General features: G+C 66.6%; 102 protein-coding genes and 5 pseudogenes (1 of these 107 cut by a window edge). 55 read left to right on the plus strand and 52 right to left on the minus strand.

Features of this window, described 5'->3' with window-relative positions; genetic code table 11:
- Positions 1–542 carry the 5' portion of a serine hydroxymethyltransferase gene (locus tag ACNQQL_RS00540; RefSeq protein WP_072441970.1) on the minus strand. The gene continues 733 nt to the left of window position 1, outside the view, so only the first 542 of its 1,275 coding nucleotides appear in the window; the start codon lies at positions 540–542; its stop codon lies beyond the left edge, outside the window.
- Between the two features lie 448 nt (positions 543–990).
- On the opposite strand from ACNQQL_RS00540, the gene ACNQQL_RS00545 reads away from it, so the two are divergent.
- Positions 991–2,016, plus strand: coding sequence for a GlxA family transcriptional regulator (locus tag ACNQQL_RS00545; protein ID WP_347062837.1), 1,026 nt, complete (start codon positions 991–993; stop codon positions 2,014–2,016).
- A 50-nt stretch (positions 2,017–2,066) separates the two neighbouring features.
- On the opposite strand, the gene ACNQQL_RS00550 is transcribed toward ACNQQL_RS00545, so the two are convergent.
- A complete protein-coding gene (locus tag ACNQQL_RS00550) occupies positions 2,067–2,246 on the minus strand; it encodes a hypothetical protein (RefSeq protein WP_146120860.1) in 180 nt (59 codons plus the stop codon).
- 488 nt (positions 2,247–2,734) lie between these two features.
- Here ACNQQL_RS00550 and ACNQQL_RS00555 point away from each other — a divergent pair, with 488 nt between their 5' ends.
- The 5 genes from ACNQQL_RS00555 to ACNQQL_RS00575 all read left to right on the plus strand — a co-directional run bounded on the left by ACNQQL_RS00555 (position 2,735) and on the right by ACNQQL_RS00575 (position 5,633).
- Complete coding sequence (locus ACNQQL_RS00555; RefSeq protein ID WP_347062838.1) at positions 2,735–3,397, plus strand: hypothetical protein; 663 nt, start codon at positions 2,735–2,737, stop codon at positions 3,395–3,397.
- 10 nt (positions 3,398–3,407) lie between these two features.
- Positions 3,408–3,959: a PAAR domain-containing protein gene (locus tag ACNQQL_RS00560; RefSeq protein ID WP_347062839.1), complete on the plus strand. Its 552-nt coding sequence runs from the start codon at positions 3,408–3,410 to the stop codon at positions 3,957–3,959.
- On the plus strand, positions 3,946–4,620 hold the full coding sequence (locus tag ACNQQL_RS00565) for a M35 family metallo-endopeptidase (protein ID WP_347062840.1): 675 nt from the start codon (positions 3,946–3,948) through the stop codon (positions 4,618–4,620). The genes ACNQQL_RS00560 and ACNQQL_RS00565 overlap by 14 nt, the downstream gene beginning before the upstream one ends.
- Positions 4,620–5,108, plus strand: coding sequence for a hypothetical protein (locus tag ACNQQL_RS00570; protein ID WP_347062841.1), 489 nt, complete (start codon positions 4,620–4,622; stop codon positions 5,106–5,108). Before ACNQQL_RS00565 ends, ACNQQL_RS00570 begins: the two co-directional genes overlap by 1 nt.
- Before the next feature lie 156 nt (positions 5,109–5,264).
- Entirely contained in the window at positions 5,265–5,633 is a 369-nt protein-coding gene (locus ACNQQL_RS00575; protein WP_347062842.1) for a hypothetical protein, read from the plus strand.
- Between the two features lie 231 nt (positions 5,634–5,864).
- Here ACNQQL_RS00575 and ACNQQL_RS00580 read toward each other — a convergent pair whose 3' ends face one another.
- Positions 5,865–7,277 (minus strand): discoidin domain-containing protein, encoded by a 1,413-nt coding sequence (locus ACNQQL_RS00580; RefSeq protein ID WP_347062843.1) that lies wholly within the window; start codon positions 7,275–7,277, stop codon positions 5,865–5,867.
- A gap of 267 nt (positions 7,278–7,544) precedes the next feature.
- On the opposite strand from ACNQQL_RS00580, the gene ACNQQL_RS00585 reads away from it, so the two are divergent.
- On the plus strand, positions 7,545–8,966 hold the full coding sequence (locus tag ACNQQL_RS00585; protein WP_347062844.1) for a PLP-dependent aminotransferase family protein: 1,422 nt from the start codon (positions 7,545–7,547) through the stop codon (positions 8,964–8,966).
- A gap of 260 nt (positions 8,967–9,226) precedes the next feature.
- Positions 9,227–9,991 carry a hypothetical protein gene (locus ACNQQL_RS00590; protein ID WP_347062845.1) on the plus strand — a complete coding sequence of 255 codons (765 nt, stop codon included), beginning with the start codon at positions 9,227–9,229 and terminating at the stop codon, positions 9,989–9,991.
- Positions 9,992–10,084: 93 nt separating this feature from the next.
- On the opposite strand, the gene fdhA is transcribed toward ACNQQL_RS00590, so the two are convergent.
- From fdhA to ACNQQL_RS00605, 3 genes and pseudogenes are all read right to left on the minus strand, one after another.
- Positions 10,085–11,281 carry a formaldehyde dehydrogenase, glutathione-independent gene (gene fdhA / locus ACNQQL_RS00595; RefSeq protein ID WP_027781331.1) on the minus strand — a complete coding sequence of 399 codons (1,197 nt, stop codon included), beginning with the start codon at positions 11,279–11,281 and terminating at the stop codon, positions 10,085–10,087.
- A 197-nt stretch (positions 11,282–11,478) separates the two neighbouring features.
- Positions 11,479–12,411: a glucose 1-dehydrogenase gene (locus ACNQQL_RS00600; protein WP_347062846.1), complete on the minus strand. Its 933-nt coding sequence runs from the start codon at positions 12,409–12,411 to the stop codon at positions 11,479–11,481.
- Positions 12,408–12,596 (minus strand): annotated as a pseudogene (locus tag ACNQQL_RS00605) (hemolysin secretion protein D); the annotation flags it as partial. The gene ACNQQL_RS00600 and the pseudogene ACNQQL_RS00605, both read right to left, overlap by 4 nt.
- 89 nt (positions 12,597–12,685) lie before the next feature.
- Here ACNQQL_RS00605 and ACNQQL_RS00610 point away from each other — a divergent pair.
- Together ACNQQL_RS00610 and ACNQQL_RS00615 are read left to right on the plus strand one after the other, a co-directional pair.
- Positions 12,686–13,243, plus strand: coding sequence for a PAAR domain-containing protein (locus ACNQQL_RS00610; protein WP_347062847.1), 558 nt, complete (start codon positions 12,686–12,688; stop codon positions 13,241–13,243).
- A 2-nt stretch (positions 13,244–13,245) separates the two neighbouring features.
- Positions 13,246–13,878, plus strand: coding sequence for a type VI secretion system amidase effector protein Tae4 (locus tag ACNQQL_RS00615; protein WP_347062848.1), 633 nt, complete (start codon positions 13,246–13,248; stop codon positions 13,876–13,878).
- Positions 13,879–14,645: 767 nt separating this feature from the next.
- On the opposite strand, the gene ACNQQL_RS00620 is transcribed toward ACNQQL_RS00615, so the two are convergent.
- The 7 genes from ACNQQL_RS00620 to ACNQQL_RS00650 all read right to left on the minus strand — a co-directional run bounded on the left by ACNQQL_RS00620 (position 14,646) and on the right by ACNQQL_RS00650 (position 23,061).
- Positions 14,646–15,836, minus strand: coding sequence for an efflux RND transporter periplasmic adaptor subunit (locus ACNQQL_RS00620; protein WP_204421819.1), 1,191 nt, complete (start codon positions 15,834–15,836; stop codon positions 14,646–14,648).
- Positions 15,836–17,671, minus strand: coding sequence for an efflux transporter outer membrane subunit (locus tag ACNQQL_RS00625; protein WP_347062849.1), 1,836 nt, complete (start codon positions 17,669–17,671; stop codon positions 15,836–15,838). The genes ACNQQL_RS00620 and ACNQQL_RS00625 overlap by 1 nt, the downstream gene beginning before the upstream one ends.
- Before the next feature lie 8 nt (positions 17,672–17,679).
- Positions 17,680–18,618 (minus strand): glycosyltransferase family 2 protein, encoded by a 939-nt coding sequence (locus ACNQQL_RS00630; protein WP_347062850.1) that lies wholly within the window; start codon positions 18,616–18,618, stop codon positions 17,680–17,682.
- Between the two features lie 10 nt (positions 18,619–18,628).
- A complete protein-coding gene (locus tag ACNQQL_RS00635; RefSeq protein WP_347062851.1) occupies positions 18,629–20,224 on the minus strand; it encodes a DHA2 family efflux MFS transporter permease subunit in 1,596 nt (531 codons plus the stop codon).
- Complete coding sequence (locus ACNQQL_RS00640) at positions 20,221–21,504, minus strand: glycosyltransferase (RefSeq protein WP_347062852.1); 1,284 nt, start codon at positions 21,502–21,504, stop codon at positions 20,221–20,223. The genes ACNQQL_RS00635 and ACNQQL_RS00640 overlap by 4 nt, the downstream gene beginning before the upstream one ends.
- A 17-nt stretch (positions 21,505–21,521) precedes the next feature.
- A complete protein-coding gene (locus tag ACNQQL_RS00645; protein ID WP_347062853.1) occupies positions 21,522–22,091 on the minus strand; it encodes an isoprenylcysteine carboxylmethyltransferase family protein in 570 nt (189 codons plus the stop codon).
- A 67-nt stretch (positions 22,092–22,158) separates the two neighbouring features.
- The gene (locus tag ACNQQL_RS00650; protein WP_347062854.1) at positions 22,159–23,061 is read right to left on the minus strand and encodes an alpha/beta hydrolase; all 903 of its coding nucleotides are present in this window, start codon (positions 23,059–23,061) and stop codon (positions 22,159–22,161) included.
- Positions 23,062–23,783: 722 nt separating this feature from the next.
- Between ACNQQL_RS00650 and betI the strand changes: the two genes are divergently transcribed.
- From betI to ACNQQL_RS00670, 4 genes and pseudogenes are all read left to right on the plus strand, one after another.
- Positions 23,784–24,368, plus strand: a complete 585-nt coding sequence (betI, locus tag ACNQQL_RS00655; RefSeq protein ID WP_175962213.1) for a transcriptional regulator BetI — start codon at positions 23,784–23,786, stop codon at positions 24,366–24,368.
- A 31-nt stretch (positions 24,369–24,399) separates the two neighbouring features.
- On the plus strand, positions 24,400–25,869 hold the full coding sequence (betB, locus tag ACNQQL_RS00660; protein ID WP_347062855.1) for a betaine-aldehyde dehydrogenase: 1,470 nt from the start codon (positions 24,400–24,402) through the stop codon (positions 25,867–25,869).
- Positions 25,870–25,885: 16 nt separating this feature from the next.
- Positions 25,886–27,586, plus strand: coding sequence for a choline dehydrogenase (gene betA, locus ACNQQL_RS00665; protein WP_072442001.1), 1,701 nt, complete (start codon positions 25,886–25,888; stop codon positions 27,584–27,586).
- 308 nt (positions 27,587–27,894) lie between these two features.
- Positions 27,895–28,172: pseudogene (locus ACNQQL_RS00670) on the plus strand (TIGR03751 family conjugal transfer lipoprotein); the annotation flags it as partial.
- Between the two features lie 23 nt (positions 28,173–28,195).
- Here the strand turns inward: ACNQQL_RS00670 and ACNQQL_RS00675 are convergent.
- The 11 genes from ACNQQL_RS00675 to ACNQQL_RS00725 all read right to left on the minus strand — a co-directional run bounded on the left by ACNQQL_RS00675 (position 28,196) and on the right by ACNQQL_RS00725 (position 39,570).
- Positions 28,196–29,482 (minus strand): type II toxin-antitoxin system HipA family toxin, encoded by a 1,287-nt coding sequence (locus ACNQQL_RS00675; protein WP_347062856.1) that lies wholly within the window; start codon positions 29,480–29,482, stop codon positions 28,196–28,198.
- Positions 29,475–29,789 carry a helix-turn-helix transcriptional regulator gene (locus ACNQQL_RS00680; protein ID WP_343300749.1) on the minus strand — a complete coding sequence of 105 codons (315 nt, stop codon included), beginning with the start codon at positions 29,787–29,789 and terminating at the stop codon, positions 29,475–29,477. Before ACNQQL_RS00680 ends, ACNQQL_RS00675 begins: the two co-directional genes overlap by 8 nt.
- A 474-nt stretch (positions 29,790–30,263) precedes the next feature.
- Positions 30,264–30,863, minus strand: a complete 600-nt coding sequence (locus ACNQQL_RS00685; RefSeq protein WP_204421829.1) for a dual specificity protein phosphatase family protein — start codon at positions 30,861–30,863, stop codon at positions 30,264–30,266.
- A 13-nt stretch (positions 30,864–30,876) separates the two neighbouring features.
- Positions 30,877–31,371 (minus strand): hypothetical protein, encoded by a 495-nt coding sequence (locus ACNQQL_RS00690; RefSeq protein ID WP_347062857.1) that lies wholly within the window; start codon positions 31,369–31,371, stop codon positions 30,877–30,879.
- Positions 31,368–32,510 carry an MGDG synthase family glycosyltransferase gene (locus ACNQQL_RS00695; protein ID WP_072442013.1) on the minus strand — a complete coding sequence of 381 codons (1,143 nt, stop codon included), beginning with the start codon at positions 32,508–32,510 and terminating at the stop codon, positions 31,368–31,370. The genes ACNQQL_RS00690 and ACNQQL_RS00695 overlap by 4 nt, the downstream gene beginning before the upstream one ends.
- 350 nt (positions 32,511–32,860) lie before the next feature.
- Positions 32,861–33,973: a hypothetical protein gene (locus ACNQQL_RS00700; RefSeq protein WP_347062858.1), complete on the minus strand. Its 1,113-nt coding sequence runs from the start codon at positions 33,971–33,973 to the stop codon at positions 32,861–32,863.
- Positions 33,974–34,197: 224 nt separating this feature from the next.
- Positions 34,198–34,701, minus strand: coding sequence for a hypothetical protein (locus tag ACNQQL_RS00705; protein WP_034180772.1), 504 nt, complete (start codon positions 34,699–34,701; stop codon positions 34,198–34,200).
- A 121-nt stretch (positions 34,702–34,822) separates the two neighbouring features.
- Positions 34,823–35,647 (minus strand): OmpW/AlkL family protein, encoded by an 825-nt coding sequence (locus ACNQQL_RS00710; protein WP_072442016.1) that lies wholly within the window; start codon positions 35,645–35,647, stop codon positions 34,823–34,825.
- 73 nt (positions 35,648–35,720) lie between these two features.
- Positions 35,721–36,974, minus strand: a complete 1,254-nt coding sequence (locus tag ACNQQL_RS00715) for a DUF2957 domain-containing protein (protein WP_347062859.1) — start codon at positions 36,972–36,974, stop codon at positions 35,721–35,723.
- Positions 36,975–37,045: 71 nt separating this feature from the next.
- Positions 37,046–38,659 carry a DUF2957 domain-containing protein gene (locus ACNQQL_RS00720; RefSeq protein WP_347062860.1) on the minus strand — a complete coding sequence of 538 codons (1,614 nt, stop codon included), beginning with the start codon at positions 38,657–38,659 and terminating at the stop codon, positions 37,046–37,048.
- Positions 38,660–39,273: 614 nt separating this feature from the next.
- Positions 39,274–39,570, minus strand: a complete 297-nt coding sequence (locus tag ACNQQL_RS00725) for a cupin domain-containing protein (RefSeq protein ID WP_347062861.1) — start codon at positions 39,568–39,570, stop codon at positions 39,274–39,276.
- Positions 39,571–40,004: 434 nt separating this feature from the next.
- Between ACNQQL_RS00725 and ACNQQL_RS00730 the strand changes: the two genes are divergently transcribed.
- From ACNQQL_RS00730 to ACNQQL_RS00745, 4 genes are all read left to right on the plus strand, one after another.
- On the plus strand, positions 40,005–40,949 hold the full coding sequence (locus tag ACNQQL_RS00730) for an ABC transporter ATP-binding protein (RefSeq protein ID WP_072442024.1): 945 nt from the start codon (positions 40,005–40,007) through the stop codon (positions 40,947–40,949).
- Between the two features lie 5 nt (positions 40,950–40,954).
- Complete coding sequence (locus tag ACNQQL_RS00735) at positions 40,955–41,716, plus strand: ABC transporter permease (RefSeq protein WP_085038800.1); 762 nt, start codon at positions 40,955–40,957, stop codon at positions 41,714–41,716.
- Positions 41,717–41,878: 162 nt separating this feature from the next.
- Entirely contained in the window at positions 41,879–43,303 is a 1,425-nt protein-coding gene (locus ACNQQL_RS00740; RefSeq protein WP_347062862.1) for an MFS transporter, read from the plus strand.
- 12 nt (positions 43,304–43,315) lie between these two features.
- Positions 43,316–43,570, plus strand: a complete 255-nt coding sequence (locus ACNQQL_RS00745; protein WP_347062863.1) for a hypothetical protein — start codon at positions 43,316–43,318, stop codon at positions 43,568–43,570.
- A 43-nt stretch (positions 43,571–43,613) separates the two neighbouring features.
- On the opposite strand, the gene ACNQQL_RS00750 is transcribed toward ACNQQL_RS00745, so the two are convergent.
- On the minus strand, positions 43,614–43,844 hold the full coding sequence (locus ACNQQL_RS00750) for a hypothetical protein (RefSeq protein WP_347062963.1): 231 nt from the start codon (positions 43,842–43,844) through the stop codon (positions 43,614–43,616).
- 209 nt (positions 43,845–44,053) lie between these two features.
- Between ACNQQL_RS00750 and ACNQQL_RS00755 the strand changes: the two genes are divergently transcribed.
- The 4 genes and pseudogenes from ACNQQL_RS00755 (at position 44,054) to ACNQQL_RS00770 (ending at position 46,652) form a co-directional block, all read left to right on the plus strand.
- Positions 44,054–44,485, plus strand: coding sequence for a YciI family protein (locus ACNQQL_RS00755; protein WP_347062864.1), 432 nt, complete (start codon positions 44,054–44,056; stop codon positions 44,483–44,485).
- Between the two features lie 164 nt (positions 44,486–44,649).
- On the plus strand, positions 44,650–45,456 hold the full coding sequence (locus ACNQQL_RS00760) for a DinB family protein (RefSeq protein ID WP_347062865.1): 807 nt from the start codon (positions 44,650–44,652) through the stop codon (positions 45,454–45,456).
- A 49-nt stretch (positions 45,457–45,505) separates the two neighbouring features.
- Positions 45,506–45,661 (plus strand): annotated as a pseudogene (locus ACNQQL_RS00765) (alpha/beta hydrolase); the annotation flags it as partial.
- Positions 45,662–45,773: 112 nt separating this feature from the next.
- Positions 45,774–46,652 carry an alpha/beta hydrolase family protein gene (locus ACNQQL_RS00770; RefSeq protein ID WP_347062964.1) on the plus strand — a complete coding sequence of 293 codons (879 nt, stop codon included), beginning with the start codon at positions 45,774–45,776 and terminating at the stop codon, positions 46,650–46,652.
- 142 nt (positions 46,653–46,794) lie between these two features.
- On the opposite strand, the gene ACNQQL_RS00775 is transcribed toward ACNQQL_RS00770, so the two are convergent.
- Together ACNQQL_RS00775 and ACNQQL_RS00780 are read right to left on the minus strand one after the other, a co-directional pair.
- Positions 46,795–47,025 (minus strand): hypothetical protein, encoded by a 231-nt coding sequence (locus ACNQQL_RS00775; RefSeq protein ID WP_072442034.1) that lies wholly within the window; start codon positions 47,023–47,025, stop codon positions 46,795–46,797.
- Between the two features lie 207 nt (positions 47,026–47,232).
- The gene (locus ACNQQL_RS00780) at positions 47,233–48,132 is read right to left on the minus strand and encodes a hypothetical protein (RefSeq protein WP_347062866.1); all 900 of its coding nucleotides are present in this window, start codon (positions 48,130–48,132) and stop codon (positions 47,233–47,235) included.
- A gap of 78 nt (positions 48,133–48,210) precedes the next feature.
- On the opposite strand from ACNQQL_RS00780, the gene ACNQQL_RS00785 reads away from it, so the two are divergent.
- Positions 48,211–48,549 (plus strand): helix-turn-helix transcriptional regulator, encoded by a 339-nt coding sequence (locus ACNQQL_RS00785; RefSeq protein WP_347062867.1) that lies wholly within the window; start codon positions 48,211–48,213, stop codon positions 48,547–48,549.
- Between the two features lie 196 nt (positions 48,550–48,745).
- On the opposite strand, the gene pqqE is transcribed toward ACNQQL_RS00785, so the two are convergent.
- The 6 genes from pqqE to ACNQQL_RS00815 all read right to left on the minus strand — a co-directional run bounded on the left by pqqE (position 48,746) and on the right by ACNQQL_RS00815 (position 54,302).
- Positions 48,746–49,885 carry a pyrroloquinoline quinone biosynthesis protein PqqE gene (pqqE, locus tag ACNQQL_RS00790; protein WP_347062868.1) on the minus strand — a complete coding sequence of 380 codons (1,140 nt, stop codon included), beginning with the start codon at positions 49,883–49,885 and terminating at the stop codon, positions 48,746–48,748.
- A gap of 1 nt (position 49,886) precedes the next feature.
- A complete protein-coding gene (gene pqqD / locus ACNQQL_RS00795) occupies positions 49,887–50,168 on the minus strand; it encodes a pyrroloquinoline quinone biosynthesis peptide chaperone PqqD (protein ID WP_034180785.1) in 282 nt (93 codons plus the stop codon).
- Positions 50,165–50,884, minus strand: coding sequence for a pyrroloquinoline-quinone synthase PqqC (gene pqqC / locus ACNQQL_RS00800; protein WP_347062869.1), 720 nt, complete (start codon positions 50,882–50,884; stop codon positions 50,165–50,167). The genes pqqD and pqqC overlap by 4 nt, the downstream gene beginning before the upstream one ends.
- Before the next feature lie 2 nt (positions 50,885–50,886).
- Positions 50,887–51,810 carry a pyrroloquinoline quinone biosynthesis protein PqqB gene (pqqB, locus tag ACNQQL_RS00805; RefSeq protein WP_347062870.1) on the minus strand — a complete coding sequence of 308 codons (924 nt, stop codon included), beginning with the start codon at positions 51,808–51,810 and terminating at the stop codon, positions 50,887–50,889.
- A 62-nt stretch (positions 51,811–51,872) separates the two neighbouring features.
- Positions 51,873–51,947 carry a pyrroloquinoline quinone precursor peptide PqqA gene (gene pqqA / locus ACNQQL_RS00810; RefSeq protein ID WP_006485436.1) on the minus strand — a complete coding sequence of 25 codons (75 nt, stop codon included), beginning with the start codon at positions 51,945–51,947 and terminating at the stop codon, positions 51,873–51,875.
- A 333-nt stretch (positions 51,948–52,280) separates the two neighbouring features.
- On the minus strand, positions 52,281–54,302 hold the full coding sequence (locus tag ACNQQL_RS00815) for a sigma-54-dependent Fis family transcriptional regulator (RefSeq protein ID WP_347062871.1): 2,022 nt from the start codon (positions 54,300–54,302) through the stop codon (positions 52,281–52,283).
- Positions 54,303–54,642: 340 nt separating this feature from the next.
- Here ACNQQL_RS00815 and ACNQQL_RS00820 point away from each other — a divergent pair, with 340 nt between their 5' ends.
- Positions 54,643–55,668, plus strand: a complete 1,026-nt coding sequence (locus ACNQQL_RS00820; RefSeq protein WP_347062872.1) for an alpha/beta fold hydrolase — start codon at positions 54,643–54,645, stop codon at positions 55,666–55,668.
- 70 nt (positions 55,669–55,738) lie between these two features.
- On the opposite strand, the pseudogene ACNQQL_RS00825 reads toward ACNQQL_RS00820, so the two are convergent.
- Positions 55,739–55,930, minus strand: a pseudogene (locus ACNQQL_RS00825) (hypothetical protein); the annotation flags it as partial.
- 469 nt (positions 55,931–56,399) lie between these two features.
- On the opposite strand from ACNQQL_RS00825, the gene ACNQQL_RS00830 reads away from it, so the two are divergent.
- The 6 genes and pseudogenes from ACNQQL_RS00830 to ACNQQL_RS00855 all read left to right on the plus strand — a co-directional run bounded on the left by ACNQQL_RS00830 (position 56,400) and on the right by ACNQQL_RS00855 (position 63,192).
- Complete coding sequence (locus ACNQQL_RS00830; RefSeq protein WP_175962194.1) at positions 56,400–58,121, plus strand: methanol/ethanol family PQQ-dependent dehydrogenase; 1,722 nt, start codon at positions 56,400–56,402, stop codon at positions 58,119–58,121.
- A 79-nt stretch (positions 58,122–58,200) separates the two neighbouring features.
- The gene (locus ACNQQL_RS00835) at positions 58,201–59,403 is read left to right on the plus strand and encodes a c-type cytochrome (RefSeq protein ID WP_347062873.1); all 1,203 of its coding nucleotides are present in this window, start codon (positions 58,201–58,203) and stop codon (positions 59,401–59,403) included.
- A gap of 98 nt (positions 59,404–59,501) precedes the next feature.
- Positions 59,502–59,816 carry a high-potential iron-sulfur protein gene (locus tag ACNQQL_RS00840; RefSeq protein ID WP_204421846.1) on the plus strand — a complete coding sequence of 105 codons (315 nt, stop codon included), beginning with the start codon at positions 59,502–59,504 and terminating at the stop codon, positions 59,814–59,816.
- A 19-nt stretch (positions 59,817–59,835) separates the two neighbouring features.
- Positions 59,836–60,273: pseudogene (locus ACNQQL_RS00845) on the plus strand (AMP-binding enzyme); the annotation flags it as partial.
- 217 nt (positions 60,274–60,490) lie between these two features.
- Positions 60,491–61,561 carry a porin gene (locus tag ACNQQL_RS00850; RefSeq protein ID WP_347062874.1) on the plus strand — a complete coding sequence of 357 codons (1,071 nt, stop codon included), beginning with the start codon at positions 60,491–60,493 and terminating at the stop codon, positions 61,559–61,561.
- 224 nt (positions 61,562–61,785) lie between these two features.
- Positions 61,786–63,192: a methyl-accepting chemotaxis protein gene (locus ACNQQL_RS00855; RefSeq protein WP_347062875.1), complete on the plus strand. Its 1,407-nt coding sequence runs from the start codon at positions 61,786–61,788 to the stop codon at positions 63,190–63,192.
- 160 nt (positions 63,193–63,352) lie between these two features.
- On the opposite strand, the gene pbpC is transcribed toward ACNQQL_RS00855, so the two are convergent.
- Both pbpC and ACNQQL_RS00865 read right to left on the minus strand, forming a co-directional pair.
- Positions 63,353–65,746 carry a penicillin-binding protein 1C gene (gene pbpC / locus ACNQQL_RS00860; protein ID WP_347062876.1) on the minus strand — a complete coding sequence of 798 codons (2,394 nt, stop codon included), beginning with the start codon at positions 65,744–65,746 and terminating at the stop codon, positions 63,353–63,355.
- 45 nt (positions 65,747–65,791) lie between these two features.
- Positions 65,792–71,800, minus strand: coding sequence for an MG2 domain-containing protein (locus ACNQQL_RS00865; RefSeq protein ID WP_347062877.1), 6,009 nt, complete (start codon positions 71,798–71,800; stop codon positions 65,792–65,794).
- A 308-nt stretch (positions 71,801–72,108) separates the two neighbouring features.
- Here ACNQQL_RS00865 and ACNQQL_RS00870 point away from each other — a divergent pair, with 308 nt between their 5' ends.
- Positions 72,109–73,362 (plus strand): lipoprotein-releasing ABC transporter permease subunit, encoded by a 1,254-nt coding sequence (locus ACNQQL_RS00870; RefSeq protein WP_347062878.1) that lies wholly within the window; start codon positions 72,109–72,111, stop codon positions 73,360–73,362.
- Positions 73,363–74,052: 690 nt separating this feature from the next.
- On the plus strand, positions 74,053–76,011 hold the full coding sequence (locus ACNQQL_RS00875) for a Xaa-Pro dipeptidyl-peptidase (protein WP_347062879.1): 1,959 nt from the start codon (positions 74,053–74,055) through the stop codon (positions 76,009–76,011).
- 100 nt (positions 76,012–76,111) lie between these two features.
- Here ACNQQL_RS00875 and ACNQQL_RS00880 read toward each other — a convergent pair whose 3' ends face one another.
- Positions 76,112–77,041, minus strand: coding sequence for a 2-hydroxyacid dehydrogenase (locus ACNQQL_RS00880; protein ID WP_072444437.1), 930 nt, complete (start codon positions 77,039–77,041; stop codon positions 76,112–76,114).
- Between the two features lie 166 nt (positions 77,042–77,207).
- On the opposite strand from ACNQQL_RS00880, the gene ACNQQL_RS00885 reads away from it, so the two are divergent.
- The 5 genes from ACNQQL_RS00885 to ACNQQL_RS00905 all read left to right on the plus strand — a co-directional run bounded on the left by ACNQQL_RS00885 (position 77,208) and on the right by ACNQQL_RS00905 (position 81,900).
- Positions 77,208–78,131, plus strand: a complete 924-nt coding sequence (locus ACNQQL_RS00885) for an ABC transporter substrate-binding protein (protein ID WP_347062880.1) — start codon at positions 77,208–77,210, stop codon at positions 78,129–78,131.
- Entirely contained in the window at positions 78,128–79,306 is a 1,179-nt protein-coding gene (locus ACNQQL_RS00890) for an ABC transporter permease (protein ID WP_072444441.1), read from the plus strand. The genes ACNQQL_RS00885 and ACNQQL_RS00890 overlap by 4 nt, the downstream gene beginning before the upstream one ends.
- The gene (locus ACNQQL_RS00895) at positions 79,303–80,241 is read left to right on the plus strand and encodes an ABC transporter ATP-binding protein (protein WP_347062881.1); all 939 of its coding nucleotides are present in this window, start codon (positions 79,303–79,305) and stop codon (positions 80,239–80,241) included. The genes ACNQQL_RS00890 and ACNQQL_RS00895 overlap by 4 nt, the downstream gene beginning before the upstream one ends.
- Entirely contained in the window at positions 80,238–81,014 is a 777-nt protein-coding gene (locus ACNQQL_RS00900; RefSeq protein WP_072444445.1) for an ABC transporter permease, read from the plus strand. Before ACNQQL_RS00895 ends, ACNQQL_RS00900 begins: the two co-directional genes overlap by 4 nt.
- 220 nt (positions 81,015–81,234) lie before the next feature.
- Positions 81,235–81,900, plus strand: a complete 666-nt coding sequence (locus ACNQQL_RS00905; RefSeq protein WP_347062882.1) for a lytic transglycosylase domain-containing protein — start codon at positions 81,235–81,237, stop codon at positions 81,898–81,900.
- A 64-nt stretch (positions 81,901–81,964) separates the two neighbouring features.
- Here ACNQQL_RS00905 and ACNQQL_RS00910 read toward each other — a convergent pair whose 3' ends face one another.
- Complete coding sequence (locus tag ACNQQL_RS00910; protein ID WP_347062883.1) at positions 81,965–82,612, minus strand: TetR/AcrR family transcriptional regulator; 648 nt, start codon at positions 82,610–82,612, stop codon at positions 81,965–81,967.
- 65 nt (positions 82,613–82,677) lie between these two features.
- Between ACNQQL_RS00910 and ACNQQL_RS00915 the strand changes: the two genes are divergently transcribed.
- The gene (locus tag ACNQQL_RS00915) at positions 82,678–83,259 is read left to right on the plus strand and encodes a hydrolase (protein WP_347062884.1); all 582 of its coding nucleotides are present in this window, start codon (positions 82,678–82,680) and stop codon (positions 83,257–83,259) included.
- Positions 83,260–83,268: 9 nt separating this feature from the next.
- Positions 83,269–84,384: an FUSC family protein gene (locus tag ACNQQL_RS00920; protein ID WP_347062885.1), complete on the plus strand. Its 1,116-nt coding sequence runs from the start codon at positions 83,269–83,271 to the stop codon at positions 84,382–84,384.
- Here ACNQQL_RS00920 and ACNQQL_RS00925 read toward each other — a convergent pair.
- Positions 84,347–85,222: a LysR family transcriptional regulator gene (locus tag ACNQQL_RS00925; RefSeq protein WP_347062886.1), complete on the minus strand. Its 876-nt coding sequence runs from the start codon at positions 85,220–85,222 to the stop codon at positions 84,347–84,349. The two genes, ACNQQL_RS00920 and ACNQQL_RS00925, sit on opposite strands and share 38 nt — an antisense overlap.
- 169 nt (positions 85,223–85,391) lie before the next feature.
- On the opposite strand from ACNQQL_RS00925, the gene ACNQQL_RS00930 reads away from it, so the two are divergent.
- Complete coding sequence (locus tag ACNQQL_RS00930) at positions 85,392–86,465, plus strand: alkene reductase (protein ID WP_347062887.1); 1,074 nt, start codon at positions 85,392–85,394, stop codon at positions 86,463–86,465.
- 141 nt (positions 86,466–86,606) lie between these two features.
- Here ACNQQL_RS00930 and ACNQQL_RS00935 read toward each other — a convergent pair whose 3' ends face one another.
- The 7 genes from ACNQQL_RS00935 to ACNQQL_RS00965 all read right to left on the minus strand — a co-directional run bounded on the left by ACNQQL_RS00935 (position 86,607) and on the right by ACNQQL_RS00965 (position 94,084).
- Positions 86,607–86,933, minus strand: a complete 327-nt coding sequence (locus ACNQQL_RS00935) for a helix-turn-helix transcriptional regulator (RefSeq protein WP_347062888.1) — start codon at positions 86,931–86,933, stop codon at positions 86,607–86,609.
- 115 nt (positions 86,934–87,048) lie between these two features.
- Complete coding sequence (locus tag ACNQQL_RS00940; RefSeq protein WP_034180809.1) at positions 87,049–87,489, minus strand: dihydroneopterin aldolase; 441 nt, start codon at positions 87,487–87,489, stop codon at positions 87,049–87,051.
- The gene (locus ACNQQL_RS00945; protein WP_347062889.1) at positions 87,486–88,118 is read right to left on the minus strand and encodes a sarcosine oxidase subunit gamma; all 633 of its coding nucleotides are present in this window, start codon (positions 88,116–88,118) and stop codon (positions 87,486–87,488) included. Before ACNQQL_RS00945 ends, ACNQQL_RS00940 begins: the two co-directional genes overlap by 4 nt.
- On the minus strand, positions 88,108–91,119 hold the full coding sequence (locus ACNQQL_RS00950; RefSeq protein WP_347062890.1) for a sarcosine oxidase subunit alpha family protein: 3,012 nt from the start codon (positions 91,117–91,119) through the stop codon (positions 88,108–88,110). The genes ACNQQL_RS00945 and ACNQQL_RS00950 overlap by 11 nt, the downstream gene beginning before the upstream one ends.
- Complete coding sequence (locus ACNQQL_RS00955; RefSeq protein ID WP_065501223.1) at positions 91,116–91,415, minus strand: sarcosine oxidase subunit delta; 300 nt, start codon at positions 91,413–91,415, stop codon at positions 91,116–91,118. The genes ACNQQL_RS00950 and ACNQQL_RS00955 overlap by 4 nt, the downstream gene beginning before the upstream one ends.
- Positions 91,416–91,437: 22 nt before the next feature.
- Positions 91,438–92,682: a sarcosine oxidase subunit beta family protein gene (locus tag ACNQQL_RS00960; RefSeq protein WP_006480591.1), complete on the minus strand. Its 1,245-nt coding sequence runs from the start codon at positions 92,680–92,682 to the stop codon at positions 91,438–91,440.
- 16 nt (positions 92,683–92,698) lie between these two features.
- On the minus strand, positions 92,699–94,084 hold the full coding sequence (locus ACNQQL_RS00965; protein WP_034180814.1) for an L-serine ammonia-lyase: 1,386 nt from the start codon (positions 94,082–94,084) through the stop codon (positions 92,699–92,701).
- Positions 94,085–94,370: 286 nt separating this feature from the next.
- Between ACNQQL_RS00965 and ACNQQL_RS00970 the strand changes: the two genes are divergently transcribed.
- From ACNQQL_RS00970 to denD, 8 genes are all read left to right on the plus strand, one after another.
- Positions 94,371–95,438 carry a GlxA family transcriptional regulator gene (locus ACNQQL_RS00970; RefSeq protein WP_072444463.1) on the plus strand — a complete coding sequence of 356 codons (1,068 nt, stop codon included), beginning with the start codon at positions 94,371–94,373 and terminating at the stop codon, positions 95,436–95,438.
- 188 nt (positions 95,439–95,626) lie between these two features.
- Positions 95,627–96,331 (plus strand): FadR/GntR family transcriptional regulator, encoded by a 705-nt coding sequence (locus tag ACNQQL_RS00975; RefSeq protein WP_347062891.1) that lies wholly within the window; start codon positions 95,627–95,629, stop codon positions 96,329–96,331.
- Positions 96,332–96,417: 86 nt separating this feature from the next.
- Complete coding sequence (ltnD, locus tag ACNQQL_RS00980) at positions 96,418–97,308, plus strand: L-threonate dehydrogenase (protein ID WP_347062892.1); 891 nt, start codon at positions 96,418–96,420, stop codon at positions 97,306–97,308.
- Positions 97,309–97,327: 19 nt separating this feature from the next.
- Complete coding sequence (gene otnK / locus ACNQQL_RS00985) at positions 97,328–98,614, plus strand: 3-oxo-tetronate kinase (protein ID WP_347062893.1); 1,287 nt, start codon at positions 97,328–97,330, stop codon at positions 98,612–98,614.
- The gene (locus ACNQQL_RS00990) at positions 98,611–99,252 is read left to right on the plus strand and encodes an aldolase (protein WP_416392488.1); all 642 of its coding nucleotides are present in this window, start codon (positions 98,611–98,613) and stop codon (positions 99,250–99,252) included. The genes otnK and ACNQQL_RS00990 overlap by 4 nt, the downstream gene beginning before the upstream one ends.
- Before the next feature lie 121 nt (positions 99,253–99,373).
- Complete coding sequence (locus ACNQQL_RS00995) at positions 99,374–100,699, plus strand: MFS transporter (RefSeq protein WP_072444473.1); 1,326 nt, start codon at positions 99,374–99,376, stop codon at positions 100,697–100,699.
- 64 nt (positions 100,700–100,763) lie between these two features.
- Positions 100,764–101,540: a 2-oxo-tetronate isomerase gene (gene otnI, locus ACNQQL_RS01000; protein ID WP_072444475.1), complete on the plus strand. Its 777-nt coding sequence runs from the start codon at positions 100,764–100,766 to the stop codon at positions 101,538–101,540.
- 28 nt (positions 101,541–101,568) lie between these two features.
- Positions 101,569–102,540 carry a D-erythronate dehydrogenase gene (gene denD / locus ACNQQL_RS01005; RefSeq protein WP_347062894.1) on the plus strand — a complete coding sequence of 324 codons (972 nt, stop codon included), beginning with the start codon at positions 101,569–101,571 and terminating at the stop codon, positions 102,538–102,540.
- A gap of 68 nt (positions 102,541–102,608) precedes the next feature.
- Here denD and ACNQQL_RS01010 read toward each other — a convergent pair whose 3' ends face one another.
- The 3 genes from ACNQQL_RS01010 to ACNQQL_RS01020 are packed head-to-tail and all read right to left on the minus strand — an operon-like array spanning position 102,609 to position 105,547.
- Positions 102,609–103,697 carry a lysylphosphatidylglycerol synthase domain-containing protein gene (locus ACNQQL_RS01010; protein WP_072444479.1) on the minus strand — a complete coding sequence of 363 codons (1,089 nt, stop codon included), beginning with the start codon at positions 103,695–103,697 and terminating at the stop codon, positions 102,609–102,611.
- Positions 103,694–104,863, minus strand: a complete 1,170-nt coding sequence (gene hpnI, locus ACNQQL_RS01015; RefSeq protein ID WP_347062895.1) for a bacteriohopanetetrol glucosamine biosynthesis glycosyltransferase HpnI — start codon at positions 104,861–104,863, stop codon at positions 103,694–103,696. Before hpnI ends, ACNQQL_RS01010 begins: the two co-directional genes overlap by 4 nt.
- A 51-nt stretch (positions 104,864–104,914) precedes the next feature.
- Positions 104,915–105,547, minus strand: a complete 633-nt coding sequence (locus tag ACNQQL_RS01020; RefSeq protein WP_347062896.1) for a hypothetical protein — start codon at positions 105,545–105,547, stop codon at positions 104,915–104,917.
- Here ACNQQL_RS01020 and ACNQQL_RS01025 point away from each other — a divergent pair.
- The 3 genes from ACNQQL_RS01025 (at position 105,546) to ACNQQL_RS01035 (ending at position 108,262) form a co-directional block, all read left to right on the plus strand.
- Positions 105,546–106,205, plus strand: coding sequence for a response regulator (locus ACNQQL_RS01025; protein ID WP_072444482.1), 660 nt, complete (start codon positions 105,546–105,548; stop codon positions 106,203–106,205). The genes ACNQQL_RS01020 and ACNQQL_RS01025 overlap by 2 nt on opposite strands.
- Entirely contained in the window at positions 106,202–107,665 is a 1,464-nt protein-coding gene (locus ACNQQL_RS01030) for an ATP-binding protein (RefSeq protein ID WP_347062897.1), read from the plus strand. The genes ACNQQL_RS01025 and ACNQQL_RS01030 overlap by 4 nt, the downstream gene beginning before the upstream one ends.
- 69 nt (positions 107,666–107,734) lie before the next feature.
- Entirely contained in the window at positions 107,735–108,262 is a 528-nt protein-coding gene (locus tag ACNQQL_RS01035; protein ID WP_347062898.1) for a cytochrome b, read from the plus strand.
- Positions 108,263–108,527: 265 nt separating this feature from the next.
- Here ACNQQL_RS01035 and ACNQQL_RS01040 read toward each other — a convergent pair whose 3' ends face one another.
- Positions 108,528–108,803 (minus strand): DUF4148 domain-containing protein, encoded by a 276-nt coding sequence (locus ACNQQL_RS01040; RefSeq protein WP_347062966.1) that lies wholly within the window; start codon positions 108,801–108,803, stop codon positions 108,528–108,530.
- A gap of 71 nt (positions 108,804–108,874) precedes the next feature.
- Positions 108,875–109,219, minus strand: a complete 345-nt coding sequence (locus ACNQQL_RS01045; protein ID WP_204421869.1) for a DUF4148 domain-containing protein — start codon at positions 109,217–109,219, stop codon at positions 108,875–108,877.
- Positions 109,220–109,435: 216 nt separating this feature from the next.
- Between ACNQQL_RS01045 and ACNQQL_RS01050 the strand changes: the two genes are divergently transcribed.
- Positions 109,436–110,125, plus strand: a complete 690-nt coding sequence (locus ACNQQL_RS01050; RefSeq protein WP_347062899.1) for an aspartyl/asparaginyl beta-hydroxylase domain-containing protein — start codon at positions 109,436–109,438, stop codon at positions 110,123–110,125.
- 18 nt (positions 110,126–110,143) lie between these two features.
- On the opposite strand, the gene ACNQQL_RS01055 is transcribed toward ACNQQL_RS01050, so the two are convergent.
- On the minus strand, positions 110,144–111,085 hold the full coding sequence (locus tag ACNQQL_RS01055) for a LysR substrate-binding domain-containing protein (protein WP_347062900.1): 942 nt from the start codon (positions 111,083–111,085) through the stop codon (positions 110,144–110,146).
- A 76-nt stretch (positions 111,086–111,161) separates the two neighbouring features.
- Between ACNQQL_RS01055 and ACNQQL_RS01060 the strand changes: the two genes are divergently transcribed.
- The 3 genes from ACNQQL_RS01060 to ACNQQL_RS01070 all read left to right on the plus strand — a co-directional run bounded on the left by ACNQQL_RS01060 (position 111,162) and on the right by ACNQQL_RS01070 (position 113,188).
- Positions 111,162–111,560: a nuclear transport factor 2 family protein gene (locus ACNQQL_RS01060; protein WP_204421872.1), complete on the plus strand. Its 399-nt coding sequence runs from the start codon at positions 111,162–111,164 to the stop codon at positions 111,558–111,560.
- Between the two features lie 128 nt (positions 111,561–111,688).
- The gene (locus tag ACNQQL_RS01065) at positions 111,689–111,958 is read left to right on the plus strand and encodes a MoaD/ThiS family protein (protein ID WP_204423241.1); all 270 of its coding nucleotides are present in this window, start codon (positions 111,689–111,691) and stop codon (positions 111,956–111,958) included.
- Between the two features lie 81 nt (positions 111,959–112,039).
- On the plus strand, positions 112,040–113,188 hold the full coding sequence (locus tag ACNQQL_RS01070; protein ID WP_347062901.1) for an exo-alpha-sialidase: 1,149 nt from the start codon (positions 112,040–112,042) through the stop codon (positions 113,186–113,188).
- The last annotated feature ends 14 nt before the right edge of the window (positions 113,189–113,202 follow it).

Raw genomic sequence — 113,202 nt, forward strand, 5'->3', positions numbered from 1 at the left:
GCAGAGAAGCCGGCGATGATCAGGTTCGGCTTGTGCTCGTGAGCGAGTGCCTCGACCTGGTCGTAATCGATCAGCATCGTGTCGCGGTTCACGCCGTACTGAACGGCGTTGAACCACTTGCCCGACAGCGCCGGCTTCGCGCCGTGCGTCAGGTGGCCGCCCGCATCGAGCGACATGCCGAGCACCGTGTCGCCCGGCTTGGCCAGCGCGAGCATCACCGAGCCGTTCGCCTGCGCACCCGAGTGCGGCTGCACGTTCGCATAACCGGCGTTGAAGATCTGCTTCACGCGTTCGATCGCGAGCGCCTCGACTTCGTCCGCGAATTCGCAGCCGCCGTAGTAGCGCTTGCCGGGATAGCCTTCCGCGTACTTGTTGGTCAACACCGAGCCCTGCGCTTCGAGCACGGCGCGCGACACGATGTTTTCCGACGCGATCAGCTCGACCTGCGACTGCTGACGCTCGAGTTCCTTCAGGATGGCGCTGCGCACCGGCGCGTCGCGCTCGGCAAGGGGCTGCGAGAAGAAAGACTGGGTGTTCGACATAGTGCGTCCGTGACGAAGAATAAAGGGCTGAAACCGAAGCTCAAGGCCCGCTCTGCCTGGGTTTCCTGCTTGTCCAGTGCAAGGCTGCCGACGGCTCTATTCTTGTCGTTCGGATTTTCGGCGGATTGATGAATTTAGACGCGTTCTTTGCCTTTTCCGCCATGCGCGTCCGTTTTATACAAGTGATCGGTCGTGCTTTTTCGGATGACCGATAAAAACGGCGTCGGCCATTCACCTATGGATACGCACTCCGGCAGTGCCTGTGCCGCCCGGTGGGAGTGCGGCGCGTCCCGCATACGGTGCAGTGCAGCATCGGCGTTACGCCCAGACAACGTATGGAGCTAGGGTTTAGCCGTATGGCACGCTTGTTGCACTCGCTCACACAATATCGCAGCCCGATCCGTGCTCGCCGGGCATAAAGCTATTAGAGATTCAAGGAACGCTCCCCATGTCGCCCGACCGCACAGCGTCGCTGTCTCACTTCGCGTTCATGCCTTTACCGAACTTCACGATGATCGCGTTCACCAATGCGATCGAGGTGCTTCGGATGGCGAACTATCTGAGCGGCCAGCCGCTCTACCGCTGGTCGGTGATCAGCCCGGAAGGCGGCCCGGTCACGGCGAGCAACGGCCTCACGGTCGACACGGGCCCGGCCGAATGCGTCGGGCAGCCCGACATCGTGTTCGTGTGCGGCGGCGTCGACGTGCAGCGCGCGACCACGCCCATCCATCTGTCGGCGCTGCGCCGCTTCGCGCGCATGGGGCTGCCGCTCGGCAGCCTGTGCACGGGCACCTATGCGCTCGCGAAGTCGGGGCTGCTCGCGGGCTACGCTTGCGCAATCCACTGGGAGAACATGTCGGCGCTGAAGGAAGAGTTTCCGGATACGCGCTTCCTGAAGGAACTGTTCGTGATCGACCGCGACCGCATCACGTGCACGGGCGGCGTCGCGCCGCTCGACATGATGCTGAACCTGATCGCCGCGCGCGTGGGCACCGCGCGCGTCACGCAGATCGCCGAGCAGTTCATCGTCGAACACGTGCGCGACACCAGCGCGCAGCAACGCATGCCGCTCGTCGCGCGCCTCGGCTCGGCGAACAAGTCGCTGTTCGAAGTGATCTCGCTGATGGAAAACAACATCGAGGAGCCGCTGTCGCGCGAGGAGCTCGCGCGACTTGCGAACATGTCGCAGCGGCAACTGCAGCGCCTGTTCCGCGAGCATCTCGGGATGACGCCGACGCACTACTACCTGACGCTGCGGCTGCGCCGCGCGCGTGAGCTGCTGCTGCAGACCGACATGTCGATCATGCACATCACGATGGCGTGCGGCTTCCAGTCGGCGTGCCACTTCAGCAAGAGCTATCGCGACGCGTTCGGCGTCGCGCCGACGAGGGAGCGCCGCAAGCAGGTCGCGCCGCTCGCGCAGGGTGCCGCCAGTGCGAGCCCGGCGTTTCCGACGCATGTGCTGCATGCGTGAACCGCGCGCTGCGCGGTAAAAAATCATGCGGCCTTGAATCCTGATGCCGTTCAGTTAATCAACTGAACGGCATTTTCGTTTGAGAGGAGGCGTTCTCCGGGGATCCGGGCGGCGCCAATCAGCGCCGCCCGTCCAAGCCCGGAAATTTCCGAAAGCAGAAATTCCGCGTCCATCACCTGATCGCATACACCGTCGCCCGGCGCGACGACAGGCGCAATCACATCGGCCATGCGTTCGCAGTCTGCTTGGAGTCGCAACCTCTCTGGCATCGAGCGCAGCGCGAACCTCGATTGAGTGAACAGGACACAACGCCATCACGACCGCGTTGCGCACACCGTTGGCTGCGATTGATTCGTCGATGCGGCGCAGCATGCCCATCTCCAGGTCGTCGCAGTCGCAGTCGATCCATTCCGCCGCACACGCTGAATATCGAGTCCCCAATGCGTTGGGTCGGCGCTCCATGAACCAAGTTGCATCCACTTGTGGACATGCAGTGCCGACAGCAAACGATCAGATCCGAGATTGCGGCATACCATCCCGTTCGGTTCGTGGACGTCCATACTCGATCGATCGTTCATCCTTCACCTCAGCATTGCCGATCGGCAATTCATCTTATCTTTAGTCGTATTCCTAACGATAAATCATACTCGTCCTATATACAAACCAATCGTTACCGGCGACCTTCCATAGCTCGTTCATACATAGGATGTCCGAGCCTATGACAGGAAAAGAACACACCGATTGTCCGTATTTTCTTCACTCTTCGATCCCGATTTACGCGATGGTGCAGAAGCTACATACCACGCAGATCCGTTCGCCCAATGCAACCGATTCAATGTATAGCGTCAACATGCAAATGATCTGCACTGGCGATCAGTTCATTTGCACATACCTTTCGCCTCTTGACGCAGTCATGGGCTCCCGAGCACTCGTGCGCGGCGACGATCACTTTTGGCCAATCGATTTCCGGCAAGTCGATACCCGTCGTTTTATGAAACAGCATGGCCGACTGTCGGTCGCCGTGAACTATGCCTATGGAGCGACCGAGGGTCGCTTGGTGGTTTCCGATGCGGGTCATCCGCTAATGACCTACACGTCTGCATCCTTCGATGTACCGGTCGAACATCGCGACCACTTCACTATCCGCTTCCCCGATAGCGTGGTCGAACGCATCGAAACAGCGTATCTACGGGCCGGACTATCCGGGTTCAGCGAGACGCTTGACGCAATGGATACGTGGACCGCTGATCAGATAGCCGATGCAGAGGCCGAAGCACTGGCACATATGCCATCGACCATCGTTGTTGAAGGCGCTGCGATCAATCAATTCGCGATCTATGACCCCGAGTCAGCCGATTGGGTCTTTACCAACTTCGATTGAGGAAACGACTATGAGCCGACGAGCAGTCAGGAACGGCGACCCGACGACAACGGGCGGCATCGTCATCGCCGTTACGTCGACGATGTTCAATCACGGCAAACAGGTAGCCCTGGATGGCGACAAGGCGACATGCGGAAATTGCGAGGGGACATTCACGATAGTGGGCGGTGCGCAGCGCATGATTCACCACGGCCGATGTGTTGCTCTCGAGGGTGATGCCGTACTCTGTCCATGCGGGCAAAACCGACTAATCGCGGGTAGCGACAGCACAATCTTCTACGGTGGCGACGGCGGCCGCAATGCGGCGAACCCGTTCGCCGCGCGCTCTGTGTTTGCGCCCACGCGACACGCGCCGGCATCGAGCATCCACGACGAACAATACGTGTTGCGCGATGCAGATAGCGGACGACCGCTCGCGAATGTCCGCTATCGGATTCGCTTATCATCCGGAAAGGTATTTACCGGCAAGACAGACGCAACAGGCCATACGCAGCGTGTTATATCCGCGCATGCGGAATCGCTCAAGTTCGAGATTGCGAGGAACGGAAATGCCGAATCCTGATGACGACTACGTGTTGGTACACAACACGGCCACGACAAACACGACGCCCGGCTCTAAGGTATATGTCGACATCAACACGACGCCGATATGCCCAAACATGAGCAATGAGCAGTTCGCAGAGACCGTTATGCGCGCACGCGACGCGGCCGTCAGGCTGATTAAAGACCGGATTGCAGCGGTAGCGCGATGGGACGCGAACGAACAAGCGCGCGCCACAATCTATTTTGGACGTGCTGACGCACAGATTCGCAGCACGTTATCTTCCGGACTACCACGATTGCTTGCCGCGATGCACGATCTGGTTCCTGAAAAAATTGTTCGATGGGACAGCCGAGTTAGCAAGAATCTAACTTGCTCGGTCGTACCGGACAACGGCCGAAATCATGCCGCCGTATGCAAACCCGACTCCCATAAACGGCTCATCGCCATCTATTCTAAATTTTGCAGCGATTCGTTTGGCGAGCTGTACCATGCAGCAAAAATAAAGGTTCTGATTCACGAATGTACGCACTACACCGACACATTCAATTCCGATGACGTCATCTATGGAGACACGGAAATTGGGATGCGAGTATTTGCGATGCAGAACCCAGATCTCGCCATCACGAACGCGGACAGCATCACCGGCTACATTGCAACCTTTGACAAGATAGTCAAATAATGAACAGAAATCCACTAAAATCCGGCTTTGCAGCCTACCTTCTCGCGCTGTCGTCAATGCTGTCCGGCGCTGCGACTGCATGTACGATAGGCGAAGAAGCGCTGGTGCAATTTCCATTCAACAAAACCACATTTTCCAATGCAGACAGATTGACGATAGCGAATAGCGCTATTGAGGCCAAAAAATGGCCTGATGTAAAAATTAAAGCAATCGTAATTGCCGGCGCTTATATCCACGAAAAAGACATTGAGAAGCTAAAGGATGCACGCGCCGAGAATACGATATCTTACCTACGAAAACTTGGCATCAGCGCCGAAAATATTTTCGTCGACAAAAAGACATTTACCGATGAAATGGTGGAGAAACGGCCCGACGGCACAGTCAAAATTCATCAGGTAATCGTGGAATTTACACCGATATGTAAAAGTAGCTGTGCATGGATGTGTAACGATCCACGCGTTACGCCACGAAGTAAAGCCATCAATTGACAACCATGGAACGAAACGTCCGCGTATGCAAACGTTCTTATCCCAACGCCGACAGCATTGCGGGGTACGTCGTTGACATTGACTAAATTGGTAACTGCCGTCGCGCTCGCGTTGAGCTGCACACATACGGCATTCGCGTGTGACGGTCCGTCGAACATGCCCGCCCATTACATCGACATTGTTTTCGATACTGATTCGAGTGCTATTTTTCCGACCGAACTATCGAGGTTATCGGCGTGGTCTAGCGACTTGCACAAGCGCTTTCCGATCATCGATACGGTGTGGCTCGTAGGACTGGCCGAAAAAAACGAGCAGGACGCGCAGCAGCTTGCAACGCGACGGGCGGAAAACGTGATGACTGCACTAGGCCAGTTTTCGATCCGTGGCGAGAAAAGCGATTTCATGGGTCACATTTTCAAGCCGGACGAGTTCGGACAATCGGGGCAGCGTGTCGAGGTGAACGTTAGTCCGGGATGCCCTGACCACTGTTGCCCGAACCTAAACCCGATACCTAAGACGCACTGACGTTACACGATGCAGTTGCCGGCCCGCGCAAAGCGGGCCGCCTTCTTCCTGCCGTTCCAGCGCGTTCTCACGCGTCTCTATTCGTCCGGCCAGCCTAGCTCCCGCGATTGATGGAATGCATACCTATCGACTTCCCAAAACATCGAGACACCGGAATCTGCGACGTATCGGCGATCACTCCAGCAGTGCCGACACTATGCAGCGACCTTGAAGGCCGCTTCCGGCTCGCGCTTACGATCCCCACACCTGCATTTCGTCGAGCGAATAACCCCACTGCGTCGCGCGCTTCGTGCCGAGCATCCGCACGTAGCGGCCGCTCGCCTTCAGGTTCGGCAGCGTCACATGGCCGTACGATACGCCGTTGTTCGTCGAGTAGATCGTCGTCCAGTTCGCGTTGTCGTTCGAGGTCTGGATCTGGTAGACGAGCGCGCCCGCATCCCAGTAGAGATCGATGCTGCTGATGGTCTTCGGCGCGCCGAGATCCACGGAGATCCATTGCGGATCGACACCGGTGCCTTCCGGCGAATCCCAGCGCGTGCTCGTGGTGTTGCCGTCGAACGCCTTGTCGGGCGTGAGCGACGCGTTGTAGCTCGCCGACGCGGCGGCCGGATGCCCTTGCGACAGCAGCGTCGGCTGCGCGGCGGCCGGGCCGCCGTAGTAGCTCGACCCGAGCTTGGCCTTCGTCGTATCGGCATTCACGCCGAACTGCGACAGGCTCCAGCGCTGGCCGGTCGTCACGTCACCGACATAGAGTTGATAGCCGCCCGCCGTCGTCGACGAGAAGAACAGATAGTTCGTGCCGCTCACCGGCGCCGGATCGGAGTTGTTGCTCACGCAGTCGTTGAGCGACAACGCGTTCGGCGTCGACGCCGGGTCCGCGGTCTTCGAATAGATCTGGTCGGCCCCGCCGCTGTCTTTCCAGCGCGCGTAGAACACCATGCCGTCCGCACGCACGATCGGGTAGTACGTCTGCAGCCCGGCCGGACGATCGAACACGGCGGTCGCGCCGGTCGCGATCGTGCGCTTCATCAGCCCCATGCTCGAGCCGGTGCCGGTCGCGTAGTAGACGGCGCTCGCGTCCGGCGCGAGAAACGGCATCGAGTATTCGGCGCCGGCCGGTGCGTTCGTCAGGCTCACGACCGACGTGAACGCCGGGCCCGCGCTCGTGTACGACAGCGTGGCCTGCTTGACGTCGCCGTTCTGCTTGAACACGAGCGTCTTGCCGTCCGCGCTGAATTTCGGGTCCTCGTTGCGCGTTGCGCCCGTGCTGTTCGTCATGTTGACGGGCGGCGTGCCGGCACCGAGCTGCAGCATGAACACGTTCCATGCGCCATTGCTGATGCCCATGAACGCGAGCCACTTGCCGTCGGGGCTGAACACGCCGTTCATCGGATCGGTAATGCCCCACGTGCTCTTGCTCAGTTGCGTCAGCGTACGGGCCGAGAAGTCGTAGAGGAACAGCTGGCTCGTGCCGTCGCCGTACTTCACGTAGCTGTGATAGACGAGCTTGCCGGTCAGCGCGGCGGGAAACGTCGCGTTCGGCTGGGCCGCGGGATTGCTGATGCAGGCCGCCGTGGCGGCGCCGCTGAACAGGTTGAGGGCGAGGCCGGCCACCAGGCCCGCGATGAGGGTCTTCGATTTCACGCTGAATGATTCCGGATAAGGTAAGGACGCCGCAGACAAGGTCGCGCGCAGGACGCGCAAGGGTCACGGATCAGCCGCCGGGCAGCGTGGACTCCTTCATAGTCAGACGTCGGGAACAGAACTTGCGAGAGCATGCCCGCTTGTCAGACGAAAGAAAAGGATCAAAGTCCATCAAAAACTTGCGGATCAGCGATTGGGGCGCAATTGCGCGCGACGGGTGCCGTGCTACTCTTTTTTCAGCAAGGCCCGAGCGGCCGGAGGGCTGGCATGAAGCGATATGCGGCGCTGGCGCAGACGATCGCCGACGCAATCCGGCGCGGCGACCTGGCGGCCGGTGCGCGCATCCCCACCGTACGGGCCGCGTGCCGCGCGTATCGCGTGAGCCCGTCCACCGTGTTTCGCGCGTACTACACGCTCGAAAGCGAGGGTCTGATCGTCGCGCGTGCGCGGTCCGGTTATTTCGTTGCGAACCTCGAAGACAAACACGTACGGTTCGGTCACGATCCCCCGCGCAAGCCGGCTGCCGCACAAACCGGCGACGACGATCCGCTGTTCCGCCTGCTCGACTCCCTGAAGCACGAGGACATCGTCCCGCTCGGCTCGGCGTTCGCCAGCTATTCGCTGTTCCCGATGAGCAGCCTGTGGCGCTACGTGGCGTCGGCGGCCCGCAGCATGGACCGCACGAATCTGCTGTCCGGCCTGCCGCCCGGCAACGACGCGCTGCGCCGCCAGATCGCATTGCGCTACCTGAACGCGGGCGCGGCCTTGCCGATGGACGAGATCATCATCACGACCGGCGCGCTCGAAGCGCTGACGCTCAGCCTGCAGGTACTGACGCGCCCCGGCGACATCGTCGCGATCGAGCGACCGGCATTCTACGCGGTGCTGCAGGCCGTGCAGCGCCTGCACCTGAAAGCCGTCGAGATCCCGGTCGACCCGTGCACAGGTCTCGATCTCGACGCGCTCGCCGAAGCGCTCGATACGCATCCGGTGCGCGCGTGCTGGTTCATGACGTCATTCCACAATCCGACCGGCGCGACGTTGACCGACGAGCGCAAGCATGCGCTGATCGACCTGCTCGCGTCGCGCGGCGTTCCACTGATCGAGGACGACGTATACGGCGAACTGCATTTCGGCACGACGCCCACGCGCCCCGCGAAACTGTATGACAACAGCGGGCTTGTCCTGCATTGCGGTTCGTTCTCGAAATGTCTCGCGCCCGGGTTCCGGATCGGCTGGGTCGCGGCCGGACGCTACGTGCGGCAGATCCGGCAGGCGAAAGGCGCGAGCGCACCGGCGGCCGACGTGCCCGCGCAGATGGCGATTTCGAGCTACCTGCGCGACGGTGCCTACGACCGCTTCCTGCGGAAACTGCGGCGCAATCTCGCCGCGCACCAGGCGCAGATGCTCGCCGCCGTTCGCGCGTATTTTCCGGACGGCACCGAAGTGTTCGCGCCGCACGGCGGGTATTTCCTGTGGATCGAACTGCCGCCGCGCGTGGATGCGATGCACCTGTTCGGCGATGCGATGGAAAGCGGCGTCAGCATCGCGCCGGGGCCGATCTTTTCCGCGACCGGCGGATTCCGCCGTTATCTGCGGCTCAACTACGGCCGGCCGTGGACGCCCGCCGTCGAGCGCGCGATGGAAACCATCGGAACGCTGGCGGCCCGGCAGCGGCACGACGGTTAGCGCGGAACGTGTGGATCGCGAAGACCGACATGCTCCTTGCGTTTCGTGCGCGAGCGACAAAGAATGAAGCGGAAGGCAGCCGCGGACGAACGCGGTCAACGCGTCCGATGTTATGGAGAATCACAGGAGCATCGCATGCGGACGACAGTCGGCGACATACGCTCCGCCGGCTGATGCCACGCGTGGATCGATTGCCGCGCACGAAAAAATCACGATCGTCGGGGGACCGTTCGTCTCGTTAACGACACCTGCTTGGAATCATGCGAGTCCTGCCCAACCGGAACGTCCGCGCGCGCGATGCCTGGCGCGCCGTGCTGAACTCGCGTGCCGAATCGCGACAAACCGCTTGCTGCCGCTGCAGGGCATGCGGCTTCGTGGCGTTTCGCGCACTCGAACACTGCCCCGTCTGCGGCCGATGGAACTGGCCGTTCGATCCGATTCGCCGCGCATCGGACGACGCTCACGCCATACGTGCCCCACGGTCCTTCCACACGTGGTCGTCGCGCGTCGCGCGTACGCTGCGCAACGCGGCCTTCCGGCAGCCTCGCGCATCGAGTGCACCGATCCTGAGCATCCTGACGCTCATGTTGCTGGTCGGTGGCTACGTGACGGCCGACCGGACGTGCAAAGCCGATCCCGTTTGTCGCGGCTCCGATACGCCTGCCGCGTCAGCGGCCGAGTCCGGCCTGCATGCATCGCCCGATCCGGTGTTGCCGGTGTTGCCGGTGCCCGTCTATCCGTTTCATTCGACTGACGGAACGCAACTGGCGGCCAATCCACAACGCGACGGCCCGAGCGCCGGCGAACCCGCAAACCGGATGCCGGTTGCGCAGGCCGCGCCGTCGATTCGCGAGCCCGGCCGGACCCACACCAGGGCAGTTCGCGTGAAAGACTGGCGACGCAGCCGTGATCACGCGCATCGCACGCATGTGATTCGCCGCGTGAGCCTGCATACCGGCCACGGGCACGCGCGGCGCAACGCATCCGACAAAACCGACATCGCGAAGCTCTATGCCGGCCACTGAGCGTGCGGTCCGGCCGTTCGCGCCCACAGCGAAAACGGGCGGCCCGTTTCCGGAGCCGCCCGTTTCGCGTTGCGCGTGTCGAACGCTAGCGCATCAGGCCGCCAGCAACCCGTGCGGGTCGATGACGAATTTGCGCGGCGCGCCGCCGTCGAACTTCTTGTAGCCTTCCGGCGCCTGGTCGAGCGAGATCACTTCGACGTTGACGATCTTCGCGATCGGCAGCCGGTCGAACAGGATCGCCTGCATCAGGTTGCGGTTGTACTTCAGCACCGGCGTCTGGCCCGTGAAGAACGAATGCGACTTCGCCCAGCCGAGTCCGAAGCGGATGCTCAGGCTGCCGTGCTGCGCGGCCTTGTCCTTCGCGCCCGGATCGTCGGTCACGTACAGGCCCGGGATGCCGATCGCGCCGGCCGGCCGCGTGATTTCCATCAGCGAGTTCAGCACCGTCGCGGGCGCTTCCTCCGAGTGGCCCGACGAACCGTGGCCGTGCGCCTCGAAGCCGACGCAGTCGACCGCGCAATCGATCTCGGGCACGCCGAGAATCTGCTCGATCTGCTCGCCGAGCGATGCGTCCTTCGACAGGTCGACCGTCTCGAAGCCCATCGCCCTCGCATGCGCGAGGCGCTCCGCGTTCATGTCGCCGACGATCGTCACGGCCGCGCCGAGCAGGCGCGCCGATGCGGCCGCCGCCATCCCGACCGGGCCCGCGCCCGCGATATAGACCGTCGAGCCCGGCTTCACGCCCGCGCTCACCGCGCCGTGATAGCCGGTCGGCAAAATGTCGGACAGGCAGGTCAGATCGCGGATCTTCGCCATCGCCTGGTCGCGGTCGGGGAATTTCAGCAGGTTGAAATCGGCATACGGCACGAGCACGTATTCGGCCTGGCCGCCGATCCAGCCGCCCATGTCGACGTAGCCGTATGCACCGCCGGCACGCGAAGGATTCACGTTCAGGCACACGCCGGTATGGGTGTCCTTGCACATCGCGCAGCGGCCGCACGCGACGTTGAACGGCACCGACACGAGATCGCCGATCTTCAGCGTCTCGACGTCGCGGCCGACTTCGACCACTTCGCCCGTGATCTCGTGACCGAGCACGAGGCCGACCGGCGCGGTCGTGCGGCCGCGCACCATGTGCTGGTCGGAACCGCAGATGTTCGTGCTGACCACCTTCAGAATCACGCCGTGGCCGATCGCGCGGCCGCTCGGATCGACCATCTTCGGATAATCGATTTTCTGGACTTCGACCTGGCCCGGTCCAAGATAGACGACACCTCGATTGCTGCTCATCGTATTGTCTCCATGTCTCGTTGGATGGCGCGGCGGCACGCCGGCGAATGCGGCGCGCACGCAACGTGCTGTTCGAGAGTAGTCCCGGAGGCAGGGGCGCCGATGTCTCAAACGCGACATGCGTTTGAACGGCGCCGACATCGATGGCGGAAATACGGAAGTCGGGCGGGAAACGACGGGAGGGCTTCAGCCGGCTGTCATCCCTGAACCGAATAACCGCCGTCCACGGGAATCACGGCGCCCGTCACGAAGTCGCACTCGCCGGCGCACAGCGCGACAGCGATGCCGGCCAAGTCCTGCGGCTTGCCCCAGCGCCGCAAGGGGGTGCGCTCGAGGACGCTTCGTTCGAGATCCGGAAACAGGTGCTTGGCCTCGTCGATCAGTTCGGTTTCGATCCAGCCGGGCAGCAGCGTGTTGACCTGGATGTTGTCCGGTGCCCATTCGACGGCCCACGCCTTGCCCAACTGAACGATGCCGCCCTTGCTGGCCGCGTAGGCCGCGCCGTAAGTCGTGCCGAATAGCGACAACATCGAGCCGATATTGACGATCTTTCCGCCACCGGCGCGCCGGAATGCGGGATGAATCACCTGCGCGCAAAAATGGGCGCCGCTCAGATTCGTATCGATGACGCGATACCACTCGTCGGCGGTCAGTTCATGCCCTTGCTTGCGGATATTCATCCCCGCGTTGTTCACAAGGATGTCGAGCCTGCCGAAATGCTGCTCCGCCTGCTCGACGGCCTTCACGCACGCGTCGCGCCGCGTGATGTCCGCCTGGATGAACAGGCCCCGCTCGCCGCCGCCCGGCAGCGACGCCAGCGCCGCGTCGCCCTTGCCGGGATCGCGGCCGACGAGAACGACGCGCGCACCGGCGGCGACCATGCCGTGCGCAATGCCGAGCCCGATCCCGCTCGCTCCTCCGGTAATGACTGCGACCTTGCCTGAAAGATCGAACACACGTGCCTCCGATTCGAGTTGCTGTTCCGATAGCACGACAGCATAGCCGCGCGCAACATGACGTTGCGCCGGTACAAGGCACGATATTTTCTGCCGCGAATCATGCCTTTTTCGAATCTTTCGGACCTCGGCCGACCGGTGCCTTCGCCGTATCGCGCACCGGCAGACGATCAACCGCCGGCGTTCTCGCGGATGACCACCGCGGCGGCCGCGTCCGCCTCGCTTGCAACGCCGTCGTGCACACGCGTGCTGACGGCCGGCGTCGGCGGCTCGCTGTCGAGCGCATGGCCGTTGCGGTCGTGCGTGTCGACCGTCGCGCGCATCGACAGCCCGACACGCAGCGGGTGCGCGGCGAGATCGCACGTCGTGAATCGTACTGCAGACAAAATTGAGATGGCCTCAGGCATCGTGACGCTAGGATTATGGCTTTCCGGGGGAGACTCAAAACATGATGCGACGAATCGCAGTAGTAGGCGACACGCTGTCGAGCGGCGGTCAGATAAGCCCATATAGCGGGCCGGCGTTCAAGATGGGCAGTCATCAAGCCGCCCTGATCGGCGGACAGGCTTTCTGTACCGCATGCATGCGTCCCGGAGTCATCGCCAAGTCAGGCGGGCCCTACCGAATAAAAATCATGGGCGAGGTGGCGCTAGACGGGGACATCGTGATCTGCGCATGCCCGACACCTCCGCACATCGTCGCATCGCTCGGTGGCGAAAAATGGTGCGATGACAGGGTGGAAGGCAACGGGAAGGTCGTTTCTAGCCTCTCTGCAACTGGAAGCGTCGTTTCGATCAAAGAAGGGGCTTTCGATGAGCAAGTGAAGGCAACCGAACATCGGGTGGAAGGCTTGCCCTACTTCATCGAAACGGCAGACGAACGCGTGCATTCTGGCCGCCTTGGTACGGATGGAGTCTTACCGCGAATTCATACCGGCGACAGCCCCGACGACTACACCGTCTACTGGGGCGACGATGCACTTGCGAAGCAACACGGGGAGGAATAACAATGCCGCATACCAAACCATCAACGGTCCGCTCAAACGACACGCCGCAATCGCAGAAATCAATTCCTGTTCCCGCGATCACGTTCAAAGAGCTGTGGGATAACTTCCCCTCTGGCAACCCATACGATAACCGCGAATACACGAATCAGTGCGCTATCCGTCTGAGTGTCACCCTGCATCGCGTCGGCATCGATATGAAGTCGTTCAATTCGAAGACCGTCAAGCCGATGTTAGGCGCAAAGACAATCGGGCGCATCTTGCTTGACGGCAAGTCGACCGCAACACGCGCCGACGAACTAGGTGCATGGTTGCAGCTACAACCGTTTGCCGGCCTTCCCAAAGCCGAGAACATAACCGGACCAGATTGGGAGTCCAAGGCGAAGGGCCGTACAGGTATCATTCAGTTCTCTAGATATTGGACACGTGGCAGCGAATCCGCAGACAACGCGAGCGGCGGTCACATAGACCTATGGAACGGATCTCGCTTGACGGTTAGCAGTTTTTGGGATGGATTCGCGACGTGGGGGCGATATTTTGGCGCTAGGTCTATCCGTCAAGGGGCAACCATACTGCCCGACGCGTCGTATTCCGACCTTGGTGGATCGAAACAAATTCTATTTTGGGAAATCAAGTGAAACGACTTGCGGTATCGCTGTGCGGCTTGTTGTTCGGGTTGCTCGTCACGTGGGTCTTCATCTATACGTTCAGTCACGCCTACTGGGTAAAGCCGAAACACATAGCGACAGGCTGTCATGAGCTAGGTAAATGCCCGACGCCCTGGTGGGTTGCGCCGGTATTGATCTCGTATTTATTCGGCCCTGCATTCGCTTTCTGCGCACTCAACTCGGTTGCTTGGAAGCGATGGACTATCAGAAAGTGGACGCTATGGGGCATCGCAATTCTTGTCGTGACCGCAGTGCTATACCTCGTCGATTACTTCACGAAGTAACCACGCGGCCCGCACAATGCGGGCAGTATTCATTTTTCTCCGGCGCGCATATCGCGCCACAAATGCACCGATCGATCACTGCGTAACAAGTTGAGTGCGACTGTCACCCTCAATGACTTGTTGACTTGCGGAGTAATGCAACTATCGATTTAGCCCAGGCAAGCCCAAAAATATCACCGGTCTGGATTGGCAGAGCAAGTTTAACGATCGGATCGGCATCATCTATTTTTTCGTCTGCTGCCGGCAGGAAGGCGACTCCGCCCGTTCATCGCTTTCCCCATACTCAACGCCATCGCGTATCAGCGATGGTCTGCACGCAAGTGGGGAATCGTGTTCGATTGCGCTACCCTCTTCGCCGTGACGTTCCATCTCGCAACGTATGCAATACCTTCGTTAGGGCTTGTCGGCTGATACGTTGTCCGATTGCCCGCGGCCAATCGAGCGCCAAAGCACTCACCCACCCTGATTCTCGCGAATGATCGCAGCAGCAGCCGCCTCCGCCTCGCTCGCGACGCCATCGTGCACGCGCGTGCTGACGGCCGGCGTCGGCGGTTCGCTGTCGAGCGCATGGCCGTTGCGGTCGTGCGTGTCGACCGTCGCACGCATCGACAGCCCGACGCGCAGCGGATGCGCGGCGAGATCGCGCGAATCGATCGCGATCACGACCGGCACGCGCTGCACGACCTTGATCCAGTTGCCGGCCGCGTTCTGCGACGGCAGCATCGAGAACGCGCTGCCCGTGCCCGCAGAGAAGCCCTGCACGCGGCCGCGATAGGCAACACGCGTGCCGTACAGGTCCGACACGATCTCGACCGGCTGCCCGACGCGCATGTGGCGGATCTGCCCTTCCTTGAAATTCGCCTCGATCCACAGCCGGTTCAACTGCACGACCGACATCAGCGGCACGCCGGGCCCGACCTGCTGGCCGACCTGCACCGAGCGTTGCCCGATCGTGCCGTCGACTGGCGCGACGATCGTCGTGCGCTTCAGGTTCCGGTACGCGAGCTTGAACTGCGCGGCCGCCTGCACGACGGCCGGGCTTTCGTCGACCGGCAGCTTGCTGCCGAGCGCGCGCGCGGCATCGAGCTGCGCCTGCGCGGCCGCGAGATTCGCCTGCGCGCCGGCCACCGCCGCGCGCGCACGCGCCAGCTCCTCGGGCGCGACGATCTCGACCGACGCGCCCGAGCGCGCAACCCATGCACGCTGCGCAAGCGACAGGTCGGCGCGCCGCGCGTTCACGGCCTCGACGTACATCGTGTTCGAGATCTTCGCGTTAGCGACTTGCCGCACGGCCTGAGCGAGCTGTGCCTTCGCCTGCGCGAATGCGACGGACGCCTCGGTGTCGTCGAGCCGCACGAGCGTCTGCCCGGCGCGCACGGCCTGCGTATCGGCAACCAGCACGTCGGTCACGGCACCCGGAATCTGCGCGGCGACCTGCACGATGCTGCCCGCGACATACGCGTCGTCGGTATCTTCGTAATAGCGGTCGCTCAACAGCCAGTACGCGACCCATGCGAGCGCGGCCAGCAGCACGACCGCGCAGAACACGGTGAAGCGCTTGCGGCGCGTCGCGCGGCGCGCATCGAGTGCCGGATCGTTCAGCGCGGCCGGCTGCGCGGCGGTATGAAGGTTGTCGTGGTGCATCAGTCGCTTTGCGTAACGATCAGACGATCGTGCTGGAAGACGGGTATCGCCGGGATGACCGACGGGCCCGGCGCCGGGCTCGCCGATGCCGTGCGCGCGAGAACAGGCACACCGTGAGGCGTCGCGCCGGGGTTGGTCGCACCGACCGTCGACGGACGCGCCGCGTCGTTGCGCTGTGCGGATGCGGGTGCGGCACTCGTCGTGCCGGTAACCGGCGGTACTGCCACGCTACCCGAGCGCGCATCGTTCGACGTACCCGCCACCGCCCGGCTCGCGGCACCAGCGGTCGCAGCGCCACGCCTTGCCGCCCCGCTGCGCGCCTGATGCACGGCCGGCGCCTGCGCAACCGTTGCGCCCGCATCGAATCCGCCGCCGAGCGCGCCGATCAGTCCGACGCGCAGCGTCCGCTGCCGGCCGAGCAGCGCGATCATCTGCGCGCGCTCGTCGATCAGCGTGAGATCCGCGACATCGACATCCTTCTGCATCAGCACGCCGCGCCGGTGGCGGTCGGCCGCGATCTGCACAATCTTCTGCGCGGCCGCCACCGCGTCCTGCTGCTGCGTGACGAGCGTCTGCGACGTTTGCAGCGACGTGACGATCTGCGCAACCTGCCCGAGCGCGTCGTCGACGGTCTTGTTGTACAGCCCGATCGCGACGTCGGCCTGCGCGACATCCGCACCGAGCTTCGCTTTGAGCCGACCGCGATCGAAGATCGGCAGCGAGATCGCGGGGCCGACGGAACCTGCCAGCGAGTCGCGCGAGAACAGCGACGCAGGCGTGAGCGCGAACACGCCGCCGAGCGCGACGAGATTCACGTCCGGATAAAACTGCGCGCGCGTCGAATCGGCATTCGCGAACGCGGCTTCGACGCGCAGCCGTGCGGCGACGATGTCGGGCCGGCGGCCGAGCAGGTCGGCCGGCAGTCGCGCGGGCACGGCGCTGCCCGCGAACGCACCGACGCGCGGCCGCTGCAGCGCGAGCCCGCGCTCGGGGCCGCGGCCCGACAGCACGCCGAGCTGCAGTTGCGCGAGCTTGATCTGCTCGTCGTTCAGCGCGATCTGTTCGAGCAGGCGGCTGCGCTTGATCGATGCATCGCTCGCGTCGTACGCGTTGTCGAGGCCGCGCGCGGTGCGCTCGCGCAGCACGGCCGTCACGCGCTGGCTGATCTTCAGCTTCTGCTGCAGCAGATCGCGCACCGCGTATGCCTGGTCGAGCTGGCAGTACACGGTGACGATCGCGACGGCAAGCGTGAGCCGCACCTGTTCCGCCTCGACGCCAGCCGCATCGCGCAGCGACATCAGGCTCTTCGTCGCCGCGCGGTTCTTCCCCCACAGGTCGAGCTGGTAGTTCAGCCCGACGAACACCGACGACGGCGATACGTTCGGATCGCCGAAAATCTCGACCGGCACGCGGTATCCGGCGGCCGTCACGTCGGCGATGTCGCCGGGCTTCGGCATCCGCGCGCGGCTGATCGTGGCTCCAGCCGTGCCTGTCAGCCCCGTCAGCGAATCGAACTGCTGAAGCTGCGCCTGTGCGATCCTCAGCCGCGCCTGCGCGACCTGCAGATCGGGGTTGTTCTGCGATGCCTCCGTCACCAGCTCGTCGAGCTGCGGATCCTGCAACTGCTTCACCCAGTCGGGCGCGGGCCACGCGCCGTTCGCGCCGGGGCCGGCCGTGTGCGCGAGCGCATCGCCGGCCGGCGCGCGCAGCGACAGCGAAGGCAGGAAGCCCGACGGCACGCATCCGCTCAATACCAGCAGCACGGCCGCCGCCGCGATCATCGAGCCGCGTTGCACGCCACACGCCAAACCCGCCGCTTTCTTCACACGCCGCATCGCGCCCCTCACCCCTGCCGAATGCGCTGCGCGCGTGCGGCCAGCCGCGGCCGCGTGCGTTCGAGCGGGCCGAGCCGGCCGAACAGGCCATCGGCGACACCGAACAGAATGCCGGCGAGCTTCGCGCGCTTGTCGCGCTCGACGAGCGCGATCTGCACGACCTGCCACACGGTCAGCAGGTTCGGCACGATCGCCACCGGAAAGCGCAGCCCGTATTGCATTCCAAGCTGCACCGCATTGCGTGCGCTGTAGTAGCGCCGTTGCCACGAATGATTCATCGACGTCATTTCAAAAGGGCCGATCGCATGACGCTGCTTCGCGCCGATCCGGTGCGGCAGCACCAGCGACGGCACGACATAGAGCGGCACGTTGCGCGACAGTGCGCGGAAGCTGTATTCGGTATCGACGTGATCGATGAACAGCGTCTCGTCGAACCGTCCGAGCACGTCGAACGCGGCGCGCGACACGACGCAGCCCGACGAGATCAGGAACGCGCAGCGCTGCAGCGGCGCACCCGGCTCGATGCGCAGGCGGCGCAGCCCGATCCCGTTGGTCGAGAGTTCGGGCAGGAAGCTGCGCGCGTTCTCGTCGAAGATGCGCGGGCCGGCCAGGAACGCGCGCCCCGCGAGCCCCGCGCAGACATCGCGCATCGCCGGGAAATACGCGGCCGGCACCGTCGAATCCTGATCGAACAGCGCGACCGCATCGATGCGATCGCGAAACAGCGCCGCGAGCCCCGCGTTATATGCGCCCGCGATCCCGCCGCGGTTGCCGTGATGCAGCAGCGCGATGCCTGCGCGCGCACACAGGTCGCGCGCCCGCGCATCGGGTTGCGGCGTGTTGTCGACGACGAGCAACGCGTCGCACGCGTGCCGCCACGCGCCGAGCGCTTCGAGCTGCGCATCGCTCGGGTGATACAGGATCACGAGTGCGCCGAGCGTCGTCATGTTCGTCTCCTCAATGTCCGAAGGACGCCGCCGCGCCGCGTTTCGGCCGCGTCAGCCACATCATCGCGGCGAGCACGAGGCAGGTCATGCTCGCCATCCAGAACATGTCGTTCGTCGCCATCATGTAAGCCTGCTGCATCACGACCTGGTGCAGCGTCGTCAGCTCGCGCACGCCGTCCACGCCCATCGCATTCAGCGTGTGCACGAAGCGCTGCGTATTCGCCGACGCATGCGTGACGGATTGCGACACGACGTCGTAGTGATAGGTCGCGCGGTTGTCCCACAGCGTCACGCTCATCGCGGTGCCGAATGCGGCCGACAGCGTGCGCAGGAAGTTCGACAGGCTCGACGCGGCGGCGAGCCGGTCGTCCGGAATGCGCGACAGCGTCGCGGCGGTCAGCGGAATGAAGAAGCACGGCAGCCCGATCCCCTGGATCAGCCCCGGCGCGGCGATCTGCGCGAACGTCATCTTCAGCGTGAAATGCGCGTCCCACGCGAGCACGGCCGCGAACACGAGGAAGCCGAACGTCGCGAGCACGCGCGCGTCGAAGCGGTGCGCATGCAGCCCGACGAGGATCGAGAACACGAGCGCGAGCACGCCGAGCGATGCGGTCGCGAGCCCGGCATGAAACGCGTTGTAGCCCATCACGGCCTGCATCCACAGCGGAAACACGACGCCGACCACCGAGAAGCTCATCATCCCGAGCGAGATGATCAGCACGCAGAACGAGAACGTGCGGTCGCGAAACAGGCCGAGATCGACGACGGGGTGTGCTTCGCCCGCCTCCCAGATCAGCAGCGATACGATCGCGAGCGCCGCGACCACCGCGAGCGTGACGATCAGCGGCGAATCGAACCAGCCGCGATCGTGGCCGAGATCGAGCATCGCCTGCAGCGAGCCGACGCCGATCACCAGCAGCACGATGCCCGGCACGTCGATCGGTCCGGCCGCGCCGCGCTGCGCGTCGGGGCGCAGCATCGCGGTGCACACCGCGAACGAGAACAGTCCGATCGGCAAATTGATCAGGAAGATCCACGGCCACGAGAAGTTGTCGACGATCCAGCCGCCGACCACCGGCCCGAAGATCGGCGCGAGCAGCACCGTCATCGCCCACAGCGCGAGTGCGATCGTGCGCTTGTCCGGCGGGAACGTGCGCAGCAGGATCGTCTGCGACAGCGGCACCATCGGCCCCGAGCACAGCCCTTGCAGCGCGCGGCAGATCACCAGCACATGCAGGTCGCGCGCGAGCCCGCACAGCAGCGACGTCAGCGTGAACAGCAGCACCGCGCCGACGAACAGCCGCAATTCGCCGACGCGGCGCGCGAGCCAGCCGGTCAGCGGCACCGCGATCGCGGCCGCGACCGAATACGAGCTGATCACCCACGTGCCCTGGCTGTTCGATACGCCGAGACTGCCGGAGATCGCCGGCACCGCGACGTTCGTCACGGTCGAGTCGAGCACCTCGATGAAGGTCGCGAGCGACAGCGCGAACGTCAGCAGCGCGAGCCGGATGCCGCGCACCGGCTGCGCGGCCGGCGTGGGGGCCGGTACGTCGAATGCGGACGGCGCGCCGGGCGCATCGCGAAGCGGCGACGCGGTGCTCATGCGCCGACCACCGCGACATCGGCCCGCTTGGTCGCCCGCCCGCGCTTCGGCGCGAACCGTTCGATGAAATCGGCGGCCGCATGACAGCCGTCCGGCGCGGCGGCGAGCAGCGCACGCGCGCGCTCGGCATGCACCGCGAATGCGGGTACGCCGAGCACGTGCGCCAGCGCCGCACCGAGACGCGCGCCGTCGACGGGACCGTCGACACGCACGCCGCAGCCGCTCGCCGCGACGCGTTGCGCGTTGTCGAACTGGTCGTGCGCGAACGGCGTCACGACCTGCACGATCCCGGCCTCGTATGCGAGCGCCGCGGTGCCGATCCCGCCGTGATGCACGAGCGCGCGGCAACGCGGCAGCAGCGTGCGCATCGGCACGAAACGGCGTACGAGCAACCGGTTGCCGTCCGGCGCGGCATCGTGCGGCGTCAGCAGGATCCCGCGCGCGCCCGTCGCGCGCAGCGCGTCCGCCGCCGCGCGCGCATACGTCGCGTGTTCGACGAGCGTCGAGCCGGCCGTGAACACGACCGGTGGCTCGCCGGCCGCAAGAAACGCATCGAGTTCCGCATCTTCGTCAGGCGCCGCGATGTCGTTGAACAGCGGAAAGCCGCTTTGCAGATGATTCGACGGCCAGTCGGGCTGCGGCGGCGCGAACCAGCCGGGAAACAGACACAGCACGCCGTCGGTCGAATGCAGCCAGCGGCCGAGCACGCGCCGCGCGGGCGCGAGCCCGAGTTCGCGACGCACCGCGTCGAGCGCGGGGCCGCATACGCGGTCGAGCACCTGTCGCTCGATCAGCGTCATCAGCGCCGCCTTCACCGGCAGCGGCCAGCGCGCGGGAATCGTCAGGCGCGGGTGCGTCGGCGGAGCATGCGCGGACAGCAGCGTCGACGGCGACACCTGCACCGACACGTACGGCGTGCCGTGCAGCTCCTGCATGAAGCGCGCGGAGAACGCCCACAGCGTGCCGACGAGCACCGTATCGTCGTCGGTCAGCGCATGCAGCGCGTCGTAATGCGGGCGCAGCATCGGCGCGATTACCTGCCACAGCGTGCGGAACGACGTGCGCGGGTCCCACAGCGCGGGGTTCGCCATCGCGGCCTCGTATTCGGCCGCGGTGCCGACCGGCACGAATGCGAAACCGCAACGGCGCACGGCCGCCTCGAACGGCGCGTGCGTGCAGAACACGACGGCGTGACCGCGCGCCGCGAGCGTGCGCGCGACGCCGAGCAACGGATGCACGTCGCCCGCCGAGCCGATCGCGGTCACGATCATTTTCGCCATCGCGCGCCTCGCGGGAATCAGTAGAAGCCGGGAATCAGCGCCGCGACCTCGCGGCGGTACTGCGTGTACGCCGGCCCGAAATGCCCGGTCAGCCAGCTCTCCTCGACGCGCACCTTGTACGCGAGCGACGCGAACACGAGCAGCACGCCGATCGCGCCGCGCCATTCGTCGCCGATCAGCGCGGCGCCGACGAGCGCGAGCAGGCAGCCCGTGTAGATCGGGTGACGCACGAGCGCGTACGGCCCCGTGCGGACGAGTTCGTGGTCCTCCTTCAGCGTGACCGACACGCTCCAGTTCGTGCCGAGATGCAGCCGCGCCCACACCGAGAACAGCAAGCCCGCGACCAGCACCGCGAGCCCGCACTGCGCCTGCAGGCCGAAGCGCTGCCAGTCCGGCACGAGCGCCTGCCATGACGGATCGGGCAGGATGATCAGCGCGCCGCCGACGATCAGCGGAATCGACTGCAGCGTGCGCGAGCGCGACGCCTCCTTGCGCACGGTCGTCTTCACGCCCTGCGACGTGGCGATCCAGTATGCGAGCCATGCGGCCCAGGGAACCACGATGGCGATGGTCTGAACGATATTCACGGCTGGCCTGCCTCGTTGGGATGGGAATTCGGGTGCGCGGGCCGGGCCCACGGCACGACGTTCGGCGTCACGACGACAGCGCGTGGATCGGCGCGGGCACGCACGCATGCGCGGCGGCGTGCGCCATGCCGGCCGCGACCGGCGACCCGTCGCAGAAGAAGTCGAGCAGCGCCGCCCGCGTGTGTTCGCGCTGCGCGCGGCCTTCGATGTCGAGGAAATGGCCGGCGTCCGGCACCGTCGCGAACCGCGCGCGCGACACGTGCGCACCGAGCTGGCGAACGTCGGCCGGCGTCGTGTATTCGTCGCGCTCGCCGTTCAGGAACAGCAGCTCGCAGCCGATGTTCGAGAACTCGCTGAAGTAGCGCTCGGGCTGCAGCGACAGGATCTGGTCGACGTGAAACGCGACCTGGTCCTGCTCGTCGCGCGGCAGGCGCGTGAGATACCGGTAGTTGTACAGCTTCATGATGCGCGGCAGGTAGCGGCCGACGGTGTCGTTCAGCAGCTGCGCGGCCTTCAGGTTCTCGCCGGCCGCGATGTGGTCGCGTGCGCGCGTCACGTAGTCGACCATCGCGTCGTTCAGGAACGGCGAGAACGAGCAGATCGCCGCGCGCCGCACGCTCGGGCAGCCGCGCGCGAGCGCGAACAGCGAGGCGACGCCGCCCCACGACACCGACACGAGGAATGCCGGCGCGAAGCGCTCGACCAGATGCTGGAGGATCGCGGCTTCGTCGTCCTTGGTCAGGATGAAGCAGCCCGGGTTGTGCTGGCGCGACTGCCCCGCGTACGGCAGGTCGAAGCAGATCGTGTTCATCCGCTCGCCCAGATACTGGACGGTCTGCCCGAACGACGCGGTCGTCGCGAGCGCGCCGTTGACGAGCATCGCCGTGTCGAACGCCGGGTCGAACACGTTCCGTTCGACGTAGACCTTCAGACCATTCGGCAGCGGGACCACGTGTTTTTCGGTCGGCATCGTCGTTCTCCGGTGGATGCGGCGTCTCGACGTCGCGGCATGCTGCAGGTGCGCAATGGCTGGTGCCGGCCCCGCGCGCGGTCCTTCGCCGCGCCCATTGCCGACGCACCGCGGCAAATACCGGCGGCGCCAATTCATTCCGCGTAGTGCGGCGCCATACTAATACGGACAATATTACTGACTCAAGTCACTCCAACGATTCCCTCTACTCGACTCGGGAATACACTGGATTCAAATTTTTTATCAATTTATATGGTATGAGGGATCGCCACAAAGGCGCTGGCAATCGTTTGCGAGCATCGCTCCCTGGCATAGGGAAATCCAGCATTTTTCTTTAAATTCAAAGTGATATTTCATTTTAATCGACTGATTAAAACGGACCTCCTGAATTTACCCATCTTCACCGCCATCACTCGCCATTCCACATCGCGAATAATATTACAGACATCCACACTCTTTCATTTCGTAATAGAAACGCACCTTGAAATTTTCCAGCGCATTGCACCATTTTTCACAAACCGTTTTAAACAAACTCCACCTTATTTAACCGTCTTTCAATTCGTTTTTCCGCATCTGCACATCGCGGCAAGCGGTCGATCCGCCACACACCGCCGAGACCCCGTCATCGTCGGACCCCTGATTTTTTGTTGATTGATCGTTCAATAAAAAACCGCTAAGCTCTCGACTTCCATGGATGGCCCGTCCGGGCGAAGGGAGTCGCGATGCCGAAAGTCGGAATGCGGGAGATACGCCGCGCACAGTTGATCGACGCCACGCTGCGTTCGATCGACGAAGCGGGCCTGCCCGGCACGACGCTCGCATCGGTCGCGCAACGCGCGAAGATCTCGACGGGCATCGTCAGCCACTACTTCGGCGACAAGGACGGCCTGCTCGAAGCGACGATGCGGCACGTGCTGCGCGACCTGTGGTCGGCCACCACGCGCCGCCGCGTGGCGGCACGCAAGGATCCGCGTTCGCGGCTGCGTGCAGTCGTCGCCGCGAACTTCGACGAGACGCAGGTCAGCGCGCCCGTGATGAAGACGTGGCTCGCGTTCTGGTCGCAAAGCATGCACGACCCGATGCTCAAGCGCCTGCAGCACGTCAACACGCGGCGCCTTCATTCGAACCTGTGCGCGGAATTCGCGAAGGCGTTGCCGCGCACGAAGGCGCGCGAAGCCGCCAGCGGCCTCGCCGCGCTGATCGACGGCCTGTGGCTGCGCGGCGCGCTCGCCGGCGGCCCCATCGACACCCGGGCGGCGCTGAAGCTCGCCCACGATTACATCGACCTGCTGCTCGCGTCCGACTGACGCGCACGCAGTCGCCCTCAAGGAGATCCTCATGTCCGTATTCGGTTTGCAGCGCCTCTACATCGGCGGCGGTTACGTCGACGCCACGAGCGGCAAGACTTTCGACACCTTCGATCCCGCCACCGGCGAGCTGCTCGCGCAGGTGCAGCAGGCGAGCGCGGCCGACGTCGACCGCGCGGTTGCGTCCGCGCAGGAAGGCCAGCGCGAATGGGCTGCGATGACCGCGATGCAGCGCTCGCGCATCCTGCGCCGCGCGGTCGACCTGCTGCGCGAGCGCAACGACGAGCTCGCGGCGCTGGAAACGCGCGACACCGGCAAGCCGATCGGCGAAACACTCGCGGTCGACATCGTCACCGGCGCGGACGTGATCGAGTACTACGCGGGCCTCGCGACCGCGATCGAAGGGCTGCAGGTGCCGCTGCGCGCCGATTCGTTCGTCTATACGCGCCGCGAGCCGCTCGGCGTGTGCGCGGGCATCGGCGCATGGAACTACCCGATCCAGATCGCGTGCTGGAAGACGGCGCCCGCGCTCGCGGCCGGCAACGCGATGGTGTTCAAGCCGAGCGAAGTCACGCCGCTGACGGCGCTGAAGCTCGCGGAAATCTATACGGAAGCCGGCGTGCCGGCCGGCGTGTTCAACGTCGTGCAGGGCGACGGCTCGGTCGGCGCGCTGCTCACGGGCCACCCGGACATCGCGAAGGTGTCGTTCACCGGCGGCGTCGAGACGGGCAAGAAGGTGATGTCGCTGGCCGGCGCATCGTCGCTGAAGGAAGTGACGATGGAGCTCGGCGGCAAGTCGCCGCTGATCGTGTTCGACGATGCGGACCTCGACCGCGCGGCCGACATCGCGGTGACCGCCAACTTCTTCAGCTCGGGCCAGGTCTGCACGAACGGCACGCGCGTGTTCGTGCACCGCTCGATCAAGGACGCGTTCACGCAGCGCGTGCTCGAGCGCGTGAAGCGCATCCGCGTCGGCAAGCCGACCGATGCCGACACCAACTTCGGCCCGCTCGTGTCGGCCTCACAGCTCGACAAGGTGCTCGGTTTCATCGAAAGCGGCAAGGCCGAAGGCGCGAAGCTGCTCGCCGGCGGCACGCGCCTGACCGACGGCCACTTCGGCAGCGGCCAGTACGTCGCGCCGACCGTGTTCGGCGACTGCCACGACGACATGAAGATCGTCCGCGAGGAAATCTTCGGGCCGGTGATGAGCATCCTCGATTTCGAATCGGAGGACGAAGTAATCGCCCGCGCGAACGACACGCACTACGGCCTTGCGGCCGGCGTCGTGACCGAGAACCTGTCGCGCGCGCACCGCACGATCCATCGCCTCGAAGCCGGCATCTGCTGGATCAACACGTGGGGCGAATCGCCGGCCGAAATGCCGGTTGGCGGATACAAGCAATCCGGTGTCGGACGCGAGAACGGCATCACGACGCTCGAGCACTACACTCGGATCAAGTCGGTGCAGGTCGAGCTCGGCCGCTACAACCCGGTGTTTTAAAGGAGGACAACCCGTCATGACGACACGCGAATACGACTACATCATCTGCGGCGCAGGCTCCGCGGGCAACGTGCTCGCAACGCGCCTGACGGAAGATCCGGACGTCACGGTGCTGCTGCTCGAAGCGGGCGGCCCCGACTACCGCTTCGACTTCCGCACGCAGATGCCGGCCGCCCTCGCCTATCCGCTGCAGGGCCGCCGCTACAACTGGGCGTACGAGACCGATCCCGAGCCGCACATGGACAACCGCCGGATGGAATGCGGCCGCGGCAAGGGGCTCGGCGGCTCGTCGCTGATCAACGGCATGTGCTACATCCGCGGCAACGCGCTCGACTACGACAACTGGTCGACGCACAAGGGCCTCGAGAACTGGACGTATCTCGACTGCCTGCCGTACTTCAAGAAAGCCGAGACGCGCGACGTCGGCCCGAACGACTACCACGGCGGCAACGGCCCTGTGTCGGTCACGACCAGCAAGCCGGGCGTGAACCCGCTGTTCGAGGCGATGGTCGACGCGGGCGTGCAGGCTGGTTATCCGCGCACCGACGACCTGAACGGCTATCAGCAGGAAGGCTTCGGCCCGATGGACCGCACCGTCACGCCGCGCGGCCGCCGCGCGAGCACCGCGCGCGGCTATCTCGACCAGGCGCGTGCGCGGCCGAACCTCGAGATCGTCACGCATGCGCTCGCCGACCGCATCCTGTTCGACGGCAAGCGCGCATCGGGCGTCACGTACCTGCGCGGCAGCGAGCGCGCGACCGCGCATGCGCGCCGCGAAGTGCTCGTGTGCAGCGGCGCGATCGCATCGCCGCAACTGCTGCAGCGCTCGGGCGTCGGCCCCGGCGCATGGCTGAAGGAACTCGACATTCCCGTCGTGCTCGACCTGCCCGGTGTCGGCCAGAACCTGCAGGACCACCTGGAGATGTACATCCAGTACGAGTGCAAGGAGCCCGTGTCGCTGTACCCGGCGCTCAAGTGGTGGAACCAGCCGAAGATCGGCCTCGAATGGATGCTGAACGGCACCGGCCTCGGCGCGAGCAACCACTTCGAGGCGGGCGGTTTCATCCGCACGCGCGACGACGATCCCTGGCCGAACATCCAGTATCACTTCCTGCCGGTGGCGATCAACTACAACGGCTCGAACGCGATCGAGATGCACGGCTTCCAGGCGCACGTCGGCTCGATGCGCTCGCCGAGCCGCGGCCGCGTGAAACTGCGCTCGCGCGATCCGAACCAGCATCCGAGCATCCTGTTCAACTACATGGCCGAAGCGCTCGACTGGCGCGAGTTCCGCGATGCGATCCGCGCGACGCGCGAGATCATGCGGCAACCCGCGCTCGACCGCTATCGCGGCCGCGAGCTGAACCCGGGCGCCGACTGCAAGACCGACAAGGAGCTCGACACGTTCGTGCGTGCTCGTGCGGAGACCGCGTTCCATCCGTCGTGCTCGTGCAAGATGGGTTACGACGACATGGCGGTGGTCGACGAAGAGGGTCGCGTGCACGGGCTGGAAGGCCTGCGCGTCGTCGATGCGTCGATCATGCCGATCATCACGACCGGCAACCTGAACGCGCCGACGATCATGATCGCGGAGAAGATCGCCGACAAGATTCGTGGGAAGCAGCCGCTCGCGCGCGTCGATGTGCCGTACTTCGTCGCGAACGGCGCGCTCGCGCGCGATGTCGCGAAGGCGGTGAGGCAGCCGGAGACGGTTTGACGACGGCGGGCGTGCTGCCCGCTCATCGGCATATTGACGAAACGCCGCCGGCAGTGATGGTTGGCGGCGTTTTCGTTTCTTTTACGGTGACTTGCGCGGAAGCGAGTTCCCGACTTCCAGCCATGCGATCACATCGGCCGGATGAGTTCGCGGGCGCACGCGCTTTGAAATGAGGCTGCCGGGGTTCAGGGCAGCGGACCAGCCGACGACAGTCGAGTACGCATGCCACTGCACCGCCGAAAGCGCGGACGAGCGGCAAGTAGAACGAAAACCCGCGAAGACGTCGCGCTCTTTTGGCGAATGCGGAAGGCGGCCAGTCCGCACGCCTGCTGCTCGACGCCGCCAGCAGTTGTGCCGGCCATTGCCTGAGCAGGACGCACCGATTGACGGCAGCGCTTACACCCACACGGCTCGGAACGAGATCTACCGCCCGTTCCATCGGCTGCCCAATCCCGATCTGGTCATGTACGTGTTCCCGCACCTGGCCGGCACCGATCTGGTGCCGGTGCCCGGATACTCCACAGTGTTCCCGCTGTACCAGCGGGTGCAGTACGCGCTACCGGGCGAACGGCTGGAGGACTTCTGAACCGTTCGTCGGCCGGTTCATCTTCACCGGTGAGCGCGGCCCGCGGGACCCTGGCGTAGCAGAGCAACGTTCTCGTTGATGCGGCCTTGGATCGTGCGCAAGGTATCTCGAGTAATAATCCGCGGGTGCATGTTCTCGGCCGTGTCTGAGAATTGGCTGGCCACTTCGCAAATGCCGTCAATCATTCTGCTGGCAACGTCCTGGGGCACTTCGGCTTCCTCGGCAAGCCGAAGCATGTGTGCGCGGGAAATCTCCAGTGCCTCACCCATCACGTCCATTTGGTGATATCCACCGGGTCCCTCGCAGAAGGTCACATCGTAGGCCGGCGCCAGTCTCCACTGACCATTTGGCGCCATGACGTAGGAGAAGTTCTTGGGATGGTCGTCTCGGTTGTTGAACGCGACGTTGAAGACGGCGCGCTCGAAGGCCCTCCCCATCTCTCGCACATCGTTGGTACAGATCTGGGTCGCCCGCAAGAAGTTGAAGTAGTCCAACGACCCCGCAATCTGGTAATCGGCCCCCGTAAACGCCGCGAGACTCTGCATGGGGACGCGCAATCCGTCATGCCGATCAAAGCGCTTGCTGGCGAACGCCGCCAGCCCATTGGGCAAACTGAAGTACTGCGTGTCCGGGGTCTCGATGCCACATCTGCGCAGACATTCGGCGTAGACCATCTCGATGGCGCACACCTCGGCATGCTCTTCTCTGGCCGGGAACTTGACCAGCCAGGCGTCGAAGCCCGGCGTGACGGCCGTGGTAAACCCACCGGTTTGCGGATCGCGATAGATCAAGGCCTTGGGCCTTGCACCTTGGGGCGAGCCGCCCACCCGCAGCAACGTCTGCAGGAACTCACTACCTTCACCATGGAGCACTTCCCGCACTTCGGCGGCAAGCTGTTGCAGCGGGATGTGGACGTCCGGCGCCTCTCCTTCGGGTGCGACGGGTTCAAACGTCATGGCCCCCATCGCGTTGCTACCGATATAGGCCAACCGCTCCAGGGCGCCAATGCGGGCCGTGTTGAGTCCACGGCGCCTGAACATGCGGTCCATCAGCAGCATGCCCCACCCGTCTGGCAAGGCGTCATAGACAGGCCCCGGAAGTTGCAATTGATGGCCTGGGAAATCTCGCCGCAACTGAGGGCCCTCCAGCGGCAGCGTGTACGAAGACAGCTCCAGGCCCCTTTGCCTGGCCTCGTTGCTGTACTCGAACACGATCAGTGGGCGACCGGTCAGGGCAGTCGTGGAAACCAGCGTGCCCCAATGCCATCGCTCCCCCCAGCCCTCGTAGAAGACATTCACTTGTTCAGGCATTGCTGGACTTTCTCTTTGTACGGAGGCGCTTGGCTGTTTTCTCGTAGCGCAGAATGTCCTCGATGCTGTCCAGCTTTGGCTGGAACAGACCTTCGAACTCCTTGATTCGGCCGAGCGCCATCGCCACCCGGACCACGGCCTCGAAGCCAACATTGCGCCCGGCCTCCAGATTGGACACGGTGTTGGCCCCAATGCCGGCACGCCCGGCCAGATCCGACTGTGTCATGCCCAGAGCCAAACGCTCTGTGCGCAAGCGATCGCAGAGGCGCTTGACGACCTCACTCGGCTTGCTAAAGCTTAAATCCAACATAGTGTGTATCTACCCCCTTCTATGCCAGTTAGCACCCAAAATTATAGAATTAATGCCACCTTGGTTCAAGAGGCGTAATTCCTCAATTCCACGCCTTATCGGAAAGATTACGCAAATAGCCACAATATAGTGGAGTTAAGCAGCTCCACACCAAAGAAGCGGCCGATCAGACCGCCCCGGGGCTGCGCGGACTATCCGAGGCAGTGCGGAGGTCAGATCGCATGTTGCACGAGTGCACGGCCTTGTTCGCCCCCGCTTCTGAAGAAAGGAAGTCTGTCGGGCCACAAGGCGCCAATCATGACCACACTTCAGATTCGCGGCAGGAAGCCGCTCGTGTGCTTCGTCGTGCGTTACTTCGTCGCGAAGGCGGTGCGGCAGCCGGAGACGGTCTGACGACGGCGGGCGCACTGCCCGAACGCCCACTAAAAACGCCGCTGACGATCACCGTCAGCGGCGTTTTTCCTTTCCGGCTCAGCCGTTGTTGACCTCTTGCCGCAAACGCTCGACGTCGACGTGCTTCAGGTAATTCGTGATGTTCTGCCAGATCGGATGGAACCCGTAGCCGCCGTGCTGCAACTCATCGAGCGCCTGCTCGCGCGTCCAGCCCTGGTACACCATCCGGTACAGCGCCGACACGAGCCCGGTGCGATCGGCGCCATGCTGGCAATGGATCAGCACCGGGCCGTCCTGGTCGGCGGTCCGCAGCGCCTTCAGCGCGGCGACCATGTCTTCGTCGCGGATGTACCACGTGTTGATCCGGATGCGCTGCATCGTGATCTGCGTGCCGGCCAGGATGCTGTCGTCCGCGTGAAACGCGCGGAAGCTGATGACCTTGCGGATGCCGAGCTTCTGCAATTCCGGCACGTCTTCCCGCGAGAGCTGCGCGCTGCGGTACAACGCCGGCGTGATGCGATGCAGGTTGTTCACGCGCGCATCGGCAATGTTTTGCGCCCATTGGATCGGTCGGGCCGCGATCGGTCGGGCCGCAACGCCGGAAACCGCGTCCGCGTATGCCGGCTGCACGAGCCCGGCAAGCGTGACGGCGATCGCGGCAATGAAGGCGATTTTCATGTTGGTTCGGTGTTCAGTGGAATGCGCGCTTGCGCTCGCGCGACAGGATGAACAGGACGATCGCGGCGGCGCTCATGGTCCAGTAGTCGGTGGGTGCCACGCCCAGCCAGTGGACATGCCACGGCACGTGCACCGGGTTGAAGCGGGCAAGACCGTAGGCCGGATTCAGCACGAACCACAGAAAATCCTCGGTCAGCCAGAACACCATGATGCACGCGATGATGCGGGCTTCGATGCGCCACGACCAGCGCCCGTTGAATACGGGCGGCAGGTGGAAGAACAGCGCGACGAACGGGAACACCCACGCGTGGTATCCGGTCATCGGGCGCCCGCCCCAGAAGATGTCGAGCAGCCAGTGCTTGTCGATGCGCCAGGTCGGCAGGTTGGCGGCCCACCCCGCGCTGCCCTCGATCTGGATCTCGACGTTCGCGAAAAAGAACGCGAGCAACATGACCCATGCGACGACGAACAGCGTTTGGCGCGTCGGCACAAAGCGCGCGACGCTCATGCGGCAGGCTCCAGGCCGAGTACGCGATCGAGCACGAAGCGTCCGGCCAGCGGCCGCCCGAGCGGGGCCAAACGGCGGCGCATGTCGGCCAGGCGCTCCGGTGTCTGCAGCAGCGCGCGGATCCGGTAGACGAGCGCATCGTCGTCGATGGCCTTCAGCGCAACGCCCTGTTCGAGCAGGAAATCCGCATTGCGCTCCTCCTGGCCGGGAATCGGCGAGTTGACGATCATCGGCAGCTGCATCGCGAGACATTCGGACGTCGTCAGGCCACCCGGCTTCGTGATGACGAGGTCGGCGCAGGCCATCAGGCGTTCGACCTGCTGCGTGAAACCCTGCGGAAAGAGCCGGCCCGGATGCTGCGCGGCGAGCGTCTGCAGCGACGCCAGCATCGTCTGGTTCTTGCCGGCCAGCGCGATCAACTGGAAATCGGCGTCCATCTCCAGCAGCCGCGTCGCCAGCACGTCGAGCCCGCCGAGACCCGCGCCGCCGGACATCATCAGGAACGTCGGTCGCGCGGGATCGAGGCCGAACTCTGCCGCGCAGGCTGCGCGATCGAGCGGCCGGCCGAACGCCGGCATGATCGGGATACCGCTGACGTGCACCGTTTCGGGCGCCATGCCGCGCGCGTGCATGCGCCACGCAATCTCGTCGTTGGCCGCGAAATAGCCGCGCATGTTCGGCACGACCCACATGCTGTGCAGGTCGAAATCGGTGACCTGCACCCACACCGGCGTGTCGACGCGCCCCTTGCGGATCTCGCGCGACAGCAGTTCGGCGGGCAGAAAGTGCGTGCAGATGATCGCGTCCGGGCGCTGCCGTTCGATTTCCGCGAGCAACTGCCGGCAATTGAGCCGCTCGATCGCGCGCCGGATCTTCTGCGACGGCGCGGCGGGATCGACCTCGTCGGTCTTCTGGTACAGGTAGCCCCACAGCGCCGGCTGGCTGCTGACGAGCTTGATGTAGAGGTCGGTGTACAGCTTGCGAAAGCCGGTGGAGACGAAATCCATCACGTCCAGGTGCGTGGCTTCGATGCCGGCGGGATGGCTGTCGGCAAATGCGCGGATCGCTTCGGCCGCGCGGGTATGACCGGCGCCGGCGCTGACGCTCAGGAGAAGAATTTTTTTGTTGTGCTTTGACATCTGACTGACCGTTTCGATGAAGGTGATCCGGACGCGGGTTCGGCAGCGGCGCTCTCACGCGACTGCGTCTCGCTTCCGGCTTTCGACAAGCTTGGCGGATCTTCGGAGGTGCGGGCGGGTACTCCGAATCGATCGATCGCCGGCATCGTCTGCGGAATCATACTGCGTCCGGACGATGCGGCCCGGATCTGCCTCCGCCGCGCGGTCGGCGGGAGGCGCCGACCGCGCGTGGCGGCTAGGGGCGCCGCCGCTTCATGCCCCACTCGCGCGCGCGAATGGGGTGCCGTATTTCAGCGCGAACGGGTGCTCGCGCGCAGGTCATGTCGCTTCATGTCGGCAAAAGCCGAGTGTCAGCGGGCCTTCTCCGCGTCTTCGCCGAACCTGGCAGTCGCCACGGCCCGCGTCCGCACCCGCTTTGCGCGGACGATCGGGTTCCATCGCGACGTCAGGCTCATCGCGTCGCGCAGGCGTTCGAACGCGACATCCTCCTTCGGCCCGAAACGGCTGACCGCCGGCCACGCGAGCACGTCGTCGAGCCACGTCTGCCATGTGTCGCCATGAAAACGACGGCCGATTTCGCGCACCGCGTCCGGCGCGGCGATCACGATGCCCGTCAGCAGGTAGTACGCCCAGAAGCTGCCCGCGCCGGCGAGTCGGTCGAGCCGGCACACGGACAGCGCGGCAAGCAACCCGTCCACCGATGCGAGATCGGCGCGATTCGTACGGATCGCCCGCGCGACGAGGTTGTGCTGACCACCATACGCGGCAACGGAGATCCCGTTGCCTGCGGCAAGCGCGGCCGAGAACATCGCGAGCGCGGCCATCTCGTCGATGCGTGATGCGTCGTCGCGCGGGCCGCACATGCGCAGCACGATCGCGTCGATGATGGCACCGTGACGGGCCGACGTTTCCGCACTCGCCGCCGCGATGACAGCCAGCTTTTCTCTCAGGTTCTGCGCAGGCGGCGCCTCGCCATGCTCTTCTCTTTCATGTGCGGTACGTTCGCCAGCGTCTTCGCCGTTGCATTCGACACCGCCGGCAATCCGCGCGAGCGCGGCCCAGCCGACATCGGGATCGTCGAATGCGCACGCATCGATCACGCCGTGCGCCGCATCGAACACGGCGCGCGAGCCGGGGCAACAGCGTTCGGCTTCGGCAAGCTGCCGCGCGGAAGGCACATGCGAGCACGCGCCGAGCACGTCGGCCGGGTCGCAAGCGCAGCCGCCGCCATCCGTTGCGATCCACGGCGCAAGCCCGTGAAGAACGGCCGCTGCGTCACGAGACAGGCTCTCGCCTGCCCGCATGCGTATCGCGTATGACGCGACGACTGCCGTGTCGCCCGCCGCCGGTGCGCAAGCGGCGGCGTCGAGATGTTCGATCAGGTACTGCAGCCACGCGGCCGTGCGCAGCCGGTCAGGCGTCGCGCCGCGGGCATCACCATACTTCGCTGGGTCGGTGAGCATGGGTCGTCCGGGAGTGTTCTGGCCAATTGGAATAATGTCGTTTCAGTCCGCACGGTACACCGTGCCGACCTTGCAGGTCCGCCCGCATCGGATCGCGATGCGGGCGGCCAATCGGCCGTCGCGCCGATACGCGCGACGGCTCGAATGCATCGAAGCTGCGGAAACCCGCCGCGCATGCCGCACGGCCTCGCGCACGGCGGACGCCCCGCTTCGATCCGCGACGCTTACTGCACGTGGAACTTCGGCGACGTCGTGACCGTGCCGGACACCGTGCAATTCGGCGTCAATGCAGCGTTATTGAACGTCAGCGACGAGTTCGGATCGTTCCATGCCGTTACCACCTTGCTCGGGCCGCACGCGCCGAGCAGCGCGACGTTCACCTGCACGTTGTTGATCGACAGCTGCGTCGTGCTGTCGGCCTGGCCCGTCCACGGCGACGTGCTGCTCGCGCTGCCGCTGATCAGTCCGCACGTGGCGCCTCCGGCGAACTGCGTCGACGTGATGTGAACGATGCCGGTCGACGTGATCGTCCCGTTGAACGTCGCGGTACAGTTTGCGCTGATCGATCCCTTGCTCAGCGTCGTGAGCCCCGATACGGAGAACGGCTCGCCGTTCGGGTTCATCGGCTGCCCGTCAGCGCGCGAAACGGTGACTGCGAAAGCAGGCGCGGCCGAAACCGCGGTGAATGCCACTGCAGCAACAAGCGATACGATTTTGCGAATGCTCATTTGAACTGCCCCCTCTCTTCACAAATGGCGGCACGCCGCCAGGAACGCAACCGTCCGGCCGAAAGAGCCCGGCCAGCCGGTCGCAGGAAGCCGCCGGCACGCGTCATGCGCGCCGGTCGGCTCAGAACTTGTAGGAAATCCCGACGAACGTGATCAGCGGATCGGCCTTCAGCCGCGTGCGCGTGGTCGCGAGCGTCGAACCGTCGGCCGCCTTGATCACGAGCGACGAGTACGTCTTCAGCGGCATGTACGTCAGCGTCGCAGTGAGCCCCCAGTGCTTGTCGATCGCATAGCTCGCGCCGATGTTGTAGACCGGCGTGAACGACGACGACGCCTTGCCCTCCACCGACGTCGGCCCCGGCTTGCCGGCGCCGGCCGCGAGCACGCTGCCGAGGTTTTCGTTGATGTCCTTCGCGAAGTTGCCGTTCAGCTCGATGTTGCTGAACCAGCTGTAGGCCACGCCGATCCCGACGAACGGGCGGAACTTCGCCGTCGGCGCATTGAAGTAGTACTGCAGAATGATCGTGGGGCTCCACTGCCGCGCGTTCTTCACCGCCGGCTGATTCGACGTCTTGTCCATGTCGACCGAACCGAGCGAGCCGGCCGGACCCGGCGGCCGGATCACGCCGTGCCCGGTCAGCGTGAACTCGGGCGGCACGCCGAGCACCGACGTCACCGCGATGTGGTCGGTGAAGAAGTGCGTAAGCGTGAGGCCGACCGTATCGGCGTTGTTGACCGTCAGGCTCGTGCCCGGCGACGTGAACGACCCGGGCAGGCGCAGCGGCCCGTTGATCGGCATGTTCGCGAGATTCGTCGTCAGGCCGTTGGTCGAATCCTGCGGCATGATGTGCAGCCAGCCCAGCGTCGCGACGTTGTCGCCCGCCTGCTGGGCCGATGCGAGTGTCGACACGCCTGCGACGACACCCGCGACAATCAGCTTCTTCATGAAGTCTCCCTCTCATTCTGTCCGGGCGCCGCGCATCCGCGCGCGACGCCGCCGTGTCTCCGTCCGGGTGTGGTCACTGCACGAACGCGCCGACCGTGAAGTACGGATTGCTCGTATCGGCCATGTCGAGGAACCCGAATACGCCGCCGGTGAACACGAACTTGCCGGTCGCCGGCCCCGACGCAGCATCCGCATGCACGGTCGTCACGACGCCCGGCACCTTCTGCGTAAAGTCGAGGTTCAGTGCGCGCGTGAGCGCGGCCTGCGACGCGTTGAACGGATCGAGCAGCGTGGCCTGCGCGCCGACGAGCGCGGTCGCGCGGTAGTTGAACGCGCTGTCGACGCCCGTGTACTCGCCGTTCTGCGAGCCGAGCGCGATCGCCGTCTGCGGGCTCAGGAACGAGATGCCCGATTCGTCGTCCGCGCTCGGCGGGCCCTGCGTAAGGTCCGCGTTCGCGGCGCCGGTGCGGATGAAGATCGGCACGAGCTGGTTGCGCAGCTTGCCGACGATCAGGATCCCCTTGCCGGCCTTCGCCGGATCGAGCGCGGCGAGCGTCGGCGGAATCTGCGGCTGGTAGTTGAGCGACTGGAACGCCGGCGCATCCGGACGCAGCGTGAACGGCTGGTTCACGGTCGTGCTCGACGCAAGCGGCTGCCCGCCGTTCTTCTTGCCGAAGTTGTCGGTCTCGACGTAGCTGCCGTCCGCGTTGATCGTCACCTTCTGATCGAGCGCCACCGGCTGGAAGTTCTGCGACGGCACCTGGTGATAACCGAGCTGGTTGTAGGTGCCGGCGATCTTCGTCAGGTCGGTCTCCAGCGACGAGAAGCTGATGAACGGGTAATACGGGAACGTCGTCTTCGGAATCCTGCCGACGCCGATCACGCCGTCGAACTGGATCGTCGCGCCGGGGATCGCGCCGCCCAGCACGCCTTCGCCGAGGAACAGCCGCGCGGGCCGGCTCGGATCGAGGCTCGCGTTCTGCATCCGGAACGTGCACTGGTTCAGCTTCACCGTCGGCAGGCCCGTTTCGTCGGCCAGCGTGCCGTCGACGACGTTGGCCGGCGCCGTGTCGCGCGTCGGCTGCACGGTGCCCGCGGTAGTCGGCACCGGCGATGCGAGGTAGGTCATCCGGAACGTCATCTTCGTGGTGTCGAGCTGCACTTTCACGAGCTCGCCCGACCCGGAGCCGCCGATGAATACCGTGCTGTAGTCGATCGTCTGCGGGCACAGCCGGACCGCCGGCGCGGGCGGCGGGTCGCCGTCGCCGCCGCACGCAGCCAGCACGGGTGCGAGCGAGGCCGCAACCATCCATTGCTTCACATTCATAGGAATCCTCTTGAAATTCGATTCGCCGGCGGCGACGCATGCGCCGCCGGCGTGACTTGTTCGGTACGCAGTTACTGGACGAACGCGCCGACCGTGAAGAACGGGTTGACCTGGCTGTTGTTGACGACCATTGCGTAAACGTTGCCGGCCGTCACGATCCAGCCCGTGTCGCCCTTCTTGAAGATCGCGACATTGCCGCTTGCGCCCTTCGCGTTGAAATCGCTGTTGGCCGTGACCTTGATCTTGCCGGGCGACGCCTGCGTGTAGTCGAGCGCAAACTGCGAGGTCACCGAAGACGTCTGCGGATCGATGAATGCCGCGGTGCCGCCCTGGAACAACGTCGACGTGTAGTTCGCGGAGATCGTCGACACGGCAGTGCCGTCGTTGCAGCTACCCGCTTCCGCCATGAAGAAGCCGTTGGCAAAGGTGCCCGGAAGATCCGGGTGCGGCACCTGGTTATCGAAGCTCGGGCCGGACTGCGCGATGGTGTTCCCCACACCGGTAGATGTCACGACACCGCATGCGGATGCGCTCGTCGCGCCGATGTAACCGCCCTTCAGCGAGTTCGCGGCAATCGCTGTGGACGACGAGAGCATCGAGATCCCGACTTCGGCATCGGCGACCGAGGCGAGCGGATTGCTCGTATCCACATGGGTATAGCCGACGCGAATCACGATCGGCACCCGTACGCCGTTCAGCTTGCCGACGATCATGATGCCCTTCGCCTGACTCGGCGTCACGATCACGAGGCCCGGCGCCTGCCCGGCGACCGGATACGCAACCGTACCGAACGGGTTCGCCACCGCATTGCTCACGAACACGTTGTCCGCCGACCCGTCCGCGTTCTTGCGCAGCGTCCACGGCGACCCGGTCGTCTGGCACGAGTAGTCGCTGCCCTGCATGATCGTGCACGAACCGTCCGCATTGAACGTCTGGTTCCAGTTGACGACGTCCGGCTCCCAGCCGACAGCCCCGTTCGCATCCTGGGCGGTACCGCCGACCGGCGACAAATGGATACCGACTTCGTTGTAATTGCCCGCGACCTTCGTGAAGTCGGTTTCCGTTTCGACAAAGCCGATGAACGGATAGAAATCGAATGTGCGCGACGGCACCACGCCAAGGACAAAACCCGGAATCGGCTCGATGCCCTGGAACGCGATCGTCGCCCCCGGAATTCCGCCGCCAACCACGCCATTGCCGACGAACAGCATCGGCGGATCGGTACGCTTGATCGTCACCGAATACGCGCCGTCGCTGGTCGCGCCGCTGTCGAGCACGAACGCGCAGCGGTTCTGCTCGGCGGTCGGAAGGTTGGTCGGATGATGGAATGCGCCGCTGATCGTCAGGCCCGCGCGCGTGTTGTTGACCTGCCCTGCCGACGTCGGTACCGACGATTCGATGAACTGCATCTGATACGTGAGCTTCGTCGTGTCGAACTTCACCTTCACGTATTCGCCGCTGCCGGCGCCACCCGTGTAGGTCGTCGTGTAATCGAGCGAATCGGGACACAGCTTCGTCACGACGGGCGGTTGCGTGATCGCGCCGCTCGGCCCGCATGCGCTGCCCGAGCACTGCGGCACGTTGATCGGCCCCGGATCGTCGCCGCCGCCGCAACCGGCGACGAACGGCAGCGCCAGCACCGCGCACGACAGGATTACCTTCCGCCATTCAGGAATGCAAATCATCAACCCCTCCTTTACAGGTACGGCAAGTCTCGTCCGGACGGGCTGCATGGCTCGCCGGTTGGTATCGCGCCGCCGCACGAGCGCGCGGCGCATGATGGTGTTCGCAATGCAACCGCCCTGCAGCTCATGCAAATGCGACGAAAGCCGCGGCGGCAGACAAGCGCGTTCCCGCGGCGCCGTCATGCGGCACGGCGCCGTCGGAACGATCGAAACGGAAAGTGGTGCGCCGCTACACGGCGATGCGGCAACGCAGGCTGACGACGTATGTCGCGCCTGCATTCAGCGAAAAACTGGGAAACGGCAGTCCGGTTGGCCCCGCGGATACGCGTCGCATGAATTGGTCTCCGTACGTACGCTTGATTCGTTATCGTGATGCGTCGTTTGACGAGACTATGATCGGACGATACGCACAAGTAAATGGATGCAGAGTTCCAAACGGCCGGAACCGCACGATCCTAGTGTTTTCACGGTGTTTGACAGTTTTTCAAACGGCCTTCATTTTATTTGCTCAGACAAATAGATGGGCCGCGCGACGGGCTTGCGCGGCAGCCGCTTTCCGAGCCGGGCGGGCGAGCCGGCCCGCAGGCGGCCCCGCGAACGCGGCGCGCAACCTTTTACACGTCGATGATCGCGAGCGTACCGTGGCTGCCGGGCAGCACCGCGTGGCGCGTGCCGGCGAGCGCGAGATACATCTGCCCGACCTCGACCACGACCGTTTCCGCGCCGACTTCGAGCATCAGCTGGCCGTCGAGCACCAGCAGCCCTTCGTTGTAGTCGTGCACTTCCGCTTCGTACGGCTGCGCATCCATGCGCAACACCTTGATCCTGGCCGGCCCGACCTCGCCGACGATCGTGGATTTCCACGCGGCGGCCTGCGCAGCCGCAACGGATTTGAAATCGATCAAAGACATTCGCCCCGCTCCGTGAACCGTGAAAGGAACGCATTATCGCGAGCGCCAGGCATGCCGTCCCGGTACGGCGCAGAGGCGTTCGGGCAGCACAGTCGGCGGGCCGGCCGCCGCGCGGCCGCGAGAAAACGCAATCACCGTCCGGTTCGCCGGAAACAGGCCAAATTGTTCGAACAACTCAAACAAAGCACCACTCTATTGAGCAACACTCGGCCATTTCAAGCAAATCCGGCACCGACAACGCATGGCCTTTCCACCGAAATGCATTTCCATCTACCGATTGCTAATATGGCGGTCCCGCGATCCCGCACCACAACGCCGTTCGACATGACGCCCGTTCGCCATGCCGTCCCCGATCCCGGCCGCTTCGCAGCGGCGGCGACTCCGGGCACGTGCGGCGCACACCGTCGCGCCGGCCGGCCGTGCCATCCGTGAGCATGCAACCGATCCTTTCCGTCTCCGACCTCTCCAAGACTTACGCGTCCGGCTTCCAGGCGCTGAAGCACGTGACCCTCGACATCCGCCCCGGCGAGATCTTCGCGCTGCTCGGGCCGAACGGCGCCGGCAAGACGACGCTGATCGGCTCGATCTGCGGCATCGTCACGCCGACCGAAGGCCGCGTGACGGTCGGCGGCCACGACATCCGCGATCAATACCGCGCGGCCCGCGAAATGATCGGCCTCGTGCCGCAGGAGCTGACCACCGACGCGTTCGAAACCGTGTGGGCGACCGTGTCGTTCAGCCGCGGCCTGTTCGGCAAGGCGCCCGATCCCGCGCACATCGAGAAGACGCTGAAGGCGCTGTCGCTGTGGGACAAGCGCGACAGCAAGCTGATGACGCTGTCGGGCGGGATGAAGCGCCGCGTGATGATCGCGAAGGCGCTGTCGCACGAGCCGCGCATCCTGTTCCTCGACGAGCCGACCGCCGGCGTCGACGTCGAGCTGCGCCGCGACATGTGGAAGCTCGTCGATTCGCTGCGCGAAAGCGGCGTGACGATCCTGCTGACCACGCACTACATCGAGGAAGCCGAGGAAATGGCCGACCGGATCGGCATCATCCTCGGCGGCGAGCTCGTGCTCGTCGAGGAAAAGCACGAGCTGATGCGCAAGCTCGGCAAGAAGCAGCTGACCGTGCAGCTCGAGCAGCCGCTCGCGGACGTGCCGCCCGCGCTCGCGCCGTTCGGGCTCGAACGAGCGGACGACGGCGCCGCGCTCGTCTACACGTACGACTCGCAGCGCGACGACGCGAGCATCGCGACGCTGATCAACGCGCTCGGCTCGGCCGGCATCGGCTTTCGCGACCTGCACACGACGCAGAGCTCGCTCGAGGATATTTTCGTCAGCCTGATCGACAACCGCCGCAACGGCGCACAAGGAGCCTGACGCACATGAATCTTCATGGAATCCGCGCGATCTACCGCGCAGAAATGGCCCGCACGCGCCGCACGCTGATGCAGAGCATCATCGCGCCGGTGATCTCGACGTCGCTGTATTTCGTCGTGTTCGGCTCGGCGATCGGCTCGCGCATCAGCGACGTGAACGGCATCGGCTACGGGTCGTTCATCGTGCCGGGCCTCGTGATGCTGTCGCTGCTGTCGCAGAGCATCTCGAACGCGTCGTTCGGTATCTACTTCCCGCGCTTCACGGGCACGATCTACGAGATCCTGTCCGCGCCCGTGTCGTACTGGGAGATCGTGATCGCCTACGTGGGCGCGGCCGCATCGAAGTCGATCCTGCTCGGCGTCATCATCCTCGCGACGGCCGGCCTGTTCGTGCCGCTGCACATCCTGCATCCGTTCTGGATGGTGCTGTTCCTCGTGCTGACGGCGGTCACGTTCAGCCTGTTCGGCTTCGTGATCGGCATCTGGGCCGACAGCTTCGAGAAGCTGCAACTCGTGCCGCTCCTGATCATCACGCCGCTCACGTTCCTCGGCGGCAGCTTCTATTCGGTCGACATGCTGCCGCCCGCATGGCGCATCATCACGCTGTTCAACCCGATCGTGTATCTGGTCAGCGGCTTCCGCTGGTCGTTCTACGGGCTCGCCGACGTGCATGTGTGGATCAGCCTCGCCGCAACCGGGCTGTTCCTCGTGATCCTGCTCGCGATCGTCGCGTGGATGTTCCGCACCGGATACAAGCTGAAGAACTGACGCCAACCGACTCATCCCGCGCCGCCCGCCAATGACGCATTTGGGCAAGCAGGCGGCGCTTTTCCTCTGATGCGGCATTTTGTGGTCGCGTCTACTGAATACCGAAGCATCGGGGCCTTGGAGCATGCGCTGCGAGGCCCTTTTTCATTTCAGAGGACGCCAATGCCCGCCGCCACCGCTCCCGCCTCCGCCGCCGCCCGGCTCGAACGCCTGCCGTTCTCCGGCTATCACAAGCGGATCTTTTTCATCATCGCGATCGCGTTTTTCTTCGACTCGGTCGATCTCGGCACGATGACGTTCGTGCTCGGCTCGATCCGCAAGGAGTTCGGGCTATCGACCGCGGCCGCCGGCCTCGTTGCGAGCGCAAGCTTCTTCGGGATGGTGCTCGGCGCGGCCGTCGCCGGCCTGCTCGCCGACCGCTTCGGCCGCCGGCCGGTGTTCCAGTGGAGCATGGTGCTGTGGGGCGCCGCGTCGTACCTGTGCTCGACCGCACAGAGCGTCGACGCGCTGATCGTCTACCGCGTGCTGCTCGGGATCGGGATGGGGATGGAATTCCCGGTCGCGCAGACGCTGCTGTCCGAATTCGTGCCGACCGAGAAGCGCGGCCGCCTGATCGCGCTGATGGACGGCTTCTGGCCGCTCGGCTTCATCACGGCCGGCGTCGTCGCGTACTTCGTGCTGCCGCAGTTCGGCTGGCGCACGGTGTTCGCGCTGCTCGCGATTCCCGCGGTGTTCGTGCTCGTCGTGCGCCGCATCGTGCCCGAATCGCCGCGCTGGCTCGAACATGCGGGTCGGCACGCAGAAGCCGACGCGGTAATGCACGCGATCGAGGCGAAGGTGATGCGCTCGGCCGGCGTCGCGACGCTGCCGCCGCCGTCGCGGCTCGCCGAACCGGTGGCCGCGCGCGGTCGCGGCGCGCTGCGCGAGATCTGGAGCGGCGTGTACCGCCGCCGCACGGTGATGGTATGGCTGCTGTGGTTCTTCGCGCTGCTCGGCTTCTACGGCCTCACGTCGTGGCTCGGCGCGCTGCTGCAGCAGGCCGGCTTCGAAGTCACGAAATCGGTGTTCTACACGGTGCTGATCTCGCTCGGCGGCGTGCCGGGCTTCCTGTGCGCCGCGTGGCTCGTCGAACGTTGGGGGCGCAAGCCGACCTGCATCGCGTCGCTGATCGGCGGTGGCGCGATGGCGTACGCATACGGCCAGAGCGCGCTGTACGGCGGCAGCATGGCGCTGCTGATCGGTACGGGCCTCGCGATGCAGTTCTTCCTGTTCGGGATGTGGGCCGCGCTGTACACATACACGCCCGAACTGTACGGCACCGGCGCGCGCGCGACGGGCTCGGGCTTCGCGTCGGCGATCGGGCGCGTCGGCTCGCTGATCGGGCCTTACGTGGTGGGCCTCGTGCTGCCCGTGTTCGGCCAGGGCGGCGTGTTCACGCTCGGCGCGCTGTCGTTCATCGCGGCCGCGGTCGCCGTGTGGACGCTCGGGATCGAGACGAAGGGCCTCGCGCTGGAGCAGTTGGCGGCCGGCGACGAAGCCGGCGGCAGCGGCCGGTATCCGGCAGCGGCAGCGGACGAGGTGTCCTGATCCGCGGATCGGATGGCGATTTTCTTTCAGGCCGGGAAGGCGTTCGGCGCCGACGACGAAGCAACGGACGACCCGCTGCCGGCGATCGTCGATTCGATCGAGCGCTCGGACTATCTGCCGTCGCTCGCGCACCTGGCGAGCGCGCTGCGCCACATCCAGGCGCTCGATCTCGACATCATCCTGCCGATGCACGGGCCGGCCATCACGCACGACATCCCGCGCGTGCTGGCCGGTGCGATTGCGTATTGCGAGGCGGCGGCCGCGTAACGCACGCAGGCGGCGATGCAAGCGTTGATATGACGGATGCCGGTCAGGCGCCGGTGACGACGAACTCTTCGGCCGCCTTGCGCTGGACCGCGGCCATCACCGCCAACTCGCGCTTGCTACGCGCGTCGGAGGACACGACGCCCGTCGCGTGCTTCGCCTTCGATCCCAGCGGGAAAAACACGAACGACGCGCCGTCCGGGGCGGACGGCTCGGCACGCAGGCGTTTGTTCAGGATTTTCAGGTATTTCTTCTTCGAGACTTCTTTAGCAGCCATGGCACCCTCCGCGTAAACGTGGTGAGGATCAGCATACCAGTTTTGACGGGGCGCTCCGCGGCAGCGCCCGCCGGTTCGCCCGTCATCGAAAATTCTTCGTGCACGATGTCGATTCGCGCCATTCTCGCGCGTCGTATTGTCGTAACCGATCGTTTTGCCGTCGGCACGACCAGCGGCAACCCCCGATTCCCGTTCAAGGAGATACGACAATGCGCGTCATGGTAATCGTCAAGGCGACCGCCGATTCCGAGTCCTCCCGGATGCCCGACACCGAAATGCTGGCCGCGATGGGCCGCTTCAACGAAGAACTGGTGAAAGCCGGCATCCTGCTCGCCGCCGACGGGTTGCACCCGAGCAGCCGCGGCAAGCGCGTGCACTTTTCCGGCAAGAACCGCACCGTCATCGACGGCCCGTTCGCCGAAACGAAGGAACTCGTCGCGGGCTACTGGCTATGGCAGGTCAAGTCGATGGAAGAAGCCGTCGAATGGGTCAAGCGCTGCCCGAATCCGATGCCCGGCGACTCCGACATCGAGATCCGCCCGCTGTTCGAGCTCGAGGAATTCGGCGACGACTTCACGCCGGAGCTGCAACATCAGGAAGCGCGCATACGCGCGGGAATCGACGCCCGGCAGAAATCCTGACCGGCGGGCGGGCGCGAATCTCGCGCACCCGGGATCGCGCCGAAGCGCGACGCGGCGCCCGACATGCGTCGCGTCGCACCATCTCTCGCCCGAATGAACCGGTTGACGACATCTCACCTTGTAACGTATCGTTTTGACACGTTACAAGGTGAGGCCCGTTCGCCATGCATTCCCGTTTCGACCGTTTCCGCACCACCGCGCTCGGCACCCAGCTCGAAGCGCTGATCGCACAGCCCCAGCGCTATCCGGAATTCGCGGCGCTGTCGCGCGTCGGCGTCGCCGCGATCGGCGCGATCCAGCACGAGATCGCGCGCAACTTCCCCGAAATCGAAGCCAACACGACAGCCCGCCAGTTCTGCGGTGCGATGGTCGCGGAAGTCATGCGCCGCCACGGCCACGACGTCGTGCAGGCGCGCGGGCGGCTCGGCGGTACGCTGTTCAGTTATGGCGCAGTGTTCAGCGCGTATCCGCAAACGCTGCCGTTCGCCGACGTCGTCGCCGAGTTGGCCCGCATGCCCGACCGGCTCGCCGCGTATGCCGCGCACGTACCGGCCGCGCTGTGGACGCGCCGCCCGGCCGGCACGGGATTCTCGCTGGTCGAGCATGCGTGCCACCTGCGCGACCTCGACGCGGTGTTCGCCGAACGCATCGACGCGGTGCGAACGGTCGAACTGCCGGTGATCGCGTCGATCGACGGCACCGCGCTCGCCGCGCAGCGCGACTATCTCGCGCAGCCGATCGACCGTGCCGTCGCCGCATTCCGCACCGGCCGCGCCGCGCTGTGCGCAACGGCCGCCGCGCTGGAACCCGCGCAGCTCGCGCGCTGCGGGCTGCGCGACGGCATCCGCCGCATGTCGCTCGACGAACTCGTGCGCGAACTGCTCCACCACGACCGCACGCACGTGCTCGAACTCGACGAGCTGCTCGCCGAACTCGAGTTGCCGCCCCTTCCTTCCGCGCCCGCCCGATGACCCTGCCCGCGCCCGTCGACCTCATCCACGGGTTCGTCGGCACGTTCGACGTGCAGGCTCGCACGTGCCGGACCGGGCGCTCGCGCGCCGCGCCGGCTTCGACACGATCGAACGCTGCGGGCATCTGATGCCGGCCGAGCGGCCCGACGCGTTTCGCGCGGCAGTCGCGCGCATCGTGTGTGCGATGTGTGCGCCGCCCTGCTGACAAACCCGTAGGATTCGCCGAAATATGGTTGAAAGGTGCGGTTGCTAGAGTCGTCCGAACAGGGTTTTCCCGGTGCCCCGGCGCCGGACAGGGTCGACACATGCAAGGATCGATGCATCTGGCACGCGCCTTCTGGCTGCTTCTGCTGCTCGCCGTCACGAGCCCTGCCTTCGCATTCCATGCGCGGGTCGTCGCGATCCCGAGCGCCGCGATGAGCGAAACGCTCAGGGCGACCGTCGTGCTGCCCGACGACTACGCACACGCCAACCGCAACGGCGAACGCTATCCGGTCGTCTATCTGCTGCACGGCTCGGGCGGCGACCATACCGACTGGACGTCGAACACGCACATCGCCGCGCTGGCCGACCGCTACCGCGTGATCCTCGTGATGCCCGACGGCGGACACGAAAGCTGGTACATCGACAGCCCGTTCGATTCGGGCAGCCGCTACGAAACCTTCGTCGGCGACGAAGTCGTGTCCTACGTCGATTCGCACTTCCGCACGATCGCGACCCAGCGCGCCCGCGCGATCACCGGGCTCAGCATGGGCGGCTTCGGCGCGCTGCGCATCGCGCTCGACCGGCCCGACACGTTCGGCGCGGTCGGCAGCATCAGCGGCGCGGTCGATCCTCGCTGCTGCGAGGACGAGCCGGGCATCGACCACGTGTTCGGCGATCCCGGCCGCCATCCGTCGTTCTGGAACCGCAATGCGATCGTCGAAAGCGCTCGTACGTTCATGCGTGCTCATCTCGACGTGACGATCGATTGCGGCCGCGACGACGCGCTCGTCGGCTCCAACCGCACGCTGCACGAACGGCTCGTCGCGCTCGGTGTGCCGCACGACTATGCGGAGCGGCCCGGCGGCCATACTTGGGATTACTGGGCGAATGCAATCCGCTACCAGATGCGGTTCTTCGCGGCGTCGTTCCAGCATCGCGGCTACGCGTTCCATCCGGCCCTCCCTGCACCGGGCATGACGCGCGCGGGCTGACGCGCACGCCGCGCGCAGTGGCGCAATGCGGTTCAACGGTATCGATTCGATGCGGTCGGATTGAACGACAGACGTGCCGAACAGCAGCCGGCAACAGAAAGAAAGTGCGCCGATCGACGCGACTAAAGCGGCAACGCCTGGATCAGATCTGGCGCGCCGCGTCGGCACTCACCACGCGATCGAAGACTTCCTGCGCACGCGCCAGCTCGTCGAGCGCGCGATCGAGGCGCGACATCGCGCGTGCGTATTCGGCCGACGAGACGTCGTCGTCGCTTTCGCCGCGTACCGCTCGAAAGGCCTGATCGACGTTGCGCGTCGCTTCGACGAAGCGTTGCGCGGCCCGGGCTTCCCGCGAACAGATATGGGTCGACATCGACACTTCTCCCTCAGGATTGCAGTGTGAAGCAAGCCGACGCTCAGTGTGCGTGGTGCGCATGTCGGCGGCATGAACCACGATCCATCGATCGTCGACGCATCGGCCGCCGCGCAGCGCGCTTCGTGCCGATTGTCCCCCTGCGCTCGCCGATCCGCTACGGCGAGATTGCAACAAATTCTTGTGCAACCTGCTCCGCGCCTGCCGTCACGCGCGCCCGATGCGCGGATGCGCAAGGCCGCCGAACGCAGCAGCCTCGCCCGACGACAGGTCGAACAGATCGCCGGTGAGATCGCGCGGATGCTCGACCGCCGGCCGGCTGCGCAATCGCGCTGCATGCGCGGGTGCGACATACGCGGCCGCGGTTTCGATCGGCGGTACGTCGAACAGGTCGCGCGTGACGCCGCGCACGGCATCCGTCGGCGAACGGCCGCGCAAGCGCGCAACCAGCTCGACGAAGCGATCGAAATCGCCTGCGCGCGTCGCCTTGTTCACTTCCGCGAGATCGCGCGCCTTCAGCACGCACGGCTGCGCGAGCCGCACGAAATACGGCGCTTCGAGCTCGACCGACAGCGCGAGCGGATAGCTCCTGCCCGTCTGCTCCTTCGCGCGCCCGACGCAATCGACCACGGCCGCGCCCTGTGCGGCGCCAAGCGGCTTGCCGGTGCTCACGCTGCGCAGGTGATCGGGAAACACGCGCAACTGCGTGCCGACCGTCAGCGCGGTGGACGACGCGCACACGAGCGCGTAGTGCTGTTCGCGGCGACGGCCCGACGGCAGCGTCGAGCGGCTCGCGATGAACGTGTGCGGCGGAAGCGGCCGCACCTGACCGCTCGCGTCGACCCATGCATTCCACAGCAGCGCGTCCTTGCGCTCGCTCGCGCGCGGACGCGATGCGACCGGCGAAAACAGCGCGAGCAGAGAGCCAGTGCGATGCGCGGCGACTTGCGCGCTGCTGCCGAGCGGCTGGTTGATGCCCCACAGAAAACGCCCGCCCCCGAGCCGGCGCTCCCATTCCTTGCGGAGCACGACGGTCGGCAGTTCCTCGCCAGACTCGGTACCGATCTTGGTCCAGCAGAACGTGGGTGGGAGGTGTTTCAGCGTCATCAACTTTCTCGGGATACAGCCTCGCTGGTGACAGGAAGCCCATTCAACAGCCGTAACTGTATAGGTATAATGCATCGCATGGAAGCCCCGGACCAAGATTTTCCCGTTCAAGACCTGTTGCGCCGCCTGATGGCAGATACACGCTCGTCCAGCGAAATTGCGCGACTTTGCGGGGTCAGCCAGCCAACCGTGTCGCGCCTGAGGCTGTCGAACGGGCATCGGCTGCGCCGCAGCGCGCCATTCAATAAGCTATGCAGTTTCTATGGTGTCGATACCGGGCCGTCGCGCCGCCGCTATAACGACCTGCTGCGCGACGCGATCGTCGACGCATGGGATGGCTCCGACGAGCACGGGCGCGCGCTGCTGGTCGTGATTCAGGGGTTGAAGGATCTGCAGGCGAAGGCCGACGACGGATGATGTCGCGGTTCGATTTCGTTCGCTTTGCCGGGCGGCTCGAAGTCGGCCGGGAGCGCGGCGGCAGGCGCCAGCGCCCGTTCACTTCGGTGCCGGGTTTCGCTGGCTGCGGGAAGGCGTTTCTTGCGCTATTGGCGCGAGGGTTGCCGCGCGGACGCGGACGCGGGGTCGGTGGCGAAGCCGTCGTCGCCGTAGCTCGTCAGCAGTCGCACGCCGCCCCGCATTGCGCGAGCGAATTCTCCTTGCTGCGAAACACCAGCGGCTGCTCGTCGCGCGGCGCCGGTCGCCGCGCGAATTGCACCGCCTGCTCGACCTGGCCGTGATGCGCGGACTTCGCGCACACCGGATCGGCTTCCTTCGGATCGCCTGCCAGCAGGTACGCCTGGCACCGGCAGCCGCCGTGATCCGTATGCCGTTCGTCGCACGTGCGGCACGGCTCGCGCATCCAGTCATCGCCGCGAAACGCGTTGAACGCGTCGCTGTCGTACCAGATTTCCTTCAGCGACCGGTCGCGCACGTTCGGCAGCGCGAGCCCCGGCAGCGAACGCGCGGCGTGGCACGGCAGCGCGGTACCGTCAGGCGCGACGCCGAGAAACACCGAACCCCAGCCGTTCATGCACGCTTTCGGGCGCGCCTCGAAATAGTCGGGCACGACGAACAGGATCCGGCAGCGCTCTCCGACCAGCTTGCGATAGCGGTTCACCGTGTCCTCGGCTTCGCGTACCTGTTCGACGGTCGGCATGAGCTGGTCGCGGTTCAGCATCGCCCAGCCGTAGTACTGCGTGTTCGCGAGCTCCAGGTAATCGGCGCCGAGATCGAGCGCCATCTCGATGATCTGTCCCACGTGCGGCAGGTTGTAGCGATGCAGCACGCAGTTGAGCACCATCGGGTAGCCGTGCGCCTTGATCAGCCGCGCGACGTCGCGCTTCAGTTCGAACGTGCGCGTGCTGGTCAGGAAATCGTTCAGCTCGCGCGTCGAATCCTGCAGCGACAACTGGATGTGATCGAGCCCGGCTGCCTTGAGCCGCTCGATACGCGCGACGCTCAGCCCGATGCCCGACGTGATCAGGTTCGTGTAGAAGCCGAGCCCGCGCGCATGCGCGACGAGCGCCTCGAGGTCGCCGCGCTGCAGCGGCTCGCCGCCCGAGAAGCCGATCTGCGCGGCGCCGAGCGCGCGCGCATCGCTTATCACCGCGCGCCATGCATCGGTGTCGAGCTCCGCGCCGTGCGTCGCGAAGTCGACGGGGTTGTAGCAGAACGCGCAATGCAGCGGGCAGCGGTACGTGAGTTCCGCGAGCAGCCACAGCGGCGCGGACGGACGGGAAGTGTCGGGCGCCATGTCAGTCGAGCCAGCCGCGCAGCCGCGCGTGATCGAGGAAACGGTATACGTCGGACGCAAGGTCCGACGTGCTGAACAGGCACTCGAGTTCGCCGATGATGTCGTCGAGTTCGCGCGTGCCGTCGCAGCGCACGAGTATCTCGGCCGCACTCGGGTTGAGCTTGACCATCCCTTCCGGATAGAGGAGCACGTAGGCATCCTGGGCCACCTCCCACTGCAGGCGGTACATGCCCCTCAGGCAGGGGCGCAGCGGCACGCCGCTGGCGGCATCGATCGCGTTCATACGGGGTAGGCCTTTTCGACGGCGTCGAGCATCGACCAGAGGATGTCGAGCTTGAATTGCAGAATGCCGAGCGCGCGCTGCTGCGCATCCGGTGTCGTGAAATGCTGCAGCGTAACCGCAAGCCCGTGCTCGACGTCGCGCTGCGCGAGCGGCACGCGGCTGCGGAAGTAATGCAACCCGTCCTGCTCGATCCACGGGTAGTGCGACGGCCAGCCCGCGAGCCGGTCGAGATGGATCTGCGGCGCGAACATCTCCGTCAGCGACGAGCACACGGCTTCCTGCCACGGCGCGCGCCGCGCGAAATTCACATACGCGTCGACCGCGAAGCGCACGCCGGGCAGCACGTGCTCGAGCGACCACAGCTCGGCGCGATCGAGGCCGCATGCCTCGCCGAGCCGCACCCACGCCTCGATGCCGCCTTCGTTGTCGCCTTGCCCGTCGTGATCGATCAGCCGCTGGATCCACCGGCGCCGCGTGTCGCGATCGGGGCAGTTCGACAGGATCGCCGCATCCTTGAGCGGGATGTTGATCTGGTAGTAGAAGCGGTTCGCGACCCAGCCGCGGATCTGCGCGGGCGAACACGCGCCGCTGTTGAGCCGCCGATTGAACGGGTGATGGATGTGATAGCGCGATTCGAGCGCGCGCAGGCGCGCCTCGAATTCGGTCGCGGTCCAGGGCGTCGCGTGCAACGCCGTAGCGGGGATCGGTGCGTTCATGGTCAGACCTGGAATTGCATGCCGTCGTGCGCGACGTCGATGCCATGCGCGCGCAGGTGCGCGTGCTCGACGGAATGCGGGTCGAGAATCGGGTTCGTGTTGTTGATGTGCGTGAGCACCTTGCGCGTGCGCGCGGGCAGCATGTCGAGCCAGTCGATCATGCCGTGCCGCCCGTGTTCCGCGCACTGCGCGAGATGCCCCATGTCGGCCGCGTGCTTGCTCGACAGGCCGAGGTCGATCATCTCGGTGCCGGTCCAGAACGTGCCGTCCACCAGCACGAGATCGGCGCCGTCCATCGCTGCGCGCACGTCGTCGGAAACGGCCGCGAGCCCCGGCGCATAGAACGCGCGCCGGCCGCTCGCGACATCTTCGATCGACAGCGCGATGTTGTCGCCGGGCGCGGCCGACGCGCGCCGCGGCGAATACGGCGGCGCCTTGCTGTCGACGGGAATCGCGGTGAAGCGGATCCCGCGCGCCGCCGGCACCGTGAACGGCTCGCCGAGCGCGATCGTATGCGCATCGACGCCGCAGTAGTGGCCGAGCAGCGGCACGAGCGGCAGCCCGGTCGACAGGTCGTCGAGCACCGGCGCGCTCGCGTAGAGCGGCAGCGGCGTCGAACGCTCGCGCAGCATCAGCAGGCCGGTCACGTGATCGATCTGCGCGTCGCACAGCACGACGGCGGCGATGCCGCTGTCGCGGATCGCGCGCGCCGGCTGCAGGTCCGGATTCGCGCGCAACTGGGAAAGAATGTCGGGCGACGCGTTGACGAGAATCCAGTCGATGCCGTCCGCGCTGACCGCGAGCGACGACTGCGTGCGCGGCAGCACATGGCCGCTTCCGCTGCGCGCGCGGCGACAGTTCGCGCAGTTGCAGTTCCACTGCGGCAGGCCGCCGCCGGCTCCCGAGCCGAGTATCTTGATCTTCATGGGCGTCAGCTCCCGAGGCCGTCCGCGCCGCGCATCGCGGCACGGACAGCGCATCGCGACGATCAGCGGTTGGCGATGTACATCGTGATTTCGAAGCCGAAGCGCAGGTCGGTGTAAGACGGGGTCGTCCACTGCATGATGTGTCTCCTGGTTGAGTTGGTGAGTCGCGTCGGTGAGTCCGACAACCGCGGCAATCTGGCGGTCGGTTCCTCTTCAGCAAGGAGCGTGCCGAAGCCGCACTTTGCCTGCGCGGCGGCGGCACATGGCCGTCGCGCAGGCATCGGGATGCAATCCTTACGATTAGCCGACACGATTCGCGCGGATGCGATTCGCCGCCCCGGCGGCACGATGCGCGGGGGCGGTGACAGGTGTTGAATCGTTGAACACCGGTGTTGCAACGGGTGTTGCAACTTGACACACCGGCAGTGACGGATCGCCGGCCGCGCAACCGCGATCGCGCGGCCCGCGCGTCAGCTTTCGTCCGACGGTTGGCGCTCCGCATCGGCCGCCGGCATCTTCCGGTAGATCGTGTTGCGCGACACGCCGAGCGCGCGCGCCGCGGCCGACACGTTGCCGCCGTGACGGGTCAGCGCGGCGGCGATCGCGGACGCGGCGACGTCCTGCAAGCGCGCGTCGGCGGGCGGGAACGCCTCCACGGCAAACGGCGCGACGGCCGGATCATGCTGCGCGGCCGGCTCGGCCGGCGCATCGCCGCGGCGCAGGTCGTCGAAGAAATCGTCCGGCAGGTGCTCGCGCCGGATTTCGCCATCGTCGTCGACCATCGCCGCCGCCGTGCGCAGCAGGTTGCCGAGCTGGCGGAAGTTGCCGGGCCACGTGCAGCGCACGAACAGCGCCATCACGTCCGGCGCGACGGAGAGCGGCGGGTGGTCGGAGCCCGCGAATGCTTCCCGTTGCAGCATCTTCTGCACGACGACCGCGAGATCCGTGCGGTCGCGCAGCGGCGGCAGGCGCACCACGAGGCCGTTCAGCCGGTAGTAGAGATCCTCGCGGAAGCGGTTCTGCGCAATCATGTCGCGCAGGTCGCGGTGCGTCGCGCAGATGATCGAGATGTCCACGGCGATCGTCTTCGTCGACCCGAGCGGGTTGACGAGGCGCTCCTGCAGCACGCGCAGCAGCCGCACCTGCAGCGGATACGGCATGTCGCCGATCTCGTCGAGGAACAGCGTGCCGCCGTTCGCCTGCAGCAGCTTGCCGATCGCCCCCTTGCGGCGCGCGCCGGTGAATGCGCCCTCCTCATAGCCGAACAGCTCGGATTCGATCAGCGTCTCCGGAATCGATGCGCAGTTGACCGCGACGAACGGCCCGTCGCGACGCGGCGAGTCATTATGGATCGCCTGCGCGAGCAGTTCCTTGCCGGTGCCGGTCTCGCCGGTGATCAGGATCGGAATGTCCTTGCCGATTACCTTGCGCACCTTCGCGATCACGCACGCGACCTGCGGATCGCCGGTGTCGAGATAGTTGAGCCGCGACAGGCCCGCCGACGTGCCTGCCGCCGGCGCCGGCACCGCGTTCGCGCGCGCGGCCGGCGCGCCCGCGTCGTGGACGTCCGTCGGCCGGCTGCCTTCCGCGAGCGTCGCACGCCGGAAGTGCACACGCGCGCAGACCACCGCGCCGGTGCCGAGATTCAGCATCAGGTGCCGGTCGGTGCTCGCGCGCATGCGGTCGATCAGCTGCGCGCTCGTGATGTCGAACAGCGACGACAGCGTGTGCGCGCGCAGCACCGCGAGCGGCATGCCGAGCTGGAACTGCGCGCTGCGATTGGCCGACAGGAAGCGGCCATCGGCGGTGAACGCGACGATCCCCTCCATCAGCGTGCCGAGGAACTCGGGACGGCCATGGAACGACACCTGCAGCGTTTCCTGAAAGGTCGTCGTAAACAGATGATTCTCGATCATCTGCACCGACATCTTCGCGAGCGCCATCGTGTGCTGGTGATAGCTGCGGTGGTCGCCCGTCACGTCGAGCACGCCGATCGCGTCGCCGTACGGATCGAGGATCGGCACGCTCGAACAGGTCAGGAAGCGGTTCGCGGCCAGGAAGTGCTGGTCGCCGTGGACCACCATCGGGCACAGCTCGGCGAGCGCCGTGCCGATCGCGTTGGTGCCCTGCCGGCTCTCCGCCCAGTTCGCGCCCGGGCGCAGCGCGACCTTCTCCGCGCGCTGCAGGAAGTCGTCGTCGCCGATCGAATGCAGGATCAGGCCTTCGGCGTCGGTCAGCACGATCATGCTCTGCGTGTTGACGATCTGCTCGTGCAGCGTCTCCATCACCGGCATCGCGTGCACGCACAGCACGCGGCTCTGCTCGCGCTTCAGCACCAGCGCCGCGCTGGACAGCACGTCGTAGTCGGGGCGTGCCGATACCTGCAGGCCGAACGTCTCGGACCGCTCATGGGCTTTCCGGATCGACGGCGCGGGCCAGCCGGCGGGATGCGCGGCCCGAGTCCCGGCCGCCTGCTCTACGTCATCGCGCATTGTCTCCTCCGGGGATCCTTCCGGTCATCTGCCGGACTCTTTGCCGTCTTAACAAGCAAGCATCGGGCCACGCAAGCGTCGCGGCGCGGACGGGCCGTCCGATGCCGGTCATGCGCCGCGAATTGAAAGCCGGATGCAAGGAAACGATCAGTCGAGATCGTGCCGCCGGACAGTTCGGCCTTCGTAATACCGCGATTGCGCGTCTCGCGGCTACCCGTGCGAATCCCGATCTTCGCGCCTGGCGCGGTTCTGGCTTTGTCTCAGGTCAAGCACCTCAGTCGCCCCGGCGCACACGCGACCGAGTGACGGTTGTCCCCAATTCCGCCCGAGCCACGTCGACATGACGCCTACCCCGATTCGACTCACGCCGTCGCCCGCTATGCCGCCCTCGTCTGCCGCGCCTCGCGAGCCTGCATCACCTGCCGCCCCCGTTCACCGGCGCCTGCACCGCGACGCACAGTCGATCGCGTTCACCGTGGCCGGCGCTGCGGACGGCCACCCCGTCGTCGTGCTGCACGGCGGGCCCGGCAGCGGCAGTCAGGCCGGCATCCTGCGCCTGTTCGACCTGACGCGCACGCGCGTCGTGCTCGTCGACCAGCGCGGCGCGGGCGCGTCGTCGCCGCGCGGCGGCACGCGCCACAACAGCACCGCGCGGCTGATCGGCGATCTCGAGGCGGTACGCGAGCAGCTCGGCATCGCGCGCTGGGGCGTCGTCGGCGGATCGTGGGGCGCCGCGCTTGCGCTCGCGTATGCGGGCGCGCATCCCGCACGGGTGACCGGCGTCGTGTTGCGCGGCCTGTTCCTGACGTCGCCGCGCGAAGTCCGCCGCCTGTTCACGACGTCGCGCACGCGTGCACCCCGCGAATGGCAGCGCCTGTGTGCGGCGGCCGGCGGCGCACAGCCGGATCGTCTGCTGTCGTGCTGCGCGCGGCGGCTGCGCCCCGGCGCGGGCGCGGCCCCGCAGCGCGCGGTGGCGCTCGCGTGGCACGCGTACGAAGGCGCCGTCCTCGCGTCGTCGCACACGCGCCGCTCGCCCGCGCACGCGATCCGCTCGCGCAAGACCGTCGGCCGGCTGATCGACAAATACCGGATCCAGGCGCATTACCTGCAACGCGATTGCTGGCTCGGCGAACGCCGCGTGCTCGCACTCGCGCGGCGGGCGGCAGACGAAGGCGTGCCGCTGTTCGCCGCGCACGGGATGCACGACCCCGTTTGCCCGGTCGACAACGTTGTCCGTCTCGCTCGTGCCGTGCCCGTGGCCGAAATCGAACGCGTGCCCGCCGGACATCTGGCGAGCGACCCGGCATTGGCGCGCAGCGTCGCCCGCGCGGTGCACGCGATGTTCGCGGCGGCGCCGTTCACGTGACTGCGCATGTCGGGCACGGCCCGGCGCCAGCTCACGTCGTCAGGCGACAGCCGGCGCAGCCGTGCAACACTCAATCCCGCGCATCACGCAGGCCGACCCACGCGGCGCGCGGCGCGCCCGGTCCGACGAATTGTTGGTTGACCGGATTCGCGCCGTCGAACGTGTGATTCCGCCCGTTGAAGAAATTCCGGCCGAGCGCGCCGAAGCGCGCGTAGCGCTTGTCGAACAGGTTCGTCACGCAAGCGAAGACCTCGAAGCGCTTCGCGTCGCCCGACTTCCTTTCGCATCCTTATCATTTTCGTTGTCCCCGTCTTTGTGTTCCGCCGTGGCGTGCGCTGACCGAGCGGCGATATGTTGTCGCGAAGCGAGCTTGCGATAGCCGTGCCAGCACGGCGGTGCGACATACGCCAGCGTCGCTGCCTCGCGCATCGTCTGCGTGCTGCATGCGCGCATGCGGCGGCCGCACCGTCACGGGTGCCACGCCACCTGTCATGTTTGGCAACACTGCGCGCGCGGCGGTGTACCTGAATGCAACACCTTCGTTGACACCGCCGCGCGACACGTTCAACACAGCACAGCGCGCGATACGCCCGTGCGCCGCGCCGCGCAGGCTTCTCGCCGCGATGGCATGCGACTTGCGTGAACGGCATCGCACTCGGCCCGGAACCCCACCCGTGCCGGCGCGACGAACCGTTCGCGACGGTGCGACCACAATGACTCAGGAGACAACCATGAAGAAACTCTCGGCTTCAGCGAGCCGGCTGGCGACGATCGGCATCGCGGCGGCAGCGGCCGTCGCGCTGAACCCCGGCCTCGTCGAAGCGGCCGCGGACTACCCGGCCGTGACCTACCAGCGGCTGACCGACGCGCAACAGGATCCGGGCTGGCTGACCTACTACCGCACCTACAACGGCCGCTCGCATTCGCCGCTCAAGCAGATCGACACGTCGAATGCGAAGGCGCTCAAGCAGGTGTGGGCCTACAAGTTCCCCGCCGACCTGAAGCAGGGTTTCGAGGCGACGCCGATCGTCAACGGCAATTACCTGTTCGTGACGACGCCAAAGGACAACGTCTACGCATTCGATGCGAAGACGGGCAAGCAACTGTGGAAATACGAACCGAAGCTCGGCGCGGCATCGTTCAAGACCGCATGCTGCGACGTGGTCAACCGCGGCGTCGCGCTGTACGGCAAGAACGTCTATATCGCGATGCTGAACGGAGAAGTCGCGGCGCTCGACGCGCAGACCGGCAATCTCGTCTGGAAGAAGCAGATGTTCGAGCCGGGCCTCGGCTACGCGTTCTCGCTCGCGCCGCTCGCGCTCGACGGCGCGATCGTCGTCGGCACGTCCGGCGGCGAATACGGCATTCGCGGCTACATCGCCGCGCTGAATCCTGACGACGGCTCGGAGGTCTGGAAACGCTACACGATCCCCGGTTCCGGCGAGAAAGGCTCGGAGACCTGGCCCGACGGCATGCAGAGCCACGGCGGCGGCGCCGCGTGGCTGACCGGCACCTACGACGCGGCATCCCGCACGCTGTACTGGGGCGTCGGCAACCCCGGCCCGTGGCTCGCGGCGCTGCGCCCCGGCGACAACCTGTATTCCGACTCGCTGCTCGCGCTCGACGCGAAGAACGGCAACCTGAAGTGGCACTACCAGTACACGAGCAACGACACGTGGGACTACGACGGCGTGAACGCGGCCGTCCTCGCCGACATCCGGTACAAAGGCAAGGACTACGACGCGATCATCCACGCGGATCGCAACGGCTTCTTCCACGCGATCGACCGCACGACCGGCAAGCTGATCTATGCGACGCCGTTCGTCAAGGCGACCTCGGTCACCGGCTACACGGCCGACGGTAAGCCGATCCAGGACGAATCGAAGTTCCCGAAGGCCGGCACGACGATCGAAACGTGCCCGAGCTTCCTCGGCGGCAAGAACTGGTGGTCGATCTCGTACGACCAGGATCGCAACATCGCGGTCGTGCCTGCGCTGCACGCGTGCATGAGCCTGACCGGCAAGTCGGTCAGCTACCAGGAAGGCCTGCCGTATCTCGGCGAAGGCTTCGAGATCAAGCCCGAACCGGGCAGCGAAGGCTACGGCGAACTGACGGCAATCGACGTGAACACCGGCAAGAAGCTGTGGAGCCACTGGTCGAAGAAGCCGTGGAACGGCGGCGTCGCGACCACCGCGAGCGGCCTCGCGTTCAGCGGTTCGCTCGACGGCCACCTGTACGCGTTCGACACGGCAACCGGCAAGGTGCTGTGGGAAAGCCCGCAACTCGCGAGCGGCATCATTTCGCAGCCCTCGGTGTATGAGGTCGACGGCAAAGAGTACGTAGCCGTGCTCGCCGGCTACGGCGGCGCGAACCCGATCTGGGGCGGCCCGATGGCCGACATCGCGAAGGACGTTCCGCGCGGCGGCACGCTCTACGTGTTCGCACTGGACTGATCAGGCGCAAGCCGCGGTCGCGCCCGCATGCGCCCGATGCGGGCGCGACGCCCCAACCGCTTCAACCGGAAACACGATCATGAATACTCGCCTCACTCCCGTTACCGTCGCCAGTCTGCTCGCCGTGGGCATGGCGCTGACACCGGCAGCCGCGTCGGCCGGCGTGCGCATCTGCACGCTGCCCGGCAGCCCGACCACGGCGCTCGACCAATCCGTTGCGCGCGAAGTGTTCCGCACCGCGGGCATCGCCGCATCGTTCAACAAGCGCGGCGTCGACGACGACGGCGGCGACGACGGCATCTCCGCAAGCGAGCTGAAGAAATCGCTCGAACGCGACTGCGACGTGATCGCCGGCTTCCCGCGCTCGGAGATCGCCGATGGGTCGGGATCCAGAATGACGTTCTCGCAGGGCTATCTGCGCTCCGGCTACGTCAGCGTGTCGCTGCGCGACACGCGAGCAACGTCCGGCACCAAGGAAACGATCGCGGCCACGTATGGCAGCCCTTCGCAGTTGATCGCCGCGCAACAGAGCAACGCCCGTTTCGATCTGGAAAACACCAGCGAGCAAACGATCGGCGCGCTCGCCGCCGGCCGCGCGCAGCGCGCCATCGTCTGGTATCCGAGCGTCGTCGCGTACAAGCGCGCGCACCCGCAACAGCAGTTCCGGGTCGCGGCCACATCGTCGCCGTACTCGGACTGGCAACTGTCTTTCGCATTCGGGCCGGGCAAGGAAGATCTCCGGACGCGCATCGACGCGGCCTTGTCGCGAATGAGCGGCAACGGCCGTCTCGCGGCGCTCACGCGCGGCTGGGCACTTCCGGAAACGGTCGCTCAAGCGACGAGTACGCATGCGCCCGGCCGATTTCTCGACGGGTCGGTCGCATCCGTGCAGCCGGTAAAGAGCGGCTTCATCAAGGTTTCGACCAACGAAGGCGGCGACGTACCGCCGTTCGAGCAGGCGCAGGTGCAGCACGGCAAGAAGATCTATGCCGATGCCTGTGCGAAATGCCACGGCGACCAGCTCGAAGGCAATACCGCCCCCGCACTGAGCGGGGAATCCTTTGCCCCCGAAGGCAAGTCGCACATCACGGTCGGCGGCATCTACCAGTACATGTCGAGCAACATGCCGGCCGATCGCCCCGGCAAGATGACCGAACAGGAATACTCGGACCTGATGGCGTTCCTGCTCTACTCGAACGGCTACGACGCGTCGAAAGCAAAACTGACCGCCGATGCCGCCAACGCGTCGAAGGCGCCGCTCATTGCCGGGCCGCGCAAGTAACGCTCCCATCCCCTTCGTTTCGGTCCACTCGCCGCGCCGGGAAGCATTCCCGGCGCGCGGGGCAGATTTTATCTTTTCATTTCATTCAGGAAAACGACATGATCTCCCGCAATCGCAGAACTTTCATGATTCAGACGGCCGGCCTGTGTGCCGCGCTCGCGGCCGGAACCCGCGCATTTGCGGCCCCGCCGCCCGTCGACGAAAACGACGCCGCCGCAAAGACGCTCGGCTACCGCGCGAAAGCGACGACCGTCGACGCGGGCAAATTCCCGAAGTATCAGGCAGGCCAGACGTGCGCGAACTGCCGCTTCTACAAGGGCGCCGACGGCGATTCCTTCGGCACGTGCCCGATGTTCGCGGGCAAGACGGTCGCCGCCGAAGGCTGGTGCAACGTCTATGCAAAGCCTGCTTGATCCCGGGCACGCGCGCGGGCACGACAAGGACACCGGCTACTTCACGATCATGGGCCGGATCGACGACGTGCTGAACGTGTCGGGCCACCGGCTCGGCAGGATGGAGATCGAGTCGGCGCTGGTGTCGCACGAACTGGTTTCCGAGGCGGCCGTGGTCGGCCGGCCGGACGACACGACGGGCGAGGCGGTCGTTGCATTCGTGGTGCTGAAGCGTTCGCGTCCGGAGGACGAGGAGGCGGCGGCGCTCGCGAAGACGCTGCGCGACTGGGTCGGCAAGCAGATCGGGCCGATCGCGAAGCCGAAGGACATCCGCTTCGGCGACAACCTGCCGAAGACGCGCTCGGGCAAGATCATGCGGCGCCTGCTGCGCTCGCTCGCGAAGGGCGAGGCGATCACGCAGGACACGTCCACGCTCGAGAATCCGGCCATCCTCGATCAGTTGAGCCGTTCGATGTAACACCGCTCGTTCGCGCGGGCGCTTCGCTTCGTCGCGGCGCCGGAGCGCGGTCGCATGCGCGCGCTCCACGCCGGGCACGCGGCCGCATTCCGGCCCGCACGAGGCACCGCCGTGCGTTCCCCGACAGCACGGCATGCAGGCGGCATGCATCGCGTCCGTCGTCGCAGTATTGATTAGGTATACGTATTACAAAACTTGAAAAAAACGGAGACAGACGATGAAGAGCAGGACATGGACGATTTGCACGGCGCTGCTCGGCGCGGCGGCGAGCACGAACGGCTTCGCGCAGAGCAGCATCACGCTGTACGGCGACCTCGACGCGGCGTTGCTTTACACGAGCCGGTCGCTCGACTCGACGACCGGCGCCAACGCTGGCCGCCAGTTCGCGCTGACCGACACGGGCATGACACCGACCAACTTCGGGATGACGGGAACCGAGGATCTCGGCGGCGGGCTGCACGCGAAGTTCAAGCTGGAGAGCGGCTTCAACATCACGGACGGCGCGTTCGGCCATTCGAACGGCAACTTCTTCGGCCGCCAGGCGTGGGTCGGGCTCGACGGCGGCTTCGGCGAGACGAAGATCGGCCTGCATTTCTCGCCGTTCGTGCTCGCGGTGCTCGGCTCGGACCCCCGCAATATCTCGCACTTCGGCGCCGCGCTGATCCCGTACGTCGACAACGTACTCGTCACCGGCCTCTTCAACCCGAACGCGATTTCGTACACGAGCCCGACGATCGGCGGGCTGACGGGCAGCGCGATGTTCGGATTCGGCGGCAAAGCCGGGGACTTCCAGGCGGGACGCCAGTATTCCGGCAGCCTCACCTATACGAACGGCGGCTTCATGCTCAACGCAGCGCTCTACGACGGCAACGGCGGCACGTCGCCGACGCCGGTTTCGAGCACGGTCGCGTTCGTCGGCCGCACGATCGGCACCGCGTATACGTTCGGGCCCGTGACCGGCAAGGCATCGTTCACGAGCTACAAGGTCGCCGGTTCGTTCAGCAACAACGTGTATAGCGCCGGCCTCGACTATCGCGTCACGCCGGCCCTCGACCTGAACACCGGCGCGTGGTACACGATCGATCGCAACGATTCGCACAATCATTCGCTGCTCGCCGCGGTCGGCGCCGATTACAGCCTGTCGAAGCGCACGGGCCTTTACGCGCAAGTCGGCGTCGTCAACAACCACGGCGCGATGAATACGGGCCTCGGCATCACGGGCGGCGCATTGTTCGGATTGCCCGGCACGACGGTCGGCGCCAACGTCGGCATCCACCACGTATTCTGACGCGGCGCATCCGGACGGGCGATCGGCGCTCGCTCGTCCGGCCCCCGCGTCGGAAGCCAGCCGCCGCAAAAACGGGAACGCGCGGCGTTGGCTCGACAATCCGGATTTCCGAACCTGACGTTTACCCGACCTCAAGTCGGCGGCCACGCTGCCGTCAAGTCAGGAGCGCACACCCAGCATCCGTCAACGACCGGGAATGCGTGCCCTCAAGGAGACCCAGCAACGTGAACCTCTTCGGAATCGGCCGCGGCCGCCGTTCATCGCGCGCACTCGTCGGCGACATCGCCGAGCAAGCCGGCAAGCTCGGCATCGAGATCTGCGACGTCTCGGGTCATGTCGAGGAAGTCGCCGCGCGCGTCGCCAGGCAGGCGGAGGTCTGCCACACGCTGCGTGAATCGGCCGCCGTCACGCTGCGCGGCAACCACCGGATCGCCGAAGCCGCGCAGCAGGTGCGCGCCGTCAGCGCCAATGCGTCGAGCGCGGTCCAGAAGTCGCAACAGACGATCGAGGCATCGCTCGCCGACATCCACGGCCTCGTCGAGGGCGTCACGTCGATCGGCAGCCAGATGGGCGCGCTGCGCGACGCGCTCGATCACGTGCGGGCCGTGTCCGAGGAGATCTCCGTCATCGCCCGCCAGACCCACCTGCTCGCGCTGAACGCCGCGATCGAGGCCGCGCGCGCCGGCGAGTCGGGCCGCAGCTTCGCCGTCGTCGCGGCCGAGGTCAAGAACCTGTCCGCGAAGACCGGACAGGCGACGGCCCAGATCGAGACGACCCTCGCGCGCCTGGCCGAGCAGACCGAACACCTGATCGCGGAGGGAACCGACAACGCCGCGCGCGCCCATCGCGTCCGCGAAGGCACGCGCACGATCGGCGAGGTCGTGCACACGACGGGGCACGCGATCACCGAACTCGCCGGCGAGGCCGAACAGATCGCATCGCTGACGGACGAGATCGAGACGCAATGCCTCCGTCTAGAGGAGCAGGTTGGCGAAATGGCGTCCGGCGTCGAGGATTCCAGCGACAACTTCTCGCAGGCCAAGGACCGGCTCGGCAACCTGCTCTCCGTCTCGGAGACGCTCATCGAACTCACGGCCGCGACCGGCATCGAGTCGCCCGACACGCGCTTTATCGAAACCGCGCGGAACACGGCCGCCGCGATCGGCAAGCTGTTCGACGATGCGGTCGCGCGCGGCGATATCGCGCTCGACGCGCTGTTCGACACGAACTACGTGCCGATTCCCGGCACCGATCCGCAACAGTTCATGACGCGCTTCACGGACTTCACCGATCGCGTGCTGCCGGCCGTCCAGGAGCCGGTGCTCGAGATCGACGAACGCATCGTCTATTGCGCCAGCTTCGACAAACAGTGCTACCTGCCGACCCACAACCGGAAGTTCTCGCTGCCTCAGCGCGCAGACCCCGCATGGAACGCGGCGAACTGCCGGAACCGCCGCATCTACACGGACCGGACGGCGCGCACCTCCGTGTCGCATACCAAACCGTTCCTGCTGCAGACCTATCGGCGCGACATGGGCAACGGCAACTTTGCGCTGATGAAGGACGTTTCGGCACCCATCGTTGTCGGCGGACGGCAATGGGGTGTCCTGAGGATCGGCTACAGCGCGTGAATCGGCGCTGGCGGGCCGCCTCCCGCGCGGCGCCCGCACCGGCGCACGAAGTGCCGGCCCGGACAGATCGCACAAGCGACCGCCCGCTCGGGCGACCTGACCGGCTTCGCCGCGTTCGACTGCCGCATGGGCGAGATCGCCGCGATCGATTCCGTCGCCCCTACTGCTCAAGCCCGACCGCCAGCGGCCGCTGGTCGCTGCGGCCATGATCGTCCACCACCCGCACCGTATAACCGCCGGCCGTGCGCGGCTGCCAGAACAGCGCGTCGCCAGGCGCGCTGCGGCCGACATACGCATCGTTGACGAACCAATAAAGCGCATGCGCGCTCGCATCGGCTGTCGCATTGAACGCGATGCGCGTATCGTCGGCGCTCTTCACGCGCATCGCATAGGTACTGCCGCGCAGCGGCGACGTGATGCGCGGCGGGTCGCCGTCCACTTGCCCGGCGTCGCGGCAGTCCGCATTCTGCGGCGGCCGCCGGCGCGGAATGCCGGCCTGCACGAACACCTGCTGCAGGTCCGACGGCCAGAACTCGAAGATCTCCGTATGCGTGCGCTTGCCGCCGTACGGTGGGCAAGCGGCCCTCCCCGTCGCATCGTCGATCACGACGGGCCGGTGCACGGTGCTCACGCGAATCGGCGACGTGCCCGGAATGAACCACGTCCAGCCCTGCTGCGGGCACCATTCGTTCGGCAAGTCGCCGCTTGCAAGACAGATCCGCACGCGCTTCAGGTGCGGCGGCACCGCGCGCGGCGGCTCGACGAGCGTGCGCTCGGCGTTCAGCGCGTCGACGATCTGGAAGAACAGCGGCGCGGCCGCATCGACGCCGACGAAGGCCGTGTTGGTCGAATTGTCGAAGTTTCCGACCCATACAACCAGCACATACGGGCCGAACACGCCGGCCGTCCACGCATCGCGAAACGACCATGACGTGCCGGTCTTCCAGTAGACCGGCACGCTCGACGGCTGCGCGCCGCTCGTCTCGTCGGGGCGCAGGTGCTGGCGCAGCATGTCCATCGTCATGTAGCTCGCCTCCGCGCTCAGCAGGCGCCGGCCGGGCACGGCCGGTTCGTCCGCGCGCAGCCGCAGCGGCCGGAACTCGCCGCGATTCGCGAGCATCGCGTAGAGCGCCGCGAGATCCTGCATCGTCACTTCGCCGCCGCCGAGCACGAGCGCGAGCCCGTAGTGCTGCGCGCTCGCGAGCCGGCGCACGCCGGCTTCCTGCAGGAAGCCGTACAAATCGGGCGACTTGAGCTGCGACGCGACCCACACGGCCGGCACGTTGCGGCTGCGGTTCAGTGCATCGGTCGCGGTGATCGGCCCGAGGAAATGGCCGTCGAAATTCTCCGGCGCATACGGGCCGAACGCGGTCGGCACGTCGCGCAGCACGGTTTGCGGATGCAGCACGCCCTGGTCGAAACCGAGCGCATAGATGAACGGCTTGAGCGTCGAGCCCGGCGAGCGCCGCGCGAGCGTGCCGTTCACCTGCCCGTCGATCGTCCGATCGAAGAAGTTCGCGGAGCCGACCAGCGCCTTCACGCCCATGTCGCGCGTATCGACGAGCAGCGCGGCCGCGTTGCGTACGCCGCGCGTGTCGTTGCGAGCGACGTAGCGCGCGATCTGCCGTTCGAGCGTGCGCTGCAGATCGAGATCGAGTGTCGTCACGAGCTGTGCGCCGGCATCGCCCGATGTCGTGCGCCATGCGCTGCGCGCGGCAAGCGCCTGGTCGACCGCGTGCGGTGCGTCGAACGGCAGCGCCGACAGCGGCCGCATCGCGAGCGGCAACGCGAACAGCGGCTTGAGCGACGCATCGCGCGGGTGCTTCGTCAGCCAGCGCGCGTACAGCCGGTTGCGCGACGTGGCCAGCGCGCGGTTGATCTCGTCCTGCCCGCCGCGCACGCGCCGCGCCGGGTCCTGCGGAATCACCGCGAGCGCGAGCGCCTCGGGCAGCGTCAGCGCGTCGGGCATCCGGTCGAAATAGACGACGCTCGCGGTGCCCGCGCCTTCGACGTTGCGGCCATACGGCGCATCGTTCAGATAGGCTTCGAGGATCTGCCGCTTCGAATAGAAGAGTTCGAGCTGCACCGCGCGCGCGACCTGCTCGAGCTTGCCGGCCGGTGTGCGCGTGTTCAGGCGCCACAGCGAGCGCGCAAGCTGCATCGTCAGCGTCGAGCCGCCCTGCGGATTGCCGCCGCGCACGTACGTGATCCACGCGCCGCGTGCGAGCCCGTACGGGTTGAAGCCCGGATGCCACCGGAACCAGCGGTCCTCGTGCAGCATCACGGCTTCGACGAGCTGCGGCGACATCCGGTCGAGCGGCACCCACAGCCGGTAGCGGTCGTCCTTCGCGAGCGTCAGGCGCAGCAGCCGGCCGTGCGCGTCGGTCACCGCGACCGACGACGGCTTCCAGTCGCGCAGCGGCGGGTGCGGCCACAACCGGCACGCGGCCAGCGCGCCGAACACGAGCAGCGCGCCGGCGATCCAGTTCTGCCAGCGATGCAGCCAGCGGCCGGCGCCATGCAGCGCGCGCCGCAGCACGGATGCGTCAGCCACGCGCGGGCACTCCTGCCACCCGGCACGGCCAATGCAAGCGCGCCGTCATCGCACGCGCTCCACCGTCAGCGTCGTGCCGCCGGGCGCCTGCGCCTGCACGCGGCGGTCGTACATCGACTCGCCGTACGCGGGCGGCGCGACGAAGCGGCCCGCGTTGCTCGCCTTGATCCGGTAGACGAACTCGCGCACGTCGGTGGTCGCGGTGCCATAGATCACCACGCGATCCTCGCGCACGTCCGCGAACTGCGGCTGCCACGTCGAACCCGTCACGCCGATCGGCGAGCGCCACGGTGCATCGGCCGCCGGCGCCGACGCGCCGCCGTCGCCATTGCCGTCGCCGTCCTGCGCGTCGGGCGCCGGCGGCGGCGCGATCACCGGGTCGAAGCCGCCTGGCAGCAAATCGACGATCGCGATATTGCCGACGTTCGCCGAGCCCGTCGCGCGGATCTTCAGGTGCACGTCGATTTCCTGGCCGAGCGTGATCTTGTCGAGCGGCTTGCCATTCGTGTCGGTGTAGTCGCGCACGATCTCGAGCCCGTTCTTGATCGCCTTCGTCGACGTGCCGCGGTCGTAGCCCGACTGGCTCGCGACCCACCACGCGGGCAGCGCGCTGCCGTTCACGAAGTCGACGCGCGACGCACCGGCCGCCCACGTGCCCGAGCGCACGAGGTTCGCCTGGATCGACGACACGTCCTTCGGCGCGGCACCCGCACGCACCTCGTCGATCGCGAGCTGGTCGAGCTGGCCCGCGTTCGACGCCGCATACGCATCGAGCGCGAGGATCGTCATCGCCGACGACAGCGTGTTGTAGCGGTTGTCGACCAGCGGCGCGGCGATGTTGTCCATCGCACGCGGCGACAGCTTGCGCACGCGCTCGGGGAAGTGCTTCGCGAGCAGGTACAGCACGCTCGCGTCGCGCGTCAGCGGATCGATGTAGTAGCCCGCCACGTAACCGCCGTCGGACGCACGTTTGCGTTCGAGCAGCGCCTGCGGGCCCGCGATCAGCGCAGCGGCCTCCTTGTCCTGCTTCAGCAGTTGATACGATGCGGCGAGCCATGCGGCCGCGAGATCGTTCTTCCAGTCGTTCGGATACGCATCCTGCAGGCGCTTCTGCACGGCCGCGAGGCTGTTGGTCGTCACGTTGCCCTGGCGCGTCAGCAAGTACACCGCGTACGCGCGCTGCCGCAGCAGGTCGAGCGAGCCGAGCGAATCGTTCGCCGCGAGCCTCTGCAGATACTGGTTGCCCGCGTCGAGCATGTCCTTCGGCACGACCGTGCCGCGTTCGCGCGCGTCGAGCAGCACGTGCATCGCATAAGCGGACACGAACGGATCGGCATCCGGCGTCGCGCTCCACAGGCCGAAACCGCCCTGCGCGTTCTGCCGGCTGCGCAGCACGCCGATGAACTGCGCGATCGCGCTCGCGTTCGCGTTCGCCGCGTCGGCGCCGGCTTCGGGCGCATGCATCGCGCTCGTCAGCGCACGCACCGACAGCCACTTCGACGCGAACACGCGCGGTACGGCCGCGCTCACCATCTGCTCGCTGCAGTAGTGGTCGAAGTTGACGAGATACGACGACAGCCCTTCGGACAGCACGAGCGGCGCGGTCGAGATGCTCGCGTCGCGCGATGCATACGCGTCGTACATCGGCCTCAGGTTCGGCACGCTCGCCTTCTTGCCCGGATCGAGCCGCGCGATGTCGAGCTGCGTGCGGAACGCGGCTGCCGGCCGCACCGACACGTCGACGCGCTGCTGCGCGCCCTTCGCGCCGTAGCGCGCGCCGAACGACAGCATGCCCGAGCCGAGCGTGTCGGTCGCCTTCACGCGGAACAGCGCGACGCCCTCGTGCTGCGGCGCTAGCGCGACGTTCTGCGTCGCCGGCCCGATCACCTGCAACTGCGGGCCCGTCTTCAGCGTGACCGCGACCGGCACCGGCTGGCTGCCGACGCCCGTCAGGTTGTTCGCGACGCCGACGCTCACGTCGACCTCATCGCCCGGTGCGAGCGTCGTCGGCACGTTCGGCGACAGCACGAAATCGCCGCGCACCGTCGTCGCGCCTTCGAACGTGCCGACCAGGTCGGGCGACACCGAAACCGCCATCACGCGCAGCTTCCCGTTGAAGTAGTCGGGCACCGTGTAGCTCAGGCGCGTGTCGCCGTTCACGTCGACGATCCCCGACCAGTAGACGACCGGCTTGTCGCGCTTGCGCTTGAACGGGTTCAACTGGCGGCCGATCGCGTCGTCGGCGTCGCCGCCGGGCGCGGCCATCGCCATCAGCTTCTCGAAGTCCGGCAGGATCAGGTCGAGGATCTGCGACGTGCCGACTTCGAGCATCCGCTTGCGGAAGAAGAACTTCAGCGGATCGCCGAGCTTGTAGCGCGCGACCTGCAGGATGCCCTCGTCGACGGCGAACACGACGACCTTCGCGGGCTTCGCCGAATGCACGGTGAAGGTGGCGGTTTCGCCCGGCTTCACGAGCGCCGGCGCGTCGACGGTCAGCGCGTTGCGGCGCGTGTCGAGGTTCACCGAGAACGGCACGACGCCGTAGCTCAGCGGGCTCATGAAGATCTCGTCCGACGACGGATCGCGGATGTACTGCACGTTGATGTAGCCGTTGCCTTCGAAGCCGGCCGGCACCGTGATGTGCTGGATCGAGCTCGTCGTGTCCGCATGGAACCATGCGTGCGCATACACCTTGTCGCGCTCGATCGTAATCAGGCCGCTGCCCGCGTAAGGCGCGCGGATCGCGATCTCGACCTGCTCGCCCGGCTTGTAGTCGTGCTTCGCGAGGCTCACCTGCAGCTCGGCGTTGCGGTCGAGCGAACGCGTGACGTTCGCGTCGCCCGCAACCGAATACTCGATCCGGTTCACCGCGGTGCCGTCCGCGCGGCGGATCACGAGCGCATAGCTGCCCGGCTTGTCGGTGCGCAGCGCGAAGTCGAGCCCGGCTGCCGGAATCGTCAGCGGTTTCTCGTCGACCGGCACTTCCTTCAGCCGCGAATCGTATTTGTACGCGCCGGAATCCTGCTTGGTCAGCACCGACACGTAGCGTTCCTCGACGAGCTGCGCGCGCAGGTCCTTCACGTCGATCGCCTTCGCGCCCGGATCGATCGCGACGAGCCGCACCGTGCGCGGGCTGCCGCGCTTCACGTAGCCGAGATCGTCGACCGACTTGTAGCCGACGAGCCAGTCGTTGTTCGACACGAGCGTCTGCGCGTTCGCGGCGACGTTGCGCCCGCCTTCCGCTTCATACGCCTTCGCCTGGAAGTAGAGCTGATAGGTCGCATCCGCGTACTTGTCGAGATCGAGGTCGAACTCGGCATGACCCTTGTCGTCGGTCGTGCCGTCCTGCAGCGTCGTCGTATAGCCCTCCTTCGCGCGGCGCGCATCGAAGAAGCGGTAGCCCTGCCAACTGCGGAACGACGGCCATACCGGACGCAGCGTCAGCGCCGCCGCGACGCGGCGTTTCTCGGCCGGCGTGCCGAACAGGTTCTGCGCATCGACGATGCCCTTCAGCCCCTTCGGCTTCACCCACCCTTCGACGACCTGCTGCGACAGCTTCGCGTCGACCTTCATCCGGTCGGGCAGGAACTCCTTCACCTGCACCGTCGTGCTGCCGATCGGCTCGGCACCCGGCTGGCCGTCCTTGACGATGTACAGGTTGACCGTCCACGTGCCGGTCGGCGACGTTTCGGCCGTCGTATAGCCAATTTCCGTGAAGCCCGTCGCGTCGACGGTCACCGGCTTGCGCTCGACGGTGATCCCGCGCGGGTCGACGATCTCCGCCTGCAGCGGCACACCGGCCGGGCTGCGCGCCCAACTCGCCGCGCGCACGATCAGGCCGATATGGAACGGGTCGCCGGGCCGGTACAGGCCGCGATCCGAGAACAGGTATGCGGACAGCTGCCCCTGGCCCGTCGCGTTGCGTTCGCCGTCGACGTCGAAGCGCGAGAAATCGAGCTGGCGATCGCGGCCGGCCACCGGCAGGAACGACAGGTCGCCGTCCTTTTTCACGACATACAGTTGCGGACGCTTCTCGCGGTCGAGCCCCTTGAATGCGGGGAAATGCACGACGCCGTCGGCGCTGGCGGTCTGCGAGAACAGCGTCTGGCCGTTCACCGCGAGCACCGACACGGTTGCGCCCGCAACCGGACGGCCGTTGCGGATCGACTGGACGAACACGTCCTGGCTGCCGTCCAGCGCGCGCTTGACCAGCATCCCGAGATCGGTCACGACGATCAAGCGCGTGTCGCCGAGCGCGTTGTCGCTGTCGTCGCCGTTGCCGCTGCTGTCGCCCGAATCGGCGTTGTCGGACTGATCCTGGCTGCCGTCGCCCGACGAAGCATCGCCATCCTTCGCATCGTCGGCTTTCTTCTTTTCGGCCGCCGGGTCGTATTTCGACAGGTGCAGCAGGAACACGCCGCGCTTGCCGCCCTTCAGGTACTGGCCGAGATCGATGCCTTCGTAATGCGCCTTGCCGGGGTCGCCGGCCGGGAATGCGCGCTTCTGCACGAAGCGCTCGACGATGTGATCCTCGCTGAACGAATACGACAACTCGGGCCGCGCGTACGTGCCGTTGTTGAAACTCACGAGATGCTGGAGCTGGTCGGGCACCACACGGCCGATCTCGACCTTCATCCCCGGCAGGTTGCGCGATACGACCGACAGCCGCTTGCTGCCGCTCATCGACAGCAGCGAACCGTCGGCCATGAAGCGCAGCAGCTTCGGATAGTCGGGCACCGTGAACGCGGTCGTCACCGGCGCGCCGAGCAGGTAGCCGCCGGCCGATTTCAGGTCGCCTTCGAAACGCACGACGATGCGGTCTCCCGGCGTCGCGTGATACTTGAAGCTTTGCAGCGTCGCGAAGTCGTTCTCGGTCGGCACCGCTGCGAGCGGCAGCGGCTTCGACTGCTTCAGCACCGCGTCGCTGATGTCGGCCACGTTCCATTCGTACGGCGGATCGTCGTCCGACTGATCGACGCCCGGCTTGCGCTTCGGCAGCACCCACGCCTTCGCGCGCGCGGCGAGATCGGCGCTGCGCACGCCATCGGACGTTTCGGCGACGAGCACCTGCTCGGGCTCGTATCGCTCGTTGTCGACGAGCGTCGGCGCGACGTTGCCGATTGTCAGGCTGTAGAGCCCCGGCACGCCGACCGACGCGTGCAGCACCGCCGGCGTGCCGTCGCCGCCGCGCGCGCTCTTCACGCCCTTGTCGACGTCGAGCCGCACCGACAGCGGATCTTTCGGAATCTCGAGCGGTTGCGAATGGACCCACGCGCTCGTCTTCATCTTGTCGTAGTTGACCGTGTAGCGCAGCGGCGACACGGTCTTGCCGTCGCGGCCGACCAGCACGAGGCCGATACGCTTCTCGAACTCGGCCGGATCGACCGGATAGTTGAAGCGCAGTTGCAGCAGCGCCTGCTTCTCCGCCGGATTGTCGGGGTTCTGATAGAACTGGTTGTCGCCCGACTGCGCGGTGAACGCCGGCAGGTCGAACGCGAAATGGTCGTCGTGCATCGTCACCTGTGGCGCAAACACCTGGCGCACCGCGAAACGCACCTCGACGTGCGCGCCGACCGGCCAGTCGGCCACCGGCGTGAAGCGCAGCGTCTTGTCGTCGGCCCACTCCCACGCGCCCTTCAGCGCGGGCGTCATTTCGATGCCCTGCCCGGCCGGCTTGTCGACCAGCTCGATCGGCGCGGCCGATCGGGAGAACGCCACTTCGAGCGGATGCACGGTGATCTTCGGCTTGTCGCTGTCGTCGACCTCGTAGGTCGTGATCGCCGGCGCCTTCACGGTAAAGCCGACGGTCTCGGGCTCGGGCGGCTTCGGGCGATGCTTGAACCAGTACCCGCCGTAACCGAGCGCGGCCGCGAGCAGCACGATGCCGCCGGCATGCCACGGGCGGCGGCGCACGGCCGCGGCGGTGATGCCCGCCCACGCGGGCGCCGTCCACGATACGTCGCCGACCAGCGGCCGCAGCACGCGGCCGAGCAGGTGCCAGACGAAGCCCGCCGCGCGAATCGGCAGGAGCAGCAGGAAACGCAGCAATTCCATTTTGTTATTTCCTTGTCAAGGACGTGCTGCCGGCTGCGGCGACGTACCCCGAGATTTATTGGTCTGTGACGGCGCGGCCCTGGTTGCGCCGTGAATGCTTGGAATGTTTGGTTCGACCGGATGCTGGCCGACATTATGGGTCAGAGCCGAAACGATGGAAATATCGGTGTGTCGGCGCGCGGCGCACGCGAATGACCGGCCGATCGGCTAGCCATTCCGCCCGCCCCTCCGATCTCTGCACGCACTCGCGCCGCGTTCGCTAGAATGCGCGGCTCGACGTGGTTCGTATCGAATTGAAAGGAAATCGCTTGAAACTCCCGTTCGAATGGCAGATCGGGCTGCGCTATGCGCGCGGCGGCCGGCGCTCGGCCGGCGACGGCTTCGTGTCGTTCATTGCCGGCGCCGCGATGGCCGGCATCGCGCTCGGCGTCGCCGCGCTGATCGTCGTGCTGTCGGTGATGAACGGCTTTCGCACCGAGGTGCGCGACCGGATGCTGTCGGTGCTAGCGCATGTGGAAATCTTCTCGCCGTCCGGCGCGCTGCCCGACTGGCGGCTCACCGCGCACGAATCGCTGCGGAATCCGGCCGTGCGCGCCGTCGCGCCCTATGTCGACGCGCAGGCGCTGCTGACGAACGCGGGCAGCGTGACGGGCGTCGCGCTGCGCGGCATCGATCCGGTGCTCGAGCCGCGCGTGTCCGAAATCGCGCGCAAGCTGAAGACCGGGCGCCTGGACGCGCTCGTGCCAGGCGAGATGGGCATCGTGCTCGGCGCCGCGCTGGCCGACGCGCTGCACGTGAAGATCGGCGACCGCATCACGTTCTTCGCGCCCGGCAACAGCGCGCGCATCGGCGATACGCTGCCGCGGTTCCGGCAGTTCAACGTGGTCGGCACGTTCGAGTCGGGCCACTATCAATACGACAGCGCGCTTGCGTACATCCACATCAGCGATGCGCGGAAGCTGTCCAACGTGCCCGCGCCGACCGGCATCCGGTTGCGTCTCGACGATCTGCAACGCGCGCCGGACATCGCGCTGGCGCTGTCGCGCACGTTGTCGGGCGATCTTTATATCCGCGACTGGACGCGGCAGAACCGCACGTGGTTCGAAGCCGAGCGGCTGCAGAAACGCATGCTGTCGCTGATCCTGATGCTGATCGTCGCGGTCGCCGCGTTCAATCTCGTATCGTCGCTGGTGATGACCGTCACGCAGAAGCAGGGCGACATCGCGATCCTGCGCACGCTCGGCGCGCCGCCCGGGTCGATCACGAAGATCTTCGCGATCCAGGGGATGACGATCGGCCTCGCCGGCACGCTGGCGGGCGTCGCGCTCGGCTGCGCGATCGCGGTCAGCATCCCGTGGGTGCTGCCGGCGATCGAGCAGTTGCTCGGCATCCGCTTCCTGACACCGTCCGTGTATTTCCTCAGTTCGCTGCCGTCGAAGCTCGCGGCGATCGACGTGATCGAGATCGCCGCGGCCGCGTTCCTGATGTCGTGCGTCGCGACGCTGTACCCGAGCTGGCGTGCCGCGCGAGTGCGGCCGGCCGAAGCATTGCGCGACGAATAGGCGCGGCGTCCGGCGCGGGCGTTACGCGATGACGTGGAAATCGATGCTGTTGCCGTCGTCCGGCGTGACCGAAATCGTCATGGCCCTCTCCCTCCTTTCAGACTGTTTTTGATTGTTTGCGGATGGATGCCAGCGAAGTTGACACCGATTCCGCAAGGATTGGTGGCCGCGTGCCGTGCGCACACATCGAAACTTTGTTTGACACAAACTAAAAAAGTTTGACACGTAGATTTCACTGAGATAAGTTTGCGCAAGCTTCCGGAAAGAAATCCGGCCAGCCATGCCGACACGCGTCGCGCTTTCCTGCCGTTGCAGCACTGTCGTTCGCAACACCCCCGCCTCATCGCATCGTGCCGTTCCGTTTCATCTGAAACCTGAAGGAAGGTCGGGCATGCCCGCATTTGATTCGCACTCCTGTATTCGTATCACGCTGCCGATATCGCTTCGGCCGCGCGGCCCGAACCGGCCGCCGCGCTAACGCTTTCCGGTCGGGGGATGCAGCCGCCCCGACGCTCGCCGGGTGGCGCGCCGCGCAACGTGCGCCGACACCGGCCGTGGCACCCGGGCGTCTCGCCCGGCGCTTTCGAAGTCGCAGTTCAGCTTCATCCGATGCAGCACCCGGCCAGGCCGCAGGGGGCATATCGCGGGCCGGCCGGTTCCGGACAATCACGAACAAGAATGAGGTCGACAATGAACTTTCATCGAACCGGATTGCGGCGCGCATGGCTTCCCGCGCTCGTTGCGGCCACGACGCTCGCCGCGTGCGGCGGCGACGACGGCGGCAGCGTGGTGGGGGCATCTGCGCTCGCGCAAGGCCAACAGGAGGGGGCCGCCGCATCGGCGGCCGATACGCAGTCGCTGGCGTCGCGCATGTCGCCGTCCGGCGTCCCGTACGCCAATCCGGCCAGCGGCGGACGCTACCGGCCCGTGATCGCGAACGGCCAGGTGCAGCCGTCGCTGTCGGGCGGCACGATCGAGGAGAACGCGTGGGTCGACACGCCGGTCGACTCCGACGGCGACGGCACGCGCGACCGCATCCACGTGCGCATCGTGCGCCCGGCCGAAACCGCGAACGGCGCACGCACGCCCGTCATCGTGCTCGCGAGCCCGTACTACGCGGGGCTCGCCGACAGCCCGAACCACGACGTCGACGTCGAGCTCGACGGCACGCCGCATCCGGCAGCAAGCGCATCCGCGTCGGCATCGACGTCCGCGCGCATCATGGCCGCCGCACCGCAGACGCGAATGCTGCAGCAGCTCGAAGCGGCCGCCGCCGGGCGCTCGTGGATCGAAGGCTACTTCGTGCCGCGCGGCTTCACGATCGTCTATGCGGATTCGCTCGGCACCGCCGGCTCGGACGGCTGCCCGACGATCCTGACGCGCGACGAATCGGTCGCGATGGCGTCGGTGATCCGCTGGCTCGGCCGCGATGCAACCGCGAAGGACGCGAGCGGCAAGACGGTCGTCGCAAACTGGTCGACGGGCCACGTCGGCATGTACGGCGTGTCGTACGACGGCACGCTGCCGAAGATGGTCGCGAGCCTGCGCACGCGCGGGCTCGATGCGATCGTGCCGGTCGCAGGCCTGTCGAACATGTACGGCTATTACCGCTCGGGCGGGCTCGTGCGCGCGCCGGAAGGCTATCAGGGCGAGGACGTCGACGTGTACATCAAGGCGCTGCTGACGAACGCGCATCCGGAGCGCTGCACGCACCTGATCGACGAAGCGTTGCAGAAGGAAAACCGCACGACCGGCGACTATTCGCCGTTCTGGGCCGCGCGCGACATCCCGACCGCGTTCGCGGCCGCGCCGGCGCTCGTCGCGCAGGGGCTGACCGACGACAACGTGCGTGTCGACCAGTCGACGTCGTGGTATCTCGCGATGCGGCGCCAGGGCGTGCCGACGCAGCTGTGGCTGCACCGCCTGAAGCACACCGATCCGACGCGCGTGCCGGCAATGGCCGATGCGTGGACCGCGGAGGTGAACCGGTGGTTTACGCGCTACCTGATCGGTTATGACAACGGCGTCGAACACGATCCGCGCGCGGTGATCGAGCAGGCGGACGGCAAGCTGCTGAAGGAGGCCGACTGGGCCGCGCGCCATGCGACGCCGGTTTCGTATTTCGCGGGCGGCGACGGCGCGAGTACCGGTACGCTGCTGCGGATGCCGACCGGCGGCCCGCTCGCACGCTTCACCGACGATGCGCGCATTACGGCGCTCACGCTGGCGAATGCGCCGACCAGCGAAAACCGCAGCCGCTTCGAGACCGCGCCGTTCACGGCCGCCACGCGCCTGTCCGGCACCGCGACGGCCCGTGTCAAGCTGACCTTCACGGGGGTGGCCAACGTGACGGCGCTGCTGGTCGACCGCGCACCGGACGGCACGGCGACGATCGTCACGCGCGCATGGACCGACCCGCGCAACCGGCTGTCCGACTGGCTGTCGGAACCCGTGCTGCCGGGGATGCCGTACGACCTGAAGCTGACGTTCATGCCGCGCGACTACAAGCTCGAAGCCGGCCACCGGCTGGGGCTCGTCGTGCTGTCCAGCGACAACGAGGCGACGCTGCGGCCGACGCCCGGCACCGGCCTGACGCTCGATCCGGCCGGCACGTCGGTGACGGTGCCGCTGGTTTCGGCTTCGTCGTGAGCGGGCGCGCATGACGCAAAGCGGACGGCGGCCGACGTCTCCTCGACGTCGGTCGCCGTCCGCGCTGTTCTATCTCCGAAAAACCTGATTCAACCGTGACTCAAACGGGCGTCAGCACCGGCTGCCCCGCGAAATGCCGCGCGGCGTTGTCGAGAAACTGCTGCACCGAACGATCGAGCGCCTCGGGCGACCAACCGCCCATGTGCGGCGTCAGCACGACGCTGTCGAGATCCGTCAGCGCGCGCGGCGGCTCCGGTTCCCCTTCATACACGTCGAGCCCCGCACCCGCGATGCGCCCTTCGCGCAGCGCGTCCGCCAAAGCAGCGGTATCGACAACGCTGCCGCGCGATACGTTGACGAGAAAGCCGCCGGGGCCGAGCGCGTCGAGCACCGCGCGGTCGATCATGTGCCGCGTGCCCGCGCCGCCCGGCGTCGCGACGATCAGGAAATCGGCCCACTGCGCGAGCGCGTCGAGCCGGTCGAAATAGCGGTAAGGAACAGGCTTCGCCGACCGGTTGTGATAACCAATCTCGATGTCGAAGCCGGCCGCGCGGCGCGCGCACTTCTCGCCGATCTTGCCGAGCCCGACGATGCCGAGCTTCTTGCCCGACACGTTCGGCGGCATCGGCAGCCCCTCGCGCCATACGCCGGCGCGGGTTTTCGCATCGAGCCGCACGACACCGCGCACCGCCGCGAGCAGCAGCGCGAACGCGTGATCGGCGACGCAATCGTCGTTGGTACCGGCGCCCGTCACGACCGTGATGCCGCGCGCCTTCGCATGCGCGACGTCGATATGCTCGTAGCCGGCGCCAAGGGCGCTGACGAACGTGAGTTGCGGAAGACGATCGATGTCGGCAGCGGTGAGGCCCGTGCTGCCGTTGGTCAGCACCGCGCGAATCGTGCCGCCGTGTTCGGCGATCGCGCGTTCGCGTTCTTCGGCGGTCGGGGCGTAGCGCACGTCGAACGACGCGGCGATCTCGCGATGCGCGTCGCCGCGCAATGCGATGAGGACCAGCAGCTCGGGTTTCATGTCAGCAAGTGTCCGCAGGCGGGAACGGATTTCAGTGTAGCAAGCCCGCATGACGGATGCGGGTTATCCCCACACGGGCTGTGGGCACGCCGCCGCACGCGGTTTGCCAAAGCCGGCTCAGTCAAGTAACTTTCGGCGTACGCCCCCGTCCTGGAGATTGGCCCCGATGAAACTCGCCCTGCCCGCCCGGATCCTGGGCCTCGCGTTCGCCACCGCCCTCGTTGCGCCCGGCGCGCACGCCGACACGCCCGTCGTGGTGTCGTCGAAGATCGACACCGAAGGCAACCTGCTCGGCAACCTCATCGCGCAGGTGCTGAAGGCCCACGGCATTCCCGTCACCGAAAAGATCGCGCTCGGCACGACGCCGATCGTGCGCAAGGCGCTCACGAGCGGCGAGATCGACATCTACCCCGAATACACCGGCAATGCCGCGTTCTTCTTCAACAAGGCCGACGATCCGGTGTGGAAGAACGCGAGCCAGGGCTACGACACCGCGAAGAAGCTCGACTACGCGGCGAACCATCTCGTGTGGCTCGCACCTGCGCCCGCGAACAACACGTGGGGCGTCGCCGTGCTCGCGCCTGTCGCTCAGTCGCAGCATCTGAAGACCTTCTCCGATTTCGGCAAGTGGATCGCGGGCGGCGGCAAGCTGAAGCTCGCGGCGTCGGCCGAATTCGTGAACAGCGCGTCCGCACTGCCGTCGTTCGAGAAGGCGTACGGCTTCAAGCTGAAGCCCGAGCAGCTCGTCGTGCTGTCCGGCGGCGACACGGCCGCGACGATCAAGGCCGCCGCGAACCAGACCGACGGCGTGAACGCCGCAATGGTCTACGGCACCGACGGCGGCATCGCGTCGAGCGGCCTCGCGGTGCTCGACGACGACAAGCACGTGCAGCCGGTCTATGCACCGACGCCCGTGATCCGCGAAGCCGCGCTGAAAGCGCATCCGCAGATCGCCGACTACCTGAAGCCCGTGTTTGCAAGCCTCGACCTGAAGACGCTGCAGGCGCTGAACGCGCGCATCCAGATCAACGGCGAGCCGGCGGCCGGCGTCGCGAAAAGCTACCTGAAATCGAAGGGCTTCGTTAAATGACGGGTCGCGCGGCGGCGTCCGCGCGGCGCGTGATACCCGACAAGGTCGGCATCCTGATCGGTGTCCTGACGATCGTCGCCGTGCTCGGCATGCCGTTCGCGGTGCTGCGGCCGAACCGGATCGCGGCCGGCACGGGGCTGTCGGTGTTTGCCGCGCTGCCCGCCGTGCAGGGCGCTGCGCTCGCCGCGCTGTGGATCGCCGGCGCGCTGTGGGCGATGACGGCGAGCCGCCCCGCGTGGCGGCTCGCGGCCGGCTGCACGTGGCTCGCAACGCTCGCGTATGCGGTCGGCGCGGCCGCGACGCACGTCGTCGCGCCCGACGACATGCTCGCGCGCGTGTCGCCCGCTGCCGGTGCCTGGCTGCTGCTGTTCGCGTGGGCCGTGCTCGTCGCCGACGCGCTCGCGCGGCTCGCGTTCGGCCCGTGGCGGCGCCTCGTCGCGCTCGTCGTCGCGATTGCGGCGATCTCGGTGCCGCTCGCGAGCGGCTGGTGGGACGGCCTCTCCGTGATGCGCGAATACGCGGTGCGCAGCGACGATTTCTGGCGCGAAGCGACCCGGCACGTGTCGCTCGCGGGCGGCTCGGTCGCAGCCGCGCTCGTCGCCGGTGTGCCGCTTGGCATCGCGTGCGCGCGCATCGCGGCGGTGCGCACCGTCGCGATGCCCGTGCTCAATATCGTGCAGACGATCCCGAGCATCGCGATGTACGGGCTGATGATGGCGCCGCTCGGCCTGCTCGCCGCGCACGTGCCGCTCGCGGCCGCGCTCGGCATCCGCGGGATCGGCGTCGCGCCGGCCGTGCTCGCGCTGTTCCTGTATTCGCTGCTGCCGATTGCATCGAGCGTCGTGGTCGGGCTCGAGCAAGTGCCGCCGCACGTGACCGAAGCGGCGCGCGCGATGGGCATGACGCGCGCGCAGCGGCTGCTGCGCGTCGATCTCGTGCTCGCGCTGCCGGTGATCCTGAGCGGCGTGCGCATCGTGCTCGTGCAGAACATCGGCCTGACCGCGGTCGCCGCGCTGATCGGCGGCGGCGGGTTCGGCACGTTCATCTTCCAGGGGATCGGGCAATCGGCCGCCGATCTCGTGCTGCTCGGCGCGATCCCGACGATCGCGCTCGCACTGGCGGCCGCCGTCGTGTTCGAAGCCGCGACGTCGCTCGCGAAGGGGCGTGCAGGATGATCGAGATCGAACGTGTCGGCAAACGCTTCGGCGACGTCGCCGCCGTCGACGATGTATCGCTGACGATGAAACGCGGCACGATCACCGCGCTCGTCGGCGCATCGGGCAGCGGCAAGTCGACGCTGTTGCGCATGATCAACCGGCTGATCGCGCCCACCAGCGGCACGATCCGCATCGACGGCGTCGATACGGCCACCGTCGCGCCCGAGCAGCTTCGGCGCGGCATCGGCTATGCGATCCAGGGACACGGGCTGTTTCCGCACTGGAGCGTCGCGCGCAACATCGCGACCGTGCCGCGCCTGCTCGGCTGGCCGTCGGCGCGCATCGAAGCGCGCGTGAACGAGTTGCTCGACCTGTTCCATCTCGCGCCGGCCGAATTCGCGGACAAGCTGCCGCACGAATTGTCGGGCGGCCAGCAGCAGCGCGTCGGCGTCGCGCGCGCGCTCGCGGCCGAGCCCGGGATGCTGCTGATGGACGAACCGTTCGGCGCGCTCGATCCGATCATTCGCGGCAAGGCGCAGGACGACCTGTTCGCGCTGCAGCGCCGCCTCGGCGTCACGGTCGTGATCGTCACGCACGATATCGAGGAAGCGTTGAAGCTCGGCGACACGATCGCGGTGATGGACGGCGGACGGCTGCTGCAGGTCGCGCCGCCCGCCGAGATTCTCGGCAAGCCGGCAGCCGGCGTCGTCGAGCAGCTCGTCGCGGGCGTCGACCGGCCGCTGCGCCTGCTCGCGCTGACGCCGATCGACGCGGTGGCCGAACCCGGTCATGCCGACGGCGAACCGATCGCCGCGACACGCACGCTGCGCGATGCGGTGTCCGAGCTGCTGTGGCGCGGTGCGGACGCGCTGCCGGTAGACGACGGCGACGGCCGCGACGCGCGCCGCATCACGCTCGACGCGATCCGCGAGCACGCGAGGAAACCCGCATGACGACGCACGGCGTGCGGCCAACGCGTTCGGCGCTGCGCCGGCGGCTGCCCGCGTATGCGGCCCGAGCAGCCGCACTCGCGCTGCTGCTCGTGCTGCTGTTGCGCCCTGCATGGCTGCAGGGCCTCTTCGCACCGTTCGCGGACAACGGCGCGCCGGTCATCTACGATCGCGCGAGCCTGCTCGATCTCACGCTCGCGCATCTCGGCACGGTCGCGCTGTCGAGCGCGATCGGCACGATTGTCGCGGTCGCGGCCGGCATCTTCGTCACGCGGCCGGCCGGCGCGGATTTCCTGCCGGTCGCGCGCAGCGTCGTCGACATCGGCCAGACTTTCCCGCCGGTCGCGGTACTCGCGCTCGCGGTGCCGGCCGTCGGTTTCGGATTGAAACCCGTGCTGATCGCGCTCGTTCTGTACGGGCTCCTGCCGATATTCGAAAGCACGATCGCGGGGCTCGAAGACGTGCCGCGCGATGTCGTCGACGCCGCACGCGGGATGGGGATGAGCGGCTGGCAGCAACTGGTGTCGGTCGAGTTGCCGCTCGCGTTTCCGGTAATCGTCAACGGCGTCCGGCTCGCGGTCGTGATCAATCTCGGCACCGCGACGATCGGCTCGACGGTCGCCGCGCGCGGGCTCGGCGACGTGATCATCGCGGGCCTGCAGACGTCGAACACCGCGTTCGTGCTGCAAGGCGGCGTGATCGTCGGGCTGCTCGCGGTGCTCGTCAGCGATGCGATCGGCGCGATTGCGCGGATGGCGGCCGCGCGGCGCGCATAGGCGGTTCGCGTCGCTTCCCCGTGCACGGGGAAATGAGGATACGATCCCGGAACCGGCGGCGACGTTCATCCGGACTCCGATGCGTGTCCGCGCAACGATCGGCCCATCGATCGTCGCGAACCGATACAAGCCTACACGGCGCTTTCATTCGAGCCGGCGCTCGACCACCGGCGGCGATTGGCCGATATACTATGCGCCTCCCAATTCCCCGCACTCCACCATGCGACGGTTTTTCTGTCTGATCGTGCTTTCGCTCGGCATTGCGCAACAGGTGTCGGCGCAGCAAGCGCCCGCGCTTCCTGCGTCCTCGCCCGAAGCGGCCGCATCGGCACCGTCCGTCGCATCCGCGCCGCTCGCCAGCGCCAACGATCAGCCGAACGAAGCAAACCGCCGCATCACGTCCTACCTGACGAAAAAATTCGGCGTCGCGAAGGAACGGGCCGCAAAGCTCGCCGATATCGTGAGCGTTACTGCGACGAAATATTCGCTGCCGCCGGCACTCGTTTACGCCATCATTTCGATCGAATCGCGCTTCCAGGAAAAGGCGCGCGGCCAGCATGGCGCAACGGGGCTGATGCAGGTCGTGCCGGCCGCGCACCGCGGCCTGCTGCGCAACGTGAAGGATCTGACCGAGCCGAACGCGAACGTCGAGGTCGGGTCCGCGATCCTGTCGGGCTACGTGAGAGCGGCCGGCGGCAACGTGCAGGCCGGGCTGAAGAACTATGGCGGTTCGAACGCGTATGCGGCGAAGGTGATGCAGCGGGTCGATTCGTTCCGCTTCGTGCTCGACCCGCGCGACGACGCGGAAGCCGGGATGATGCCCGTCAACGCGCCAGCTGCTCCCGCTTCGGCCGTCCGCACCTCATCATCGCTCGCGCCGCGATGAGCGTCGCCCGGGCCCGGGTGACGGGCCGCGCACGCGCTGCCGCGCCGGCCCGTTCGGCGCGACATCACGCGCCCGTTTCCACCGTCTCCTCCAGATAGCGCAGCATTACGCCCTCGAGCGCCCGAAGCGCGGCAGCCGGGTCCACGATCGTCGCGTCGCGACTCAGCGCCACGGCCGCCTTCATCAGGTGTTGCACGATCGCCGCTCGCACCGCAAGCTCGCCGGCCGGCATGCCGGGCGCGAGCGCCTCCAGCACCGTCCCGATCGCGTCGCGCAAGCGCGTGCGCACATCAAGCGCGCCCGGCAACGCGAAATCGTACGCATCGACCAGCACGACGAACGCCGGATGCGCGACCCGGAACGTCACGAACGCCGTCGTCAGACGCGCCGCGAGCAGTACTAGATCGCCGGACGACGCCAGTGTGCGCAACCGATCAAGCTCGTCGCCAAGCGACGCCAGATAGTGCTCGAGCAGCCCCGCGGCCACCTGTTCCTTGGTCGGAAAGAACTGGTACAGCGAACCGATCGACGAATCGGCGCGCGCCGCAATCGCCGTCATCGTCGTCGCTTCGTACCCCTTTTCCGCGAATTCCACGCCCGCGGCGTCCAGCAGCGCGGCGACGCGCGCTCGGCCGCGCGCCCGGCTGGGTGCCTTCGCGGACGGCACGGCGTCGCCCGCCGAGCGGCTTGACTTTTGTGAGTCCATCCTCATATATTTGAATGTGAGACGACCCTCACAATACAGGTTCGTCCTGTCCCAATCAATCGAGAGCCATCATGCTGGACACACTGGATCCCCGTACCACCGCCCTTGTTCTCGTCGACCTGCAGCAAGGCATCCTCGGCTTCGCGAAAGCGCCGCGCACCGGCGACGCCGTGCTGGCCGCCGCCGCACCGCTTGCGAAGCGCTTTCGTGAAACCGGCGCGCCGGTCGTGCTGGTGCGCGTCGGCTGGAGCGCGGATTTCGGCGACGCGCTGAAGCAGCCCGTCGACCAGCCAGTAACGCCGCCCGCGGCAGGCCTGCCGCCGGACTGGTGGGCCTTTCCGGACGTGCTCGACGCCGCGCCATCCGACCTCCTGATCACCAAGCGGCAATGGGGCGCATTCCACGGCACCGAACTGGATCTCCAGTTGCGCCGGCGCGGTATCCGGACGATCGTGCTCGGTGGCATCTCGACGAATATCGGCGTCGAATCGACTGCCCGCGCGGCCTACGAGCACGGCTATTCGATCGTGTTCGTCGAGGATGCGATGAGTTGCGCGGCCGCCGACCAGCACGACGCGTCGCTGCGTTTCATCTTCCCGAGACTCGGCCTCGTGCGCTCCTCCGCCGACGTGCTCGCCGCTCTCGCGGGCTGAAGGCGGACGATGGCACGCCGCGGCATGGCCGGCCTGTACGCAGCACGGCGCGCGGCGAGATCGGCCGCCGCGTCCGTCGCCGGCGCGCTCGATCTCCGGGCGCTAACCCGCGCGTCGCTCGTGCTGCTTCCGCTCGTCTCGCTCGCGTTGGCGACCGGCCGCGCGGAATGGTTGATTGCGTCGATCGTCACGATCGCGCTGCTGGTCGGCGTCGAGCGCGTCGCGCTCGCTCCGCTGGGCGCCGCCGCGCATGGCCTGCTTGTCTGCGCGGGATTCGTCGTGCTGATGGCGGCACTGGCGTGGCCACCCGCATTCGTCGCGGCAACCGCCGCGCTCGGCGCCGCGTCGATTGCCATCACCGCGTGGGGCCGCCTGCTGCGCTCGCTCGGCAGCTATACGTTCATTCCCGTGCTGTATCTCGCCTGCGAAAGCGCGGAAGGCGTCGCGCACGGCGCGCTCGTACCGCGCGCGCTCGCGGTCCTGCCGTTCCTGCTGGCGGGCACGCTGCCGGTCATCGCGCTAGCGCTCGCCGATCTCGCACGCGGCTCCGGCGACAGCCACCGCGCGCGCTGCCTGGCCTGGGCCCGGCGCACCGATTACGGCGATCGCGCGTGGTCGGTCGAAGTGATGCTGACCGTCGCGATCGCGGTGGGCGGCGCGGCCGCGCTGGTCGAATGGCGGCACATCGAGCACGGGCAATGGATGATCTGGTCCGCGGCAAGCGTCGTAACGGGTAGCACGGCAAGCGCACGCGCCAAGTTTGCCGACCGCGTGCTGGGTGTACTGGCCGGCGTGCCGGTCGGCATCTTCATCGGGCTGCAGGTGCCGGACGATCCCGCCACGCGCGCCTGGGTCGTGTTTGCAACCCTGCTCACGCTCGTCGGCATCCGCCCCTACCGGCTCGCGTTCGCGACGCGCTGCGCGTGCGCGGCGACGGCACTGGTCGTCGCCGGGCACGCGTGGACCTATGCCGGCGAACGCCTCGTCAACGTCGCGCTGGGCAGCGCCATCGGGCTCGCGTGCGCGCTCGCCGCACCGGTGATTGCGCGCCGCCTGCCGGATCGTCGGCCCGCCGCTGCCCCTGCTGTCACGCCTGCGCGAAATGCTCGCGCAGAAACTCGATGAAAATCTGCGTCTTCGCGGGCAGCAAGCGCGTTTCCGTCATCGCATAGACCGGCACCGGCGCGCCCTCCCATCCGGGCAGCACGCGACACAACCTTCCGGCGGCCACGTCGTCGGCCACGACCTCCTCCGGCATCTGGATGATTCCCGCATCATGCACGGCCAGCTGCCGGTTCATGCCGACGCTGTTCACGACGAACCGCCCGCCCACCGGCACCTCGACCTCCCGCGCGCCGTCATGCAGCGTCCACGCATCAACGTGCAGCACGCTCAGGCACTGATGCCGCGTCAGGTCGTCCGGCTCGCGCGGCTCGCCCGAGCGCTCCAGATAGCGCGGCGACGCATACAGGTGATTGCGGAACGTGGCGAGCCGCCGCGCGACGAGCTGCGAATCCGCCGATTCGCCGATGCGGATCGCGACGTCGAACGGCTCGCTCACCAGATCGACGCGCCGTGACGTCAGCTCGAAATCGAACGTCAGCTTCGGATGACGGTTCGCGAATTCGACGATCAGCGGCGTCAGGTAGATCACCGCGAAATCGACCGGAAACGACGCGCGCAGCACACCCGATGGTTCGGCCAGCAGTTCGCCGAGCTGTTCGTGCGCGAGCCGCGCCTCATCGACGATGCGCTTGCAGCGCTCGAAATACAGTTGCCCGGCCTCCGTCAGCTCGATCCGGCGCGTCGTGCGATGCAGCAGCCGCAAGCCAATCGCCTTTTCCAGCGCGCCGATCCGCCGCGACAGCGTCGAATTCGGCATCCCCAGCGCGTCGGCCGCGCTGCGAAAGCCCTTCGCCTTCACGACCTCCACGAACAGCGCCATGTCGTTCAGCAGCTCCACGCCCACTGCTCCATCAATGGATCAATGTTATCCAAACTACCATATTTATCTCGAAAAAGAAGCAATGGATGATGTGTCCATGGCGGCAAGGCTAGCGCAACGGTGCGCGGCCGGCGCCCGATACGGCATCGCCCCGGTGCCGTTACCCGACCCTCAAGGAGCACGCATCATGGACGCACTGTTCACCCCGGCCCGTGTCGGCCGCTACACGCTGCAGAACCGCCTGGTCATGGCACCGATGACGCGCAGCCGCGCCGCGTTCGACGGCACGCCCGGCGAGTGGGCCGCCGAGTACTACGCACAACGCGCGGGCCTCGGCCTGATCGTCAGCGAAGGTACGCAGCCGTCGGACGACGGCCAGGGCTACCTGACGACGCCCGGCATCTACACCGATGCGCATGTCGCCGGCTGGAAGGCGATCAGCGACCGCGTGCACGCGCGCGGCGGCCGCCTGTTCATCCAGTTGATGCACGTGGGGCGCATGTCGCATCCCGACAACACGCCGCATCATCGCCAGGGCGTCGCGCCGTCCGCGATCGCACCGGGCGTGCCGATGTTCACGATGAAGGGGATGCAGGAGATTCCCGCGCCGCGTGCGCTGACGACGGACGAAGTGTGCGAGACGGTGAACGACTTCCGCTTCGCCGCGCGTCGCGCGATCGAGGCCGGCGCCGACGGCGTCGAGATCCATGGCGCGAACGGGTATCTGGTCCAGCAGTTCTTCGCGCCGAACGCCAACACGCGCAGCGACGCCTACGGCGGTTCGATCGAGAATCGCACGCGCTTCGCGATCGAGGTCGCCGAGGCGATCGCCGACGAAATCGGCGCGGACCGCACGGCAATCCGCCTGTCGCCCGGCACTACGTTATGGGGAATCGACGAAGGCGCGGAAGGGCCGGACCTGTATCGCCACCTGGCGACGCAGCTCGACCGGCTCGGCCTTGCGTACCTGCATGTGATGCACCAGGGCGACGAGCCGCTGCTCGCGGACCTGCGTGAGCGCTGGAACGGCACGCTGATCGTGAACCGGCCGGGCCGCACACGCGACGCGATCGGCACGGATGTCGCGGCGGGCCTCGCCGATCTCGAAGCGTACGGCCAGATGGTGCTCGCGAATCCGGATTTCGTGACACGGCTGAAGATGGGCGCGCCGATGAACGATGCGCAGCGCGACACGTTCTTCGGCGGCGATGCGCGCGGGTATGTGGATTATCCGGCGTTGAGCGGCGCGGCGGCGGCGTAAAGGTCGCGCGCGAATGTCGGAGCAGATCGGCGCGAACCTTCCATGCCGGGTCGTCCGAAAAACCGTAATCATCGTGACGGGCATCGTCGGTCAAATTTGTCCGACCGGCGAGCCATTGGCCGAAATGCAGGCAATGTGCCATCAGGCCCTCTCCGGCGAAGCCGGCGGCACAGCCTGGACTGCCATGTGTTCATGCAATGCCTTGCGGGCCACGGGCACTTCGCGTTTCGGCACGACGAGCAGATTGAGACCGAAACCGTCCAGTACCTTGAACAATTTTTCGAGGCTCACTGCCCGGCCATTTTCCAGCCGCGACAGCACGTCCTTGGAGACCCCGAGCAAATCGGCCGCGTCGTCGATCCGCATCCGGTGCTGCGCTCGCCGGTTGCGAATGAGCGCCCCCATCGCTGCCAGATCCTGAGCCAGTGGGTCGGGAGTCGCGATTGGCTTCGGTAAGGTTCGGGCCATAATTCCGGGTTTTCAGGAACAAAGAAAGTTGCCTGCTCAGCGGAGCTATTGTTCGCATATTTCAGGAATTATTCAAGACGACAAACTATGCCGTCCGTCTCCCTGGATCCTTCACTCAAATCTGCCCCGCCGCCCCCGTCCACCGCAAATAATCCCCGCGCGTCCAGTCGAGCGACACGCCGACGCGTTTCGTACCCGGCCGGATCTTCGGCTTGTACACCGACAGCGTCAGCGACTCCAGCGCGGGCCATTCGCGGAACGACAGCACAGCGATATCGGCGACGAGCGTCTCCAGCAGCCGCGTATGCGGCTTGTGCGACAGAAACGACGCGACGCGCGCGCAATAGCCGTCGTAATCGATCCACTCGCCCTGCTCGCTCGGCTCGCAGCGATACCCGAGCCGCGCATCGATCACGATCGGCTGCGGCGCTTCATGCTCGTGAGCATGAATGCCGATCCGCGCGGGCACCTTCAGTTCGTCGACGAACACGCTCCAGCCGCGCCCGCGCAGGCGCGGCGCGTCGATCGCCACGAACGGTTCGTCGAACGGCTTCATGACGCGAGCGGCGCGGCCGCGTCGAGCATGATGCGCACGAAGTAGTCGGCGAAGCTGCGGCGCAGCACGATCTCGAACGTATCGTCGCCGGTCGGGATCAGCACGATCGACGCTTTGAAGTAATGCGACTGCGCGCACTGGCCCGGCTTGAACGCACGCGGATGGAGATCGAGCGGGCAGCCGCGCGCGAGCACGTCGCGCACGCGTTCGCCGCTGATCTCGACCACCGTGTAGCCGCTGCCGACATCGACGGCCGCCGAATACGTGCCCTGCACGGCCTCCGCGAGCTTCGCCTCGAGCACGCCGGCCTGCACCGGCCCGTTCGAGCGCACGAGCCACTCGTCGGGGCCGAGCCACAGCACGTCGTACTCGGCGCCGCGCACGATCGTGTTCGGCTGCGCGGGTGGCCGGCAGCCGACCACGCGCTCGAACGCGCTCACGAACGCCGGATCGCTCAACTCGCCGCGCACGTTGACGAGGTCGAGGAAGGGCCGCTCGCGCAGCGTGAACTTCTTCGATGCGCGCGCCTGGTGCGTCTTCAGCACGTCGGCCGCGCCGACGAACGGCGATTCAAGCGTCACGCCGCCCGCGCCCGCCACCTGCGTCTGGTTTCTCGTTTCATTCCACATGCTGGCGCACCCCTTCGGTATCGTAGAAAACCGGGCTCGAGATCTTCGCGGTGATGCGCTTGCCGTTGGCCAGCGGAATCACGACGCTCTCGCCCATCTTGTTCAGGCCGCCCTTCACCACCGCAAGCGCGATCGAGCGCTTCAGGATCGGGCTGTAGTAGCTCGACGTCACGTGTCCGATCATCGGCGTCGGATCGACCGCCGACACCTGCGTGTCCTTCTCGATGATCTGCGCGCCTTCCGGCAGCACGAACTGCTCGTCCTCGGTCAGCAGGCCGACGAACTGCTTGCGGCCTTCCTTCCTGGTATCCGAGCGCGCGAGCGAACGCTTGCCGAGGAAGTCCTTCGACTTCGCGACGACCCCGCCCATCCCGAGGTCGTACGGCGTGACCGAGCCGTCGGTATCCTGGCCGACGATGATGTAGCCCTTCTCCGCGCGCAGCACGTGCATCGTCTCGGTGCCGTACGGCGTGATGTCGAATTCGGCACCGGCCGCCATCAGCGCTTCCCATACCGCACGGCCCGCGTTCGCCGGCACGTTCACTTCATAGGCCAGTTCGCCCGAGAAGCTGATCCGCATCACGCGCGCCTTCGCGCCCGCGACGGTGCCGTTGCGGTAGCTCATGAACGGGAACGCTTCGTTGCCGAAGTCGATGTCCTGGCACACCTTCTGCACGACCTTGCGGCTCTTCGGGCCGACCACCGCGAACGTCGCCCAGTGATCGGTGACGGACGAGAGCCGCACCTTCATGTCGGGCCATTCGGTCTGCAGCCAGCGTTCGAGCCACGTGAGCACGCGCGCCGCGCCGCCCGTCGTGGTCGTCATCATGAAATGCTGGTCGGCGAGGCGCACCGTCACGCCGTCGTCGAACACCATCCCGTTCTCGTCGAGCATCAGCCCGTAGCGGCACTTGCCGACTTCGAGCTTGTTCCACGGGTTCGTATACATCCAGTTCAGCAGCTTCACCGCATCGGGGCCCTGGATGTCGATCTTGCCGAGCGTCGACGCGTCGAGGATGCCGACGCTGTTGCGCACCGCGAGGCATTCGCGCTTCACCGCCGCATGCAGATCTTCGCCGTTCTTCGGGAAATACCACGGCCGCTTCCAGTTGCCGACGTCCTCGAACAGCGCGCCGTGTTCGACGTGCCATTCATGAACGCAGGTCTTGCGGATCGGGTCGAGGAAATCGCCGGTCTCGCGGCCCGCGAACGTGCCGAAAGACACGGGCGTGTAGTTCGGGCGGAACGTCGTCGTGCCCGTTTCCGGAATCGACTTGCCGAGCGCCTGCGCGAGGATCGCCATCCCGTTGATGTTGCCGAGCTTGCCCTGGTCGGTGCCGAAGCCCATCGCCGTGTAGCGCTTCACATGCTCGACCGATTCGAAGCCTTCGCGCGCGGCGAGCAGGATGTCGGCGGCCGACACGTCGTTCTGGAAGTCGACGAACTGCTTCGGCCCGCGCGCCGCGGCCTCGCGGCTGCCGACGAGCCACAGCGGCTGCAGTGCGCCTTCGACGGTTTCGGCAACCTGCGGTGCGGCAGGGCGCTGCGCGGCCGTGAAGCCCGCCGCCTTCGCCGCTTCCGCGCCCACATCGACCGCGAGCCGCAGCGCGCGCGCCAGGCCGAATTCGCCCGCCGCCGCACCGATGCTGGCCTCTGCCTGCACCGGCTTGCCCGGCAGGAAGCACGCCTTCTCGTCGTTCCAGCAGGCCTTGCCGCCCGATTGCGCGAACAGGTGCAGCACGGGGCTGAAACCGCCCGACATCGCGACGAGGTCGCACGGCAGCGTCTGCAACTTGCCGCCCACCTGGCCGTTCGTGCTGGACGCGACGTCGACCGACGATACGCGCCACTTGCCCGATGCCGCGGTCACGACCGCGCCGCTCATCACCGTCACGCCCTGCCGCTTCGCAGCGGCCGGCAGCGCGCCGTTCGACGACGCACGCGAATCGACGACCGTCACCTTCGCGCCGCACGCCTTCAGGTCGAGCGCGGTCTGGTACGCGCGGTCGTTGTTCGTGAACACGACCACGTTGCGGCCCGGCAGCACGCCGAAGCGATGCACGTAGGTGGACACGGCCGACGCGAGCATCACGCCCGGCAGGTCGTTGTTGCCGAACACGATCGGACGCTCGTGCGCGCCGGTCGCGAGGATCACGCGCTTCGCGCGGACCTTCCACAGCAGCTCGCGCGTGCCCTTGCGCATCGACACCGGCAGGTGATCGGTCAGGCGCTGCGTGACCGTCACGAGGTTATGGTCCTGATAGCCGAACGCGGTGCTGCGCGACAGGATCGTCACGTCGGGCAGCTTGCGCAGCTCGGCCTCGATCTTCTCGACCCACTGCAGCGCGGGCTTCGCGTCGATCTCGGCGCGGCACGACAGCAGGCTTCCGCCGAGCTCGCGCTGGTCGTCGACGAGGATCACGCGCGCGCCGGCCACGGCCGCCGCATGCGCGGCCGCGAGACCCGACGGGCCGCCGCCGACGACGAGCACGTCGCAGTGCGCGTAGCATTTGTCGTAGCGATCGGCGTCGAGCGCCTCGGGCGCCTTGCCGAGGCCGGCCGCCTCGCGAATCTTCTCTTCGTACTTCGGCCACATCTTGCGCGGCCACATGAAGGTCTTGTAGTAGAAGCCGGCCGGCAGGAAGCGCGAGAACTTCTGGTTGATCGCGTACTTGTCGTTCTCGAGCGTCGGCTCGGCGTTCACGCTCGTCGCGACGAGCCCCTGGTACAGCTCGATTTCGGTCGCGCGCGCGTTCGGCACCGTGTACGGGCCCGATTCGAGTTGCACGACGGCATTCGGTTCCGCGACGTCTGCCGTCACGATCCCGCGCGGACGGTGGTACTTGAAGCTGCGGGCGACGAAGTGCACGCCGTTCGCGAGCAGCGCGGACGCGAGCGTGTCGCCCTGGAAGCCCTGGTACGTGCGGCCGTTGAACGTAAACGTCAACGGAATCGCGCGATTGATGCGGCCACCGGTGCCGAGACGGTCTTTCTGGCTCATTTGCTCGTGCCCTCTTCGTGTGCGTTGCCGGCGGCCGCGCCACCGAACGTTTCGTAACCCTTGATATCGTAGGTCACCGTGTCGCGCGTGGCCTTGAACCAGCGGCGGCAGCCCTGCGTGTGCAGCCATTGCTCCTTGTGCAGCCCACGCTTGTTCTCGCGCATGAACACGTACTCGCCCCATTCGCGGTCGGTCATGTTCTCGTTGTTGACGGGGCGCACGATGTCGGCTTCGCCGCCGCACGAGAATTCGGATTCGGCGCGCGGCCCGCACCACGGACATTCGATCAGCAACATGTTTCTTTCTCCAATGGTGGGTTTAGTGCGCAACGGCTGCAGCGCCGTGCTCGTCGATCAGGTGGCCCGTGTAGAAGCGGTCGAGTGCGAACGGCGCGTTCAGCGGATGCGGTTCGTCGCGCGCGATCGTGTGCGCGAACACCCAGCCCGAGCCGGGCGTCGCCTTGAAGCCGCCGGTGCCCCAGCCGCAGTTGAAATAAAGGCCCTTCACGTCGGTCTTGGTGATGATCGGGCATGCGTCCGGCGACACGTCGACGATGCCGCCCCACTGGCGGTTCATCCGCACGCGCGAGAACACCGGGAACATCTCGACGATCGCCTGCAGCGTGCTTTCGATGATGTGGAAGCTGCCGCGCTGGCCGAAGCCCGTGTACTGGTCGATGCCCGCGCCGATCACGAGGTCGCCCTTGTCGGACTGGCTGATATACGCGTGCACCGCGTTCGACATGATCACCGAGTTGACGACCGGCTTGATCGGCTCGGATACCAGCGCCTGCAGCGGGTGGCTTTCGATCGGCAGGCGCACGCCGGCCATGTCGGCGAGCGTCGTCGTGTTGCCGGCTGCCACCACCGCAACCTTCTTCGCCTTGATGAAGCCCTTCACCGTATCGACGCCGACCACCGCGCCGCCTTCGCGGCGAATGCCCGTCACCTGGCAGTTCTGGATGATGTCGACGCCGGCGCGGTCCGCGCCGCGCGCGAAGCCCCAGGCCACCGCGTCGTGGCGTGCAACGCCCGCACGGCGCTGGATCGATGCGCCGAGCACCGGGTAACGGCTGTTCAGGTTGATCGTCGGCTCGATTTCCTTGATCTGCGCGGGCGTCAGGAACTCGGCATCGACGCCGTTCAGCCGGTTCGCGTTGACGCGGCGCTCGGTGTCGCGCACGTCCTGCAGCGTGTGCGCGAGGTTCATCACGCCGCGCTGGCTGAACATCACGTTGTAGTTCAGGTCCTGCGACAACCCCTCCCACAGCTTCATCGCCTTCTCGTACAGAGCGGCCGATTCGTCCCACAGATAGTTCGAGCGCACGATCGTCGTGTTGCGCGCGGTGTTGCCGCCGCCGATCCAGCCCTTCTCGAGGATCGCGACGTTCGTGATCCCGTGTTCCTTCGCGAGGTAGTACGCGGTCGCGAGGCCGTGGCCGCCGCCGCCGACGATCACGACGTCGTATTCCTTCTTCGGTTCCGGGCTCTTCCACTGCTTTTCCCAGTTCTCGTGATACGAGAGGCCGTTGCGGAACAGGCTGAATATCGAGTAGCGGCTCATGATGATTGACCCTTCGTTAGCATTCGATGACGTTCACGGCGAGACCGCCGCGCGACGTTTCCTTGTATTTCGTCTTCATGTCGGCACCCGTCTCGCGCATCGTCTTGATCACGGAGTCGAGCGACACGTAGTGCTGGCCGTTGCCCTTGAGCGCCATGCGCGACGCGTTCAGCGCCTTGATCGCGCCCATCGCGTTGCGCTCGATGCACGGGATCTGCACGAGCCCGCCGACCGGATCGCAGGTCATGCCGAGGTTGTGCTCCATGCCGATCTCGGCGGCGTTCTCGACCTGGTCGGGCGTGCCGCCCATCACGGCGGCGAGCGCGGCCGCGGCCATCGAGCACGCGACGCCCACTTCGCCCTGGCAACCGACTTCCGCGCCGGAGATCGACGCGGTTTCCTTGTAGATGATCCCGATCGCCGCGGCCGTCAGCAGGAATTCGACGATGCCGGCTTCGTTCGACCCCGGCACGAACTTCACGTAGTAGTGCAGCACCGCGGGAATCACGCCGGCCGCACCGTTGGTCGGCGCGGTGACGACGCGCCCGCCCGCCGCGTTTTCCTCGTTGACGGCCATCGCGTACAGGTTGACCCAGTCGAGCATCGACAGCGGGTCGCGCAGCGACTCTTCCGAACGCGCGCGCAGGTTGCCGTTCATCTCGGCCGCGCGGCGCTTCACGCGCATCGGGCCCGGCAGCTCGCCTTCGACCTTGCAGCCGCGCTCGACGCATGCGGCCATCGTGCGCCAGATCGCGAGCAGCCCGGCGCGCACTTCGTCGGCGGGGCGCAGCGCGCTTTCGTTGCGCAGCATCAGCTCGGCGATCGACAGCCCGTGTTCGCGGCACTGGCGCATCAGGTCGTCGCCGGTGCGGAACGGATAGGGCACCTCGACCGCCGCGCGCACGCCGTTCACGCGATCGCCGTCGCGGTTCACGACGAAACCGCCGCCGACCGAGTAATACTCTTTCTCGACCAGCAACTGGCCGTGTTCGTCGAATGCCTGGAAGCGCATCCCGTTCGGGTGCACGATGCTCGTGCCGCTCATCAGCTTGCGAAAGAAGCCGATGTGCTCCTTTTCCTCGAAGCGGACCGTCTGCTTGCCGAGCAGCGACAGCGACTTCTCCGCGCGGATCGCGGCGAGCCGCGGCTCGATCAGGTCGGGATCGATCGTGTCGGGCAGGTGGCCCTCGAGGCCGAGCAGCACGGCCTTGTCGGTGCCGTGGCCCTTGCCGGTCGCGCCCAGCGAGCCGTACAGCTCGACCCGCACGCGGCGCACGAAGCCGAGCAGGTTCGCGTCCTCCACGTGCGACGCGAAGCGGCACGCGGCGATCATCGGGCCGACCGTATGCGAACTGGACGGGCCGATGCCGATCTTGAACAGGTCGAACGCGCTGACGTTCATCTGGCTTCCTCTGGATGACATGCGTGGAATGACGTTGGGCACCAGTACATCAAAGCGTAAAATTGGCCGATAGAACAAAAACGGCATCGGCGTGGGATACCGCCGCCAAGCGCCGCGCCGGCCGGTGCAAAAGTACGGTTTGGCGATGGTTCGCGACGGAAAACCACAAGTCCGGCCGAAGCCGATCGGCGACGCTGGCTACATCCGCGCCGCCCCGGCAGCCGTATCCGCACAACCTGAGTGAAATGAGTGAGACCGCCTGCCCGGCGTGACGAGATTGGCCGCGATGACACCCGACGTACCCGCTTCCCCCCTTGCAGAACCCGCACCGCGGCGCATCCGCTTCGGCATCGTGCTGCTGCCGAACTTCACGCTGACGGCCTTCTCGGGCTTCGTCGACATGCTGCGGCTGTCGGCCGACGACGGCGACTACAGCAAGCCCGTGCGCTGCGCGTGGAGCGTGATCGGCGAGACCCTCGCGCCGGTGCGCGCGAGCTGCGGGATCCAGATCACGCCGTGGGAGACGTTCGACGCGTCCGAACCGTTCGACTATGTGGTCGTGGTCGGCGGGCTGCTGCATTCGGGGCCGCAGGCGGGCCCCGAAACGCTCGACTTCGTCCGCCGCGCGGCGGCCGGCGGTGCGACGGTCGTCGGGATCTGCACCGGCGTGTTCACGCTGATGCGCGCCGGCGTGCTCGACGGCTACCGCACCTGCGTGAGCTGGTTCCACTACTGGGATTTCATCGAACGCTTCCCGTCCGCCGATCCCGACCTGCTGATCGCCGACCGGCTGTTCGTGATCGACCGGCGCCGGATCACCTGTTCGGGCGGCCGCGCGTCGATCGACGTCGCCGCCGCGATCCTGCTGCGCCATTTCGACCACGCGACCGTGCAGAAGGCGCTGCGCATCCTGCTCGTCGGCGAGATGCAGAAGGGCAACGCGCCGCAGCCGCACCCGCCGGGGCTCGAACCCGCGACGCATCCGAAGGTCAAGCGCGCGATTCTCCTGATGGAACAGCATGTCGGACGCACGCTGCCGCTCGATGAACTGGCGTGCAAGCTCGACCTGTCGACACGGCAGCTCGAACGGCTGTTCAAGGCCGAGACGGGCAAGAGCCCGCAGGTGTTCGCGAAGCAGGTGCGGCTGCGCACCGCCGCGTGGCTGCTGACGAGTTCGGACCGGACGGTCGCCGATATCGCATCGAGCTGCGGGTTCGCCGATGCGTCGCACCTCGGGCGCGAATTCCGCAAGCAGTTCGGCGTGCCGCCGGCCACCTACCGCGAGCGCGGCGGCGAAGCGGCGGAAGCCGGCGCGGCAATGGCGGCCGACCCCGTCGAGGACATCGCCGACTGACGGCCATGGGCATCCGCCCCTTCCTGATCGACCGTAGAACGGCACGTAATCGCACCGGCTTCGACTCTTTTGGAACCGGTTTCAGTCGATTTGACCGACGTTGCACGCCGTAGATCGAGGGTTATTCCGGATGCTTCACCTTGCTCAAATTTGTATGATGACCACATCACCTTACAAACCTGAGCGCCATGTTCGAGAAAATTCCCGCCCGCGCGATGAGCGATCACGTCGCGCAGCAACTGCTCAAGCAGATCGAAGTCGGCAGTTTCTCGGCCACCGGCAAGCTGCCGACCGAAGCCGTGCTCGCGCAGGAATTCGGCGTGAGCCGCACCGTGATCCGCGAGGCGATCTCGCGGCTGAAGAACGAGGGCGTGGTCGAGCCGCGCCAGGGCAGCGGCGTGTACGTGAACCAGCACGGCGCGATCCGGCCGCTGCGGATCGACTACGCGGAAGCCGTCGAGGCGAGCTCGCTGCCGCACCTGCTCGCGGTGCGCCGCGCGATCGAGGCTGAAGTCGCGGCCGAAGCCGCGCTGCACCACTCCGCCGACGACATGGCCGACATCGACGACGCGCTGCGCAACATCGACGCCGCAGTCGCGGAAGGGCGCGACGGCGTCGCGGAAGACGTCGCGTTCCACCGCACGATCGCCGCCGTCACCGGCAACCCGTATTTCCTGAAGACGCTGCAGTTCCTGAACCAGTACCTCGAAGCCGGCGTGAAGGTCACGCGGGGCAACGAAGCGACGCGCGACGATTTCTCGCGCCAGGTGCGCGAGGAACACGCGGCGATCGCCGACGCGATCCGCGCGCGCGACCCGATGGCGGCGCGCAACGCGGCGCGCACGCACATGTACAACGCCGCCCGCCGTCTCGCGGAAGCCGGCATCTGCTGAAGCCGGCATCTGCTGAAGCCGGCGGCGCCTGCCGAGCCGGGCGCCGCCGTTGTCCCGAACCTTTTCCGAATCGATCAAGGTTGACCATGTCACGAAATGTTGGAGTCATCGGCCTCGGCGCGATGGGCCTCGGCGTCGCCCGCTCGCTGCTGCGCGCAGGCTTGCGCGTGCACGCGTGCGACGTGCGCGACACCGTGCTGCAGGCGTTCGCTGCCGAAGGCGGCATTGCCTGCGCGACGCCGGCCGAACTCGGCGCGCAGTGCGACGTCGTCGTCACGCTCGTCGTCAATGCCGCGCAGACGGAAACGGTGCTGTTCGGCGAGCACGGCGCGGTCGCGGCGATGAAGCCGGGCGGCGTCGTGATCGCGAGCGCGACCGTCGCGCCCGAATTCGCGGTCGCGCTCGGCGCACGCATCGAGGCCGCCGGCCTGCAGATGCTCGATGCGCCCGTGTCGGGCGGCGCCGCGCGCGCGGCATCGGGCGAGATGACGATGATGGCGTCGGGCCCGGCCGCCGCGTACGCGGGCTGCGAGGACGTGCTCGCCGCGATCGCCGGCAAGGTCTATCGCCTGGGCGACGCACACGGCATCGGCTCGAAGGTGAAGATCATCAACCAGTTGCTGGCCGGCGTGCACATCGCGGCAGCGGCCGAGGCGATGGCGCTGGGCCTGCGCGAAGGCGTCGATGCCGACGCGCTGTACGACGTGATCACGCACAGCGCCGGCAATTCGTGGATGTTCGAGAACCGCGTGCCGCACATCCTGAACGGCGACTACACGCCGCTGTCGGCCGTCGACATCTTCGTGAAGGATCTCGGCCTCGTGCTCGATACCGCGCGCCGCAGCAAGTTCCCGCTGCCGCTGTCGGCCACCGCGCACCAGATGTTCATGAGCGCGTCGAGCGCCGGCCACGGCGGCGAAGACGATTCCGCCGTGATCAAGACTTTCCCCGGCATCACGCTGCCGCCCGCCCGCTGATTCGAACGACGTTCCCGCCATGACCGCATCCGCTTCCCGTCCCCTGCTCGGCTGCATCGCCGACGATTTCACCGGCGCGACCGATCTCGCGAACATGCTCGTCAAGAGCGGCATGCGCACCGTGCAGACGATCGGCGTGCCCGCCGGCGATGCAACGCTCGACGCCGACGCGATCGTCGTCGCGCTGAAGTCGCGCACGATCCCCGCGGCCGATGCCGTCGCGCAATCGCTCGCCGCATACGAATGGCTGCGCGCGCAAGGCTGCCGGCAGTTTTTCTTCAAGTACTGCTCGACCTTCGATTCGACCGACGCGGGCAACATCGGGCCCGTCGCCGACGCGCTGCTCGATGCGGCCGGCGGCGGCTTCACGATCGCGTGCCCGGCGTTCCCGGAGAACGGCCGCACGATCTATCGCGGCCACCTGTTCGTCGGCGACGTGCTGCTGAACGAATCGGGCATGGAGAACCATCCGCTCACGCCGATGAAGGACGCGTACCTCGTGCGCGTGCTGCAGCGGCAGACGAAATCGCCGGTCGGCCTGATCCGCTACGACACGATCGCGCTGGGCGCGGCTGCCGTGCGCGCGCGGATCGACCAGCTGCGCGCGGAAGGCGCGCGCTTCGCGATCGCCGACGCGCTGTCCGACCGCGACCTCTACGTGCTCGGCGAGGCATGTGCGGGCCTGCCGCTCGTCACCGGCGGCTCGGGCATCGCGCTCGGCCTGCCCGCGAATTTCCGCCGCGCGGAGCAACTGCCCGAGCGCGACAACGCGGCATCGCTGCCGCGCATCGACGGGCTGTCGGCCGTACTCGCCGGCAGCGCGTCGAAAGCAACCAACGCGCAGGTCGCCGCATGGCGCGCCACGCGGCCGAGCTTCCGCATCGATCCGCTCGCGGCGTCGCGCGGCGAGCCCGTCGTCGATGAAGCGCTCGCCTTCGCGCGCTCGCATCTGCCGCAGCCGGTGCTGATCTACGCGACCGCCACGCCCGACGAAGTGAAGGCCGTGCAGCAGGCGCTCGGCGTCGAGGCGGCCGGCCATCTCGTCGAAAGCACGCTCGCGGCGATCGCGAAGGGTCTGCGCGAACTCGGCGTGCGCAAGTTCGTCGTCGCCGGCGGCGAGACGTCCGGCGCGGTCGTGCAGGCGCTCGACGTGAAGTCGCTGCAGATCGGCGCGCAGATCGATCCGGGCGTGCCGGCCACGGCCACCATCGATGCGCAGCCGCTCGGCCTCGCGCTGAAATCCGGCAACTTCGGCGCAACGGACTTTTTCGACAAGGCGCTGCGCGCGCTGGACGGAGCCGCATGATGAGCCACGAAGCGAAACTGCGCGAAGAGATCTGCGTCGTCGGCGCGAGCCTGTATGCACGCGGCCACGCGGTCGGCAGCGCCGGCAACATCAGCGCGCGCCTGCCCGACGGCTGGCTGATCACGCCGACCGACGCGTGCCTCGGCCGGCTCGACCCGAACGACATCGCGAAAGTCGGCTTGGACGGCCAGCCCGTATCGGGCGGCAAGCCGTCGAAAACGCTCGCGCTGCATCGAGGCATCTACGCGCGCAACGCCGAAGCGAACGGCGTCGTCCACACGCATTCGACGCACCTCGTCGCGTTGACGCTCGCGGGCGTGTGGCACGACACCGACGTGCTGCCGCCGATCACGCCGTACTACGTGATGAAGGTCGGCCACATTCCGCTGATTCGTTACCGCCGCCCGGGCGACCCGGCCGTCGCGGCCGAAGTCGCGGCGCACGCCGACCAGGTGCGCGGCGTGCTGCTCGACCGTCTCGGCCCCGTGATGTGGGGGCCGTCGGTGTCGCACGCGTCGTATGCGCTCGAGGAGCTCGAGGAGACCGCACGGCTGTGGCTGATGACGAACCCGAAGCCCGAGCCGCTTTCCGACGCGGCGCTCGACGAACTGCGCCAGACCTTCGGCGCGCGCTGGTAACGCGGCGCGCACCCCGTACCGATTCCCATGCCCGCCGTGTGCGCGGGCCCTTCCGTCAGCACACACATACGATCCGGCAGCCTACGCGCCGCCGGCACACGACATCCCTGGAGACACGACGATGACTGCTCTCGACGCGGCCGCAGGCCGCTCGCCCGCCGCGCCCGCCCATGCGGCCGAACTCGACCGCACCTACAAGAAAGTGTTCTGGCGCATCGTGCCGTTCCTGATGCTCTGCTACGTGGTCGCGTATCTCGACCGCGTGAACGTCGGCTTCGCGAAGCTGCAGATGTCGCAGGATCTCGCGTTCAGCGAAACCGTGTTCGGCCTCGGCGCGGGGATTTTCTTCCTCGGCTACTTTCTGTTCGAACTGCCAAGCAACCTGCTGATGCACCGCCTCGGCGCGCGCATCTGGATCGCGCGGATCATGATCACGTGGGGCCTGCTGTCCGCGCTGTTCGCGTTCGTGAAGACGCCGACGCAGTTCTACGTGCTGCGCTTCCTGCTCGGCCTCGCGGAAGCCGGCTTCTACCCCGGCGTGATCCTGTACCTCACGTACTGGTTCCCGTCGCACCGCCGCGCGAAGATCATCGCGGTGTTCATGTCCGCGATCCCCGTGTCGGGCATCTTCGGCAACCCGCTGTCGGGCTGGATCATGGAGCGCTTCCACGGCGGCTCGGGCTTCCACGGCTGGCAATGGATGTTCATGATCGAAGCCGTGCCGGCCGTGCTCGTCGGCATCGCGACGATCCTGTATCTCGACAACAGCATCCGCGGCGCGAAATGGCTCGACGAGCGCGAGAAGCAGTTGCTCGAAGACGAAATCGCCGCGCAGCCGCAGGAACAGCAGCAGCACGGCCATTCGCTGAAGGCCGTGTTCTCGGACCCGCGCATGTGGTGGATGTCGCTGATCTACTTCGCGTTCGTCACGGGCCAGTACGGCCTCACGTTCTGGATGCCGACGCTCGTGAAATCGACCGGCATCACCGATACGCTCCAGATCGGCCTGCTGTCCGCGATCCCGTTCGTCGTCGCGATCGTCGTGATGAACCTGTTCGGCCACAGCGCGGACAAGCGCCGCGAACGCCGCTGGCACCTGATCGTGCCGGCGCTGATGGGCGCGGCCGGGTTTGCGGTCGCCGCGTCGTACTCGCACAATACGGCGGTGTCGATCGTGTTCCTGTCGCTCGCGGCAGGCGGCGTGCTGACCTGCGCACCGCTGTTCTGGTCGCTGCCGACCGCGTTCCTCGCGGGCTCCGCGGCCGCTGCCGGGATCGCGATCATCAACTCGGTCGGCAACCTCGCCGGTTTCGCGAGCCCCTACGTGATCGGCTACCTGAAGGACGTCACGCACAGCACGTCGTCCGGCATGTACGTGCTGGCCGCCATGCTCGTGATCGGCGCGATCGCCGTGTGGCTCACGCCCGCGAAACTCGTGAACCGCTGAGGCGGCCACCATTCGACGCGGGGCGCGGTACGCCCCGCCCCATTCATTCACAGGACCCGCTGCCATGCCACGCTTCGCCGCCAACCTCTCGATGATGTACAACGAGCACGCGTTCCTCGAACGCTTCGCCGCTGCCGCCTACGACGGCTTCAAGGCCGTCGAGTACCTGTTCCCGTACGACTTCGCGGCCGAGGACATCCGCGCGCGCCTCGACTCGCACAACCTCGAACAGGCGCTGTTCAACGCGCCGCCGGGCGACTGGGCCGCGGGCGAACGCGGCATCGCGTCGCTGCCGGGCCGCGAGGACGAATTCCGGCGCGGCATCGACCAGGCGCTCGACTATGCGCGCGTGCTCGGCAACAAGAAGCTGCACGTGATGGCCGGCATGGTCGCGCCGGGCGCCGACCGCGCGCGCCATCGCGACACCTACCTGTCGAACCTGCGGCATGCGGCGCAGGCTGCCAACGCACGCGGCGTCACGATCCTGATCGAGCCGATCAACCAGCGCGACATGCCCGGCTATTTCCTGAGCCGCCAGGACGACGCGCAGGCGATCTGCGCGGAAGTCGGCGCGCCGAACCTGAAGGTGCAGTTCGACTGCTACCACTGCCAGATCGTCGAAGGCGATCTCGCGATGAAGCTCAAGCGCGATTTCGCGGGCATCGGCCACATCCAGATCGCGGGCGTGCCCGAGCGCCACGAGCCGGATCTCGGCGAACTCAACTACCCGTACCTGTTCGAGCTGATCGACGCGCTCGGCTACGACGGCTGGATCGGCTGCGAATACCGCCCGAAGGCCGGCACGTCGGCCGGCCTCGGCTGGATCAAGCCGTACCTGTGATTCACGTATTCCGAAGAGGATAAAGAACATGAAAGTACTGATCACCGGCGGCGCCGGCTTTCTCGGCCAGCGCCTCGCGCGCAAGCTGCTCGAGTGCGGCGAACTGACCGGCCCCGACGGCCGGATCGGCAAGATCGACGAACTGGTGCTGCTCGACGTCGTCAAGGGCAGCGATTTCGGCGACGCGCGCGTGACGTCGATCGTCGGCGACATCGCCGATCGTGCGGTGCTCGAAAGCGCGATCGACACGCAGACGGGCGCGATCTTCCACCTCGCGGCGATCGTCAGCGGCCAGGCCGAAGCCGATTTCGATCTCGGCATGCGGATCAACCTCGACGCATCGCGCACGCTGCTCGACGTGTGCCGCGCACGCGGCCACCAGCCGCGCGTCGTGTTCACGAGCTCCGTCGCGGTGTATGGCGGCGCGCTGCCCGACGTCGTGCAGGACGACACCGCGCTGAACCCGCAATCGTCGTACGGCGCCGAGAAGGCGATCGCCGAACTGCTGCTGTGCGACTACGCGCGGCGCGGCTTCGTCGACGGCCGCGTGCTGCGGCTGCCGACCATCAGCGTGCGGCCCGGCCGCCCGAACGCGGCCGCGTCGTCGTTCGCGAGCGGCATCATCCGCGAGCCGCTGAACGGCGAGGAAAGCGTGTGCCCGGTGCCGGGTTCGACGCGGCTGTGGCTGCTGTCGCCGCGCGGCGCGATCGACGCGCTCGTCGCGGGCTGCGAGATCGACAGCGCGAAGCTCGGCAACAAGCGCGTGATCAACCTGCCCGGCCTGTCGGTGTCGGTCGACGAGATGATCGAAGCGCTGCGCGAAGTCGCGGGCGACGACGTCGTGAAGCTGATTCGCCATGCGCCCGACGAGCGGGTCGAGAAGATCGTCGGCAGCTGGCCGGGCCGCTGGGACACGACGCGCGCGGAAGCGCTCGGGCTGAAGGGCGACACGTCGTTCGCGGACGTGATCCGCAGCCATATCGCCGACGAACGGCGCTGATTCACGCGCCGCGGCGCGTGGGCGGATGCGTGCTCGCCCGGGCACGCACACATCGTCGTTGGGCCGCGTCAGCGCGGCCTGGCGGATTCCTCGATGCCCGGCGACGCGCGCTTCGTGCCGCCCGGCCGGTTCGCCGAACCGGCCGCCCACTGCCACGCCAGCAAGCCCGGCAGATAGAACAGCAGATCGCGCACGCGGCGAGCGCCGGCCAGCGCGAGACAGGTCGGCGCGTCGAACCCGAGCAGCCCGCCGATCAGCACGAACCCGCCCTCCTGCACGCCCAAACCGCCCGGCATCACGAACGCGATGCTGCTCACGAGCTGGATCAATGCCTCGATCGCGAGCGCCTGCGCAAAGGTCGGATCGGCGCCGAGGAAATAAAGCGCGAGCCAGATTTCCAGCGCATAACCCGCAAACTGCAGCGTCTGCCAGATCCCCAGATAGCGCACGACGATGCCGGTCTTTCTCCAGATCATCCGGATCGACTGATCGGTGCGTGCCGATTCGCCGACCAGCGCGACCACCTTGCCGCTCGTGATCCGGTTGACCGCGCGCATCGCACGCTCGAACGGCCGCGCATGCTGCACCAGCGCGAACAGCAGCAGCACCGGCACCAGCGCGGCCATGCCGATGGCGAGGTGCGCGGCCACCTGCGCGGCGTCGGACGACACGTGTTCGAGCACATAGCCGATCGCGATCAGCGCGAACACCAGCTGGCTGATCAGCGTGAGCTGCATGTCGGCGACGAGGCTGGCCACGATGGTCGCCGGCCGCACGCCCGCCTGCCGCAGCAGCCCGAACGACACGATCTCGCCACCGATCCGCGCGACCGGCAACAGGCCGTTGATCGATTCGCGGATCCACACGAGCTTCAGCATCGTCGCGAACGACGGGCGGCGCGGGCCGCGGATCAGCATCCGCCAGTCCCACGCATTCGCGAGCATCGGCAGGATGTGGGCCAGCGCGGCGACGAGCAGCCCGGCGCCGGCGATCCGCAGCCGGTGCAGGATCTCCAGCGGATGCTCGCGCCAGATCAGCCACACCGCGAGCGCCAGCCCGGCCAGCGCCGCCGCGCGTCCCGCATGTCGCAGCCGTGCGTCGTGACGCGCGGACACGCGTTCCGCGTCGGCTTTGGCGGTGTTCGTGTCCGTCGTCATGATTCACCCGCCGGCGACAGCAAGCCTTCCCGGTCGACGCGAAAGCGCGTGCCGCGCCAGACGACGTGCGACGAGAAGAAGCTCGCCACGAAGACCATGAACTGCAGCAGATCGACGAACGGCAGCCAGAGGGCGCCGCGCAGGCCGGCGCCGGTCGCACGGCTCGTTTTCAGCATCAGCAGCGCCCGCGCGGCGAGCGCCGCGACCGTCAGCCAGCAGGCGGCCGGCGTACCGCCGGAGAACAGCACGGCCAGCAGCGCGAGCGGCACCGGGTGCATCAGCACCGACCCGGCATGACCGAGCCGGTCCGCCGCGCGGATCGTGCAACTCCAGCGCAATTCGTGCGCATACAACTTGGCGAGCGTCTCTTCGACACAGGCATGCCCGACGACGAACGGCGGGATGACGACCTGCGCGCCCACCTGCCGCACCGCTTCGCCGAGCGCGTGATCCTCGGCCAGGTGATGCGCGAAACGCGCAAGCCCGCCGATGCGTTCGAGCGTCGCGCGCGTGATCGCAATCGTCTGTCCAAAGCATGGCCGTGCACGCCCGATGAAGAGCCCGGTAATCACGCCGGGCAGGAAATGGTAATTCGTCATCGCGACGGCGACGCCAGGCCAGAAGCCAGGCGACGCGACACCGCGATACACGCTCGTCACGATACCGACTTCCGGCTGCTGTAGCGCGCCGACGACCGCACGCAGATAATCGCTCCCGACCAGCACGTCGCTGTCGGCAAGACAAAGCACCGAATGCTCCGCATGTTCGAGCATGTTGACGAGATTCGCGACCTTGCGGTTCGGCCCGTACAGCCGCGCGTCGGCGACGACCTTGATGTTCGCGTCCGGGTAGCGCGCACGCAGCGTCTCGACGGCCGCGAGCGCCGCGTCGCCCGCATCGTGCACGCCGAACAGGTGCTGGACCGGCCCCGGATAATCCTGCACGAAGTAGCTTTCGAGATGCTGTACGAGATCCCATTCGTCGCCGTGCAGCGGCTTCGCGACGGTGACGCCCGGATAATCGCGCGGCACCGCCGCCGCCCGGGAAAAGAACCTGCCGACCAGCACGCTGGCCGTGACCGTATAGGCAATGCCCAGCAACACGCCCAGCCCGCAGACGATCGACAGTGCCCCGGCCAGCGCGTGCAGCACATGCAGCAAAACCATGCTTCTCCCCAGTGGTGACCCGTACGACCGCAACCGGCCGCGCACGCGGGATCACCCGTGCACGCTGCCGTATCGATTCCCGTTGAGCCGGATATGAAGGACGACCAGCCGACGGTACGCGCAATCAGATGACACAACTACCGTGCGGCGATCGATTCCGGTCACGCGCACGTATCCGCACGCGACTGCGGCCCTGAACGCCGCATCGGCAAGCTTGCGGGCCGAAAGGATCGCGGTCGCAACCGCGACGACGGTCCACACGCGAAATGTCATCGTCGTGAAAAACGCTTCGGGTACGCGCAATGCAAGCAGCGAAACCAGCACGAAACACTGAACGAACATGCCGGCCAGCGCGGCGATCAGCAGGTGGGCGCGCCATCGCTCGATCATCGAGGGTGCCATGAAGAATGAACCTCCCGTGCGGGCGACCCGGATCGATTTGAAATCAAACTGAAGGGTCGCGGATTCGTGGGCCGCTGCGTTCGGTCCGTGCCGAACAGCGCAAACCCGGGTCGGGGTCAGGGGGGGAGAAATGTCGAGGCCGATAGTAGCGGGTATGCCGGCCGCAAACCTTAAGCGTTCTTCAGAATCGGACGATGTTTGAGATCGCTCAATTACAATCGGTTGCCTTGCACGCACAGTCGGGCTCGTACAATCGCATACACCTGCACGCGAATCGACCATGCGACTCCTCCTTGTTGAAGACGACGACCTGATCGGCAGCGGCCTCGAGGTCAGCCTGAGCCAGGCCGGCTATCACGTCGACTGGCTGCGCGACGGCCACGCGGCCGCCGCGGCGCTCGCGACGACGCGCTTCGCGCTCGTCGTGCTCGATCTCGGCCTGCCCGGCAAATCGGGAACGGAACTGCTGCGTGCGTTGCGCGATGCGGGCGATACGGTGCCGGTACTGGTGCTGACCGCGCGCGGCACCGTCGCCGACCGCGTGCGCGGCCTCGACGACGGCGCGGACGACTATCTCGCGAAGCCGTTCGAGCTGTCCGAGGTGCTCGCCCGCTGTCGCGCGCTCGTGCGCCGCTCGCAGGGCCGCGCCGGCGACGAGATCGTATGGCGCGACATCACGATCGACCTGACCACTCACACGGTGACACGCGATGCATCGCGCATCGCGCTCACCGCACGCGAATGGGCGATCCTGGTTCAGCTCGTCAGCCACCCGGGCAGCCCCCAGTCGCGCGCGCGTCTCGAGGACGGCCTGTACGGCTGGCAGGAAGGCATCGAAAGCAATGCGATCGAGGTCCATATCTCGAACCTGCGCAAAAAGCTCGGTGCGGAATTGATCCGCACCGTCCGCGGTATCGGCTACGTCGTCGACGCGCCATGATCTCGCGGTCGATACGACGCCGCGTGTCGGCGATGGCGCTCGGCTGCGTCATCGTCGTGTGGATCGTCGCCGTGTTCGGCAGCTTCCGGCACGCCACGCGCGAGATCGGCGAATGGGAAGACGCGCGCCTCGTCGAGTATGCGTCGCTGCTCGTCGGTCTCTCGCCGGCCGACCTCGCCCGCCTCGCCCGCTTTCCGCCCGACGCGCGCGTCGAACTGGCGCTCGGCGAATCAAGATCGGGCCCCGACAACGACGGCGATCGCCTGCCGCGCGACATGCTGTTCGAGGTGCGCGACGCGCAGAACCACGTCGTCGCATCGAACCTGCCGGCCGACGCCGCCGGCCTGCCCGATGCACGCGAACCGCGCGGCGCCCCTCGGACGATCGTCATCGGCGACACGCAATGGCGCACGCACACGCTGCGCGACAACCCGTCGGGGCGATGGATACGCGTGATGGAAACGCTCAACACGCGCAGCGATCTGGCGACCGGCATCGCACGCGGCATCGTCTTGCCGCTGATCGTCGCGCTCCCGGTGCTGGCGCTCCTCCTCTGGTACCTGATCGGACGCAGTCTCGCGCCGTTGAAGACGCTGTCGACGCTGATCGGCGCGCGCGATGCGCGATCGCTCGAACCGCTCGGCATCGCCACCGTGCCGGAGGAAGTGCGCACGCTGGTCGACGCGATCGACCGCCTGCTGGCGAGGCTGCGGCAATCGATCGTGCGCGAGCGCGCGTTCACGTCCGACGCGGCGCACGAACTCAAGACGCCGCTGGCCGCGATCAAGGTTCAGGCCCAGGTCGCGATCGCGACCGACGATCCGGCGCGCAAGCAGCTGGCGATGCAGCGCGTCGTGCAAGGCGTCGACCGCAGCGCGCGCCTCGCCGAACAGTTGCTGCTGCTCGCGCGGCTCGACGAATACGAACGCATTCCGACGCGCGCCGTCGTCGTCCGCGAACTCGTCGACGCCGCCGTCGATCGCCATCTCGCGAAGGCGTCGGACAAGGCCATCGACATCGTGACCAGCGACGTATCCGAACGTGCGATCGATGCCGATCCGATCCTGATCGGCATTCTGCTCGACAATCTCGTCGACAACGCGATCAAGTACGGCCGCCGCGGTGGCCGCATCGAGCTCGGCGTGCACGACGAAGGCGCGCTGCAACGCATCGTCGTGCGCGACGACGGGCCGGGCGTCGCTCCCGGCGAGCACGAACGGCTCGGCGATCGCTTCTATCGCGGCAGCGGCACGCAATCGCCCGGCAGCGGGCTCGGGCTGTCGATCGTCACGCGCATCGCGCAATACTTCGGCGGCACCGTCCAGTTCGAGCCTGGCATCGGCGGCCAAGGCCTTGGCGTCGTGGTCGCGCTGCCGTCGGCGAACGCGGCCGGATCGTTGCCGCGCAGTGCGCCGGCCGGCGAACACGACGACCGATCGCGCGCGATGCCGGGTGCTTAACGTTTCGTTAAGGATTCGCCCGTAGAATCCGCCGATATATTCGATTCCCGCCATTCGTCAGGAGTTTTCATGCGCACGCCCGCCCGATATGACGCAGTTGCACGCTTTCTTCACTGGCTGATCGTGGCGCTGGTCGTCGCGCAGTACGCGATCGGCTGGACGATGCCCGACGTGCATCGCGATACGCAACCGATCGGCCTGATCGCCGCGCACCTGATCGTGGGTACCGCGTTGCTCGCGGCGATGGCTTGCCGCGTGCTGTGGCGCGCGACGCATCGCCCGCCGGAAAGCGACCTGCCGCCCGCGATGCGCGCGCTGTCCGGCGTGACGCATTTCGCGATCTACGCGCTGCTGATCGCGGTGCCGCTGCTCGGCTGGATCAACGCATCGTCGCGCGCATGGGCCGTGACGCTGGTCGGTGTCGTCCCGTTGCCGGCGCTGTCGGCGGTCGGCTCCGGATTCGGTCACGCGATGGGCGACGTGCACGGCATCCTCGCATGGGTACTGTTTGCCGGCATTTGCCTGCACGTGGCAGCCGCGCTGGCGCACCGCTTCGTGCTGCGCGATCAGGTCGTGCAGCGCATGATGCCGTGGTGATAGCCCCCCCTGTTTCAGGGCATCATCGCCGGCATGAACCGGATTGTTCCGGTTCTCGATATCGTCTGCATTCCCGTTCATCGTCCGATAAACCTGCCCGCTCATCGGGATCGGTTGACGAGATGATCGCGACGCCGCGCGAAGCGGCGTGCGATGAGCGGCATGGCAGCCGGCGCCCTTCGGCCACGTCGAGCGGCGCGAAGGGCGCGCGGATTGCCGTACCGCGAACACGACGGCCAGAAACCACACACGTACATATCGACACCTAGTTGCTGGTTTGAGCAGGCATACCGGGGGCCGGCGCATGCATGGCGGCGGCCGCCTGCCGGGCCCGATCCTGCTCGGCGAGCTTCGCTTCCGCGGCCTGGATGTCCGCCGGATACTCGCCGTCGTCTCCCTTCGCCGGGTCATACCCGGCCGCCTCCAGACGCATCAGCTCGTCGCGAACCTGCGCGCGCGTCAACGGTGCAGCCGATTGCGCGAATGCCGACTGACCGGCGATCATTCCGATTATTATCAGTACTGCGATATATGTCTTCATCATCGACTCCTTCAATGTTCCGTATCGATCAACCGTTGTGAATGCCGAACCTGCGGATGCAGGCCGGTTTGTCAGCTTCCGAAGTAGATCGTGCAGAAGCTCGCGGGGCCGACGCATGCGGCCGGACGTTGGCGCGGCGACATCGCCGCCGGTTTGCCGGCTTCCGATGAAACGGCCGGATCGCTGCCGACCGCCGTGCTGGACTGACGCTGCGGCATCTGTTCGACCTGCCGCTGGAAGAGCGGGCTCACGTCCGGATACGACGTATCGGTCACGAAGCGCAGCCCGTTGTTTTCGGCATCGATCAGTTCCTGCCTGACCTGCGCGCGCGTGAGCTCCTGTGCCGACGCTTGCGTCGCGATACCCGCGACAGACATCGCCACCACCGTGGCGGCCACCAGCCAATGCTTGTTCATGTTCCGCTCCTTCTGAAGTCAACGAGACGATGTGCTACACCCGTATGACGACGGAGGGGGTTCGTTTATTCCCGCGCGTCGTGGCTCGCGCCGCTTGCGTCGACCGGTCATCGAACTGTCATTCTTTCGTCAGACGGCGTAACCTGACGTAACGCAGCGCCCGTCGCGCTTCGGGCAGACTGACGCCACCTCATACGGATCGCCCATCGATCGACCATGTCCGTCGCTTACGACTATGCAGCCGCCCTGCTCCGCACGCTGTACGACCGCCATATCGACGGCGGCGCGGTGCTCGATACGGCCGCGTTCCCGGACGCCGAGCGTTTCATGCGTGCGTGGCCGGCCATCCGCGCGGAAGCGCTCGCGGTGGCCCGCGACATGCCACGTATCCCGCGCTTCCACGAAATCATGCGCGAGCAGTACGACATCTCGGCCAACGATGCGCGCGACTGGCGGATGTTCATCATGCAGGCGTACGGCCAGCCGTTCCCGCGCAACCTGTCGCGCTGCCCGACTGTCGCGTCGATCGTCGCGGCGTCGCCCGACGTACTGTCCGCATCGTTGTCGTTTCTCGCGCCGGGCAAGCACATCCCGCCGCATCGCGGGCCGTTTCGCGGCATCCTGCGCGGCTATCTCGTGCTGTCGATGCCGAAGCGCGCGGACGGCACGCCAGCCGCCGTGCTGAAAGTGGATGGATGCGAATACCGGCTCGACGAAGGCCGCTTCCTGCTGTGGGACGACACGTTCATGCACGAGGCGTGGAACGACAGCGATGAAGTGCGGATCGTGCTGCTGCTCGATATCCGCCGGCGCGGGATGCCGCGCTTGCTCACGTGGCTGTCGAATGCGGTGATCGGCGTCGTACGGCTCGGAATCCGGGTGCGGGGGCGGTCGATTCCGGTTTAGCGAACCGTTCGATCGCAATCAACCCTCGCGCGCGAGACGCGTCAGAACCTCTGCGAGCGCTTGAATCGCGGGTTGCGCGGCGCGCTGCACCGGATAGACGAGGTAATAGCCGAGACCGTTGCGCACCACATCGGGAAACGGTGCGGCCAGCGTTCCTGCTTCCAGCCGATCGGCCGCCATGCGCGGATCGCCGATCGCGACGCCGTGCCCCTGGGCAGCCGCCGTCAATGTCAGCTCGAGCGTATCGAATACGAGGCCGGTGCCCGGGTCGATCCGCGTCGCGCCGACGGCATCCAGCCAGCATCGCCATTCGTCGCGATTGCGCGCGGGATGCAGCAGCGTCACGTGCGCGAGATCGGCGATCGACTTCAGCGATGCTCCGGTCTCGCGCGTGCACATCGGCGTGAGGCACTCGTCGAACAGCGGAATCGCCGCCATTCCCGCCCAGCTTCCGGTGCCGCGCACGACGATTGCATCGAAATCGGCGTCGGCGAAATCGGGCATGTCGTCCGCCGACGTGTGAATACGCAGCTCGGTCCGCGGCAACGCATGATTGAGCGCCGAAAGCCGCGGCAACAGCCAGCGGATCGCGAACGTGGAAGGCAACCGCACCGTGAGGGTCGACATGCCGTGCGCGTGCGCGTGGGCGTGCCGCGCGAGCTGCGTGAGTACGTCGACGGCTACCGTGAGCAACGCGCCGCCCTCGGTGGTCAGCGTCAACCCCGACGGACGGCGCACGAACAACGCACATCGGTAGTGCGCTTCCAGTTGTTGCACCTGCCGGCTCACGGCGCCCTGGGTCCGGCACAAATGCTCGGCTGCCCGGTTGAAGCTGCCGAGTTCGGCGGCGGCGACAAAGGCCTGGAACGCGGTCAGCGGCGGCAGCGCACGCGTGAGGTCCGCCAGCGGATATGCGCGGGCTGCATACCCGGGTTGCGGATTTTTCGTTTGTTCGGTCATCGCTGCATCGCTATCGTGGTTGAGCCGATCGCACTCGCGGTCGCGGATAGCTCTCGACAATCAGCGGAGAAATACCATGGTCTCGTCGTCCGACGCACTATACACGCGGCAGGTCGATACCTACCTGAAAACGCTCGAACACGGCGACGTCGCCGCGATCTGTGCGCTGTTCACGCCCGATGCGCGGATATTCTCGCCGTTTCTCGGCTGGATGGCACCGCGGCCCTTCTTCGACAAGGTCGCGGCGGCATCCGGACAGAGCCGCATCACGCCGATCGACATCTGCGTCAGCGCGACCGGCGCACGTCGGGCCACCGGCTATTTCGTCTACGACTGGGCGCTGAAGGACGGCTCCACGGTGCAATTCGAGTGCGTCGACGTGTTCGAATTCGACGACGACGCGCGCATCGAGCGCATGATCATCGTCTACGATACGCATCCGATCCGCAGCACGGTCGGCGACAAGTACGCGTAAGCGCGGACGTACCGATACGCACCGCCGTCTGCTGCACCGCAATGCCGCAAACCACGAAACGGATCGCCTACACTACAGAACCGACGATGCCGCCCACGCCCCGCACGGCTCGCTTCCGGTTACCCGCCATGGCTCATCTCTTCTTCGCCGCGTCGATTCAGCGGCATATCGAAACGCCCGAGCGCGACGTCGATGCGCGTTCGGTCGGCGAAGCGTTCGAAGCCGTCTTCAGCGAGCAGCCGCGACTGCGCGGCTACATCGTCGACGACCAGGGCGCGCTGCGAAAGCATCTCGCCGTGTTTATCGACGGCCGGCCGATACGCGACCGCGAACATCTGTCGGATGCGCTCGGCAACGCGAGCCGCGTATATGTCGTGCAGGCGTTGTCGGGCGGCTGAGGGTCGTACCCGCCAGCGAACATGTATGGAACCCGGGACAAGCGCTGAAGCGCCGACACGGGTCGACAGGAGACACTCGACATGAATGACCGATTGCTCGTCGCCACCCGCAAGGGCCTGTTCGTTCTTCATTCCGACAAGAACGGCGGCTGGACGCTCGGCGAACCGCATTTCGTCGGCGAACCGGTCAGCATGGCACTCGCCGACCCGCGCGACGGAACGCTGTACGCCGCGCTCAACCTCGGCCATTTCGGCGTGAAGCTGCATCGCAGGCGAGCGGGCGCCGCCGACTGGGAAGAATGCGCAGTCCCCGTTTATCCGCCGCAGCCTGCCGACGAACCGCCCGCCAGCGCCGTCGCACGTGCAGGCACGGGCGACGCTGACGACGAGCCCCCCAGCCCGCCACAGCCGCCCTGGACGCTTCAGCAGATCTGGTCGCTCGAAGCCGGCGGCGCCGACGAGCCGGGCGTACTGTGGGCCGGCACGATACCCGGCGGGCTGTTCCGCTCCGACGATTACGGCGACTCGTGGGTGCTCAACCGCCCACTGTGGGATCGCCCTGAACGCGCCGAGTGGGGCGGCGGCGGGTACGACGCGCCGGGCATCCATTCGGTGATGGTCGATCCGCGCGACAGCCGGCACGTGACGGTCGGCATCTCGTGCGGCGGCGTCTGGCAAACCGCCGACGGCGGCGCGACCTGGCGCGTGACCGCCGACGGCATGGAAGCCGACTACATGCCGCCCGAACGGCGCGGCGAGCCCAACGTGCAGGATCCGCACCGCGTCGTGCAGTGCGCGGCCAACCCGGACGTGCTGTGGACGCAGCATCACTGCGCGATCTTCCGCTCGACCGACGGCGGCGAGCACTGGCGGCGGATCGAGGCGCAGCCTTCGAGCTTCGGCTTCGCGGTCGCCGTGCATCCGGACGAACCGGACACGGCGTGGTTCGTGCCGGCCGTGAAGGATGCCTGCCGGATTCCGGTGGACGGCCGGTTCGTCGTCACGCGCACGCGCGACGGCGGCCGCAGTTTCGAGAGTCTGTCGAACGGATTGCCGGCCGCGCCCGCGTACGACCTCGTGTACCGGCACGGGCTCGCGGTGGACGATTCCGGCACGCGCCTCGCGATGGCGTCGACGACCGGCGGGTTATGGACGTCCGGCGACGGCGGTGAAAACTGGCAGATGGTGTCGGCACATTTGCCGCCGGTGTATTGCGTCAGGTTCGGGTGACGGCGTAAGGCGGG

This window comes from Burkholderia sp. LFS061, from assembly GCF_047978125.1.
GTDB lineage: Bacteria > Pseudomonadota > Gammaproteobacteria > Burkholderiales > Burkholderiaceae > Burkholderia > Burkholderia pyrrocinia_C.

Excerpts from the sequence above, each read along its gene's own strand:
- ACNQQL_RS00565 (WP_347062840.1), top strand. The coding sequence starts at position 3,946 with ATGCCGAATCCTGATGACGACTACGTGTTGGTACACAACACGGCCACG.
- ACNQQL_RS00815 (WP_347062871.1), bottom strand. The coding sequence starts at position 54,302 with ATGCGCGATGACGTAGAGCAGGCGGCCGGGACTCGGGCCGCGCATCCC.
- ACNQQL_RS01025 (WP_072444482.1), top strand. The coding sequence starts at position 105,546 with ATGCGACTCCTCCTTGTTGAAGACGACGACCTGATCGGCAGCGGCCTC.
- ACNQQL_RS00620 (WP_204421819.1), bottom strand. The coding sequence starts at position 15,836 with ATGCACCACGACAACCTTCATACCGCCGCGCAGCCGGCCGCGCTGAAC.
- ACNQQL_RS00700 (WP_347062858.1), bottom strand. The coding sequence starts at position 33,973 with ATGCTCACCGACCCAGCGAAGTATGGTGATGCCCGCGGCGCGACGCCT.
- ACNQQL_RS00915 (WP_347062884.1), top strand. The coding sequence starts at position 82,678 with ATGCTGGACACACTGGATCCCCGTACCACCGCCCTTGTTCTCGTCGAC.
- ACNQQL_RS00650 (WP_347062854.1), bottom strand. The coding sequence starts at position 23,061 with ATGCCGACCGAAAAACACGTGGTCCCGCTGCCGAATGGTCTGAAGGTC.
- ACNQQL_RS01055 (WP_347062900.1), bottom strand. The coding sequence starts at position 111,085 with ATGACCGAACAAACGAAAAATCCGCAACCCGGGTATGCAGCCCGCGCA.
- ACNQQL_RS01010 (WP_072444479.1), bottom strand. The coding sequence starts at position 103,697 with ATGACGACGGACACGAACACCGCCAAAGCCGACGCGGAACGCGTGTCC.
- ACNQQL_RS00955 (WP_065501223.1), bottom strand. The coding sequence starts at position 91,415 with ATGTTGCTGATCGAATGTCCGTGGTGCGGGCCGCGCGCCGAATCCGAA.
- ACNQQL_RS00690 (WP_347062857.1), bottom strand. The coding sequence starts at position 31,371 with ATGAGCGTCGCGCGCTTTGTGCCGACGCGCCAAACGCTGTTCGTCGTC.
- ACNQQL_RS00880 (WP_072444437.1), bottom strand. The coding sequence starts at position 77,041 with ATGAAACCCGAGCTGCTGGTCCTCATCGCATTGCGCGGCGACGCGCAT.
- ACNQQL_RS00950 (WP_347062890.1), bottom strand. The coding sequence starts at position 91,119 with ATGAGCCAGAAAGACCGTCTCGGCACCGGTGGCCGCATCAATCGCGCG.
- ACNQQL_RS00745 (WP_347062863.1), top strand. The coding sequence starts at position 43,316 with ATGGCGATTTTCTTTCAGGCCGGGAAGGCGTTCGGCGCCGACGACGAA.
- betB (WP_347062855.1), top strand. The coding sequence starts at position 24,400 with ATGTCCGTATTCGGTTTGCAGCGCCTCTACATCGGCGGCGGTTACGTC.
- pqqC (WP_347062869.1), bottom strand. The coding sequence starts at position 50,884 with ATGAACGCACCGATCCCCGCTACGGCGTTGCACGCGACGCCCTGGACC.
- ACNQQL_RS01050 (WP_347062899.1), top strand. The coding sequence starts at position 109,436 with ATGTCCGTCGCTTACGACTATGCAGCCGCCCTGCTCCGCACGCTGTAC.
- ACNQQL_RS01065 (WP_204423241.1), top strand. The coding sequence starts at position 111,689 with ATGGCTCATCTCTTCTTCGCCGCGTCGATTCAGCGGCATATCGAAACG.
- ACNQQL_RS00760 (WP_347062865.1), top strand. The coding sequence starts at position 44,650 with ATGCATTCCCGTTTCGACCGTTTCCGCACCACCGCGCTCGGCACCCAG.
- ACNQQL_RS00730 (WP_072442024.1), top strand. The coding sequence starts at position 40,005 with ATGCAACCGATCCTTTCCGTCTCCGACCTCTCCAAGACTTACGCGTCC.
- ACNQQL_RS00890 (WP_072444441.1), top strand. The coding sequence starts at position 78,128 with ATGACGGGTCGCGCGGCGGCGTCCGCGCGGCGCGTGATACCCGACAAG.
- ACNQQL_RS00740 (WP_347062862.1), top strand. The coding sequence starts at position 41,879 with ATGCCCGCCGCCACCGCTCCCGCCTCCGCCGCCGCCCGGCTCGAACGC.
- ACNQQL_RS00970 (WP_072444463.1), top strand. The coding sequence starts at position 94,371 with ATGACACCCGACGTACCCGCTTCCCCCCTTGCAGAACCCGCACCGCGG.
- ACNQQL_RS01070 (WP_347062901.1), top strand. The coding sequence starts at position 112,040 with ATGAATGACCGATTGCTCGTCGCCACCCGCAAGGGCCTGTTCGTTCTT.
- ACNQQL_RS00930 (WP_347062887.1), top strand. The coding sequence starts at position 85,392 with ATGGACGCACTGTTCACCCCGGCCCGTGTCGGCCGCTACACGCTGCAG.
- ACNQQL_RS00685 (WP_204421829.1), bottom strand. The coding sequence starts at position 30,863 with ATGAAAATCGCCTTCATTGCCGCGATCGCCGTCACGCTTGCCGGGCTC.
- fdhA (WP_027781331.1), bottom strand. The coding sequence starts at position 11,281 with ATGAGCAGCAATCGAGGTGTCGTCTATCTTGGACCGGGCCAGGTCGAA.
- ACNQQL_RS01020 (WP_347062896.1), bottom strand. The coding sequence starts at position 105,547 with ATGGTCGATTCGCGTGCAGGTGTATGCGATTGTACGAGCCCGACTGTG.
- ACNQQL_RS00635 (WP_347062851.1), bottom strand. The coding sequence starts at position 20,224 with ATGAGCACCGCGTCGCCGCTTCGCGATGCGCCCGGCGCGCCGTCCGCA.
- ACNQQL_RS00975 (WP_347062891.1), top strand. The coding sequence starts at position 95,627 with ATGTTCGAGAAAATTCCCGCCCGCGCGATGAGCGATCACGTCGCGCAG.
- ACNQQL_RS00735 (WP_085038800.1), top strand. The coding sequence starts at position 40,955 with ATGAATCTTCATGGAATCCGCGCGATCTACCGCGCAGAAATGGCCCGC.
- ACNQQL_RS00705 (WP_034180772.1), bottom strand. The coding sequence starts at position 34,701 with ATGAGCATTCGCAAAATCGTATCGCTTGTTGCTGCAGTGGCATTCACC.
- ACNQQL_RS00625 (WP_347062849.1), bottom strand. The coding sequence starts at position 17,671 with ATGCGGCGTGTGAAGAAAGCGGCGGGTTTGGCGTGTGGCGTGCAACGC.
- ACNQQL_RS00750 (WP_347062963.1), bottom strand. The coding sequence starts at position 43,844 with ATGGCTGCTAAAGAAGTCTCGAAGAAGAAATACCTGAAAATCCTGAAC.
- ACNQQL_RS00990 (WP_416392488.1), top strand. The coding sequence starts at position 98,611 with ATGATGAGCCACGAAGCGAAACTGCGCGAAGAGATCTGCGTCGTCGGC.
- ACNQQL_RS00770 (WP_347062964.1), top strand. The coding sequence starts at position 45,774 with ATGCATCTGGCACGCGCCTTCTGGCTGCTTCTGCTGCTCGCCGTCACG.
- ACNQQL_RS01040 (WP_347062966.1), bottom strand. The coding sequence starts at position 108,803 with ATGAAGACATATATCGCAGTACTGATAATAATCGGAATGATCGCCGGT.
- ACNQQL_RS00835 (WP_347062873.1), top strand. The coding sequence starts at position 58,201 with ATGAATACTCGCCTCACTCCCGTTACCGTCGCCAGTCTGCTCGCCGTG.
- ACNQQL_RS01045 (WP_204421869.1), bottom strand. The coding sequence starts at position 109,219 with ATGAACAAGCATTGGCTGGTGGCCGCCACGGTGGTGGCGATGTCTGTC.
- pqqB (WP_347062870.1), bottom strand. The coding sequence starts at position 51,810 with ATGAAGATCAAGATACTCGGCTCGGGAGCCGGCGGCGGCCTGCCGCAG.
- ACNQQL_RS00695 (WP_072442013.1), bottom strand. The coding sequence starts at position 32,510 with ATGTCAAAGCACAACAAAAAAATTCTTCTCCTGAGCGTCAGCGCCGGC.
- ACNQQL_RS00755 (WP_347062864.1), top strand. The coding sequence starts at position 44,054 with ATGCGCGTCATGGTAATCGTCAAGGCGACCGCCGATTCCGAGTCCTCC.
- ltnD (WP_347062892.1), top strand. The coding sequence starts at position 96,418 with ATGTCACGAAATGTTGGAGTCATCGGCCTCGGCGCGATGGGCCTCGGC.
- ACNQQL_RS00945 (WP_347062889.1), bottom strand. The coding sequence starts at position 88,118 with ATGTGGAATGAAACGAGAAACCAGACGCAGGTGGCGGGCGCGGGCGGC.
- denD (WP_347062894.1), top strand. The coding sequence starts at position 101,569 with ATGAAAGTACTGATCACCGGCGGCGCCGGCTTTCTCGGCCAGCGCCTC.
- ACNQQL_RS00725 (WP_347062861.1), bottom strand. The coding sequence starts at position 39,570 with ATGTCTTTGATCGATTTCAAATCCGTTGCGGCTGCGCAGGCCGCCGCG.
- ACNQQL_RS00850 (WP_347062874.1), top strand. The coding sequence starts at position 60,491 with ATGAAGAGCAGGACATGGACGATTTGCACGGCGCTGCTCGGCGCGGCG.
- ACNQQL_RS00895 (WP_347062881.1), top strand. The coding sequence starts at position 79,303 with ATGATCGAGATCGAACGTGTCGGCAAACGCTTCGGCGACGTCGCCGCC.
- ACNQQL_RS00775 (WP_072442034.1), bottom strand. The coding sequence starts at position 47,025 with ATGTCGACCCATATCTGTTCGCGGGAAGCCCGGGCCGCGCAACGCTTC.
- ACNQQL_RS00560 (WP_347062839.1), top strand. The coding sequence starts at position 3,408 with ATGAGCCGACGAGCAGTCAGGAACGGCGACCCGACGACAACGGGCGGC.
- ACNQQL_RS00940 (WP_034180809.1), bottom strand. The coding sequence starts at position 87,489 with ATGAAGCCGTTCGACGAACCGTTCGTGGCGATCGACGCGCCGCGCCTG.
- pqqE (WP_347062868.1), bottom strand. The coding sequence starts at position 49,885 with ATGGCGCCCGACACTTCCCGTCCGTCCGCGCCGCTGTGGCTGCTCGCG.
- ACNQQL_RS01035 (WP_347062898.1), top strand. The coding sequence starts at position 107,735 with ATGCGCACGCCCGCCCGATATGACGCAGTTGCACGCTTTCTTCACTGG.
- ACNQQL_RS01030 (WP_347062897.1), top strand. The coding sequence starts at position 106,202 with ATGATCTCGCGGTCGATACGACGCCGCGTGTCGGCGATGGCGCTCGGC.
- ACNQQL_RS00780 (WP_347062866.1), bottom strand. The coding sequence starts at position 48,132 with ATGACGCTGAAACACCTCCCACCCACGTTCTGCTGGACCAAGATCGGT.
- ACNQQL_RS00585 (WP_347062844.1), top strand. The coding sequence starts at position 7,545 with ATGAAGCGATATGCGGCGCTGGCGCAGACGATCGCCGACGCAATCCGG.
- ACNQQL_RS00900 (WP_072444445.1), top strand. The coding sequence starts at position 80,238 with ATGACGACGCACGGCGTGCGGCCAACGCGTTCGGCGCTGCGCCGGCGG.
- ACNQQL_RS00590 (WP_347062845.1), top strand. The coding sequence starts at position 9,227 with ATGCGAGTCCTGCCCAACCGGAACGTCCGCGCGCGCGATGCCTGGCGC.
- ACNQQL_RS00920 (WP_347062885.1), top strand. The coding sequence starts at position 83,269 with ATGGCACGCCGCGGCATGGCCGGCCTGTACGCAGCACGGCGCGCGGCG.
- ACNQQL_RS00720 (WP_347062860.1), bottom strand. The coding sequence starts at position 38,659 with ATGATTTGCATTCCTGAATGGCGGAAGGTAATCCTGTCGTGCGCGGTG.
- ACNQQL_RS00675 (WP_347062856.1), bottom strand. The coding sequence starts at position 29,482 with ATGCCTGAACAAGTGAATGTCTTCTACGAGGGCTGGGGGGAGCGATGG.
- ACNQQL_RS00545 (WP_347062837.1), top strand. The coding sequence starts at position 991 with ATGTCGCCCGACCGCACAGCGTCGCTGTCTCACTTCGCGTTCATGCCT.
- ACNQQL_RS00575 (WP_347062842.1), top strand. The coding sequence starts at position 5,265 with ATGCCCGCCCATTACATCGACATTGTTTTCGATACTGATTCGAGTGCT.
- ACNQQL_RS00715 (WP_347062859.1), bottom strand. The coding sequence starts at position 36,974 with ATGAATGTGAAGCAATGGATGGTTGCGGCCTCGCTCGCACCCGTGCTG.
- ACNQQL_RS00615 (WP_347062848.1), top strand. The coding sequence starts at position 13,246 with ATGCCGCATACCAAACCATCAACGGTCCGCTCAAACGACACGCCGCAA.
- ACNQQL_RS00965 (WP_034180814.1), bottom strand. The coding sequence starts at position 94,084 with ATGAACGTCAGCGCGTTCGACCTGTTCAAGATCGGCATCGGCCCGTCC.
- ACNQQL_RS00820 (WP_347062872.1), top strand. The coding sequence starts at position 54,643 with ATGACGCCTACCCCGATTCGACTCACGCCGTCGCCCGCTATGCCGCCC.
- ACNQQL_RS00885 (WP_347062880.1), top strand. The coding sequence starts at position 77,208 with ATGAAACTCGCCCTGCCCGCCCGGATCCTGGGCCTCGCGTTCGCCACC.
- ACNQQL_RS00960 (WP_006480591.1), bottom strand. The coding sequence starts at position 92,682 with ATGAGCCGCTACTCGATATTCAGCCTGTTCCGCAACGGCCTCTCGTAT.
- ACNQQL_RS00865 (WP_347062877.1), bottom strand. The coding sequence starts at position 71,800 with ATGGAATTGCTGCGTTTCCTGCTGCTCCTGCCGATTCGCGCGGCGGGC.
- ACNQQL_RS00630 (WP_347062850.1), bottom strand. The coding sequence starts at position 18,618 with ATGACGACGCTCGGCGCACTCGTGATCCTGTATCACCCGAGCGATGCG.
- ACNQQL_RS00710 (WP_072442016.1), bottom strand. The coding sequence starts at position 35,647 with ATGAAGAAGCTGATTGTCGCGGGTGTCGTCGCAGGCGTGTCGACACTC.
- ACNQQL_RS00840 (WP_204421846.1), top strand. The coding sequence starts at position 59,502 with ATGATCTCCCGCAATCGCAGAACTTTCATGATTCAGACGGCCGGCCTG.
- pqqD (WP_034180785.1), bottom strand. The coding sequence starts at position 50,168 with ATGAACGCGATCGATGCCGCCAGCGGCGTGCCGCTGCGCCCCTGCCTG.
- otnI (WP_072444475.1), top strand. The coding sequence starts at position 100,764 with ATGCCACGCTTCGCCGCCAACCTCTCGATGATGTACAACGAGCACGCG.
- ACNQQL_RS00910 (WP_347062883.1), bottom strand. The coding sequence starts at position 82,612 with ATGAGGATGGACTCACAAAAGTCAAGCCGCTCGGCGGGCGACGCCGTG.
- ACNQQL_RS00935 (WP_347062888.1), bottom strand. The coding sequence starts at position 86,933 with ATGGCCCGAACCTTACCGAAGCCAATCGCGACTCCCGACCCACTGGCT.
- betA (WP_072442001.1), top strand. The coding sequence starts at position 25,886 with ATGACGACACGCGAATACGACTACATCATCTGCGGCGCAGGCTCCGCG.
- ACNQQL_RS00640 (WP_347062852.1), bottom strand. The coding sequence starts at position 21,504 with ATGGCGAAAATGATCGTGACCGCGATCGGCTCGGCGGGCGACGTGCAT.
- ACNQQL_RS01060 (WP_204421872.1), top strand. The coding sequence starts at position 111,162 with ATGGTCTCGTCGTCCGACGCACTATACACGCGGCAGGTCGATACCTAC.
- ACNQQL_RS00555 (WP_347062838.1), top strand. The coding sequence starts at position 2,735 with ATGACAGGAAAAGAACACACCGATTGTCCGTATTTTCTTCACTCTTCG.
- ACNQQL_RS00875 (WP_347062879.1), top strand. The coding sequence starts at position 74,053 with ATGAACTTTCATCGAACCGGATTGCGGCGCGCATGGCTTCCCGCGCTC.
- otnK (WP_347062893.1), top strand. The coding sequence starts at position 97,328 with ATGACCGCATCCGCTTCCCGTCCCCTGCTCGGCTGCATCGCCGACGAT.
- betI (WP_175962213.1), top strand. The coding sequence starts at position 23,784 with ATGCCGAAAGTCGGAATGCGGGAGATACGCCGCGCACAGTTGATCGAC.
- ACNQQL_RS00785 (WP_347062867.1), top strand. The coding sequence starts at position 48,211 with ATGGAAGCCCCGGACCAAGATTTTCCCGTTCAAGACCTGTTGCGCCGC.
- hpnI (WP_347062895.1), bottom strand. The coding sequence starts at position 104,863 with ATGGTTTTGCTGCATGTGCTGCACGCGCTGGCCGGGGCACTGTCGATC.
- ACNQQL_RS00830 (WP_175962194.1), top strand. The coding sequence starts at position 56,400 with ATGAAGAAACTCTCGGCTTCAGCGAGCCGGCTGGCGACGATCGGCATC.
- ACNQQL_RS00610 (WP_347062847.1), top strand. The coding sequence starts at position 12,686 with ATGATGCGACGAATCGCAGTAGTAGGCGACACGCTGTCGAGCGGCGGT.
- ACNQQL_RS00570 (WP_347062841.1), top strand. The coding sequence starts at position 4,620 with ATGAACAGAAATCCACTAAAATCCGGCTTTGCAGCCTACCTTCTCGCG.
- ACNQQL_RS00995 (WP_072444473.1), top strand. The coding sequence starts at position 99,374 with ATGACTGCTCTCGACGCGGCCGCAGGCCGCTCGCCCGCCGCGCCCGCC.
- ACNQQL_RS00905 (WP_347062882.1), top strand. The coding sequence starts at position 81,235 with ATGCGACGGTTTTTCTGTCTGATCGTGCTTTCGCTCGGCATTGCGCAA.
- ACNQQL_RS00550 (WP_146120860.1), bottom strand. The coding sequence starts at position 2,246 with ATGGCCGATGTGATTGCGCCTGTCGTCGCGCCGGGCGACGGTGTATGC.